At 63.8% G+C, this 113699-nt stretch carries 104 protein-coding genes, 1 tRNA gene and 2 pseudogenes (2 of these 107 cut by a window edge); 41 read left to right on the top strand and 66 right to left on the bottom strand.

Going from position 1 to position 113699, the window contains the following annotated elements; all coding sequences use genetic code 11:
* From L6639_RS31710 to L6639_RS31700, 3 genes are all read left to right on the top strand, one after another.
* Positions 1–249 carry the end of an NHLP bacteriocin export ABC transporter permease/ATPase subunit gene (locus L6639_RS31710; RefSeq protein WP_237865432.1) on the top strand. Its footprint begins 2640 nt before the window's first position, so 249 of the gene's 2889 nt are visible here — the last part of the coding sequence; its start codon lies off the left edge, out of view; its stop codon occupies positions 247–249.
* 266 nt (positions 250–515) lie between these two features.
* Positions 516–695 carry a hypothetical protein gene (locus L6639_RS31705; protein ID WP_237865429.1) on the top strand — a complete coding sequence of 60 codons (180 nt, stop codon included), beginning with the start codon at positions 516–518 and terminating at the stop codon, positions 693–695.
* Positions 696–751: 56 nt separating this feature from the next.
* Positions 752–979 carry a hypothetical protein gene (locus L6639_RS31700; RefSeq protein ID WP_237865428.1) on the top strand — a complete coding sequence of 76 codons (228 nt, stop codon included), beginning with the start codon at positions 752–754 and terminating at the stop codon, positions 977–979.
* A gap of 655 nt (positions 980–1634) precedes the next feature.
* Here the strand turns inward: L6639_RS31700 and L6639_RS31695 are convergent.
* Together L6639_RS31695 and L6639_RS31690 are read right to left on the bottom strand one after the other, a co-directional pair.
* Positions 1635–1937, bottom strand: a pseudogene (locus L6639_RS31695) (transposase); the annotation flags it as partial.
* A gap of 132 nt (positions 1938–2069) precedes the next feature.
* The gene (locus L6639_RS31690; protein ID WP_237865427.1) at positions 2070–2522 is read right to left on the bottom strand and encodes a hypothetical protein; all 453 of its coding nucleotides are present in this window, start codon (positions 2520–2522) and stop codon (positions 2070–2072) included.
* Positions 2523–2762: 240 nt separating this feature from the next.
* Between L6639_RS31690 and L6639_RS31685 the strand changes: the two genes are divergently transcribed.
* The gene (locus tag L6639_RS31685; protein ID WP_237865425.1) at positions 2763–4523 is read left to right on the top strand and encodes an AAA family ATPase; all 1761 of its coding nucleotides are present in this window, start codon (positions 2763–2765) and stop codon (positions 4521–4523) included.
* On the top strand, positions 4523–4843 hold the full coding sequence (locus L6639_RS31680) for a hypothetical protein (protein ID WP_237865423.1): 321 nt from the start codon (positions 4523–4525) through the stop codon (positions 4841–4843). The genes L6639_RS31685 and L6639_RS31680 overlap by 1 nt, the downstream gene beginning before the upstream one ends.
* 117 nt (positions 4844–4960) lie before the next feature.
* On the opposite strand, the gene L6639_RS31675 is transcribed toward L6639_RS31680, so the two are convergent.
* Positions 4961–5452, bottom strand: coding sequence for a hypothetical protein (locus L6639_RS31675; RefSeq protein WP_237865422.1), 492 nt, complete (start codon positions 5450–5452; stop codon positions 4961–4963).
* Positions 5453–6207: 755 nt separating this feature from the next.
* Here L6639_RS31675 and L6639_RS31670 point away from each other — a divergent pair.
* From L6639_RS31670 to L6639_RS31660, 3 genes are all read left to right on the top strand, one after another.
* On the top strand, positions 6208–6381 hold the full coding sequence (locus L6639_RS31670) for a hypothetical protein (RefSeq protein WP_237865419.1): 174 nt from the start codon (positions 6208–6210) through the stop codon (positions 6379–6381).
* A gap of 518 nt (positions 6382–6899) precedes the next feature.
* Positions 6900–8483 carry an EAL domain-containing protein gene (locus L6639_RS31665; protein WP_237865417.1) on the top strand — a complete coding sequence of 528 codons (1584 nt, stop codon included), beginning with the start codon at positions 6900–6902 and terminating at the stop codon, positions 8481–8483.
* Between the two features lie 156 nt (positions 8484–8639).
* Positions 8640–9005, top strand: a complete 366-nt coding sequence (locus L6639_RS31660) for a VanZ family protein (protein WP_237865415.1) — start codon at positions 8640–8642, stop codon at positions 9003–9005.
* 54 nt (positions 9006–9059) lie between these two features.
* Here the strand turns inward: L6639_RS31660 and L6639_RS31655 are convergent, their stop codons facing one another.
* The gene (locus L6639_RS31655; protein WP_237865413.1) at positions 9060–9506 is read right to left on the bottom strand and encodes a CHRD domain-containing protein; all 447 of its coding nucleotides are present in this window, start codon (positions 9504–9506) and stop codon (positions 9060–9062) included.
* Between the two features lie 725 nt (positions 9507–10231).
* Between L6639_RS31655 and galE the strand changes: the two genes are divergently transcribed.
* Positions 10232–11218: a UDP-glucose 4-epimerase GalE gene (gene galE / locus L6639_RS31650; RefSeq protein ID WP_237865412.1), complete on the top strand. Its 987-nt coding sequence runs from the start codon at positions 10232–10234 to the stop codon at positions 11216–11218.
* Between the two features lie 4 nt (positions 11219–11222).
* On the opposite strand, the gene L6639_RS31645 is transcribed toward galE, so the two are convergent.
* From L6639_RS31645 to L6639_RS31595, 11 genes are all read right to left on the bottom strand, one after another.
* Positions 11223–11675, bottom strand: a complete 453-nt coding sequence (locus L6639_RS31645) for a hypothetical protein (RefSeq protein ID WP_237865411.1) — start codon at positions 11673–11675, stop codon at positions 11223–11225.
* Between the two features lie 150 nt (positions 11676–11825).
* Complete coding sequence (locus tag L6639_RS31640) at positions 11826–13547, bottom strand: chemotaxis protein (RefSeq protein WP_237865410.1); 1722 nt, start codon at positions 13545–13547, stop codon at positions 11826–11828.
* A 5-nt stretch (positions 13548–13552) separates the two neighbouring features.
* A complete protein-coding gene (locus L6639_RS31635) occupies positions 13553–14644 on the bottom strand; it encodes a protein-glutamate methylesterase/protein-glutamine glutaminase (protein ID WP_237865409.1) in 1092 nt (363 codons plus the stop codon).
* An 18-nt stretch (positions 14645–14662) separates the two neighbouring features.
* Positions 14663–15517, bottom strand: a complete 855-nt coding sequence (locus L6639_RS31630; RefSeq protein ID WP_237865408.1) for a CheR family methyltransferase — start codon at positions 15515–15517, stop codon at positions 14663–14665.
* A 128-nt stretch (positions 15518–15645) separates the two neighbouring features.
* Positions 15646–17451, bottom strand: a complete 1806-nt coding sequence (locus L6639_RS31625; RefSeq protein WP_237865407.1) for a methyl-accepting chemotaxis protein — start codon at positions 17449–17451, stop codon at positions 15646–15648.
* A gap of 69 nt (positions 17452–17520) precedes the next feature.
* Positions 17521–18009 carry a chemotaxis protein CheW gene (locus L6639_RS31620; RefSeq protein WP_237865406.1) on the bottom strand — a complete coding sequence of 163 codons (489 nt, stop codon included), beginning with the start codon at positions 18007–18009 and terminating at the stop codon, positions 17521–17523.
* Positions 18010–18039: 30 nt separating this feature from the next.
* Positions 18040–19737 carry a methyl-accepting chemotaxis protein gene (locus L6639_RS31615; protein WP_237865404.1) on the bottom strand — a complete coding sequence of 566 codons (1698 nt, stop codon included), beginning with the start codon at positions 19735–19737 and terminating at the stop codon, positions 18040–18042.
* A 37-nt stretch (positions 19738–19774) separates the two neighbouring features.
* Positions 19775–20236: a chemotaxis protein CheW gene (locus L6639_RS31610; RefSeq protein WP_237865402.1), complete on the bottom strand. Its 462-nt coding sequence runs from the start codon at positions 20234–20236 to the stop codon at positions 19775–19777.
* Entirely contained in the window at positions 20236–22335 is a 2100-nt protein-coding gene (locus tag L6639_RS31605; RefSeq protein ID WP_237865400.1) for a chemotaxis protein CheA, read from the bottom strand. The genes L6639_RS31610 and L6639_RS31605 overlap by 1 nt, the downstream gene beginning before the upstream one ends.
* On the bottom strand, positions 22332–22697 hold the full coding sequence (locus tag L6639_RS31600) for a response regulator (protein WP_128953545.1): 366 nt from the start codon (positions 22695–22697) through the stop codon (positions 22332–22334). Before L6639_RS31600 ends, L6639_RS31605 begins: the two co-directional genes overlap by 4 nt.
* On the bottom strand, positions 22697–23020 hold the full coding sequence (locus L6639_RS31595) for an STAS domain-containing protein (RefSeq protein WP_237865513.1): 324 nt from the start codon (positions 23018–23020) through the stop codon (positions 22697–22699). Before L6639_RS31595 ends, L6639_RS31600 begins: the two co-directional genes overlap by 1 nt.
* 275 nt (positions 23021–23295) lie before the next feature.
* On the opposite strand from L6639_RS31595, the gene L6639_RS31590 reads away from it, so the two are divergent.
* The 5 genes from L6639_RS31590 to L6639_RS31570 all read left to right on the top strand — a co-directional run bounded on the left by L6639_RS31590 (position 23296) and on the right by L6639_RS31570 (position 29655).
* Positions 23296–24435 (top strand): HD domain-containing phosphohydrolase, encoded by a 1140-nt coding sequence (locus tag L6639_RS31590; RefSeq protein WP_237865398.1) that lies wholly within the window; start codon positions 23296–23298, stop codon positions 24433–24435.
* 183 nt (positions 24436–24618) lie between these two features.
* Positions 24619–25287: a hypothetical protein gene (locus tag L6639_RS31585; RefSeq protein ID WP_237865397.1), complete on the top strand. Its 669-nt coding sequence runs from the start codon at positions 24619–24621 to the stop codon at positions 25285–25287.
* Between the two features lie 19 nt (positions 25288–25306).
* Positions 25307–27457 carry an adenylate/guanylate cyclase domain-containing protein gene (locus L6639_RS31580; RefSeq protein WP_237865396.1) on the top strand — a complete coding sequence of 717 codons (2151 nt, stop codon included), beginning with the start codon at positions 25307–25309 and terminating at the stop codon, positions 27455–27457.
* Between the two features lie 592 nt (positions 27458–28049).
* Complete coding sequence (locus L6639_RS31575) at positions 28050–28646, top strand: DUF6088 family protein (RefSeq protein ID WP_237865395.1); 597 nt, start codon at positions 28050–28052, stop codon at positions 28644–28646.
* On the top strand, positions 28639–29655 hold the full coding sequence (locus tag L6639_RS31570; protein ID WP_237865393.1) for a nucleotidyl transferase AbiEii/AbiGii toxin family protein: 1017 nt from the start codon (positions 28639–28641) through the stop codon (positions 29653–29655). The genes L6639_RS31575 and L6639_RS31570 overlap by 8 nt, the downstream gene beginning before the upstream one ends.
* A gap of 734 nt (positions 29656–30389) precedes the next feature.
* Here the strand turns inward: L6639_RS31570 and pobA are convergent.
* Positions 30390–31562 carry a 4-hydroxybenzoate 3-monooxygenase gene (gene pobA / locus L6639_RS31560; RefSeq protein ID WP_237865391.1) on the bottom strand — a complete coding sequence of 391 codons (1173 nt, stop codon included), beginning with the start codon at positions 31560–31562 and terminating at the stop codon, positions 30390–30392.
* 50 nt (positions 31563–31612) lie between these two features.
* Here pobA and L6639_RS31555 point away from each other — a divergent pair, with 50 nt between their 5' ends.
* The gene (locus L6639_RS31555) at positions 31613–32518 is read left to right on the top strand and encodes a helix-turn-helix domain-containing protein (protein WP_237865385.1); all 906 of its coding nucleotides are present in this window, start codon (positions 31613–31615) and stop codon (positions 32516–32518) included.
* 8 nt (positions 32519–32526) lie between these two features.
* Here L6639_RS31555 and L6639_RS31550 read toward each other — a convergent pair whose 3' ends face one another.
* The 3 genes from L6639_RS31550 to pcaH form a co-directional block, all read right to left on the bottom strand.
* A complete protein-coding gene (locus L6639_RS31550; RefSeq protein WP_237865383.1) occupies positions 32527–32904 on the bottom strand; it encodes an SPW repeat protein in 378 nt (125 codons plus the stop codon).
* 181 nt (positions 32905–33085) lie between these two features.
* Positions 33086–33712 (bottom strand): protocatechuate 3,4-dioxygenase subunit alpha, encoded by a 627-nt coding sequence (gene pcaG, locus L6639_RS31545; RefSeq protein WP_237865381.1) that lies wholly within the window; start codon positions 33710–33712, stop codon positions 33086–33088.
* 4 nt (positions 33713–33716) lie between these two features.
* Positions 33717–34499 (bottom strand): protocatechuate 3,4-dioxygenase subunit beta, encoded by a 783-nt coding sequence (gene pcaH, locus L6639_RS31540; RefSeq protein WP_237865379.1) that lies wholly within the window; start codon positions 34497–34499, stop codon positions 33717–33719.
* A gap of 97 nt (positions 34500–34596) precedes the next feature.
* Here pcaH and L6639_RS31535 point away from each other — a divergent pair, with 97 nt between their 5' ends.
* The 3 genes from L6639_RS31535 to L6639_RS31525 all read left to right on the top strand — a co-directional run bounded on the left by L6639_RS31535 (position 34597) and on the right by L6639_RS31525 (position 38459).
* Positions 34597–35523 carry a LysR family transcriptional regulator gene (locus L6639_RS31535; RefSeq protein ID WP_237865377.1) on the top strand — a complete coding sequence of 309 codons (927 nt, stop codon included), beginning with the start codon at positions 34597–34599 and terminating at the stop codon, positions 35521–35523.
* Between the two features lie 90 nt (positions 35524–35613).
* Positions 35614–36918: a nicotinate phosphoribosyltransferase gene (pncB, locus tag L6639_RS31530; RefSeq protein WP_237865376.1), complete on the top strand. Its 1305-nt coding sequence runs from the start codon at positions 35614–35616 to the stop codon at positions 36916–36918.
* A 233-nt stretch (positions 36919–37151) separates the two neighbouring features.
* Positions 37152–38459, top strand: a complete 1308-nt coding sequence (locus L6639_RS31525) for a GGDEF domain-containing protein (RefSeq protein ID WP_237865375.1) — start codon at positions 37152–37154, stop codon at positions 38457–38459.
* Positions 38460–38474: 15 nt separating this feature from the next.
* On the opposite strand, the gene L6639_RS31520 is transcribed toward L6639_RS31525, so the two are convergent.
* Positions 38475–39095: a TetR/AcrR family transcriptional regulator gene (locus L6639_RS31520; protein ID WP_237865512.1), complete on the bottom strand. Its 621-nt coding sequence runs from the start codon at positions 39093–39095 to the stop codon at positions 38475–38477.
* Between the two features lie 51 nt (positions 39096–39146).
* Here L6639_RS31520 and L6639_RS43345 point away from each other — a divergent pair, with 51 nt between their 5' ends.
* The 3 genes from L6639_RS43345 (at position 39147) to L6639_RS31510 (ending at position 43850) form a co-directional block, all read left to right on the top strand.
* Positions 39147–39413 (top strand): hypothetical protein, encoded by a 267-nt coding sequence (locus L6639_RS43345; protein WP_333909360.1) that lies wholly within the window; start codon positions 39147–39149, stop codon positions 39411–39413.
* 358 nt (positions 39414–39771) lie between these two features.
* Complete coding sequence (locus tag L6639_RS31515; RefSeq protein WP_237865373.1) at positions 39772–43176, top strand: acyl-[ACP]--phospholipid O-acyltransferase; 3405 nt, start codon at positions 39772–39774, stop codon at positions 43174–43176.
* Positions 43177–43181: 5 nt separating this feature from the next.
* Complete coding sequence (locus L6639_RS31510) at positions 43182–43850, top strand: esterase/lipase family protein (RefSeq protein ID WP_237865370.1); 669 nt, start codon at positions 43182–43184, stop codon at positions 43848–43850.
* A 3-nt stretch (positions 43851–43853) separates the two neighbouring features.
* Here L6639_RS31510 and tcuB read toward each other — a convergent pair whose 3' ends face one another.
* Together tcuB and tcuA are read right to left on the bottom strand one after the other, a co-directional pair.
* The gene (gene tcuB, locus L6639_RS31505; protein ID WP_237865369.1) at positions 43854–44954 is read right to left on the bottom strand and encodes a tricarballylate utilization 4Fe-4S protein TcuB; all 1101 of its coding nucleotides are present in this window, start codon (positions 44952–44954) and stop codon (positions 43854–43856) included.
* Positions 44941–46332, bottom strand: coding sequence for an FAD-dependent tricarballylate dehydrogenase TcuA (tcuA, locus tag L6639_RS31500; protein WP_237865368.1), 1392 nt, complete (start codon positions 46330–46332; stop codon positions 44941–44943). Before tcuA ends, tcuB begins: the two co-directional genes overlap by 14 nt.
* 158 nt (positions 46333–46490) lie before the next feature.
* On the opposite strand from tcuA, the gene L6639_RS31495 reads away from it, so the two are divergent.
* Complete coding sequence (locus L6639_RS31495; protein WP_237865366.1) at positions 46491–47174, top strand: GntR family transcriptional regulator; 684 nt, start codon at positions 46491–46493, stop codon at positions 47172–47174.
* A 6-nt stretch (positions 47175–47180) separates the two neighbouring features.
* Here L6639_RS31495 and L6639_RS31490 read toward each other — a convergent pair whose 3' ends face one another.
* The 9 genes from L6639_RS31490 to mobB form a co-directional block, all read right to left on the bottom strand.
* On the bottom strand, positions 47181–48056 hold the full coding sequence (locus L6639_RS31490) for an NAD(P)-dependent oxidoreductase (RefSeq protein WP_237865364.1): 876 nt from the start codon (positions 48054–48056) through the stop codon (positions 47181–47183).
* Between the two features lie 125 nt (positions 48057–48181).
* Complete coding sequence (gene ybaK, locus L6639_RS31485; RefSeq protein ID WP_237865363.1) at positions 48182–48655, bottom strand: Cys-tRNA(Pro) deacylase; 474 nt, start codon at positions 48653–48655, stop codon at positions 48182–48184.
* 149 nt (positions 48656–48804) lie between these two features.
* Entirely contained in the window at positions 48805–51573 is a 2769-nt protein-coding gene (fdhF, locus tag L6639_RS31480; RefSeq protein WP_237865362.1) for a formate dehydrogenase subunit alpha, read from the bottom strand.
* A complete protein-coding gene (locus tag L6639_RS31475) occupies positions 51570–53279 on the bottom strand; it encodes an NADH-ubiquinone oxidoreductase-F iron-sulfur binding region domain-containing protein (protein ID WP_237865360.1) in 1710 nt (569 codons plus the stop codon). Before L6639_RS31475 ends, fdhF begins: the two co-directional genes overlap by 4 nt.
* Positions 53280–53527: 248 nt before the next feature.
* Positions 53528–53806: a hypothetical protein gene (locus L6639_RS31470; protein ID WP_237865356.1), complete on the bottom strand. Its 279-nt coding sequence runs from the start codon at positions 53804–53806 to the stop codon at positions 53528–53530.
* 89 nt (positions 53807–53895) lie between these two features.
* Complete coding sequence (locus L6639_RS31465) at positions 53896–55548, bottom strand: OFA family MFS transporter (protein WP_237865355.1); 1653 nt, start codon at positions 55546–55548, stop codon at positions 53896–53898.
* A gap of 318 nt (positions 55549–55866) precedes the next feature.
* On the bottom strand, positions 55867–56130 hold the full coding sequence (locus tag L6639_RS31460; protein WP_237865354.1) for a sulfurtransferase TusA family protein: 264 nt from the start codon (positions 56128–56130) through the stop codon (positions 55867–55869).
* Between the two features lie 45 nt (positions 56131–56175).
* Positions 56176–57432, bottom strand: coding sequence for a molybdopterin molybdotransferase MoeA (locus tag L6639_RS31455; protein ID WP_237865353.1), 1257 nt, complete (start codon positions 57430–57432; stop codon positions 56176–56178).
* A gap of 9 nt (positions 57433–57441) precedes the next feature.
* A complete protein-coding gene (mobB, locus tag L6639_RS31450; RefSeq protein ID WP_237865510.1) occupies positions 57442–57969 on the bottom strand; it encodes a molybdopterin-guanine dinucleotide biosynthesis protein B in 528 nt (175 codons plus the stop codon).
* A gap of 106 nt (positions 57970–58075) precedes the next feature.
* On the opposite strand from mobB, the gene fdhD reads away from it, so the two are divergent.
* The 3 genes from fdhD (at position 58076) to L6639_RS31435 (ending at position 59919) form a co-directional block, all read left to right on the top strand.
* Positions 58076–58966, top strand: a complete 891-nt coding sequence (fdhD, locus tag L6639_RS31445) for a formate dehydrogenase accessory sulfurtransferase FdhD (RefSeq protein WP_237865350.1) — start codon at positions 58076–58078, stop codon at positions 58964–58966.
* Positions 58956–59603: a molybdenum cofactor guanylyltransferase MobA gene (mobA, locus tag L6639_RS31440; protein WP_237865348.1), complete on the top strand. Its 648-nt coding sequence runs from the start codon at positions 58956–58958 to the stop codon at positions 59601–59603. Before fdhD ends, mobA begins: the two co-directional genes overlap by 11 nt.
* A 70-nt stretch (positions 59604–59673) precedes the next feature.
* Complete coding sequence (locus L6639_RS31435) at positions 59674–59919, top strand: hypothetical protein (RefSeq protein ID WP_237865347.1); 246 nt, start codon at positions 59674–59676, stop codon at positions 59917–59919.
* On the opposite strand, the gene L6639_RS31430 is transcribed toward L6639_RS31435, so the two are convergent.
* The 4 genes from L6639_RS31430 to L6639_RS31415 are packed head-to-tail and all read right to left on the bottom strand — an operon-like array spanning position 59886 to position 65015.
* Complete coding sequence (locus tag L6639_RS31430; protein WP_237865346.1) at positions 59886–61013, bottom strand: FAD-dependent monooxygenase; 1128 nt, start codon at positions 61011–61013, stop codon at positions 59886–59888. The genes L6639_RS31435 and L6639_RS31430 overlap by 34 nt on opposite strands.
* A gap of 44 nt (positions 61014–61057) precedes the next feature.
* Positions 61058–63007 carry a molybdopterin biosynthesis protein gene (locus L6639_RS31425; protein ID WP_237865345.1) on the bottom strand — a complete coding sequence of 650 codons (1950 nt, stop codon included), beginning with the start codon at positions 63005–63007 and terminating at the stop codon, positions 61058–61060.
* Between the two features lie 13 nt (positions 63008–63020).
* The gene (locus L6639_RS31420; RefSeq protein WP_237865344.1) at positions 63021–64127 is read right to left on the bottom strand and encodes a molybdopterin-binding protein; all 1107 of its coding nucleotides are present in this window, start codon (positions 64125–64127) and stop codon (positions 63021–63023) included.
* 54 nt (positions 64128–64181) lie between these two features.
* A complete protein-coding gene (locus L6639_RS31415) occupies positions 64182–65015 on the bottom strand; it encodes an ABC transporter substrate-binding protein (protein WP_237865343.1) in 834 nt (277 codons plus the stop codon).
* 126 nt (positions 65016–65141) lie between these two features.
* Between L6639_RS31415 and L6639_RS31410 the strand changes: the two genes are divergently transcribed.
* The 3 genes from L6639_RS31410 to L6639_RS31400 all read left to right on the top strand — a co-directional run bounded on the left by L6639_RS31410 (position 65142) and on the right by L6639_RS31400 (position 67622).
* Complete coding sequence (locus L6639_RS31410; protein WP_237865341.1) at positions 65142–65402, top strand: hypothetical protein; 261 nt, start codon at positions 65142–65144, stop codon at positions 65400–65402.
* 9 nt (positions 65403–65411) lie between these two features.
* A complete protein-coding gene (locus tag L6639_RS31405; RefSeq protein ID WP_237865340.1) occupies positions 65412–66305 on the top strand; it encodes a helix-turn-helix transcriptional regulator in 894 nt (297 codons plus the stop codon).
* Between the two features lie 102 nt (positions 66306–66407).
* Positions 66408–67622: an ABC transporter substrate-binding protein gene (locus L6639_RS31400; protein ID WP_237865339.1), complete on the top strand. Its 1215-nt coding sequence runs from the start codon at positions 66408–66410 to the stop codon at positions 67620–67622.
* 27 nt (positions 67623–67649) lie between these two features.
* Here the strand turns inward: L6639_RS31400 and L6639_RS31395 are convergent, their stop codons facing one another.
* Entirely contained in the window at positions 67650–68615 is a 966-nt protein-coding gene (locus L6639_RS31395) for a TAXI family TRAP transporter solute-binding subunit (protein ID WP_237865338.1), read from the bottom strand.
* Positions 68616–68719: 104 nt separating this feature from the next.
* Between L6639_RS31395 and L6639_RS31390 the strand changes: the two genes are divergently transcribed.
* From L6639_RS31390 to L6639_RS31380, 4 genes are all read left to right on the top strand, one after another.
* Positions 68720–69694, top strand: a complete 975-nt coding sequence (locus L6639_RS31390) for a Bug family tripartite tricarboxylate transporter substrate binding protein (RefSeq protein WP_237865337.1) — start codon at positions 68720–68722, stop codon at positions 69692–69694.
* Positions 69695–70024: 330 nt separating this feature from the next.
* Positions 70025–70100, top strand: a tRNA-Ile gene (locus tag L6639_RS31385).
* Positions 70101–70336: 236 nt separating this feature from the next.
* Entirely contained in the window at positions 70337–70465 is a 129-nt protein-coding gene (locus L6639_RS43125; protein ID WP_256379163.1) for a hypothetical protein, read from the top strand.
* A gap of 1092 nt (positions 70466–71557) precedes the next feature.
* The gene (locus L6639_RS31380) at positions 71558–72496 is read left to right on the top strand and encodes an N-acetylmuramic acid 6-phosphate etherase (protein ID WP_276576258.1); all 939 of its coding nucleotides are present in this window, start codon (positions 71558–71560) and stop codon (positions 72494–72496) included.
* Here the strand turns inward: L6639_RS31380 and L6639_RS31375 are convergent.
* The 4 genes from L6639_RS31375 to L6639_RS31360 form a co-directional block, all read right to left on the bottom strand.
* Entirely contained in the window at positions 72493–73305 is an 813-nt protein-coding gene (locus tag L6639_RS31375) for an ABC transporter permease (protein WP_377819026.1), read from the bottom strand. The two genes, L6639_RS31380 and L6639_RS31375, sit on opposite strands and share 4 nt — an antisense overlap.
* Positions 73305–74135, bottom strand: a complete 831-nt coding sequence (locus tag L6639_RS31370; RefSeq protein ID WP_377819025.1) for an ABC transporter permease — start codon at positions 74133–74135, stop codon at positions 73305–73307. Before L6639_RS31370 ends, L6639_RS31375 begins: the two co-directional genes overlap by 1 nt.
* Positions 74136–74223: 88 nt before the next feature.
* Positions 74224–75354 carry an ABC transporter substrate-binding protein gene (locus L6639_RS31365; RefSeq protein ID WP_237865331.1) on the bottom strand — a complete coding sequence of 377 codons (1131 nt, stop codon included), beginning with the start codon at positions 75352–75354 and terminating at the stop codon, positions 74224–74226.
* Between the two features lie 33 nt (positions 75355–75387).
* Positions 75388–76500: an ABC transporter ATP-binding protein gene (locus L6639_RS31360; protein WP_338076567.1), complete on the bottom strand. Its 1113-nt coding sequence runs from the start codon at positions 76498–76500 to the stop codon at positions 75388–75390.
* Positions 76501–76618: 118 nt separating this feature from the next.
* Between L6639_RS31360 and L6639_RS31355 the strand changes: the two genes are divergently transcribed.
* Both L6639_RS31355 and L6639_RS31350 read left to right on the top strand, forming a co-directional pair.
* Complete coding sequence (locus tag L6639_RS31355) at positions 76619–77131, top strand: 2'-5' RNA ligase family protein (RefSeq protein ID WP_237865330.1); 513 nt, start codon at positions 76619–76621, stop codon at positions 77129–77131.
* Positions 77132–77227: 96 nt separating this feature from the next.
* Complete coding sequence (locus L6639_RS31350; RefSeq protein ID WP_237865329.1) at positions 77228–77905, top strand: RraA family protein; 678 nt, start codon at positions 77228–77230, stop codon at positions 77903–77905.
* A gap of 19 nt (positions 77906–77924) precedes the next feature.
* Here L6639_RS31350 and L6639_RS31345 read toward each other — a convergent pair whose 3' ends face one another.
* The 6 genes from L6639_RS31345 to L6639_RS31320 form a co-directional block, all read right to left on the bottom strand.
* Positions 77925–78884, bottom strand: coding sequence for an amidohydrolase family protein (locus tag L6639_RS31345; protein ID WP_237865328.1), 960 nt, complete (start codon positions 78882–78884; stop codon positions 77925–77927).
* Positions 78881–80203 (bottom strand): MFS transporter, encoded by a 1323-nt coding sequence (locus L6639_RS31340; protein ID WP_237865327.1) that lies wholly within the window; start codon positions 80201–80203, stop codon positions 78881–78883. The genes L6639_RS31345 and L6639_RS31340 overlap by 4 nt, the downstream gene beginning before the upstream one ends.
* 25 nt (positions 80204–80228) lie before the next feature.
* Positions 80229–81143, bottom strand: coding sequence for an NAD(P)-dependent oxidoreductase (locus L6639_RS31335; RefSeq protein WP_237865320.1), 915 nt, complete (start codon positions 81141–81143; stop codon positions 80229–80231).
* A gap of 2 nt (positions 81144–81145) precedes the next feature.
* The gene (locus L6639_RS31330) at positions 81146–82510 is read right to left on the bottom strand and encodes an MFS transporter (RefSeq protein WP_237865318.1); all 1365 of its coding nucleotides are present in this window, start codon (positions 82508–82510) and stop codon (positions 81146–81148) included.
* A 340-nt stretch (positions 82511–82850) separates the two neighbouring features.
* On the bottom strand, positions 82851–83774 hold the full coding sequence (locus L6639_RS31325; protein WP_237865313.1) for an SMP-30/gluconolactonase/LRE family protein: 924 nt from the start codon (positions 83772–83774) through the stop codon (positions 82851–82853).
* Positions 83775–83874: 100 nt separating this feature from the next.
* Positions 83875–84621, bottom strand: coding sequence for an IclR family transcriptional regulator (locus L6639_RS31320; protein WP_237865311.1), 747 nt, complete (start codon positions 84619–84621; stop codon positions 83875–83877).
* Between the two features lie 1039 nt (positions 84622–85660).
* Between L6639_RS31320 and L6639_RS31315 the strand changes: the two genes are divergently transcribed.
* Positions 85661–86689: a glycosyltransferase family 2 protein gene (locus L6639_RS31315; RefSeq protein ID WP_237865310.1), complete on the top strand. Its 1029-nt coding sequence runs from the start codon at positions 85661–85663 to the stop codon at positions 86687–86689.
* A gap of 3 nt (positions 86690–86692) precedes the next feature.
* On the opposite strand, the gene L6639_RS31310 is transcribed toward L6639_RS31315, so the two are convergent.
* The 6 genes and pseudogenes from L6639_RS31310 to L6639_RS31285 all read right to left on the bottom strand — a co-directional run bounded on the left by L6639_RS31310 (position 86693) and on the right by L6639_RS31285 (position 93063).
* A complete protein-coding gene (locus L6639_RS31310) occupies positions 86693–87781 on the bottom strand; it encodes a Gfo/Idh/MocA family protein (RefSeq protein ID WP_237865307.1) in 1089 nt (362 codons plus the stop codon).
* Positions 87782–87784: 3 nt separating this feature from the next.
* Positions 87785–88804: a Gfo/Idh/MocA family protein gene (locus L6639_RS31305; RefSeq protein WP_237865304.1), complete on the bottom strand. Its 1020-nt coding sequence runs from the start codon at positions 88802–88804 to the stop codon at positions 87785–87787.
* 25 nt (positions 88805–88829) lie between these two features.
* Positions 88830–89603 carry a carbohydrate ABC transporter permease gene (locus L6639_RS31300; protein WP_237865507.1) on the bottom strand — a complete coding sequence of 258 codons (774 nt, stop codon included), beginning with the start codon at positions 89601–89603 and terminating at the stop codon, positions 88830–88832.
* Between the two features lie 91 nt (positions 89604–89694).
* Positions 89695–90555: pseudogene (locus L6639_RS31295) on the bottom strand (carbohydrate ABC transporter permease); the annotation flags it as partial.
* Between the two features lie 89 nt (positions 90556–90644).
* The gene (locus tag L6639_RS31290; RefSeq protein ID WP_237865294.1) at positions 90645–91937 is read right to left on the bottom strand and encodes an ABC transporter substrate-binding protein; all 1293 of its coding nucleotides are present in this window, start codon (positions 91935–91937) and stop codon (positions 90645–90647) included.
* A 178-nt stretch (positions 91938–92115) separates the two neighbouring features.
* Entirely contained in the window at positions 92116–93063 is a 948-nt protein-coding gene (locus L6639_RS31285; protein ID WP_237865290.1) for a LysR family transcriptional regulator, read from the bottom strand.
* Positions 93064–93260: 197 nt separating this feature from the next.
* Here L6639_RS31285 and L6639_RS31280 point away from each other — a divergent pair, with 197 nt between their 5' ends.
* From L6639_RS31280 to L6639_RS31265, 4 genes are all read left to right on the top strand, one after another.
* Complete coding sequence (locus L6639_RS31280; RefSeq protein WP_237865284.1) at positions 93261–94235, top strand: MBL fold metallo-hydrolase; 975 nt, start codon at positions 93261–93263, stop codon at positions 94233–94235.
* Between the two features lie 16 nt (positions 94236–94251).
* A complete protein-coding gene (locus L6639_RS31275) occupies positions 94252–95265 on the top strand; it encodes an alpha/beta hydrolase (protein ID WP_237865282.1) in 1014 nt (337 codons plus the stop codon).
* Positions 95266–95406: 141 nt separating this feature from the next.
* A complete protein-coding gene (locus L6639_RS31270; protein ID WP_237865278.1) occupies positions 95407–95733 on the top strand; it encodes a hypothetical protein in 327 nt (108 codons plus the stop codon).
* Between the two features lie 129 nt (positions 95734–95862).
* Complete coding sequence (locus L6639_RS31265; protein ID WP_237865276.1) at positions 95863–97299, top strand: tetratricopeptide repeat protein; 1437 nt, start codon at positions 95863–95865, stop codon at positions 97297–97299.
* Positions 97300–97399: 100 nt separating this feature from the next.
* Here the strand turns inward: L6639_RS31265 and L6639_RS31260 are convergent, their stop codons facing one another.
* From L6639_RS31260 to L6639_RS31210, 11 genes are all read right to left on the bottom strand, one after another.
* Positions 97400–98752, bottom strand: coding sequence for a carbohydrate porin (locus tag L6639_RS31260; RefSeq protein ID WP_237865504.1), 1353 nt, complete (start codon positions 98750–98752; stop codon positions 97400–97402).
* A gap of 270 nt (positions 98753–99022) precedes the next feature.
* Entirely contained in the window at positions 99023–99820 is a 798-nt protein-coding gene (locus tag L6639_RS31255) for an adenylate/guanylate cyclase domain-containing protein (protein ID WP_237865275.1), read from the bottom strand.
* 92 nt (positions 99821–99912) lie between these two features.
* Positions 99913–101118: an adenylate/guanylate cyclase domain-containing protein gene (locus L6639_RS31250; RefSeq protein ID WP_237865273.1), complete on the bottom strand. Its 1206-nt coding sequence runs from the start codon at positions 101116–101118 to the stop codon at positions 99913–99915.
* Between the two features lie 106 nt (positions 101119–101224).
* On the bottom strand, positions 101225–101809 hold the full coding sequence (locus L6639_RS31245; protein ID WP_237865271.1) for a HutD/Ves family protein: 585 nt from the start codon (positions 101807–101809) through the stop codon (positions 101225–101227).
* Positions 101810–101960: 151 nt separating this feature from the next.
* Positions 101961–102779 carry a hypothetical protein gene (locus L6639_RS31240; RefSeq protein WP_237865269.1) on the bottom strand — a complete coding sequence of 273 codons (819 nt, stop codon included), beginning with the start codon at positions 102777–102779 and terminating at the stop codon, positions 101961–101963.
* A 599-nt stretch (positions 102780–103378) separates the two neighbouring features.
* Positions 103379–104530, bottom strand: coding sequence for an ABC transporter substrate-binding protein (locus tag L6639_RS31235; protein WP_237865268.1), 1152 nt, complete (start codon positions 104528–104530; stop codon positions 103379–103381).
* A gap of 25 nt (positions 104531–104555) precedes the next feature.
* The gene (locus L6639_RS31230; protein ID WP_237865266.1) at positions 104556–105389 is read right to left on the bottom strand and encodes an amidohydrolase family protein; all 834 of its coding nucleotides are present in this window, start codon (positions 105387–105389) and stop codon (positions 104556–104558) included.
* A 20-nt stretch (positions 105390–105409) separates the two neighbouring features.
* Complete coding sequence (locus L6639_RS31225; protein WP_237865265.1) at positions 105410–106249, bottom strand: shikimate dehydrogenase; 840 nt, start codon at positions 106247–106249, stop codon at positions 105410–105412.
* Between the two features lie 203 nt (positions 106250–106452).
* Positions 106453–107298 carry an SDR family NAD(P)-dependent oxidoreductase gene (locus L6639_RS31220; protein ID WP_237865264.1) on the bottom strand — a complete coding sequence of 282 codons (846 nt, stop codon included), beginning with the start codon at positions 107296–107298 and terminating at the stop codon, positions 106453–106455.
* Between the two features lie 9 nt (positions 107299–107307).
* Positions 107308–107859, bottom strand: coding sequence for a carboxymuconolactone decarboxylase family protein (locus L6639_RS31215; protein WP_237865261.1), 552 nt, complete (start codon positions 107857–107859; stop codon positions 107308–107310).
* Positions 107837–108532: a TetR/AcrR family transcriptional regulator gene (locus L6639_RS31210; protein ID WP_237865259.1), complete on the bottom strand. Its 696-nt coding sequence runs from the start codon at positions 108530–108532 to the stop codon at positions 107837–107839. Before L6639_RS31210 ends, L6639_RS31215 begins: the two co-directional genes overlap by 23 nt.
* Before the next feature lie 96 nt (positions 108533–108628).
* On the opposite strand from L6639_RS31210, the gene L6639_RS31205 reads away from it, so the two are divergent.
* The gene (locus tag L6639_RS31205; protein WP_237865257.1) at positions 108629–109168 is read left to right on the top strand and encodes a VOC family protein; all 540 of its coding nucleotides are present in this window, start codon (positions 108629–108631) and stop codon (positions 109166–109168) included.
* 101 nt (positions 109169–109269) lie between these two features.
* Positions 109270–110082: a class I SAM-dependent methyltransferase gene (locus L6639_RS31200; protein ID WP_237865254.1), complete on the top strand. Its 813-nt coding sequence runs from the start codon at positions 109270–109272 to the stop codon at positions 110080–110082.
* A gap of 31 nt (positions 110083–110113) precedes the next feature.
* Here L6639_RS31200 and L6639_RS31195 read toward each other — a convergent pair whose 3' ends face one another.
* The 3 genes from L6639_RS31195 to L6639_RS31185 all read right to left on the bottom strand — a co-directional run.
* Complete coding sequence (locus tag L6639_RS31195) at positions 110114–111685, bottom strand: L,D-transpeptidase (RefSeq protein ID WP_237865251.1); 1572 nt, start codon at positions 111683–111685, stop codon at positions 110114–110116.
* 278 nt (positions 111686–111963) lie between these two features.
* On the bottom strand, positions 111964–113154 hold the full coding sequence (locus tag L6639_RS31190) for a CaiB/BaiF CoA transferase family protein (RefSeq protein ID WP_237865248.1): 1191 nt from the start codon (positions 113152–113154) through the stop codon (positions 111964–111966).
* 138 nt (positions 113155–113292) lie between these two features.
* Positions 113293–113699: the 3' end of a fatty acid desaturase gene (locus L6639_RS31185; protein ID WP_237865246.1), read on the bottom strand. It continues 607 nt past the right edge of the window; the window shows 407 of its 1014 coding nt (coding positions 608–1014); its start codon lies beyond the right edge, outside the window; its stop codon occupies positions 113293–113295.

The following is a 113699-nucleotide window of genomic DNA, read 5'->3' as shown; positions in this document are numbered from 1 at the left end:
CGTCCGCGCGTCCTGCTGTTCGATGAGGCGACGAGCTCGCTCGACAACCGATCCCAGGCCATCGTCAGTGATGCGTTGGAAAATTTGAACGTCACCCGAATCGTCATCGCTCACAGGCTGAGCACCGTCAGGAATGCGGATCGGATCATCGTGCTGGTTGACGGCAAGATCGTCGAAACCGGGACGTTCGAGGAATTGACCGCCGCAGCTGGTGCCTTTGCAGCATTTGCGCAGCGGCAGATGCTTTGATCCCCGGCAGACCCACTCTCCACTCACTCAAGGAAGCAAGTCGAACCCGTGCTTACGCCTCGGAGCCTAACTCAACGGCGGTCCTTCCTGACCTCTCCCAAGATGGTGCCCGCTGAAACTGCAGTGCGGAACCGGGCCGTCATATGCGCAGAAAGAACGGTCTCGGGCCTCTGTGACCCTTCTCACGGTCTAAGCGCGCGGGCCGCGGTATTGCTGCGGCCACGAGATGAGAGGGCATGGCCCCTCCACAACAGCGGGAGACTGAAATGACCGAGCGTAGCAATCAAGACCGTAGAGAGTTGGACGAACGCGAACTGAGCTCTGTGTGCGGCGGCTTCATCAATGACGGAGGCTGCATCGGGCCGTGGATCGTGGATGGGAAGATCACGACCCATCAGCCCATGGGTCCGAACCCCTGGCTGCCCGGTGGCATCTTCCACCGCTGAGAAACAACGCGTTCAAACAATCCATCACACCCATCATTTGAAGAGGAGCGACCAACATGCTGAACCCAAAACATGCAAAGCCTGAGATCATCGAACTGAACGATGCAGAACTGGAAGCAGTTGTCGGCGGCAACTGGCTCGGCGACGCCTTCCGTGCCATCGGCGGCGCCATCAAGGATGCCGTCTTATGGGTTGGCGGCTTCATCGCTGGCGGCTTGCAGGGCCCGGGCAATTTGCGCGGCCCGTTTGGCCCGGGCTCGGGGCCGGGGACGCCGCCCTTCTGAGTTTGCCAAGCCAGTGCTGCTCGCGAGTTAGGAGGCCGTCTCACGGGCGGCCTCTTTCGTTTCGGCTGAAGACTAAATTCTTGCTACGAGCCCGCTCATTGCGGTAGCCGATAAAAGTCGCTTTAAGCTGAGCTCTGCAAAGCTGCTTGGACGGAGGGTCGCTCAGTGAGAGGCCGGAAGCTGCATCAAGCTGCGCCTCGTTATACAGAAGCCACGGGAGCGATGGGCGCACCGACAGCAGCCCTACACCTGGAACGCGGTGTCCAGAGGCTCGCGTGTCAATCGGCCCTTTAATTGCGGTTTGTTGTCAAGCTACCATTCTTCCTCTCTCCAGTGAAACGCCGGTAGCGATTGCTCCGTCGGAGCTGGTCAGGTTGCGGAGACGGAGCGATCGCGGATGGCGAGACGATTGCCTAGCGGGCTTGGCAATCGACGTCGTTGGCGGCTTCGTCGGGTTGGGTTGATGTCGTAGCTGGGGTCATGGTCCTTTCCGAGGTCGCGAGCGCCTCATGATGATGTCCGGATCGGGCGCCTCAACGTTTGCAGCGGAGTGCGGGCGAACCGCCACCGGCCGATTGACCGAGGTCACCACGACCACCGTCCCAGCGGGACATCGCCAGTCCGGCGGACCGGACCAGGAACTTGCGAGCAAATATCAGATTGGCTTCGGCCGGCCCCAGTCGAACGACGTGCCATCGACCCAGATGCAGTGGACAATCACGGCGATCTTTCGGGCGATGGCGACCTTTGCCTTCTTCATGCCGATCCGCTTGGCGAGCTTCATGCCCCAGGCCTTTAGGGAAGACCACTTTTTGGTTCGATAAAGAAGGACAGTGGCGGCCTCGAACAAGTAAGTTCGGAGAAGCCGGTCGCCCCATCGAGATATCTTTCCGTTGGTGTCGGTTTCGCCGGATTGGCTGCGCCTCGGCGTAAGGCCTAGTTGCTTGCCGAGCTGGCGAACAGTCTCCAAGGATCCGGAGTTCAGAACCTGTTGGGTGCGATATCATAGATGAGAATTCGAAACGCCCAGCTACTTTCTCACCTGACGATCCGAGATTTGGATCACCCAGGGTCGAATTGTCTCCCGCTTTCAATCGCCCTGGCTATCTTCTTCGTATCCGTTGACGACGTCGGTGCCGGGCCAGAAGCCGGACTCGTCATCGAGCCAGTCGCGCGGCGGGGCCATGCCGAAAAGATTCTCATGGACAGTGGAAAACTTGGCCCAGCGCTCGCCGACGCGGGCCTTGTCATTGTGGAACAGGTCGAACGGCATCGTGCCGCTCTTTTTGAACCTACCCATCGCGTCGAAGTTGGGGTTACGGGGGTCGAGCCGCAGGTACGCGATCAGTATGCGCTCGATGTAATGCGACCGCGAGAAGCCGGACTCATCGGCGCGCAGCGTAAGAATACGCATCAGGTCGTCGTGGGCCCGCAGCGTGATCCGCTCCGAGCGGTTCTCCTCGTTGGTCCGTTTCGGAGGGCCCGGTTTGGCGCGCCGCAAGCTTGAACGCGGCTTTCGGGTCTTTGGGAATTCGCTAACCATGCCCTCTACTCCTTGGATCTATGAAGCCGTTCCGGGGTTGATCCGTGTACATCTTTGTGCGACACAGTTGCCAAATGGCATCAGATTGGCGCGCAAAGATTACTATGGATTCCAAGGATTCGTCCAGCTTGTCATCCGATTTCAGTGAACTCCTCCGGCTGGTCGAGGAAGACCGCGCCGAGAGCGCGCCGCCACAGCAGAAGCCAGCCAATGAGGAAGCCCATGATCGCAGAAGCTGACATGCAGATCCGCCTCCGCTGGCTCTCGGCGACCGTGTGCAAGCCCACCTGGCTGGCGGCACTCAACTTTGTCGTGGCGCTAACGCGACGCCAGCACCCCGAGGTCCAGCTCACTTCGATCTACGACGGCTTGCGGCGCGACCCCAGCGGTGCGTACCTGACGCGCATCGCGGAAGCGCTCGAAGCCGACGCCGTGCTGGCGCCTGCATGGCGCCTACTCGCACTGCTGCCTCACGATCCAACCCTCAAGCGGTGGGAGACCGTGGCTGCGGTGCAGGGCCTGCTGAAGCTCTCCGACGGCGACATCACCGAGTCAATGTTGCGCCTCGACTTCTGGAAGAGCGCGCAGTTCGTCGAGGGCGGCCCAACGGATTTTTTCCGGATCGCCGAGGTCGAATGGGCCACGCAGGCGCGTGCAGCCCCCAACAATGCGCCCGTTTGCGTGCGGTTGCTCGAACAGGACACATGGCGGGAGGCTTTCGACGGGCTCTTCGAGACGACCGTGCGCGTCGCCGGACCGCTCGGCATCACCCCGCCTGCCTGGGACCTCGACCGCAAGAAGCAGCGCATCCAGATCGCCGGACTGGTTGAAACGCTGTTCGCGCAGCATCTCGAAGAATGCGGTGACCTCGCCCTCGCCTGGCAGATGATGACCTGCGATCCGGAGCGTCCGGAGTCGTTCAACTCTGTCCTCCCGCAACTCACCTGGCTTCTGAACAACTGCACTATCGTGACCCAGGGCCGTCTGCGGCGGTTGCATGACCGCCTCCAAGTCTGGTGGCTGGCGGCACGCGGCGAATGGGCTGGTGCGAAGCAGTCCGTCAGCACGTTCCGGATCGCCGTGCGCGAGACCGCGGAAATCCTTTACGATGAGCAGGAGGAGCAACAGCCGGAGCCGGCGCAGCCCACCGTGGTCGTGATGCGGAAGGACCGTGCCGATGAAAAGGGCATGCCGCAGGCCTGGAAAGATCTACGCGACGAGTCGCTGCCGCTCGTGCTCTGCAAGGATGCCGCCAAGGTGCGGGAGCTTTTACAGGCCGAGTATCCACACGCCGTCCGCGAGATCGCGATGCTGACGCAGGATCTGCGCAGCGGCGAGCCTGTGCGCATCAGACCGACCATTCTCCTCTCGCCGCCCGGCACCGGAAAAACGCGGATGATCAGGAAGCTGGCCGAGATCATCTCTCCGGATATCTACGTCAGCCGGTTCGACGCCGCGTCAGCGTTCGACGGCATGTACGGGGGGACGCCCAAGGGATGGTCGAGTGCGCATCCGTCGGTGCCCGCGAAAGCGATCATGGCCTCGCGAACCGCCAATCCTATCGTTTTGGTCGACGAGATCGAGAAGGCCAGCGAGAGCACACATAACGGCAATCTGTGGAGCGCGATGACGCCACTGCTGGACAAGGAGACATCCCGGAGGTACCGCGAGAGCGGCATCGATGCCGAATTGGATTTGAGCCACGTCGTCCACCTGGCCACGGCGAACTCCGTGGAGAGGTTACCGTCGCAGTTGCGTGACCGAATGCGGGTCATCCGGATCCCAACGCCGACGTTGGCGCACCTGCCGCAGTTGGCCGCGCTTGTGATGCGAGATCTTGCCGCCGAGGACGAAGCCCGCGCGCACGACGAGCCCCTCGCCCTCGACGAGTTGGAGATCATCGGGCGCGCCTGGGCGCGGGAGCGCTTCTCGATGCGCAAGCTGCAGCGGCTCGTCGCAGCGACGCTGGAAGCGCGGGACGCATTCGCAAGGAGGCATTGATGTCACTGGATGAGGAATCGTTCCGGAACGAGATGGCGTCCTACATGCGCGGCGAACAGCCGCTTGCGTGGCGACTCGATGGAGGCCCTCGGCTTGAAAGCTGGGCGGTGAAGATCGGACGCGGACCGAGCGGCGTGTACGAGATGGCGCTGCTGGGTCGCGTGACGGGTCATCCAAGGGTGCTGGACGGCACTCAGACAACGACGACGCCGGTGGTCTGGTTCGACCGCAAGCGCCGCTGGGCACGGACGCTGAACACGTTGTACAAGCTCGGTGAGCCCGATGGAGTTGAGATTCCGATCGATGGAGTGGACGCTTGATGGGGAAGCGCTGATCGCATCGGCCGTACTGGCGCTGGTCACGGTCGCCGGAGGCGAACTATCGAAGCTGCCGTGGCGGCGGAGCCTCGCTGATATCGGCCACTCTCAATCGAGCGGTTACGGAAAAACGCAATTCGCTCGTAAACGACATGGCACGATAAGGAATTTCTTGCAAATGAGCGACGACTGTCTGGCGCTGAAGTGACCACAATTGGAGATCCCGCTGTTAAAGCGAATGCGTGGAGCAGGCGCCGGCGGGTTGCCGCTGCGCCGGCCCAGCTCGATGGGCGCGGCCCAGCCGGAGGACAGCACGGCGCAGGAGGACACGATCTGGCTGAGGGCACCGACGCGAGCGGCCCAATTTCGAGGCCGACCAGAGTGATGAACAACGCGGAGGCGAACGGATGCAGATGCGGTTGGCAGCAGGAAGAGCGCCATCGCCCATTTCACATCGCCGACATAGTAGAAGGCCATGGCGAAGGGACGCGCGACCATGAACACGATCGCGACAAACCACAGTGACCATCTCACGTCATAATTGCGCAAGCGTTCGCTGATCGCGCCGCCAGGCCAGCTTGCGACAGCTTCGCCAAATCCGATCAGCACCAAGCCCGGGCCTGCCTAATGCCAAAGCCGTACGATCGGATCAGGAAGGACGGTCTCCACGCAATCGCGCCATAACCGACCGTCGTCGCGAGCACCGCCGCCAGCAGCGCCTGCCGCAACACCGCCGATCAGCGTCTCGCGGATCAGAAGCATTGATCGCTGTTGGGTCCCGGCCGTGCCGGGCCTGCGGGTCGTGCGTCGCGCGTCGCGAACCGCAGCAAGAGCCCGCACAACAATCGCGGCAGCCATAGCGCGGTCCGAGCGCGCCACGGGTCAGAAAAGCGCCGATGTTCACTCCGGCGGCAAGCGCCGTTGCACGCTCGCCGGGCTGGCAGAGATCGGAGACCCAAGCCAGCGACGGCGGCGCCCCGCCTGCCGATGCCGAGCCTCGCTAGGCGTTGCGCCAGAGAGACTGCGCGAACGCGCACGCCATTGTCATCGCCCCTTGGGGCGGCCGCCGCGACCAGGTTACGGCGGCTGCGATTGACAGCCCAGAGGCCGGCCGGAATACTCATGCGCTGATGCATATTTTGACGAAACTCCCGTGGTTATACGGAGCGTTTTGCGCTGATATCATCGAGGTAAGGTTGAGCAGTTAGCTTAATTCGTGTTGTTTGTTGCGCGCTTTTCCCGATCGCATATTCATCTTCGCACCGGGCTTCCCCAAGGCCCGGCCCCACCCAAGCAAAGCCGTCGAGCGAACATGGGTCCGCTTGGCGGCTTTGTCGTTGTGTCGATGCGAAGAGGAATGTTCGGTTATGGCGCGGAAGCCTTGGTCGTTCAAAGAAGACCGCCGGCTCATGGAGTTGGCCAAGTCTTCCACGTCGCTGGAAGAGGCCGCGAAGCAGCTCGGGCGATCGCCTGACGCGATCAAGCGCATGGCGATGAGGCTTGGTCTGTCGTTAAAGTCGAAAATCGGCAAGAAGAACTAGCCTTACGAAGCAGCCTGTTTCGATGGCAATCATTTTGCCGTCTCGGGATCAGCCGTAGAGAGCATGTCCCGAGCGACAACCTCGGGCCATCGCGAGACCTTCGTACGCTCGAAGTTCAGATGCTCTCGCAGATCAGGACATTCGGGCAATCTCCGGCTCGAGCCGCTGCTTACTGCGCTATCCATCCCCGGCCGGCTGCCCTTGAACGCGGCGGCCAACCTTATCGGGGCTGAAGTGCGCGCTCCCTGGCTTCGGATCGTAGCCCCGGCCTGAGTGCCAGGGGCCTAATCCTTTGGTTCCCTGTGCTGAAGCGGCGGCATTTCCGGCCAGCGCAGCTACAGAAACCAGGGGAAAGCCCGATCCATGCCGTCAGGCGGCGCATAAATACCCTCGGGTCACGCCTATCAAATAGGCAAAATCCGTCCTCGTCCGCCGACTGCGCTGGCCCTGTTAAACCCAATCTTAGCGCGTCCAGACTAGGATCCGCCGGAAGCCTCCTCAACTTCCGCCCGGGCAGGATGAGACTACGGCGACCGACCTTCGCGTTTGCAGCGCTCGTGCTTGCGAGCACGGTCGTGTTCGGCCTGGCTGGACACCTTGCGGCGGAGAGCTTCATCCGCCACCAGCAGGCCCGTCAACTCGACGAGTTGACCGAGGTCGTCCTGCGCCGCTCCGAATTTGCAGTCGAGTTCGCGGCCGCAAGTCTGGCCGAACTCGGCAAGCGTGACGCTGTGAACTGCGAGCCTGCGACGCTCCAGGCCATCCGCCTCCATGTCTACCAGCGCTCGACAATCAAGGACGTCCGCGTTGTCAATCCCGACGGCTCGGTGATCTGCTCGGCCTACTCCGAAACGCTGGAATTCGACAAGGGATGGGTCGACCGACGGGACATGCTCGGCTCGCGCGACGGGAAACTTGCGTTGTTCCGCGTTCAGCAGTTCGGTGGGGACGCGTTGGGCGTTCTCAGCGATATCAACAGCAACGCTGCACTGGTCGCCATTCTCGGCATCAACGCCAGCCTGTTCGACATCATGCCGTCCGAACTCCGCGGACACAGCGAGGTGATCCTCTCCTTGAGCAATGGAGAGAAGCTTGGTGAGTTCCAGCTCGATGCCGACCGGCCGCGGCGGAATCCGAAGCGCTTCGACAGGTCTTCCGACCGTTATCCCCTTCACACGACCATCGAGGTCGACGGCGCCGTCCTCTCGACCTGGAACAACGAAGCCTATTGGCCGGCGCTTGCCGTCGCCGCCGGGCTTGGCGCACTCTTCGGGATCCTGCTGGCGCGAAGCCGCCGCACGGAGGGACCGGTCGCCGATCTCGATCGCGCCCTCGCCGCAGGCGAATTCAAGCCGTACTACCAGCCCATCTTCGATCTCAGGACGAGAGAGATCAAAGGCTGCGAGATCCTTGCGCGCTGGGTGCGCGAAGACGGCTCGGTCATCCCGCCGATGAATTTCATTCCGCTTGCCGAGTCCAGCGGCCGCATCCAGGCCATGACCTGGCAGATCCTGAAAACGGCATTGTCAGACCTGCGGCCGCTGTTGAAGGCGGACAAGGATTTCAAGCTCTCCCTCAACGTCGTGCCCAAGCATCTCCTCAGCGCGGGCTTCGTCGAAACGCTTCGGCGTACTGTCTTGACGGCAAAGGTTGCGACACGGCAAATCGTGGTCGAGGTGACCGAACGCGACGAGCTAGATGATCTTGCGCGCGCGGCTGCCGTCGTGAGCGAGCTACGCGAATATGGCTTCCGCGTTGCCATTGACGACGTCGGGGTCGGCCATAGCGGACTGTCGCGACTGAAGGGTCTGGGTGCCAACACGATCAAGATCGACAAATTCTTCGTCGACACAATCACCGTGGATGCATCGACCACGACGATCGTCGAGATGCTGGTCGCACTCGCCAAGGACTTTCGAATGACGGTCGTTGCGGAAGGAATCGAGACGGAAGAACAGCTCCATGCCCTGGTCGCATCAGGTGTCGAGCACGGGCAGGGCTATCTCGTCGCCGCACCGCTGCCCTTTGCGAAGTTCAGCGAGATGATGGCGCCGCGTCGTATCGCGTCAGCTCAGGCAAACGACGCTGCGCTGGTGGCTTGACTGACGCGGTTGGTTCGAATTCGGACAGCCGCCCAACAATCTTACGCAGATGCGTCCCGGTGCGAACCACCGTTCACTAACGCAACAGCCTCCGCGCTTTAACGATATTTTCCGCTTTTGCGAGCGGCACTCCGGCCGACCGGCTATGATGCCGCCATGCGCCGAAATCACCTCTTGGCAGCTTCAGCAATCTGCCTCGCCCTCATCGCCTACGCCACTTTGGCGCGGCTGGCGGGGCGGCCCGCGCTCATGGGCCATGCCGAGGCGTATTGGGTCGTCGTCATCGAGCGCTTCAGTGCTTATGGCCTGCTGGGATTTCTTCTCTCCTTCTTGCTGCCGGGCCGCCTCGTCCTGGCCTGCTCGCTTGTCGTGGCCGTCGCGATGGGGCTGGAAGTGCTTCAGGCTCTGACACCCGATCGCGATCCCGGTCTGCTGGACGTTCTGCAAAAGGCGGCCGGAGGAACCGTGGGGGTTGTCCTTGCCCAGACGATCCTGGCCTTCCTGCCCCGTCCGCCGTCCTGACGTGGAGAAAAGCTGGCGCGGGCGAAGCCGTCAACGCGCCAGGATATCGGTCGCTTACTTCACCATCTGGCCGCGCAACTCGCCACCGGGGTTCGCGGCGGTGTGAATGTTCGCGTACCACTTTCCGGCCAGCAGATCTGTCGCCTGAGCTTCGGTCAGCGTCGCGGTGCCCTGGATCGGGCTTTGCACTGTCTTGAACGGAAGCACGATGCCGGCATTCTTTGCGGCCTCGACGGGGCCGTGGAAATGGGCGCCCATCGCGGGACCTGACAGGCCCGTATAGGTCACCGAATAGGTCAGCGTCTTCGTCTCGGTGTCGTAGCTCGCCTCAGCCTTGCCCGACCCGGCCGAATTGTTCGGAGGCACCTCGTTGCTGCCCTTCAGATCGGCCTGCAACTTCACGACCTCTGCCGTTGCGGGTGCAGCCGTCATGATCAGCAGCCCTCCCAAGGTCGCCGCTCCCAACGCTCCCACGCAAACCCAATGACTGGCTTTCCTCATGGCACCCCTCCTGCGGGCTCTTTGGCCCAGCTCGGTTGAAACACCGGCCCCAGCCGGAAAATTCCGGATGCGGAGTTATGCCTGATTCGAGACGACTATCGCGGGATTCTCAGCGTCTGATTGTTCCACCCAGGGGGCTACGGCGATCAAGCCACCCGCGCCTGTGGACCTGGTTCGGCGTCAACAGCTCCGCCATCTGCCGGTGTGTGGCCTGGAGCGCCTCGATGGCGCTATCGAGGTCGAAATCCGATTCGCGGACCGAGGCCAAAAACCTGGACGTCAGCGCCAGATCCAGTTTGACGCGGGTTGTCCCATCGCGACTTTTGCGACGATCGAGAGACAGGTGGATGGACCGCAATCTCGCTTCGCTGCTGTTGCATTCACAAAGCGCTGCGAGCTCGTCATATGTCATCCAGATCTGAGGCATGTCCCTGTCATTCCCTTGGTGTGGACCTCACCCTAGATTTCGGCTCTAAAAGTATGATTGCTGCGGGCCGATCAGGCGACATTTTCGCCGCACGATGGTCAATCGAAGCTGAATCGAGCGCGGTTTTCATGCACACACAAAGGGCACGATGGCGGAACCTCGAAGGCTTGCAGCTTTTCAGGATCGTCAAACTCGATATAACGGACCCGGCGGCGCAGGGGCTAACCGTGCTCAGCTTGGACTTGCTGCTTGCGGCCTCAGCCTGGATGGTCGTCGAACTGTGGTGGGATAAAAGGACATGACCGACCGACCGACTATCCTCGTCACCGGAGGCGCGGGTTATATTGGCTCGCATGCTTGCCGCGCCCTCGCCGCTTCCGGCTATAGGCCCGTCGTCTATGACAATCTCACAACGGGACATCGCAGCTTCGTCGCCGGGGACCTGGTGACGGGCGATCTGCTCGACACCGCGACGCTGGCGCGCACCTTTGCCGACCACAAGGTGACGGCGGTGATGCATTTTGCTGCGGCGAGCCTCGTCGGCGAGTCCATGACCGACCCGCAGAAATACTACATCAACAACGTCCAGGGCACGCTGTCGCTGCTCCAGGCGATGCGCAACGCGGGCTGCCGCCGCATCGTCTTCTCCTCGACCGGCGCGGTCTATGGCAACGCCGATTCCAAGGCGCTGTCCGAGGATTTTCCCTGTGCACCGATCAATCCCTACGGCGCCTCAAAATGGATGATCGAGCGCATGCTGGCCGACTATCGTGCGGCTTACGGATTCGGCGCGTTCTGCCTGCGCTATTTCAATGCCAGCGGCGCCGATCCGGCCGGCGGCATCGGCGAATTGCGCGACAACGAGACCCATCTCATTCCGCGCGCCATGATGGCGCTGCAGGGCCATGTCGAGTTTGCCGTGTTCGGTGACGATTACGATACACCCGACGGCACTGCGATCCGCGACTACATCCACGTCACCGACCTCGCTGCAGCACACGTCGCAGCGCTGAAGCTGCTGGAAACAGGACACGCCGGCGGCAGCTTCAATCTCGGCACCGGCTCGGGCTTCTCCGTGCGCGAGATCCTGAACGCCATCAGACAAGAGACCGGACGCGAGGTCCCTCACACCGTCAAGCCGCGTCGCGCTGGCGATCCGACCTATCTCGTCGCCGACCCCTCGGCTGCACGAAAGATCCTGGACTTTGTGCCGAGCCATTCCGATCTGCCGACCGTAATCCGCACCGCCTGGGCCTGGCATCAGAAGGCCCATCCACGAAAGTAGGCCGCTAATCGCGTGCCGATCCGAATGGGCCGGGCGCAAGCGGACGGCGCGGTCGCGACCGACTGTCCAGTCCCTTGGGCAATTTGTCGGCATTGAGCTTCACGACCGCGCATTTGGCCTCAGTGGCCACGACGTCTTGCTGGCTGTAGATCAGGGTGCACTCGAACCTGACGTCAGGCGCCTCCCTTGCCGTGCCCCAGCACGTCGCTACCGCGCCGCTGCAATCGCCCCAGAGATTGGCCTCGACTTCGTCCGTACCAAACACGCTCGGAGGGCCCTCGGTATGGCGCTTCACGGTCAGGACAGCCGTGAAGCGTTGCTGATCGACCTGATAGGAGCCGCCATAGGTGAAGAAGCTGTCGCTGCCGGAGATCCGTCCCTCGGTCAAATCGACTAGGCCCGTGCCCTGGCCACGCGGGGTCCTGAACCAGGCAGCGTATTTGCCATCTCTCAGCATGAAAACATCCGTCGTAAAATCCACACGTATTTGCTGGTAACTCTGGGGCGCGACAATGACCGATATGGCACGCGTTCCGCCACGGTTAACGCCTTGCAAAGCCAGTTCCTAAAATTGCCGGCGCAGGGCTGCGCCGCAACGACAGCAAGCTCAGAACAGTTCTATGCCGTCATCCGCAGGCTCGACTGCGTCGACCCGGCGGCTGGCCGCGCTCGACGACAGCCCAAGGGCTTGCAAGAAGTCCCGATGAACGTCGCGCTCGCGCTCCATCGTGTAGCGCGCAAAGAGTTCGTCGAGCAGCGCCTCGTCCTGCTGTTGCGGCCGATGCGTGCCCGCGCTTGCCGTCCCGAGGCGCGCAGCGACAGTGGGCAGCGTTGCGGAGGACTCGCCGAGCGAGCTCATCAGGCCTTGCGCCGAATTCATCAGGCCTTCGAACTCGGCGCCTTCATCGACGAGGCGTGTCATCAGCTTGCCGAGCCGTTCGTTGCCGGCTTCGACCTCGCGCAGCGCCTGGAGGATGTGCGGCTCGAGCTTGGCGAGCTGGGTGGGATCGCCCTGGACACGGAGCTCCTTCAGCTCGTTCGCCGACTGCTCGATGCCGTCAAGGACCGGCCGCAAGCGCCCGGCACCTGCCGAGACCTGGTCAGCGGTCGCCTTGAGCTCGTTGGCAATGACCACGAAGGCGCTGCCGCGGCTGCCGAGATGGCTTGCCTTGAGGCCCGCGTTCATGCCGATCAGCGTGATATCGACCGTGGCTTCGGCGAGACCTGCGATGGCCTGACGGAATTTCGCCAGCGTCTCCTCGACGACCGCCAGTGCCTCGTCGACCGAACGGCCCGCACTCTCGCAGGTCGCAATCAGGGTCGAGGCATGGGCCAGCGTCTGCTTGATGCGGGCGAGGAACGACGACGAGGAGCCGTTCTCGCCGCCGAACAGCGAGCGGCCGTGACCGACGACGCCACTGGCATCATTCAGGATCGCGGACAGCGCCCGGACGATCTGACTGATATCGCCGCCGAACTCGCGTTGCGCGTCCCTGAGCTGAGCCGCCTGCAGCCCGCGGATCGCATGGGCGCCGTCTTCGCTGGCGACAGGCCCGGGAACAAGGCTCGGCTCTGAGCCGGACGACAAGCGCAAGCCGTGACAGACGTGTTCGAGGCGCTGCCGCGTGCTGTCGCCGGCCTGCAAGGATATGATCGCGCTGCCGACGGCTTCGGCGATCTTCCGCGTGCTGCCGCTGGCGAGATCGGCGAGATGGCTACTCTTGCTGCGCTGGTCGCGCAGGCCGGAATAGGCTGCGCCGAGCTCGGCGCTCTCCGCCACCAGCTGGTCACCGTAGCTTTTCTCGAACTCCTTCTGCCGGCCGGATGCGGTGATGACGGCCTCCGACAAGCGCTGCTGGTCCCGCGCGCAGCCCTCGATCGAACCCTGCACGGCCTTGCCCAGATCGTAAGCCTCCTGCGTGAAGGCCAGAAAGCCCTCGCGATCGCCATCGAGCGATGCCGCCTCGATCCGTGCGCTGCGTGCGATGATGGTGATCATCTGGATATGCTTGAACAGCGGCTTCAGCAGGGCGGACGCCTCCGTCGTGCTCTTGCCGATCATCGCGAGCAGCGCGCTCTCGGCGGGCAGCGCCCGCGACAGTTCGCTCAATCGCGCCGCGATCTCCCGCAACGCGGTCGCGGCGCCTTCGATCTCGGCGCCGGATAGCTCTCCGGAGAGAGACGCGAGCCCCTGATTCAGCTCCTTGAAAATGATGTGGCCGCGACCGAGGTCGTGACCGACGCGCGCAAAGACGTCCTCGATACGCGACGAGACGCCTTCGACCGCGGCAATCGCATCCGTCAAATTGCTGGCCGCAATGGCAGTCATCGCGATCAACCCGCCACCGCTGGGTGTCCGGCCTGATACCACTGCATGATCTCGCGCGGGATATGGTTCAGTGAGACCACTTTCTCGACACCGCCGTGAGCGATGGCTTCCTTGGGCATGCCGAACACCACGCAGCTTTCTTCATCCTGCGCCCGTGTCGAGGCGCCGAGCTTGCGCATCTCCAGCATGCCGCGCGCGCCGTCGTCACCCATGCCGGTCATGATGACGCCGAGCGCGTTGGCGCCGGCATGCTGGGCCGCCGAGCGAAACAACACGTCGACCGAGGGGCGATGCCGCGACACCGGCGGCCCGTCCTTGATCGCGACCTGGTAGCGCAGGCCGATGCGCTGGAGCAGCATGTGGCGGGCGCCCGGAGCAATATAGGCGCAGCCAGGCAAGACCGGCTCGCGATCCTCCGCCTCCTTGACGCGGATCTGGCAGATGCTGTCGAGGCGCTTGGCGAACGCGGCAGTGAAGCCCGCCGGCATGTGCTGGACGACAAGAATCGGAGGACAGTTCGCCGGCAACATCTCAAGCACGTCGTTGAGCGCTTCGGTTCCGCCCGTCGAGGCACCGATGCAGACGATGCGTTCGGTCGTCGGCCGAACCTTGCCCTGCACCGGCGGAGGGATGATGGCGTCAGCCGTGAGCTTCTTCTCGATCACCCGCCGCTCCGTGCGCGGCCGCACGCGCGCACGCGCCGCCGACTTCACCGACTCCCGCAAGCGCGTCGAACACTCGAGCAACGCCTGACGCGTGTCGATCTTCGGCTTAGGCACGATATCGACGGCGCCGGCCTCGAACGCCTCGAAGATCACGTGCGAGCCTTCCTCGGTCAGCGAGGAGCAGATGATCACGGGGATCGGACGCTGCGCCATGATCTTGCGCAGGAACGTCATGCCGTCCATGCGCGGCATCTCGAGATCGAGGATCATGACATCGGGGATTTCGTCCTGGAGGCGCTTTGCCGCCACGAACGGATCGGACGCCGTCGCCATCACCTCGATATCGGGGTCGTCGTTGAGGATCGTCTGAAGGATTTGGCGCACCGACGCCGAATCATCCACGATCAGTACGCGAACTTTCTCCCTCGGCATGTTGCAAAGTGCTCCCGATCAAACCTGGAAAATGGTCGGCTGAACCTGCTTCAGGCCCGGAACAGCACTGTGGACCATCGACTCGGAATGTCCGACCAGCAAATACCCGCCGGGCCGCAAATGACTGCAAAGCTGCTCGACGACCTTCCGCTGCGTCGGCTTGTCGAAATAGATCAGCACATTGCGGCAGAAAATCATGTCGACGTCGCGGTCGACGGGATAGGACTGATCCATCAGGTTCATCCGCATGAAATGCGTCATGCGTCGTAGTTCCGGCGCCACCCGCACTTCGCCGCGCGACTTGTCGCGTGAGGACAGGAAATACCGCTTCACGAACGGTTCGGGCACCGGCGCCAGCACGTCGCGGGTGTAGATCGCAGTCTTGGCGAGGCGCAGCACGGCGGTCGAGATGTCGGTTCCCAGGATGCGATACTGAAACCGCGATCCGGTTCGCGTCATGTCGTCCAGCACCATGGCGACCGTATAGGCTTCCATGCCGGTCGAGCTCGCCGAGCTCCAGACTTTCAGATTCGCATTCTTGCGGCCGTGCGACTTGAGCAGCGCAGGGATGGCGATCTCCCGCATGAAGGTGAAATGCTGCGGCTCGCGAAAGAAGTCGGTCTTGTTGGTGGTCACCACATCGATCAGATGGGTGAGCTCGGTGTCGAAGTGATCGGCTTCAAACAGGTTCTCGACATATTCGTTGAGGTCGGTGAAGTTCAGGGCGCGCACACGCTTGTGCAGGCGCCCCTCCAGCATCAGTCGCTTGCCCTGCGGCAGCTTGATGCCGACCTGGCCCTCGATCAACTCGGCGATGGTGCGGAAATGGCGATCCGACAGATGCACAGCCGTATCCTGCAAGGCGGGCATCACGGCCGCCCGCCCCGGCCTCGAAGGCCCGCATGCAATTGATATCGGGCCATCAGGGCCATCTGGAATCCTACGCGTTTACAACGAAAGAAGGCAGGCCCACCTCCAGGGTGGACCCGCCCCCAAAATCCTTAGCGCTGAAAATCAGCGTCCCGATCATCCTCGCCGTCGTGCATGTCGAAGGCAAAACCGCCGCCGCCCGCGGCCTTCACCGCGCGCGCAGGCCTTGCCTGCGGCTTCCGGGCGGGATGCTCGACCGCTGCCATGGTCGCAGCCTTGGCGCGGAGCTGGGTGACGGCCCGATCGATCGGCGCCAGCGCCTGGCTCTTGCTGCCATGCTCGATGCGGAAATAGGCGATTGTCGACTGCAGCTGCTCGGCCTGCGAAGCCAGCTCTTCCGAGGTGGACGACACCTGCTCGGAGGCGCTGGCATTCTGCTGGCCGACCTTGTCGAGCTGCTGGATCGCCTGGTTGATTTGCGCCGAGCCGACGTCCTGCTCACGGCACGCGGCGGTGATTTCCTCGACCAGCTCCGCCGTCTTCTTGATGTCAGGAACGAGCTTGGACAGCATGGAACCTGCTTCCTGCGCGACCTTGACGGTGTCGGCCGACAGCGTGCCGATCTCGGCGGCGGCCGCCTGGCTGCGCTCGGCGAGCTTTCGGACTTCGGACGCGACCACCGCAAAGCCCTTGCCGTGCTCGCCGGCGCGCGCGGCTTCGACCGCGGCGTTCAGCGCGAGCAGGTCGGTCTGGCGCGCGATCTCCTGCACAATGGTGATCTTTTCGGCGATGGTCTGCATCGCATTGACCGCGCGGCCGACCGCAGCACCGCTGGCTTCGGCGTCCTTGGCCGACTGCGCTGCAATCTTCTCGGTCTGGTTGGCGTTGTCGGCGTTCTGCTTCACGTTCGATGCCATCTCCTCCATCGAGGAAGATGCTTCCTCGGCCGACGAGGCCTGCTCGGTTGCGCCTTGTGACAGCTGCTCGGCGCTGGCCGAAAGCTCCTGGCTTCCGGCGGAGACATTCTGCGCCGCGGTGAGAGCTTCCGACACGATCTGGCGGAGCTTTTGGACCATACGTTCGAGCGCGAGGCCGAGGGTGTCTTTGTCCGACAGAGGTTTCGCCTCGACGGTGAGATTGCCCTGCGCGATCTCGTTGGCGACGGCCGCGGTCGCGTTCAGGTTCTTGGTCATCGCGTTCAGCGAAGCGATGAGATCGCCGATTTCGTCGTTGCTGGAGACGTCGATCTTCTTGCTGAGATCGCCGATGGCAACCGCGTCAGCCAGTCCGACTGCGCTGGCAAGGGCACGGCTGATGCCGATCGCGATCCAGGTCGCGGCTATCGCGCCGATCACGAGCGAGGCGAGGATCAGGCTGATCAGCATGATCTCGGCACGACTGCCTTCGACCCTGGCCTGCTCGCTCTCCGCCGCCATCATCTTCTTGACGTAGTCGATATACTCCTTCGCGGCATTGAGCGCGGGCGTCATGGCCTTGAGCCCTTCGGTCATCGAATTCTCGGCCGCCTTGACCTTATCCTGCTTGGCCAGTTTCAACGTCTGGTCCTGCACCGCATTGGCGCTGACATAGGCGGCTCCGAACTTGTCGAGCAGCTTCTTGCCCTCTTCGCTCGCACCGACATAGGCTTCGTTCTTGATCGCCGCCACGCGCTCGCGCGCCTCGGCGATGAGACTGACGAACTTGTCCTGATCCGCTTCGGTCGGCGCGAGGATCGCATTCTTCTCGGCGCGCACCTGAAGCAGCGCATTTTCCTGCAACTCCGCCACCTTGGCGAGGCGCGCTGCCCGTGCCGACAGGTGTTCGGTGGTCCCAACGGTGTCGTTGAGCTTCAGATAGGCGACGCCGCCGGCAATCATCGACAACAGAATGACGACGCCGAATGCGCTCGCAAGCTTCGCTTTGACGGTAAATCTCATGATTAGCCCCGGTCTTCGAATTGTTGAATTGAATTGCTTACGCCCGATCCCGCGCTACAAATTACGAATTCAGGCCGCACAGGATGCATCCAACTGCGTGGCTCTTCCTTCCGGAATCTCGTCTGCGGCCATCAACCTGGCCAGATCGAAGATCACGACGAATTTCTCGCCCTTGCGGCCGATGCCGGCGGCGTAATCCGACTGCCATTTGCCCCCCACCTCGGGGATCGGCTCGATCGCCTGCTCGTCGATATCGGTGACCTCGAACACGCAGTCGGCCACGAAGCCGACGCCGACGAGGCGGTCTTTCATCGGCACGTCGAGGATGATGATGCGGGTCGCCTCGGTGGCCGCCACGGCCGGCAGCCCGAGCTTGGTCCGGAGATCGACGATCGGATAACCAGCGCCGCGCACGTCGATCATGCCGAGCAGGAAGTTCGGCGCATGCGGCAGACGCGAGATCGGCCGCATGTCCAGGATTTCCCGCACGTTGCGGATGCTGATGCCGAACGTCTCGCCGGCGAGCCCGAGCGTCAGATATTGCGAGGTTGCGGCCATGCTTAAGTCCGGGTCAGATGGTTGTTGTTGTCAGCGCTGGAACTCGGCGTCGCGATCGTCTTCGCCGTCGTTCATGTCGAAAGCGAAACCGCCACCACCGGCGACCTTCATCGCGCGCGCCGGCTTGCGAGCGGGCACAGGCTTCTTGGCACCGCGTTCGGCCGCCCGCATCTGCCCTGCCTTGCTGCGGAGCTGGGTGACGGCACGGTCGATCGGCGCGGCCGCGGCGCTCTCGCCACGTCCGGCCTGCTCGATGCGGAAGAACGAGATGGTCGATTGCAGCTGCTCGGCCTGCGAGGCCAGCTCTTCCGAGGTGGATGAGACCTGCTCGGAAGCGCTGGCGTTCTGCTGGCCGACCTTGTCGAGCTGCTGGATCGCCTGGTTGATCTGGGAGGAGCCGACGTCCTGCTCGCGGCAGGCGGCGGTGATTTCCTGCACCAGCTCGGCGGTCTTCTTGATGTCGGGCACGAGCTTCGACAGCATGGAGCCGGCTTCCTGCGCGACCTTCACGGTCTCACTTGACAACGTGCCGATATCGGCCGCGGCGGCCTGGCTACGCTCGGCAAGCTTGCGCACTTCGGAGGCGACCACCGCAAAGCCCTTGCCATGCTCGCCGGCGCGCGCGGCCTCGACCGCGGCGTTGAGGGCGAGCAGATCGGTCTGGCGCGCAATCTCCTGCACGATGGTGATCTTCTCGGCGATGGTCTGCATCGCTTCGACGGCTCGGCCGACGGCAACGCCGCTGGCCTCGGCGTCCTTGGCCGACTGCGCAGCGATCTTCTCGGTCTGGTTGGCGTTGTCGGCGTTCTGCTTCACATTCGAAGCCATCTCCTCCATCGAGGAGGACGCCTCCTCGGCAGACGAGGCCTGCTCGGTCGCGCCCTGCGAGAGCTGCTCGGCGCTTGCGGAAAGCTCCTGGCTGCCGGCGGAGACGTTCTGGGCGGCGGTGAGCGCCTCCTGGACGATCTGCCGGAGCTTTCCGACCATGGCGTTCAGCGATCTGACAAGATCGCCGATCTCGTCGTTGCTCGCCGACGGAATCGTCTGGTTGAGATCCCCCTGAGCCACGGCGCCGGCAAGGCCGACCGCGCGGCCAAGCGACCGGCTGATCGAGATCGAAATCCACAAGGCGGCACCGATCGCTACCAACAGCGAGACGCCCAGAAGAGTCATCAGCATCAACTGCGCCCGATATCCCTCCTCCTTCGAATCGACGGCCTGTTCGGCCATCTGCTTCTTGGTGTTCTCGACATAGGCGCCCATCGACTCGAGCGCTTCGTTCACGATCTTGCGGCCCTCATTGGTGGAGCGCTCGGCGGCCTGGGCCTTGTCGGTCTTAGCGATCCGGATCGTCTCTTCCTGATAGGCATTCATCTTGGCGTAAGTCACGGCAAAGGCGTCGAGCAGCTTCTTGCCGGCCTCGCTCGCCAGCGCGTAGACTTCGTCCTTGGTCTTCAAGGCGACCTCGCGACGCTTTGCCGCGTCGGCAGCGGCCATCTCGACCTCTTTCTCGTCGCCGATAATGGCGTTCTTTTCCGCGCGAAGCTGAATGAGAATATTCTTCTCGACTTCGGTCGCCTTCTCCATTCGCTTGGCGCGCAGGACCATACTGTCGGCGGTCGCCATCATGTCGCCGAGCTTCATGTAGGCCACGCTGCCGGCAACCATTGACAGGACGATAACCAGGCCGAACGCGCTGGCAAGCTTTGCCTTGACCGTAAATCTCATATCAGCCCCTTAAACCCGGTCTCGCCCCGAGACCCTTTCAATTCAGAATGCGTTCCATGTTCGGAACGATGACGAACTCTTCACGCCATTTCGCAATGAAGCGAATGAACTCAGGCTTCCAGTGCATGCCGACGCGCGGCGTCTGCTGCACGTCGGTCTGCGAGATCTCCGTGACTTCGTAGACCTTGTCGGCGGTGACGCCGACGAGAACAGGCTCACCGTCGAGATCGAGCTCGATGACGACGATGCGCGTATCAGCGGAATCGTCGAGCTGGGGCATGCCAAAACGGATGCGCAAATCCGCAAGCGGAATGACGTTGCCGCGCACGTTGATCACGCTGGGAACGAAAGCCCGCGCGCCGGCCACCTTGGTCACGGGCACGGGGTCGATGATCTCGCGCACAAGGCCGGCGTCGAGCGCGAATTTCTCCTCGCCGAGGCCGATCATGACGACCTGCATCGCGCCTGACTGGTGTTCGGCTGCCTGTCCGTCGGTCATCACGCCGCCTCGCTGATATGCTGCTTCTCGACCTTCGACTGCGCCAGCGTGACGAGCTGCGCGACATCGAGGATCAGCGCCGCCGTGCCGTCACCCAGGATGGTCGCACCGGAGAAGATGGTGACGTCAGAATGCAGCTTGGAGAGCGACTTGATGACGGTCTGGTGGTTGCCGATGATCTGGTCGGCGACGAGGCCGACATGAGTCTCACCGGTCGAGATGATGATCGTCTTCTGGTGTCGATCGGGCGTACCAGTCGACGACATGATCTCGCGCAGGCGCAGGAAGGGCACCAGATTGCCGCGCACATTGAGGAAGTTGCGACCGCGCGAGCGCTCGTCCTCGGTTGTCAGCTCGATGCATTCCTCCACCGCCGACAGCGGAATGATGTAGCGACCTTCGCCGACACGGATCAAAAGGCCTTCGATGATCGCGAGCGTCAGCGGCAGGCGGAGCGTCACCGTGGTGCCCTGGCCCGGCCGCGTCGACAGGTCGATCGAGCCGCGCATGTTCTCGATGGTGCGCTTGACGACGTCCATGCCGACGCCGCGACCTGACAGCGCCGAGATGGTCTGCGCGGTCGAGAAGCCCGGATGGAACAGGAACTGGTGGATCTCGTGATCGGAGAGCACGGCGCCGGCGGCGATCAGGCCCTGCTCTTCGGCCTTGGCGCGGATGCGCGCGGTGTTGAGGCCGCCGCCGTTGTCCTTCACCGTGACAAGGACCTGTGCACCGGAATGCACGGCCGCGAGCTCGATGCGGCCCTGCTCGGTCTTGCCGTTGGCAGCGCGCGTCGCAGTGTCCTCGATACCGTGGTCGATGGCGTTGCGGATCAGGTGCACCAGCGGATCGGCCAGGCACTCGATCATGGTCTTGTCGAGCTCGGTGTCCTCGCCCGTCGTGACGAACTCGACCGGCTTCGACAGATCGCGCGAAAGATCGTGGATGAGGCGGCGGAAGCGGCCGAACAGCGAGCCGATCGGCACCATGCGCGCGCCCATCGTGGTATCGCGCAGCGACGAGGCAAGACGCTCGATCTCCTCGGCGATCATCTTGATCGAGAGATCGGAACCGGAGGCCGCGAGCTGGGTCAGCCGCGCCTGGGCGATGACGAGCTCGCCGACGCGATCCATCAGTTCGTCGAGGCGCTCGGCCTGGACGCGGACCGTGGCGATGCCGCGATCGTCGCGCTTGGCTTCAGCCTTCGGTTCCGGCTTGGATTCGAGTTTCGCTTCAGGCTTTGCCACCGGTTTCGGCCCCGCCTTTGCGGCAGGCTCAACGGCGACCTGCGCGGCGACAGCCTCAACCACCGGTGCAGGCATCTCGACGGCCGGAGCGGGCTCGTCGTCGAGCAGCTGGAACAGCGGCGCTGGCGCGGGCGCTTCGACGTGCTCCAGCGGCAAGAGCGTCAGCTTCATCTCGTCAGAGACGAACATGAAGACGTCGTCGATCGCAGCCTTGTCGCAAGCCGCGTGCAGCTTGACGTCCCATTTGAGATAGCAGTCTTCCGGCTCCATCTCGTCGAGGAAAGGAATGCCGTCGGTCACGGGAACCACAAAGCAGGGACCGAGCTTGCAGAGATCTTCCAAGAGATCGAGCGGATTCGATCCGTTACGCAGGATGTGGGATTCGAATTCCAGATAGAGATGCCAGCCGGCCTGCTTGCTCTCGACGGGCGCGAGCGGCGGCGCTTCAACGATCTCGGCGACCGCAGCGGCAGGCTGATCCGACGACACGAAGCGCTTGAGATCGTCGAGGATGGCTTCGCCGATGATGTCGTCGGTCGACTGCGGATCCTCGATCAGCGCGCGGATATAATCCTTCGCGGCGAGCGCGACCGAGATCAGCTCCTGGGTCGGCTTAATCTCGCCCTTGCGGACGCGATCGAATGCGGTCTCGAATTCGTGGGTGAAGGAAGCGACCTTGTCGAAGCCGAACATCGCACCCGACCCCTTGATCGTGTGCAGGGCGCGGAAGGCGGAATCGACCAGCTCGCGGTCGTCGGGACGCTGGCCAAGGTCGAGCAGGGCCCCTTCCAGGACCTCGAACAGCTCGCTGGCTTCCTGGCGGAAGACCTCGGTCGGGTCCACCGCGCTCATGCGCGCACCAGTTTTGCGACGACGGCGAGCAGCTGCTCAGGCTTGAACGGCTTGGTGATCCATCCCGTCGCGCCGGCGCTCTTGGCCTCCTGCTTCACCGTGTCATTGGATTCGGTGGTCAGGAACACGATGGGCATGCCCACCGCGCTCGGCAGCTTGCGTAGCGCCTTGATCAGCTCCAGCCCGTTCATGACGGGCATGTTGAGGTCGGTGATGACGAGGTCGAGCTTGCCGGCCTGTGCCTTGGCGAGGCCTTGCGCGCCGTCACCGGCCTCGATCACGTTGTGACCCGCCGGCTCGAGCACGACCTTGATCATCTGCCGGATGCTGGGAGAGTCGTCGACCGTGAGAATCGTGGCCATTAGACGCCATCTTTCTTTTGCGGGAAGTGCTGATCGATCATCGCTTCACTGGCGAAGCCGGCGCGGCGAAGGGTGTTGCGCAGAGATTGGGAAAAGGAAGTCAGGACCACCGGGCGGCCTTGAGCATCGCCGGTCTTGGCGGCCGACAGCAGAAGCTGGATCGAGGTCACGTCAGCCTTGTCGACGCTGGAGCAGTCGATCTCGAGCCGGTCCTGCCGACCGAACGCTTCGCGGATCAAGTCATAAACGCTGCGGATGGCAGCAATGCTGCAATCGGCGGGCAGCCGCAGGGACCACTTCGACTCGGTCGCATCAGACGACATTCGTCCCCCAATTTCCTCAGGATTCACTGCACGCATGGCGCGAATCCCGCATGGTGAATATCTGCGTCGGAGAGTATGCAAACCCCTAACAGAGTGACCCGTACAACTACGGGTCACAATCCGGAGAATCTCGCGTATGCATGCAAGCGTGCATCACCGCACAAATTTCATGCGTTGCGCGCAGGGGCGAGGCAGCTCGTATGTTTGCTTCACGTTAAATCGCGGGGGCTATTCGTTGAGGCCGTGCTTCGCCATGCGAACGAGTCCGGCCGCCGATGCTGACCCAAGCGCTTCTGGTTGATGACAGCCGCTCTGTCCTCAATTTTCTGAAACGTCATATCGAAGCGGAAGGCCTCGTCGAGGCCACAACCTTCCTCGATCCCGTCGAAGCGCTGGCTTGCGCGCGCGAACGCGCATTCGATCTCGTGCTGGTCGACTACGAGATGCCGCACATGGACGGCATCAGCTTCATCCGCGCGCTTCGCACGCTGCCGGGCTGCGCCGACATCCCGATCGCGATGATTACGTCGCGGCAGACCGACGACGTCAAGATGGAAGCGCTGCAGGCGGGTGCAACCGATTTCCTGCCGAAGGCACCGCAAAGCGTCGAGATGACCGTGCGTCTGCGGAATTTGATTCAGCTTGGTGCAGCCGTACGCAAGCTCAACGATCGCGCTGCACATCTGGCGAGCGAAGTCGCGGCCGCAACGCGCAAGCTCGGCGAGCGCGAGGAAGAGATCATCCTGCGGCTCGCGCTCGCAGTCGAGTATCGCGACAACGATACCGGCGAGCACGCGCTGCGGGTCGCCCGCTACAGCCGCATCATCGCCGAGCAGCTGGGCCTCCCGGCCCGGCTCTGCCGGGACATCTATCTCGCGGCTCCCCTGCACGACGTCGGCAAGGTCGCGATTCCCGACAACATCCTGCTCAAGCCCGGCAGGCTGACCGACGAGGAGATGGCGGTCATCCGCACCCATGCCACGATCGGCGAGAAGATCCTGGCCGACTCCAGCTGCGAGTTGATCCAGCTCGGCGCACAAATTGCCGCAGGCCATCACGAGCGCTGGGACGGCGCCGGCTATCCAAACGGCCTGAAGGAAGATGAGATCCCGGTCCCGGCGCGCGTGGTTGCGGTCGCCGACGTTTTTGACGCCCTGACCACGCGGCGCCCCTATAAAGAGCCAATGCCGCTGGACGTCGCGCGCGACTATCTGGTCCAGAACTCGGGGCGGCAGTTCGACCCGGCCTGTGTCGAGGCTTTCCTGTCGCGCTGGGATGGAGTGGTTGGGATTGCCACCGGGCAGACGACGCTGCCGTTGCAGAAATCCGAGACCGCCCTCTCACCCTTTGTATTAGGAGTGACCGGGAGCCATCCGGCGCAGGACCGCGCGGCCGACGCCGCTACGGCGGTCTGATATCCCGTCCACAGGTCACGGTTTGCGGCGGCGCCGTTTTCTGTCATCACAGGCTTGAACCCGTTCCTGCTAGGCTGCACCAACCAAGTGTGATTCTGATCACACTTGGCTCGGGGCCATCCCCTGCTAGGGTCGCGCCGGGACGTGGGTCAGCACACACCGTTCGAACTGGAAGAGACAGTCATGAGAACCCTGATCGGCGCGCTCTTCGGCGCATTTTGCCTCGCCGCCCCTGCTGTCGCCGAGACGCCGGCCGCGATCGTCGAGGACGTCCAGGGCAAGGTCGACGGCATCGAATTCATGGACTACGTGGCGCCGGGCAAGATCATCAAGCTCGGCCCCAAGGCCGGCGTCACGCTCAGCTATCTGAAATCCTGCCTGCGCGAGACCATCACCGAAGGCGTAGTGCTGGTCGGCGCCGAGCAGAGCACGGTGCAACTCGGCAATGTCCAACGCGTCAAGGTGCCGTGCGATGCCAACGCCGTGCAGCTCTCCGAGCGCGAGGCGAACCAGAGCGCGGCGACCACGTTTCGCACCATGCGAGCGGACGCCAATCGCGCGCCGGCGAAGCTGCCGACCATCTACGGCACCGCGCCGATGATCCAGGCCAAGAGCGGCAGCACGCTGGTGATCGAACGCACCGACGGCAAGGAGCCCGAGATCAGCCTGCCGCTCAAGGGCAACATCATGGTCGCCGGAAAATTCTTCGACCTCTCGAAGGCCGGAAAGTCGCTGACGCCGGGCGGCAGCTATCTCGCGAAACTCGGCAACAAGCGCTACACTTTCCAGGTCGATGCCAGCGCCACCGCGTCACCGACGCCGATCATCGGGCGTCTGCTGAGGCTCGAATAGACCGATAGCGACAGCAACGATGCGGCGGATCGGCAGGCGGGACATCGTTGCAGCGATCGTGATCGCGCTCGTCACGGGCGCGGCGTTCACCTCGCCACCGCTCCAGGCGCTGAAGGGGCTCTCACTCGACATTCTCACGGCGTTGCGCTGGACGCTGGTCGGCGACAGCCGCGATCCCGCGGCATCGCCGGTCGTCGTCGTGGCCATTGACGGGGAGACCTACGACACCCCGCCTTTCAAGGGATCCCCGACGCAGACCTGGACGCGTGAGGTCGGCCGGGTGCTCGGCAGCATCACCGAGGGCGGCGCCAAAGTCATCGGCTACGATGTGATCTTCAAGAATTCGATCGAGCAATCGGACATTCCCTTTGGCGACGCTCCGGTCGGTGCGCGCCTGAAAGGATTTGACCGCGACTATCTGATCGCGCTGCGCAAGCTGTCCGACAGCGGCAAGCTGGTGCTCGGGGAGGTCCTCAGCAACGACCATCCCGAGTCGCCCTTCCCGGCCCAGCGGCTTGCGGTGAAGAACAATGTTCGCGCCCTCAATGTCTACACCGACCCCGATGACGTGATCCGTCGGATGCCGCTGAGCTTTTCCATCGCCGGCCAGCAAGTGCCTGCCATGGCCGTCGAACTCGCCTCGCGCGCGCTGGGTGCAAAGCCGGAGACCGGGGCAAGTGGCGCGACGAATTTGTCGGGCTACGCGATTCCGAGCGCAATTCCCAATACGATGACGCTCAACTTTCGCGGCATGGGCCGCGACATTCCGGCCTATTCCTTCGCCGATTTGCGCGCCTGCGTCGAGAAGGGAGACATGGACTTCTTCCGCCGCGCCTTCGACGGCAAGGTCGTGCTGCTGGGCAGCATCCTCACCTTCGATGACCGCAAGCTCACCTCGATGCGCCTGGCCCGCGATTATGACGGAACACGGGGATCGCGATGTGCCTTGCCAGCGCCTGCGAATGCCGAGCAAATGGCCCGCAGCGGGATCGCCGGCGTCTTCGTCCATGCCACGGTCGTGCGAAACCTGATCGAGCATGATGCCGTCACCGAGCTCGGCTTCGCGCAGCGCTCGCTCCTGGCGATCATCTTCGCAGCGATCCTGGCTTGCGCCGCCTGCATGCTGGCGCCGGGCCGCGCCCTGATCGCCTGGCTGGCGCTGTCCGCCGCCTACACGGCCGTCGCCGTCGGCGCCTTCGTCCACGCATTTGCGCTCCCCCTGACCGAGCCGGTGCTCGCAGGCCTGACCGCCATCGCGATGATGATCGGCTACCGCTTCGTGATCGCCGACCGTGAGGAGCGCTTCCTGCGCAAGAGCTTTGCCTTCTACCTTGCGCCCGAGGTGATCGACAGCATGGTTACGTCCGGCAAGATGCCTGCGCTCGGCGGCGAAATGCGTGACGTCACCATGTTTTTCTCGGACCTGGCAGGCTTCTCTTCGATTGCCGAGAAGATGACGCCGGGCGAGCTGGTCGCATTGATGAACGACTATCTGTCGGCGATGACCGACATCATCGAAAGCCATGGCGGCTATGTCGACAAATATATCGGCGATTCCATCGTCGCGATATTTGGCGCGCCGGCCGACGATCCCGACCATGCCCGGCACGCTGTCGCGGCCGCGCTGCGATGTCGCGATCGCCTCCAGGAGCTCAACGCCAGCCATCCCGCGTTCCGGGGACGCGGCCTTGCTCACCGCATGGGGCTGAACAGCGGCGAAGCCGTAGTCGGCAACATCGGCTCTCGCCGGCGCTTCAACTACACCGTCATGAGCGACACGGTGAACCTGGCTTCGCGGCTCGAAGGCGCCAACAAATATTATGGCACCGTGATCATGGCGTCCGAGGCTACCGTGAACCAGAGCCGCAGCGCCTATACCTGGCGTGAGCTGGACCTGGTCCGGGTGCAGGGACGCGACGAGCCGATCAGGGTGTACGAGCCGCTCGCCGAGAAGAGCAAGGAGACGCAGGAGCAAGGCGTACGCACGGCGACTTATGCGAAGGCGCTTGCGTGCTGGCGTGCGCGTGATTTCGCCAAAGCGGCCAAGCTGTTCGAAAGCGCCGCTGGCGATGATCCGCCATGCCGGTATTTTGCCAAGCGCGCGGCGACCCTAGCGGCCCATCCGCCGCCGGCCGACTGGACCCCGGTGAATACGCTTGAAGGGAAGTAGGGCCGCGAACCAGGCGCCACCCTTCTCCCGCAAGGTGGGAATAAGGGGCAGAAAAAATATGTTAATTTTTTGCCTCTCTGCGTTGCATCTAGCTGGGATCGAGGGCCGAATGGGCCGGATAGCATTTAGAGGAGCACGAGGATTTCATGAGTGAAAAGAAGCCGTTTGCAGCGGAGCAGGCGATTCGGGGCTGCTGGGGGGATGGAGATCCCCCGAGGACGAGGCTGAGTACGGGTATTATAGCGATATCGTCCAGATCGAACGCCTGAACGGCGGAGTCAATCCCGATGAATCGCCGGATGCTGAAACCGCGTAATTCGCAACCTATCTTACTAGCCATATCGTAAACCCCGTATCGCTACAGGTGTCGCTACGAACGGGCGCTGTCCTCCCCAGGAGTCGGTCACCTCGGGGGTAGGACTTACTGGCCTCGTCCAAGTGGGCGGAAATTTGCCCCCGAGATGAGCGCCAGAATACGGCGGTTCCTGCACAGACTACATAGGTACGAATCGGTCCTATTTGAGGCGAGCGCTTTTGCATCCGGTCTTGCGAAGTGTCAGATATTATATTATGTTTCTGACAGGAGGATGGCATGAAGAGCCTCAGTATTCAGATTTTGGAAGAAACCAACGGGCTATCCGAAGGCGTTCCGATCTCAGCCAAGGCGCTTTTGCACCTTGGAAATCGAGCCGCTGTCGATCAGGCCCTGTCACGTCTTGCCAGACGAGGAAAGCTGTTGCGTGCCAGGCGAGGTACCTATCTGCGTCCGGTCGAAAGCCGTTTTGGGGAGAGAGCTCCAGCGGTGAAAAAAGTCGTGGAGGAAGCTCAGGCTCGAAGTGGCGAAATCATCGTCTCCAGTGGTGCGGCGGCTGCAAACCAGCTCGGTTTGACAACGCAGGTGCCAGTTCGTCAGGTGTATCTGACCTCTGGTCCCTCACGCGAGTTTCGCCTGGGAAAGCAGGTTGTCGAGTTCCGACATGCGCCGCGGTGGCAGCTCACCTTGGCCTATCGGCCTGCAGGGACCGTCGTTCGGGCGCTTGCTTGGGTCGGTCCAAACGCGGCGAAGCAAGCCTTGCGTTCTGTAAGCCAAAAGCTGACTTCAGAGGAAATTCGCGAACTTAAGTCAGCGGCGGGATCGCTTCCGACCTGGCTTGCCAAGCCGGTGAGTGAGTTGGTCCTCCATGCCTGATCAATTCTTAAAGCTCAGCGACGCCGAGCGCCAAGATGCGCTTGGCGTCGCATCATCAAACTCGGGACGCCCCGCGCATCTGCTCGAAAAGGATGTCTGGGTCGTCTGGTGCTTGAATGCACTCTTTACTTCCCCATTAGGCGAGCATCTCGTATTTAAGGGAGGAACCTCGCTCTCAAAGGTCTATGGCGCGATTCGACGCTTCTCCGAAGACGTCGATCTTACCTATGACATTCGCGCGCTGGCCCCCGACCTCGTGAATCCAACTGACAGCAACCCGGTGCCGCAAAATCGCAGCCAAGGCAAACGCTGGACAGAACGCGTCTACGAGCGCCTCCCGGTCTGGGTCAACGAGCATGCCTTGCCAACAATCGAGCAGCGTTTGGCCGAGGATCGACTAAGTGCAATCCTAAAAGTCGAGGGCGAGAAGCTCTTTGTCGCCTATGATCCCGTCGAGCAAGGCAGCGGATACGTCGGCCCCAAGGTAATGCTAGAATTCGGTGCCAGGTCCACTGGTGAGCCAAGTGACGTTCACAACGTGGTCTGCGATGCGGCTGAATACCTGCCAGGACTGGAATTTCCGACTGCGCGGCCGAAAACTATGAAGGCAGAACGTACTTTCTGGGAAAAGGCGACCGCAATCCATGTCTTCTGCGCGCAAGGCAAGCTAAGGGGCGAACGATTCGCACGCCATTGGTACGATCTAATGAGATTGGACCAGGCCAAGATTGCAGACGCTGCCCTTGCTGATCGTGACCTCGCCAAAGCGGTGGCCGAACACAAAACATGGTTCTTCGCAGCGAAGGACAGTCGCGGCGAGGTCATTGACTATCAAAAGGCCGTCAACGGCTCGTTGAGACTGGTTCCTGAAGGAGCGGCACGGCTCGTCCTCGAACAAGACTATCAGCATATGATCAAGGACGGGTTATTGCTGGACGATCCGGAAGAATTCGATGTGCTGCTGGAACGGTGCGCGGCACTTGAGAGGCGCGCCAATGGCGTCCCTTAGTCCTTGCGGATTGAGGGCCGGTTCTGCACCCTCATAGCCGAAGTGACCGCTCCGCGTATAGCTCCAGCTGCCGCGCAATCCGCTTCGCACCCCCCGCACACCCTCAGGCGCAACATCTCCGCCACCTCGTGCGGCGTCTTCATCACCTGCCCGTGGATCACTCCACGGCCAACCTTCAGTGCTGCGTTTCTGCTTCATTCGGTCTCTCCTGACCTATCCGTGAGGGGGCAGTTCCTCGTGACGCTGAAAGGGCAGTTTTCCATGGCGCGCGATATCAACGCCGGACGACCGAGATCCCAATTGTAGGCAATCCGATTTTGAGCGGAATGTTCACCCGACCAGTGTCCGAGGTCCAGGAGGTCATCAGATCACGCGCCCTCTGCGTGACCAAGATTCAAAGGAGCACTGACTTTAATGCGGCTTGGGGAGCGAGCGGATTGGAAGCACAAGATCAGGTGTTATTGCCACGACGACGCGGACAGCCGAGGCTGGTCGATCCATCGATGGAGCCGGCTCGCCACGTCGAGCGTCACCATCGACGGCAGCAAGTTCAAAGCGGTGAACAACCGAGACAAGAACTTCACACGGGTGAACGATGGAGCGGCGGCGCACCCAGTTGGAGGAGAGCGTCGCACGCGATCTGAGCCAACTTGATAAAGCCGACCGCAGGAGCCGACGGAGGCACTGGCGGGTAAGGTGGGACACCTTGCCGTGGCTTCTCCCAAAGGAAAAAGCTAGAACGGCAGCCCCACATAGTTCTCCGCGAGCAATCGCTGTGCCGTCTCGGACGAGAACAGGTACTCCAGCTCGGTCTGCTGGAGCCGGTCTTCATACTCGGAGCGATCGGGGAAACGATGCAGCATCATCGTCATCCACCACGAGAAGCGCTGCGCCCTCCAGATCCGCGCCAGCGCCTTGGCGGAATAGCCTTTCAACCCGGAATCGTCACCGCCCTGATAATGCGCGAGCATCGCGTGGTAGAGATAATAGATGTCGGACGCCGCGCTGTTCAGCCCGCGCGCGCCGGTCGGTGGCACGATGTGCGCGGCGTCGCCGGCGAGGAACAGGCGGCCATAGCTCATCGGCTCGGCGACGAAGCTGCGGAGCGGCGCGATGCTCTTCTCGATCGAGGGACCGGTGATCAATCGTGCGGCGACATGGTCCGGCAGGCGACGCTTCAGCTCCGCCCAGAAAGCGTCGTCCGACCAATCCTCGACCTTGTCGGTCAGCGGCACCTGGACGTAATAGCGGCTCAGCACCTGAGAGCGCAGCGAGCACAGCGCGAAACCGCGTTCGTGCTTCACATAGATCAGCTCCGGCGACACCGGCTTGGTGCGTGACAGCACCCCCAGCCAGCCGAACGGGTAGACCTTCTCATATTCGCGCAGCACATCCTTCGGGATCGATTTGCGGCTGACGCCGTGAAATCCGTCGGCGCCGACGATGTAGTCGCAATCGACGCGCACGGTCTCGCCGTTCGACCGATAGGTCACGTATGGCTGGTCCGAAGTCAGATCGTGCGGCGTCACGTCCTCGGCATTGTGCACGACCTTGCCACCGAGCCGGTCGCGCGCCTCGTAGAGATCGCGCGTCAGCTCGGTCTGGCCATAGACCAGCACCGAATTGCCGCCGGAGTGCTTGTGCAGATCGATATGGGAGAGCACGCCATCATGAGCGATCTCGAATCCGTTGTGGATCTCGCCCTCGCGGTCCATCCGCTCGCCGCATTGCGCCTCGCGCATCAGCCTGGCGAAACCGTGCTCGAGCACGCCGGCGCGGATGCGGGCCAGCACGTGGTCGCGGCTGTATTTCTCCAGCACGACGGTGTCGATGCCCTTCAGGTGCAGGAGTTGGGACAGCAACAACCCGGACGGCCCACCGCCGATAATGCAGACCTGAACTTTCATTTTTACGTCCTCCCGTCGGCACTTTTTTGCAGATTTCGCAGGCCGGACCGATGGAGGGTTTCGCCATTGTCTTGTACAATTCGAACATGAAGACCGCAGCCCCCGCCCCGGCGATCCGGGTCTACAACCTGTTTGGCGAAGCCGGCGACTTGCCGGATGTCGTCCATTGCGAGACGATTGCGTCCCGCTCGGTGCTGCACGACTGGACCCTCGCCGTGCACCGGCATGCCCGGTTGCACCAGGTGCTGCTGATCGAGCGTGGCGGCGGCGAAGCGACGCTCGACGGACGCGTGGTGCCCTTGAAGCCGATGCAGATCGTCAACGTGCCGGTCGGCCATGTCCACGGCTTCCGCTTCATTCCGGGAACACAGGGCTGGGTGCTGACCATCGCAGCGGAGATCATGGACGAGGCGCTGCTCGCCGCCGAAGGTCTGCGCGGCGTGCTGTCCCGATCGGCCGTTGTGCGCGGCACGCCGCAGATCCGCGCCACCATGAAGCAGATCTTTGCCGAGCATGCTGCGCGCGATTTCGGCCGCGCCCATGTGCTGCGCGCGCTGTCGGCGGCCATGATCGGGCTCGTCGCACGCGCGCTCACGGGCGAAAGCGGCGGCAGCGGCAATGCCGAGACAAATCTGTTTCGCCGCTTCGAGGCCTTGCTCGAACAACATCATCTGGAGCGCTGGACCGTTGCGGACTATGCGAAGTCGCTGGCGATCACGCCGACCCATCTCAACCGCGTCACGCGCGCGGCGACCGGGGACACCGCTTCGCACCTGATCCTGAACCGGTTGATCCGCGAGGCGCGGCGCAACCTCGTCTATACCAACCTGCCGGTCTCGACGATCGCCTACGCCCTCGGCTTCGAAGACCCCGCCTATTTCAGCCGGGTCTATGCAGCGGCCACCGGACTGTCCCCGCGCGCCTTTCGCGCACAGCTCCATGGCGATGAGGGTTGATCCGCGCGCTATCGGTGCGCCTGTTCTGCCGGCGCATCCTCTGGGTGCCTCTTCTCGTAATGCAGGAAGAGATCGAGCAGCGCCAGAAGCACGATGACGATACCGAAGCCGATGCTCAGATGCATCGCGCGCGTGTGCGGGAATCCGAGCAGCCAGGGCGATGCGATGAGCCAGACGCCCATCAGCACGTTGATCCATTCCTCCCAGTCCCGGTAAGCAATGATGGCAGCCAGCGAGAGCACGACAATGATCGCGCTGGTGACCCAGAGATCAATCTTACCCTGGCTGTTGGTCAGCTTGAACAGCCATGGTGAGATGAACAGAACGGCCGCGAGAAAAAGATTGTAGACGTCGGGGACAGTTTCGCGCTCTTGCAGCTTGCTCATGGCAAAGCCTCCGCGAGGGACCTGTCGAAGCAAAGATCGGGAGGCGGTTTGGTTCCTGACCGGCAGCAGCCCGTGGCCTAGACTTTTGTCGCACTCAGGAGCCGAAGCGGCGGCTTCGTGGACAGCGACAGAAGCGGCCCCATCGTCGGATGGGGCCGCTCCACTGCATTGATGAGATCGATCAGACGTCGAAGAAGACGGTCTCGTCCGGCCCCTGCAGATTGATCGTGAAGGAATACACGACCTTGCCGGCGCGTTCGCCGCGCGTGGCGATCAGCGTCTTGCGACGCACCTGCGGCTCGACCAGGTTGAGCACGGGATCGGCGGCGTTGGCGGCATCCTCGTCGGAGAAATAGAGTCGCGTGTTGAGCCCGATATTGATGCCGCGCGCGACGATCCAGACGTTGACATGCGGCGCGCACTTGCGCCCGGCCTTGTCGGTGATGGCGCCCGGCTTGATGGTCTCGAACGTCACGAGGCCGCTCTCGAAATCGGAGCCGCCGCGGCCCCAGCCGCGGAAGTCTTCGTCCAGAGCGCCGGCCGAGCGATCAGCCGGATGGTTGTAGCGGCCGGCCGCGTTGGCCTGCCAGATCTCGAGCAGCACGTCGCGCAGCGGCGAGCCGCTGCCGTCGAGCACCTTGCCTTCCAGCGTGATGCGCTCGCCTTGTGTGTTCGGCGTCACCAATACGTTGGAGAAGTTATTCTCGAAGATGTCGAAACCGGCCATGGCCGGGATCAGGCCAATATGGACGTAGGGCCCGGCGGTCTGCGAGGCGGTTTCCTTGAGATAGTTGAGCGGCTGCGGCATTTGCTCAGTTCCCTTCGGGACGATTTTCGAAATAGGTGGAGCGCTGCCCGCGCAGCACGATGTCGAAGCGGTAGGCGAGCGAGTCAAATGGTGTCGAGGCATTGAGGTCGAGCGGTGCGACCAGACGGTCGAGCGCGTCCTTGTCCGGGATCGTCGTGAGGATCGGGCAGATCGGGATCAGCGGATCGCCCTCAAAGTACATCTGCGTGATCAGCCGCTGCGCAAAGCCGGAGCCGAACACCGAGAAGTGGATGTGGGCGGGACGCCAGCTGTTGACGAAGTTGCGCCAAGGATACGGCCCGGGCTTCACCGTGCGGAAATAATAGTAGCCGTTGTCGTCGGTCAGTGCGCGGCCGCAGCCGCCGAAGTTCGGATCGATCGGCGCCAGGTAGGTATCCTTTTTGTGCCGGTAGCGACCGCCGGCATTGGCCTGCCAAAACTCCACCAGCGTGTTCGGCACGCCGCGGCCGGTCTCGTCCAGCACGCGACCGTGGACGACGATGCGCTCGCCGACGGGATCGCCGTCCTTTGCGTAGTTGCGGATCAGATCGTTATCGAGCGGCCCGAGATCGTTGTGGCCGAACACCGGCCCCGTGATCTCCGAGACCGAATTCTCGATCGACAGCAGCGACTGGCGCGGCGAACGCAGGACCGAGGATTTGTAGCCGGGCGCATAGGCGGGCGGATGGATCGAACGGTCGCGCTGGAAGAAGCCGCCGTCGCGCGGCGTGAACGGCTCGGGGCGGTTGAGGCGGGGATCCTGCAAGGCTGGCGCCTGGACATTCATCGTCGTTGTCTCTCCCTTGGGCGCCCCGGGGCCCGGGTGCGCGGCTTATTGAACGATAGTGCCGCCCCCTATTCTCAAGATAAATAGATCGATTATAATGAATCCCATGAACAAAATCGATCATTTGGCCCTCGACGGCCACGCCCTCGAATTGTTCCTCGCGGTGCTGGAGGAGCGTTCGGTGACAGCAGCCGCGACGCGACTCGGCCTGACGCAATCCGCCGTCAGCCACGGGCTGAACAAGCTGCGGCGGATCGTCGGCGATCCGCTGTTCGCAAAATCCGGCCGCGGCATTGTCGCGACCGCCCATGCCCAGGCACTGGCCGCGAAGGCCCGCGCGCTGATCGACGAGATGCGCAGCTTTGCCGGCGGCGTTACCTTCGAACCCGCGAGCGCGCAGCTTTCCCTGACGATCGCCGCCAACGATTTCCAGCGCGACCTGCTGCTGCCGGGCTTTTTCGGACACGTCGCCGCGCAGGTGAAGAGCCTGAACCTGCGCGTGATTCCGTCGCAATCGCCCTCGCCCGCGATGCTGCGCGAAAATCGCTGCGACCTCATGATCACACCGCTGCCGCCATCCGGCGTCGACATCGTGCAGAAGCGGCTGCTGAGCGATCATTACGTCTGCTATTACGATGCCACGACGCGCGCGGCTCCGGCCAGCCGCGACGGCTATCTCGCCGCGCGTCACATCACTGTCGTTTACACTGACAATGAACGCCTCGACTTCGACCGCCGGCTCGCCGCGAACGGCTTCCACCGCGACATCGCCATCTCGGTGCCGAGCTTCTCCGGCGTGCCGTCGTTCCTGCGCGGCTCGCAAATGCTGGCGAGCATGCCGAGCCTGCTCGCCTCCGGCGTGATGGGTGGCTTCGCGCATACGCGGATTCCGCTGGCCTCGCGCACGCGCACGCTGGCCGAACTGCCGATGTTCATGGTCTGGCATCAGCGCTATCAGAAGGACCCGGCGCACCGCTGGATCAGGACACAACTGGAATTCATGGCGGCGACGGTTTCTGCCTGAACTGGTCGTTGCCCGCCGGCTGCCCAAGCGATGGCCCGCCCCTCGCCAAACCCACTGGTTGCGCGCGGGCGGCCACGCTAGAATTCGGTCATGACAGTGACCGACATTGCGAGCCGAACCTACAATCACAGCTGGCGGCTGGATCCCATCATCCGCAGCCTGCTGGATACCGATTTCTATAAACTATTGATGTTGCAGATGATTCGGGAGGATTACCCGGATCAGCAGGTGACATTCTCAGTCATCAACCGCTCGCGCCATGTGCGGCTTGCCGAGACCATCGACGAAGGCGAGCTGCGCGCCCAGCTCGATCATGCCCGCACCATACGCTTCTCCAAGAAGGAGCTGATCTGGCTTGCCGGTAACACCTTCTACGGCAAGACCCACATGTTCTCGGCAGACTTCATCCGCTGGCTCGCCGAATTCCGCCTTCCCGAATACGAGCTGCGCAAGGTCGAGGGCCAGTACGAGCTGCACTTCCACGGCCCGTGGACCCACACCTCGATGTGGGAGATTCCGGCGCTCGCCATCCTCAACGAGTTGCGTTCCCGCGCGGCATTCAAGGGCCGCGGCCGCTTCGAGCTCGACGTGCTCTATGCCCGCGCCAAGGCCAAGCTGTGGACCAAGGTGGAGCGGCTGCGCAAGCTGGAGAATTTGCGGCTGTCCGACTTCGGCACCCGCCGCCGCCACGGTTTTCTCTGGCAACGCTGGTGCGTGGAGGCGGTGAAGGAAGGGCTGGGCCCGTCCTTCATCGGAACGTCCAACGTACTGCTCGCCATGGACAACGATCTCGAAGCGATCGGCACCAATGCACACGAGCTGCCGATGGTCGCTGCCGCGCTCGCCAAGGACGACGAGGAATTGCGCTGGGCGCCCTATCGCATTCTCGATCAGTGGCGCCAGACCTATGGCGGCAATCTCTTGATCGCACTACCGGACGCTTTCGGCACCAAGGCCTTCCTGCGCGATGCGCCGGAATGGGTTGCCGACTGGACCGGCTTCCGCCCCGACAGTGCGCCGCCGATCCAGGCCGGCGAAGAGATCGTCGCATGGTGGCAGAAGAAGGGCCGCAACCCCAAGGACAAGCTGCTCGTCTTCTCCGACGCGATGGACGTCGGCTCGATCGAGGAGACCTATCACCATTTCACCGGCCGCGTGCGGCTCTCCTTCGGCTGGGGCACCAACCTCACCAACGACTTTGTCGGCTGTGCGCCGGACGGCTCGTTCAATCTCGATCCGATCTCGCTGGTCTGCAAGGTGTCGTCGGTCGACGGGCGTCCGGCCGTAAAGCTCTCCGACAATCCCGAGAAGGCGACCGGGATGCCCTCCGAGATCGATCGCTATTTGCGCGTGTTCGGCGATGCCGGACGTGTGCGCCAGCCGGTGCTGGTCTAGCAATCGGCTAAATCCTCTCGATCGCGTGAGTCGCAAAGGCCGGATTCGGCGGCATCGGCGCGCCGATGCCGCGAGGTTCCGGCTCGGTCGCATTTTCAACATCGGCTTCACAACGCCTTCACCCTGCGAGATGGTCTTGGGACTTTTTCGGGTCGAACCAAGCAGCGTTCTCGCGTAATCGGCGTTGTCAGCGGAGCGCTCCGCTGGGGTCGTTGAGCGATTTGGGGAACGCAGTGTTTCGCAGAACAGCAACGTCGGCGAAGGAACGCAGCTTCCTTCATGTCATCAAGCTCGTCTCGCCATTCGTCATGGTCGTTGTGCTCCAGGCGACGATTGCCGGGTTCAGTCTGGAAGTGATGTCGTCGGTTCGCGCTTACGTCGCCGGCGAGGCGATGTGGTCGCGTTCGCAGAAGAACGCCGTCTATTTCCTCAATCTTTATCTGCATTCGGGCGAAGCCAGCCAGTTGGCGCAATATCGGTCCTCGATCGCTGTCCCGATCGGCGACGAGTATGCAAGGTGGGCCCTCGAACGCGATCCGGTAGATGTCGAGACCGCACGTATCGGACTTCTGCAAGGCGGCAACCATCCCGACGATATTCCTGGCATGATCTGGCTGTTCCGCTATTTCAGCGGCATCAACTTCTTCCAGGAGGCGATCCGGGAGTGGGCTGCCACTGATCCGATGCTGCTCGAGCTTAGCATCTTCGGTGAAGTGATCCGGAGCGAGCTGAAGGACGGCCCCATCCGCAATGTCGATCGCCTGCAATTCCTGTCGTCGCGGCTTTCGGAACTGAACAGGCAGTTTACCGGACATGCCGAGCGGTTCTCGACCGCTCTCGGCGAAGGCTCTCGCACCATCAAGGTGACGCTGACCTTGGTCAACATCGTCACCGCCGCAGCACTGATCCTGCTTATGATCTGGCACACCCGGCGACTGGTGCTGCAGCGACAGGCATTCGAGGATGCCTTGCACGCGGAGAAGGAACGCCTGGCCTTTCAGGCGTCGCACGACTGGCTCACGGGCATCACCAACCGCCGCGCCTTCGAGGCCCGCATGCAAAGCGAGCTCGACAATAATGCGGCGGGTTGGCTCAGTCTGATCCTGCTCGACCTCGACCAGTTCAAGAACGTCAACGACAGCAGTGGCCATCTCGCCGGCGATCGGCTGCTGTGTCAGGTCGCGCAGCTGTTGCAGCAGGATCGGCGGCCGCGCGATCTGGTCGCCCGGCTCGGCGGCGATGAATTCGCTCTGATCCTCCCGCAATGCCCGCCCTACGACGCGGTCAATATCGCCGAGCGGCTGCGGCGGTCACTCGAGCTGTTCAGCTTCGCCTGGGAGGACCGCAGCTTTGCGGTGACCGGCAGCATCGGCGTCGCCTGCATCACCGACCGCGACACCACGCTCGAGGAGGCGATGCGTCGGGCCGATGCCGCCTGCTATCGCGCCAAGGAGAAGGGGCGCAACCGGGTTCAGGTTGACAACGGGAACGCGGACATCGTCGTCGTCGCAGCACGGCCACGTGAAGCCGCCCGCGCGTGACGGCGACCGTCGCAATCATCGTGCCGGCAAGACTCCGAGACCCAGAAGATGCGCGTCGAGGAACTGTGTGACCTGCTGGCGCAGCATCTGCGGCGGCACCGCAACCATACGCTCTTCGAGGCCGAGCGAGATGATGCCGTGGACTGCGGAAAACAGCGTGCGCGACAATAGCGCGATCTTCACGTCATCCGCATCAGGCAGCACGCGCACCAGGGGCTGATGCATCAGCGCGAAGGCGTCCATCACCATCTGAAGGATGTCGTCGGGATACGGGCGGTCATCCTCCATCCGATGCTCGAACAGCGAGCGCAGCAGATTGGCGTTCCCGGCGAAGAAATCGAGATAGGTCTCGGCTAATCCATAGAGCTGGCGAACCGGATCCTCGGTCGGAACCGCGCCCAGCCGCGCCGTGAGCGCCTGGACCGTCTCCCTGTTGACGGTCAGGATCACCCCGTCGAAGTCGTCGAACTCGTTATAGACGCTGCCGACGGAGCAGCCGGCGGCGTCCGCGATATCCCGAACCTTTAATGATCTCAATCCTTTAGAAGCGATGATGCTGCGGGCGATCTCCAGGATCTGAAGCCGCCGGCGACTTTTTTTTCGATCCCGCAGCGATTCTTCTTGAACATTGTTCATTTTCAAGCTACTCACGTGAACATTGTTCAATTTAACCCGGAGACCTGCAAAATGCAAACCCTTGCTGTTGATATTGCCTCCACCTTCATCGATGACGCCGCGGCCCTCGTCAGCGGCTTCGGCCGCGCTGTCCTGCGGCTCGCGATGGCGCCGATCGATCGGATTGCAAATGCCTGCGACATCGCCGGCGTGCTCGCTGAGCGCCGCGCGACCTTCCGGATGTGGCGGACCAGCCGCACCCGCGCCCGCCATGAGGGCCGCCGCGTCAGCCTGCTTGGCCGGCTCAATCCCTTTCGCCATCTCGCTCACCTCACCTAGTGGACAAGCCGATGCACGTGCGGCTCCACTCGAATGCGAACGCCGATCGCAACAAAGCACTTACTATGTCCGGACACTGCCGGCCGACTCGGCGAAAGTCAGGGATGCCGTTCAGCTTTTTCTTATCGGCCCCGGCGATATCCCCATAATCGCGGCATTTCCGCCCGAAGCTGCGGCCGCGACCGGATATTTGCGAACCTAACGAGACAAGCTGGAGACCAACTGGATCGGAGGGACCGAGGGGACACGACAGGCCGGCAAGCGTCGTCGCCTGCAATCGCTCCCCACACCCTTCCGGTCGTGACGTTCGACCCGCAACGTAACAACCTCAGGCTGCCTTTCCAAAACAGGACTCGTCATGATCAGGGAATTGATGTCGTCACGCCGCTTTGCGCCGCTGTTCTGGGCGCAATTTTTCTCGGCGCTCAATGACAACGTGCTCAAGAACGCACTCGTCATCATCCTGCTTTACAGCGCCGCAACGGGCCACGGTGATGCCCTGGTGACGGTGGCAGGTGCCGTCTTCATCTTCCCCTACTTCATCCTGTCCGGGCTCGGCGGCCAGCTTGCCGACAAATACGTCAAATCGGTCGTCGCAAGGCGATTGAAGTTCGCCGAAATCTTTGCGGCGGGCTTCGCTGCTGCGGGTTTCTTCATGCACTCGGTGCCGCTGCTGTTCACCGCGCTTGCGTTGTTCGGCATCATCGCCGCGCTGTTTGGTCCCGTGAAATACTCCATGCTGCCGGACCAGCTGGAGCTCGGTGAGCTCGCCACCGGCAACGCGCTGGTTGAAGGTGCAACCTTCATGGCGATCCTGCTCGGCACTGTCGCCGGCGGCCAATTCGTCGCAGGCTCCGCGCATATGGCCTGGGTCGCATCGGCCGTGGTCGTGCTGGCCCTGCTGTCCTGGGCCTTTGCCTCCCGCATTCCGCAGACAACGCCCTCCGCGCCCGATCTGCCCGTCGATGCCAATCCCTGGACCTCGACGCTCAGCCTGCTCAAGACGCTACATGCCGACCACCGTCTGTGGGATGGCACCGTGATCGTCTCCTGGTTCTGGCTGGTCGGCGCCATCGTGCTGTCGCTCTTGCCGGCGCTGGTGAAGGACGTCGTCGGTGGTAGCGAAGGCGTGGTGACGCTGTGCCTTGCGATCTTCGCGATCGGCATCGCCATCGGCTCACTGTTCGCGGCCAGCCTCAGCCACGTCCGTCCGAACCTCGCGCTGGTGCCGATCGGCGCCATCATCATGGGCTGCGCCGGCCTCGATCTCGCCTGGGCCATCGCTGTGGCGACCAAGGGCCAGGACATCGCGGCGATCGACTTTGCGACCTCGTTCGCGGGCCTACGCATGCTGGTCGACTTCGTCGCCTTCGCCTTCGGCGGCGGCCTTTTCGTCGTGCCCTCCTTCGCCGCGGTGCAGGCCTGGTCGGCGCCGAACGAACGCGCCCGCATCATCGCCGCCGGCAACGTGTTGCAGGCTGCCTTCATGGTGGTCGGCTCGCTGTTCGTCGCGCTGCTGCAGGCCGGCGGCGTGCATGTCGGCTGGATCTTCTTCGGCCTCGGCGTCGCCAGCTTCGGCGCAGTGTGGTTCGTCCTGACGAAGTGGGGCAAGGAAGGCGTGCGCGATTTCGGCGGACTGCTGTTCCGCGCGCTATTCCGTACCGAGATCCGTGGCCTCGAAAATCTGCCGCCTCCCGGCACCCGCATGCTGATCGCGCCGAACCATGTCAGCCTGATCGACGGCCCGCTGCTGCACGCCGTGCTGCCGATCGATGCGAGCTTCGCGGTCGACACCGGCATCTCCAAGGCCTGGTGGGCCAAGCCGTTCCTGCGCGTGGTCAAGCACTACACCATGGACCCGACCAAGCCGCTGGCCGCGCGCGACCTGATCAAGCTCGTCGCCGCGGGCGAACCGGTGGTGATCTTCCCGGAGGGACGCATCACTGTCTCCGGGTCGCTGATGAAGGTCTATGACGGCACCGCGATGATCGCGGACAAGGCCGACGCCGTGGTCGTGCCGGTTCGCATCGAAGGTGCGCAGCGCTCGCATCTCAGTTACCTCAACTCCAGCCAGATCAAGCGCTCCTGGTTCCCGCGGGTGACGGTGACGATCCTGCCACCGGTCAAGCTGCCGGTCGATGAACAGCTCAAGGGCAAGGCGCGCCGCAATGCCGCCGGCGCCGCGCTGCAGGACGTCATGATCGACGCGCTGGTCAAGAACGCCATGCTCGATCACTCGCTGTTCGAGGCGCTCGGACACGCCTATCGCGACCGCGACACGGGCAAGGTGATCATCGAGGACGCCCTCGGCACCAAGCTCACCTATCGCAAGCTGATCCTCGGCGCGCAGGTCCTGAGCCGCAAGCTCGAGACCGGCACCACGGCCGGCGAGAACGTCGGCGTGCTGCTGCCGAACTCCGCGGGCGTCGCCGTGGTCTTCATGGCGCTGCAGAGCATCGGTCGCGTTCCGGCCATGCTGAATTTCTCGGCCGGCCCGGTCAACGTCCTCGCCGCCATGAAAGCTGCGCAGGTCAAGACCGTGCTGACCTCAAAAGCCTTCATCGAGAAGGGTAAGCTCGACAGGCTGATGGCCGCGATCTCCGACGAGGCGCGCGTCGTCTATCTCGAGGACGTCCGCGCCTCGATAGGCACGGCTGACAAGATCAAGGGACTGCTCGCCGGCACTGCACCACGCGTGACGCGTCAGGCCAACGATCCCGCCGTCGTGCTCTTCACGTCGGGCTCGGAAGGCACCCCCAAGGGCGTGGTACTGTCCCATCGCAACATCCTCGCCAACGCGGCGCAGGCGCTGGCGCGTGTCGATGCCAACGCCAATGACAAGGTGTTCAACGTGCTGCCGGTGTTCCACTCATTCGGACTCACGGGCGGAATGATGATGCCTGTTCTCGCGGGCATTCCGATCTACATGTATCCCTCGCCGCTGCACTACCGCATCGTGCCCGAGCTGATCTACCAAACCGGTGCTACCATCCTGTTCGGCACCGACACCTTCCTCACCGGCTATGCGCGCTCTGCGCATGCCTACGACTTCCGCACCCTGCGCCTGGTGATCGCCGGCGCCGAGGCGGTCAAGGACCGCACGCGCCAGGTGTTCATGGAGCGCTACGGCATCCGCATCCTCGAAGGCTATGGCGTCACCGAGACGGCGCCGGTGCTGGCGATGAACACGCCGATGGCCAACCGTCCCGGCACTGTCGGCCGTCTCTCGCCACTGATGGAAAGCCGCCTCGATCCGGTTCCCGGTATCGAGGAAGGCGGCCGCCTGTCGGTGCGCGGACCGAACGTGATGCTCGGTTACCTCAGGGCTGAAAACCCTGGTGTGCTCGAAGTGCTGCCCGAGGGCTGGCACGACACCGGCGACATCGTCGCGATCGACGCCGCCGGCTTCATCAGCATCAAGGGCCGCGCCAAGCGCTTTGCCAAGATCGCCGGCGAAATGGTCTCGCTGTCGGCGGTCGAGAGCATCGCGACCACGCTGTGGCCGCAGGCCGCTTCGGTCGCCGTGTCGATCCCCGACCAGCGCAAGGGCGAACGCATCGTGCTGCTGACCACGGAGAAGAATGCCGAGCGCAGCGCAATGCAAGCCCAGGCCAAGGCAGTCGGCGCCTCCGAGCTGACCGTGCCCGCGACGATCATGGTGGTCGACAAGGTGCCGTTGCTCGGCACCGGCAAGACCGACTACGTCACGGCAACGACGATGGCCCGCGAGCAGGCGTCGTCGCCGGAGCGCGAGGTTGCGTAAGGAAGATGCACGAGGCGCCTGAAATCAGCGGCGCGCGATGTCCTGGAGTGGTTCTGCTTCATGGCATCGCGCGCGGCTCCGCATCGCTGAGGAGGCTTGAGCGGTCACTCCAGGCAGCCGGATTCGCTACGCTCAACATCGACTATGCGAGCCGCGGGAAGCCAATCGCAGCGCTCGCTGACGATATCCACCCGGCAATCGCCCGCTTTGCCGAACGCGAGGCTCCGCTCCACTTCGTCGCGCATTCGATGGGCGGTCTCGTGACGCGCGCCTATCTCGCGAAACACCGGCCGAACCGGCTTGGCGGCGTCGTGATGCTGGGCACGCCGAACGGCGGCAGCGAGGTCGCCGATCTCCTGAGCGGGTCTCGGCTTTACCGCGCATTCTACGGGCCGGCCGGGCTTGAGCTCACGACAGCGAACCGGTCTAACGTCCTGCCCGTTGTGGACTATCCCGTCGGCGTGATCGCGGGAAATCGTTTCATCGATCCCGTCGCCGGCCTCTTCGTCCTGCCGAAGCCGAATGACGGACGCGTGTCGGTGCAAAGCGCGATGCTGGCCGGCATGGCCGACCATATCGTCGTGAACGCTTCCCATACCGGACTGCCGCGTCACGGCGTTGCGATCGCGCAGACCATTGCATTTCTTCAGGACGGCCGATTCAGCCTGGCGTGAAGGCTAGGCCGCGGTCCGCCGTTCCTGCGCATAGCGCACCAGCGCCACGAAGCGGTAGATGCCGTGCACGAACTTGCCATAGGGCATGGTGATGAACAGTGCGAACACCGCGCCGAGATGCAGCGCCAGCAGCGGCCCCATGGCCGCAGTCTCGCGCAGGATCAGAAGCAGCATGCCGGTGAACCCGGTCAGCAACAGCATGGCGATGAAGCCGACATCCATGCCGTAGCTGTTCTCGTCAAGCAGCGCCGGATCGCGCCGCATCTTGGCCACGAACAGGCCGATCGAGCCAACGATGAGGCCGATGCCGCCGAGCGTACCGAGCACGACCGGCAGGTCCCACCACGGATACGGCGCCTCGCGGCCGAGCAGATAGTGATAGAGCGTCGCCACCGAAGTTGCGGCAAAGCACAGCAGGAAGCCGTAGAACGTCAGGTGATGGAAGAGCTTGCGCCGGTCGGTCGGCTTGTCATCCTCGTTGTAGCAGCCGACGCCGCCCCCGTGGAGATAGCGCAGCTCGCCGGCATCACGGATCGCCTGAAAGATCGAGCCGCCATCGGCGCGGCCGTCAATCGGCGGGCCGATGTCGCGCCAGAACGCGCGCACGCTCACGACCAGCGCGAGGATGGCATAAAGGAACGCAGCGCCAAACAAGGCGGCCATCGCGTTGTGCGGCATCAGCTTGTAGAACGCGCCGGGACCGGTGTGCACCCCGAACAGCCCCCTAGCATCATTCAGGGCCACGAAGCCAAGAATGAAGGCCGCCATGCTGAGCGCAGCGATGATGGCGATGACGAGGCCGTTACGGGCGAATGCACCGGACAGGGCCTGTGGCCAGGCATAGGTGGCGTAGGACTCCGCGCGCGCGACCGCCAGCGTCTTTGGGACGTTGACGTTGAACTCGTGCGGCGGCGAGAACTGGCAGTCGACATAGCAGGCGCCGCAGGAATGGCAGAGGTTGGCGAGATAGTTGAGGTCGCCGTCGGAGAAGGCGCGTCGCATCTCCATGGCCGGAAACACCGCGCACAGGCCCTCGCAATAACGGCAGGAATTGCAGACCGTCATCAGACGGTCGGCTTCATCAAGGATTCTAGTTCCGTGCATGTTTCGCCGCTTCCCGTCCTGCGATCCGACCGAACACGCTGCCGATGGTCATGCCCATGCCGGCCGCATATCCCTTGCCGAGCACGTTGCCGGCCATGATCTCGCCGGCAGCGAACATGTTGCCGGACGGCTTGCCATCAGCCATCATCATCCGCGCCTCCTTGTTCACGCGCGTGCCGAGATAGGTGAAGGTGATGCCGGGCCGCACGGGATAGGCGAGATAGGGCGGCGTCTCGATCTTACGCGCCCAATGGGTCTTGGGCGGCGTGATACCTTCGGTGCGGCAGTCGTCCAGAATGGTGTGATCGAACGTGCCTGATAGCACCGCCGCGTTGAATTCGGTGACGGTCTTTTCCAGCGCGGCCGGATCGAGCTCGAGCTTGCGGGCAAGCTCGGCCACCGTCTGCCCGGCGATCGGCGGGAACAGGGTCGGCATGAAGCTGGTCACGACGGTCGAATCGAAGATGATGTAGGCAATCTGGTCGGGCTGGGCCGCGACCAGCCGGCCCCAGATCGCGTAGCGCTTCGGCCAGATGTCCTCGCCCTCGTCATAGAAGCGCTGCGCGTGCTTATTGACGACGATGCCGAACACCACCGAGTCATGGCGCGTAATGATGCCGCCATCGAATTGCGGCGCGCGGGCGTCGATCGCGACCGCGTGGCACTGGGTGGGGTCGCCGACCTCCTGCACGCCCTTGTCGAGCAGCATCTTCAGGATCGAGCCACGATTATAGGGGGTGCCGCGGATCAGGAAATTGTCGGCGGCCTCGCCCCAATATTGCTTCAGCCATTCAATGTTGGCCTCGAACCCGCCGGCGGCAGCGACCAGCGAGGTCGCGCGGATCTCGGTCTCGCCGTTGATCGGCCGCTTGAGGCGGGCGGCGAGGAACATGCCGTCTTCGATGACGAGGTCGGTGACCTCGGCGTCATATTCAACGTCGACGCCGAGCCGCTCCGCGGTCAGATACAGCGCGTTCAGCATGGCGCGGCCACCGCCGAGGAAGAAGGAGTTGGTGCGACCGAGGCTCAGCGTGCCGCCGAGCGAGGGCTGCCAGCGTACGCCCTGCTCCACGATCCAGTTCAGGATGTCCTTGGACTCCCGGATCATGTGACGGGCGAGCACTTCGTCGGTCTGCCCGCCGGTGACGCGCAGCAGGTCCTCCCAGAACTCATCCTCGGTATAGGGGCCGGTCAGGATCTCGGTCGCCGCGTCATGGGCGCAGCGCATGTTGCGGGTGTGGCGGGTGTTGCCACCGCGATAGAACTTTGGCGCGCCCTCGAGCACGAGCACCGAGGCACCGCCGCGGCGCGCCGAGATCGCCGCGCACAGCGCCGCGTTGCCGCCGCCGATCACCAGCACGTCGTATTTGCTGCTCATGCCGTCTGCCCGATGCGACGAAGTTGGAGACATTCTGCCCGCCGACGGCTGCGGTCAATCCTGGCAGCCATTGCGTACTTTTGTATACAAAGATATACAGATGGGAGGCAAGCGGCATCTCTGCATGGGCAGGATGCGGATCGCAGACCCGGGGATTCATGCCCAGACGCCCGGCAAAGACAGGCGGATCGATCGCTCGTGGCGGTGGCGTGGCGCTGGGCGAAGCCGTATTCCGCTCGTTGTGCGAGGCACTCCAGGCCGGCAGCTACCGCGCCGGTGACCGCCTGCGCGAGGAGGAAGTCGCGCAACGGCTGAAGGTCAGCCGTACGCCCGTGCGTGAAGCGCTTGGCCGGCTTGCGGCGCGCGGCTTCGTCGAGCCCGCCGGTGGTCGCGGCCTGATCGTGCGTAACCTCGACATCTCCGAGGTGCTCGAGCTCTACGCCATGCGCGAGATCATGGAAGGCGCGGCCGCGCGCCTTGCCGCCGAGCACGCCTCTGCACCGGAGGTGGATGCGCTCCGGGATATCGAGCAGGCCTTTGTCGAAGCCTCCGAGACCGACGCCGGCGAAATGGCAAGGCTTAACCGCGCCTTCCACGAGGCGATCTGCCGCGCCGCTCGCAACCGCTATCTCGACAACGCCTCCCGCGAATTGCAGGACTGGATCGCCCTGCTCGGCCCGACCACCTTCATCGTGACGGGGCGTCCCTCGACCAGCCACGGCGAGCACCTCGCCATCATCGAGGCCATCGCAGCGCGCGACGGCGACAAGGCCGAACAGCTCGCCCGCGCCCACATCCGCGAGGCGCTGCGCTGCCGACTTAAGCTGCTGCAGAAGCAATAGCGCCGGTTATTTTCCGGGTTCAAGCAGCCTTGCGATGACGGGGAAGTAAGCATCGCCCATCCCGCCCTCGATTGCCTCCTCGAAGATCGTACGGATCAGCGCGGCTCCGCGCATGTTGACGCCGGTCTGTCTGCCGAGTTCAAGCGCGTAGGTCAGATCCTTCATCGCATATTCGGTCGAGAACGCGCGCAGGGGATACTCGTTCGGAACAATGGCTTTCATGCCATGGTTACGTAGCGCAAAGCTGTCGGCCGAGCCTTTCGACAACGTTTCCAGCAACAATTTTGGTTCGACACCGCTACGCTTTGCGACCGCGACGGCCTCCGCCAGCGCATTCACGGTCTCGAACAGCACCATGTTGTTGAGGATCTTTGTGATCTGGCCGGCGCCGGTGCCGCCGCACAGGGTGACGTCGGTGGCGAAATGCCGGATCAGCGGCTCGACTTGCGAAAACTGCGCGGACGTGGCGCCGACCATCACGCTGAGCGTGCCGTCCTGCGCGGCCTGACGCGTGCGCGCGATCGGTGCGTCGATCCAGAGCGCTCCCTTTTCTGCGAGTTGGCGGGCAAATTCGCGCGTCATCCCGACCTCGGACGTTCCGAGATCGACAACGATCTGGCCGCGCCGGACGGCCGGCAGAATGCCGCCCTCGAAGGCCGACAACACATGCTTGGCACTGGGCAGGCAGAGGAAGGTGATATCGCTGCCGCCGACGACGTCGGCCACGGAATTTGCCGCGACCGCCCCGTCAGCCACGATCCGCGCCAGCGGCTCCACGGCGAGGTCGAAGGCCAGCAGCTTGCGCCCGCTCTTACGCAGCAAATTCCGGCAGATGGGCTCGCCCATAACACCGAGACCGATGAATCCGATTGCGTCAGTCATTCAGGCACCCTCCCCGAAGTCACGCGTCGCTCATGTGTTTGGGCAAGCATTAGCCGCCGCCAGGTCCGCCAGCCAGCGACGGCGCGTAGACCAGCCTTGCGAGTCGCGCTGGTGTGGCGATCACCTCAGGCGAGCACGTCGGCCACGACTGCCTTCACGACATCCCGCACATCGGTCGGCTTCATCCGCACTTGCAGCCCGCGTTGACCGCCATTGAGATAGACGAGGTCATGTGCGAGCGCGCTCTGCTCGAGCACCGTACCGACCTGCTTGCGCTGCCCGAACGGGCTGATGCCGCCGACCTTGTAGCCAGTGACGCGCTCGGCCTCCGGCGGCTTCATCATCTGCGCCGATCTGCCGCCAGCGGCCGCGGCGAGCTTCTTCATCGAGACTTCCTGGTCGGACGGGACGATGACGCAGACCGGCTTGCCGTCCACCAGCGCCATCAGCGTCTTCAGCACGCGTGCCGGGTCTTCACCGAGCGCGGCGGCCGCCTGCAGGCCAATGCTCTCGGCGTCAGGATCGTAGTCGTAGGCGTGGACGGTGAAAGCGACACCGGCGGCGGTGAGCGCTCGGGTGGCGGGCGTGACTTTGGACATCGGCGATGTTTAGCACCGTCCCGGCGCGGCGCGAAGCCGTTGTGCAAGGTGGACGCATGTGCGCGCCTCACCATCGGTGTCGTCCCGGCCTTCGCCGGGACGACAGCACGAGCTTGGCGGCACCTTGCCACCAAAACGACGGCCGAGCCCTACTCCGCCGCGTCCCGCATCTCCGCGCGCTCGGCCCTCGCCGCGCAGAACTTGAACTCGGGGATCTTGCCGAATGGATCGAGTGCCGGGTTGGTCAAAAGGTTCGCAGCCGCTTCGGCGTAGCAGAACGGCATGAACACCATGTTTTCAGGCACGTCGCGGTCCGACCGCACCTTGACCTCGACCGCGCCGCGGCGGGTCTCCAGACGGATGAAGTCGCCGGGCACGAGCTTCTTCTTGCGCATGTCCTTTGGTGACATGAACGCCACCGCCTCGGGTTCGATCTGGTCGAGCACCTGGGCGCGGCGGGTCATTGAGCCGGTGTGCCAGTGCTCCAGCACGCGGCCGGTCGAAAGCACCATCGGATATTCGTCGTCCGGCAGTTCATCCGGCGGAATGACCTTGGCCGGCACGATCTTGCCGCGGCCGCTCGCGGTCGGGAAGCCCGTGGTGAAGATGATCTCGTTGCCGGGCTTGTTGGGATCATCGGCCGGATAGGTGACGGCGCCTTCGCGCACCAGCCGCTCCCAGCTGATGTTCTTGAGCGACGGCATCAGCTCCGCCATCTCGGTGTAGACCTCGCCCGGACCGGAATAATTCCACGGCAGGCCCATGCGCTTGCCGATCTCCTGGATGATCCAGAGATCCTGCCGTGCATCGCCGGGCGGCTTGATCACCTGGCGCGCGAGCTGCACGCGGCGATCGGTGTTGGTGAAGGAGCCGTCCTTCTCGGCAAAGGCCGAGGCCGGCAGGATGACGTCCGCGTGGAACGCGGTCTCGGTGACGAAGAGATCCTGCACCACGAGATGGTCGAGCATCGCGAGCGCCTGGCGCGCATGCTGCAGATCAGGATCGGACATCGCGGGGTTCTCGCCCTCGATATACATGCCCTTGATCTCGCCGGCATGGATCGCGTTCATGATCTCGACCACGGTCAGGCCGCGCACGGGATCGAGATCCTGCTGCCAGAGCTTTTCGAAGCTGCCGCGCAGATCGTCGCGACCGACCGGCTGGTAGTCCGGCAGGAACATCGGGATCAGGCCGGCGTCGGAGGCGCCCTGCACGTTGTTCTGGCCGCGCAGCGGATGCAGGCCGGTGCCCGGGCGGCCGACCTGGCCGGTGATCAGCGCCAGCGCAATGAGGCAGCGCGCATTGTCGGTGCCGTGGACGTGCTGGCTGATGCCCATGCCCCAGAAGATGATCGAGGATTTCGCGCGCGCGTAGGTGCGCGCCACCTCGCGCAGCGTCTGCGCCGGGATGCCGCAGATCGGCTCCATCTTCTCCGGCGTGAATTCCTTGATCTTCTCCTTGAGGTCCTCGAACCCCTCGGTGTAGCCGGCGATGTACTGATCGTCGGTCAGGCCTTCGGTGATGATCGTATTGATCATCGCGTTCAGCATGGCGACGTCTGAGCCGGGCTTGAACTGCAGGTGCTTGGTGGCGTGACGCGACAGCGACTGCCGGCGCGGATCCATCACGAACAGCTTTGCGCCGTTCTGCTTGACCGCGTTCTTGATGAAGGTGGCCGCGACCGGGTGGTTGACCGTCGGATTGGCGCCGATCACCCAGATCACTTCCGCGTCCATCGCCGCGGAGAATGGCGCCGACACCGCGCCCGAGCTCAGGCCTTCGAACAGCGCGGCGACCGACGAGGCGTGGCAAAGGCGCGTGCAGTGGTCGACATTGTTTGACCCGAAGCCGGTGCGGACCAGCTTCTGGAACAGATACGCCTCTTCGTTCGAACCCTTGGCCGAACCGAAACCGGCGAGCGCCTTCACGCCCTTCTCATCGCGGATCTTGAGGAGACCCTTGGCGGCGATGTCAAGCGCCTCGTCCCAGCTCGCTTCACGGAAATGCGTGAACGGATTAGCAGGATCGACCTGATCGTTGGAATCCTTCTTCGCATTCGGCAGCCGCACCAGCGGCTTGGTCAGGCGATGCGGATGGTGGATGTAGTCGAACCCAAAGCGGCCCTTGACGCAGAGACGATTGTGATTGGCCGGACCATCGCGGCCCTCGGCGTAGATCACCTTCTCGTCCTTGACCTCATAGGTGACCTGGCAGCCGACGCCGCAGAACGGGCAGAGCGAATCCACCTTCTTGTCAGCGTAGGTCACGCGGGTCTGCTTGTCGTCGAGCATCACAGCGGGCATCAAGGCGCCGGTCGGGCAGGCCTGCACGCATTCACCGCAGGCAACGCAGGTCGACTCGCCCATGGGGTCGTCGAAATCGAACACGATTTTGGAATCGTGATTACGATAAGCCATGCCGATGACATCGTTGACCTGGACCTCGCGGCAAGCGCGCACGCAGAGGCCACACTGGATGCAGGCATCGAGATTGACGCGCATCGCCGGATGGCTGGCATCGGTCTCCCAACGCTCGGCGGCAGGGAAGCGGCTCTCGGTGACGCCGGTCGTCTCGGCCCAGTGCCAGAATTTGGAATCCGGATCGTGCGAGGTCTCGCGCGCCGGCTGGTCGGCGACCAAGAGCTCCATCACCATTTTCTGCGCGGCAGTCGCGCGCGAAGATTCCGTCTTTACCTTCATGCCGACCGACGGCGTGCGTTTGCAGGACGCGGCGAGCACGCGCTCGCCCTCGATCTCGACCATGCAGGCGCGGCAATTGCCGTCGGGGCGATAGTCGGGCGCGGGCGAATAACAGAGATGCGGAATCTCGCGGCCCTGCCGTTTGGCAACCTGCCAGATCGTCTCGCCGGGCTTGGCCTCGACCTGCTTGCCGTCGAGCTCGAACGTAATCTTGGTCATTCGGCCGCTTCCTTGAACTCGTCAGGGAAATATTTGATCACGGAGGACAGCGGATTCGATGCCGCCTGTCCGAGCCCGCAGATCGAGGCATCGCGCATCGCCTGGCTCAATTCTTCCAGCAATGCGCGGTTCCAGACCGGCTTCTGCATCAGCTGCGCTGCCTTCTGGGTTCCGACCCGGCACGGCGTGCACTGGCCGCAGCTCTCGTCCTCAAAGAACTTCATCAGGTTGAGTGCCGCTGCGCGCACGCTGTCCTTCTGCGACAGGATCACGATCGCGGCCGAGCCAATGAAACAGCCGTATTTCTCCAGCGTGCCGAAATCGAGCGGGATGTCGTCCATCGACGCCGGCAGGATGCCGCCGGACGCGCCGCCCGGCAGATACGCATAGAACTGATGGCCGTCGGCCATGCCGCCGCAATATTCGTCGATCAGCTCGCGCACGGTGATGCCCGCGGGTGCAAGCTTCATGCCCGGGTTCTTGACGCGGCCGGAGACCGAGAAGCTGCGCAGGCCATGGCGCTCATGGCGACCATTACCCTTCCACCAGTCGGCGCCCTTCTCGACAATGTCGCGTACCCACCACAGCGTCTCGATGTTGTTGATCAGCGTCGGCAAGCCGAACAGACCAACCTGGAACGGATAAGGCGGCTTGTGCCGGGGCAGGCCGCGCTTGCCCTCGATGCTCTCGAGCAGAGAAGACTCTTCGCCGCAGATGTAAGCACCAGCACCGCGGCGCATGTGCAGCGTCGGGCCGCCTGCGGGGAGCTTGGCGATTTCTCGTTCAAGAATCTCGCGCGAGGCCGGATATTCGTCGCGCAGATAAATGTAAACGTCGGAGGCCTGCACCACATGCGCGCCGATCAGCATGCCCTCGATGAAGCGGTGCGGATCGGTTTCGAGATAATAGCGATCCTTGAACGTCCCGGGCTCGCCCTCGTCGCCGTTGATCGCCATCAGCCGCGGTCCGGGCTCTCCCAACACGGCGCGCCATTTGCGCCCTGTCGGGAAACCGGCGCCGCCGAGGCCGCGCAGCGAGGCATCATCGAGCGCCTTCAGAAGATCGTCCGTCGACATCTCGCCCGAGCGCACGCGGCCGAGGAGCTTGTAGCCGCCGCCCGCGACATAGGCATCGTAGTCGACATACTTTGGCAGATGCGCATGCGTGTCGCCGGACTTCGCCGCAGCCATTACATTGGCAACGGTGGCATGATCCACGAAATTGTGCCCGACTTCGGCGGCAGGCGCGGTGTCGCAGCGGCCGACGCAGGGCGCGCGCACGACGCGAATGCCGGGGCCAGATGCGCTCTGCAAATCCTCAAGCAGCTTCTCTCCGCCGAGCATCGCGCAGGTCAGCGAATCGCAGACGCGGATCGTCAGCGGAGCGACGTCAGGCTCGCCTTCCTTCACGACGTCGAAATGCGCGTAGAAGGTCGCGGTCTCGAACACTTCGGCGAAAGCGAGCTTCATCTCGTCGGCAAGGGCTGCAAGATGCGCAGCCGAGATCTGGCGAAATGTGTCCTGGATCAGGTGCAGATATTCGATCAGGAGATCGCGCCGCCGCGGGCGATCGCCGAGCAATTGCTCGATCTCATGCGAGGCGGTCGGATCGACTTGCCTGCCCTTGGGCGTAGCCTTGGCGCGCCGGCGCCCTTCGCCCGGATGCTCGAATTCCCTGACCTTGTGAACGTCGTCGTTGCTGCTCATGGAAACGTCGCGTTCTCCTCAAAAGCGCGATGATCTCAGGCTGGATAACCATCGCGATCCGCCGTTATTACCAGGCCCGACAATCGGGAACCGCATCGTCGGCACCCCGGCAGATCAGGCCTCATTCCAGGCGACTCTAGCCTCTGGTATACCAGACGCCAAGTAAATTTAGAACGACTCTATAATCATTTAGGGGGCGGGCAGCCGCCCTGCCACGCCCCCCTAAGCAAGTCGATCGCGGAACCTCGTCAGGTCTTCTCCATGCAGTCCTGGATGTAGAACCAGCGATCGTCGCCGATCAGTCCTTTGGCCTTCACTTCGGAGCGGCACGCCTTCAGCTTCGGCTTGTTGGCCGACCACTTGGCCTTCATCTCTTTCAGTTTCTGCATGGTGAGCTTGATCTTGCCCGGCGGCTTTGCGTCGGTCGTCGCCGCGGCAGGCGCCGGTGTCGCTGCAGTCTGCGCCGACGCGGTATGAAAGCTTGCTGCCAGCAGCATGGCGGCAAGGCAGATACGGGTGCGAAGCATAAGAATCCCCCTAGGTCCCATTCTCGATTGCTTGTCAGGTGAGCACCGCGGGCGGCTGGCGTCAGCCTCCCGCGGTCGTGGGCTTGCGATCAGAGGATCTTCACCGCGCTCTCGAGCGTCTTGTACACGCCCCATGCCAGCGGGATGCCGACGAAGAGCCAGAACAGCGCGGCCTTGACGTCGAGGCCGCCGGTGCCGATTCCGAACGAGCCGGTCTGGACCGCACCTGCGCCGGCCTTTGCCGCCTGCAACTTCGCGAGCTCCGCCTCGCTCATATACCACCTCGAATTGACCGGCTTGACGAGGTAGTTGCAGATGATGCCCGCGATCAGCATCGCACAGAGAATGTACATCGTCGTGTTGTACAACTGATCACGCGGCACGCCCGCCGCGAGCTGGAACTCGCGGAGGTAGTTGACCACGACGGGACCGATGATGCCCGCGGTCGACCATGCCGTCAGCAGCCGGCCATGGATGGCGCCGACGAATTGCGTTCCGAACATGTCGGCGAGATAGGCCGGCACGGTGGCGAAGCCGCCGCCATACATCGACAGGATGATGCCGAAGCCGAGCACGAAGAGCAGCTTCGAGCCCATCGCCGCGAAGGTCGGCGCCAGTGCGTAGAGCACGATGCCGAGGATGAAGAACGTATAGTAAGTGTTCTTGCGGCCGATATAGTCCGACAGCGACGCCCAGACGAAACGACCGCCAATGTTGAACAGCGACAGCAGGCCGGCGAAGCCCGCCGCGATGCCGGCGATGACGGTCTTCTGATCGGCCGAGAGCTGGCTGAAGGTGAGTTCGGGATGCCCGATCAGCTTGCCGGCGAAGATTTCCTGAAGCATCGGCGAAGCCATGCCGATCACGCCGATACCGGCCGACACGTTCAAGCACAGCACCCACCAGATCAGCCAGAACTGCGGCGTCTTGTGCGCGTTGTCGAGGTGGACGTGATGCTCGGTGATCATCGACTTCTTTTCGCTCGGCGGCGTCCAGCCCTCGGGCTGCCAGCCAGCCGGCGTCACGCGATAGGCGAAGGCACCGATGGTCATGAAGATGAAATAGACGATGCCCATGACGACGAAGGTCTGCCACACACCGACGTCGGTCGACGATTTGAAGTAGTTGATCAGCAGATTGGCGAACGGCGCGCCGATCATCGCACCACCGCCAAAGCCCATGATGGCCATGCCAGTCGCCATGCCGCGGCGATCGGGGAACCACTTGATCAGCGTCGACACCGGCGAGATGTAGCCGAGGCCAAGTCCGACGCCGCCGATAACGCCGGCCCCGAGCCACATGATCCAGAGTTGATGGACGTAGATGCCGAGCGCGCCGACCAGGAGCCCGCCGCCCCAGCAAAGCGCGGCAACGAAGCCGGCCTTGCGCGGACCGGCCCGCTCGAGCCAACCGCCCCAGATTGCGGCGGAGACGCCAAGCAGGACGAAGAACAGCGTGAACATCCAGCCCAGACTGGCGACCTTCCAGTCGCAGGTGGTGGTGAACAGCTCCGACCACAGCGACATGTCCGGGCAGGCCTTGGGCGCAGTCAATCCGATCGCGCGCGAGAGCGGCAACCAAAACACCGAGAAGCCATAGGCCATGCCGATGCACAGATGGATGCACAGCGCTGCCGGCGGCACCAGCCAGCGATTGAAGCCCGCGGTCGCGATCGTTCGCTCGCGATCGAGAATTCCCGCGCCAGCGCCTGAAATCCTCCCAGCGCTCTCGATTGTCGTCATGCGTACCTCCCCTGCAGCCGCCCTTCTGAGCGAGACTGCCGCTACGATCCTGTTCCTCAGCCCATCGCGGCGCAGCTGTTGTCCCTGCTGCTCCGCACAATCACCCGACGCGCGCCAGGATCGTCACGCGTGTCTGAAAAGTTAACCCCTCGACCGGGGCCCTATGCCCGATACGGTTTGCAGGCTTCGTGCGTGGCCCGCTGCTCCGCGCATCGCGGACGAGACTCAACCTCCGCGCCCGCGCGGACAAAGTCAATTGGGGCAGAAGCCGTGATCGATGTCGATAGATAAAAGGTCGGTATCGGCGCGGTAACGCGCCTAAGAACGCAGCGCACCATTGGCACTTGCTATCGAGCCATTCGTCTTTTCTATCAAGAACACGATGCGCGCCTCATTGCGCTCGGTGATCTCCACCGTGTCGCCCGTCTCGCGGATCAGGTTCGGAATGTCAATCACCGACAAGGGATCGGTGCAGTGGACTTCGAGCTGATCGCCCGGCTGCAATGGTTTCAGCGCCTTGCGCGTCTTTAGGGCTGGCAACGGGCATTTGAGCCCGGTGAGATCAAGTGTCGTTCTGGTCATCGGCGCAACATGGCGGGAGGGATCGACTGCGTCAACGCGAGGACCTCAGAGCAGATCGGCGTAGGACAGGAAACCTACGCTGTCGCCGGGTTCGACGCGGGTGATGTTTTCGCCGAGTTCAATGAGGCCATCGGTCTCCACCAATGACGACAGCAGGCCCGCCCCTTCGCGCGGGAACTTGACCGCCTCAAGCGCACCATCCTGGGCGCGGCGCAAGGAGGCGCGAACATATTCGCGGCGGCCCAGCTTCTTCTTGTAGGTGAACGCCGCACGTAGCGGGATCGGCCATAGCGGCTCCGGCAGACTGCCGGCGAGTGCGAGCACGGTTGGCCGCACCACGTGGACGAATGTGACGAAACTTGCGACGGGGTTGCCGGGCAGCCCGATCAGCGGCGTGCCGCTGATGATGCCCATCGCAACAGGCCGGCCGGGCTTGATCGCCATTCGCCACAGCACGAGTGAGCCGACGCTCTCGACCGCCGCCTTGACGTGGTCCTCCTCGCCGGTCGAGACGCCGCCGGTGGTGAGGATCAGATCATGGTGGCCCGCAACCTGCTTCAACCCGCCGGCAAGCGAAGCACGCTCGTCGCGGAGAATGCCGAGATCGGAGACCTCGCAGCCAAGGCGGCGCAGCATCGCCATCAGCATGAAACGGTTGGAGTCGAACAGCTGCGAGGCCGCACGCGGCTCCCCGGGCGAGGCCAACTCGTTGCCGGTCGAGAATACGGCGACGCGAATGCGCCTGACGACATCAAGCCTGACAAGGCCAAACGCGGCGGCAAGGGCAACATGCTGCGGCCGCAGTCGCTGGCCTGCCCGCAGCGCGACATGGCCAATGGGGATGTCCTCCCCTGCCGGCCGGACATTGGCACCCGACTTCAGCCCGGGCGGCAGCACGATCTTTCCTGATACATCGATACGGATATCTTCCTGCATGAAGACGGTCTCGGCCCCCGGCGGCATCGGCGCGCCCGTGAAGATGCGCGCGGTGTGGCCGGGCTTGATCGGCGCCTGCGCAACGCCGCCGGCCTGGATACGACCATCGAGCGGAAGCGCCTGTTCCCTGGCTTGCGGGAGATCCGCGTTGCCGACGGCATAGCCGTCGACGGCAGAGTTGGTGAAGGGCGGCAACGGCAGCGGCGCTGCGATATCGCGCGCCAGCACGCGCCCGTCGGCATCTCCGAGCGCCACCGTCTCGAGGTCGGCAATCGCGTGGACGCGGGTCGTGATCAGGCCAACAGCCTCATCGACCGACATCATCGGTCCGCCGAAAGCAAAGCAATCATCCGACAGTTGCGCCATGGTGCCTCGTCAGCGCGTCGCCGCGCTTCTTGCCATCGCATCCTCGACCTGTATCGCGGCACGCAGCATGAGAGCCGCCACACCCTCGATATCATCGAGATGGACAGTCGGCAGCCGGGTTTCAACCGCAGTGTCGGTCGCAATCCCGACAATGCCGGGATCATCAGGGAACAGCAGCGGCTTGGCATTGGCGGCGCGATGCACCTCGATCTTGCGATGCGGCTCGCGCTTGAAGCCTTCGACCATGACGAGATCGACCGCGGACAGCTTGCTGAGAAGCTCCGGCAACCGCGGCTCGGCCGCGCCGCGCAACTCATGCATCAGGGCCCAGCGGTTCGACGATGCCACCAGCACCTCGGCCGCACCGGCCTCGCGGTGGCGCCAGGAATCCTTGCCGGGCACATCGACGTCGAACTGATGATGGGCATGCTTGATGACGGAGACGCGCAGGCCTTGTGCGTTGAAATGCGGGATCAGCCGCGTCAACAGCGTGGTCTTGCCCGCACCGCTCCAGCCTGCAAGGCCGATGACTTTCATCGCAACTCGATCTCCGCCGGCAGCATGACGCGCCGGAACCGCCTTCTCCATCGTCGTGCGCATGCTTATATCGGCTTGAGGCGAATGTCATGCTAACGTCGCGACCATGATGAAGATCGACAAGGCCCCGGTGCCCCTGATTATCCCCAATCCCGACGACCCGCGCCTGACCCAGAGCGTGACCGGGACCGACCAGACCGGCGCCAGGGTCGAGATCAAGGTGCCGATGGAGCGGCCGCTGACGCTCTACCTGAATTCGCAGGAGATCGTCACCATGATGACGATCGGCGACTATCCGGAGTATCTGGCTCTCGGCTATCTGCTGAACCAGAACATGCTGAAATATGATGACGCTGTTACCGAGGTCGAATACGACGACGACCTCCAGGTCGTGGTGGTGCGCACCGAGCATCACACCAATTTCGAGGCGAAGCTCAAGAAGCGCACGCAGACTTCAGGCTGCGCGCAGGGCACCGCCTTCGGCGATCTGTTGGAAGCGGTCGAGAGTGTCGCGCTGCCGAAGGCGGAGCTACGCACCTCCTGGCTCTACCAGATGACGCAAACCATCAACACCATGCCATCGCTCTATCTCGAGGCCGGCGCGATCCACGGCTGCGTGCTGTGCAAAGAGGGTGAGCCGCTGTGCTATACTGAGGACGTCGGCCGCCATAACGCGGTCGACAAGATCGCAGGCTGGATGTACCGCCACGGCGTCGATGCCTCCGATAAGATTCTGTACACCACCGGCCGTCTCACCTCTGAGATGGTGATCAAGACCGTACGGATGGGCATTCCTATCCTGGTGTCGCGGTCCGGCTTCACCGCCTGGGGCGTCGATCTCGCACGCCAAGTGGGCCTGACTCTGGTCGGGCGCACCCGCGGAAAACGCTTCATCGCGCTCGCCGGCGAGGAGCGGATCGTCTACGACCAGAACCTCGCTTACGTCGAAGAGGAATCGGCGAGGCACAAGCGCAAGGGCGAGAGTGGTGACGACTGACATTCCGGCAACGCGCGTTCCACCGACTCTTGGCGTGCTGCTCGCTGGCGGCCTTGCACGTCGCATGGGCGGTGGCGACAAGCCGATGCGGACCATCGGCGGCCGCACTATCCTGGAGCGCGTGATCGCGCACCTTTCGCCGCAATGCAACGGGTTGATCCTGAATGCCAATGGCGATCCCGCGCGCTTCGCTGCGTTTGGCTTGCAGGTGATCGCCGACGACGTGCCCGGCTTCCCCGGTCCGCTCGCTGGCATCCTCGCGGCGCTCGACTGGACTGCAAAAAATCGGCCGGAGATCGAATGGGTACTCAGCGCGGCCGGCGACTGTCCGTTCCTGCCGCGTGATCTCGTCGCACGCCTGCATGAAGCACGTGAGCAAGAAAATGCGCAGCTCGCCGTAGCTGCATCAGGCGACCAGTCGCATCCGGTGATCGGCCTGTGGCGCGTCGCCTTGCGCAACGAGCTGCGTCACGCCCTGGTGGTCGAGGATCTCCGCAAGATCGATCGCTGGACCGCGCGCTATCCGCTCGCGACAGTGACATGGCCGGTCGAGCCGCTCGATCCATTCTTCAATGCCAACACGGTCGAGGACATCACGGAAGCCGAGCGTCTCGCGGCGCTGGATGCGGCATTCTAGCATTTGACGGGACATCGAACCGGACCGAGACGAGCTGCGACTACTGATCGGGGTGCATTCCGGATCAGCCATGGCCGACTCTCTTCTGAATGCCATATTCGCAGTCGTCGACTTCGTGTTCGATCTCTCGAAAGCGATCGACAGCACCAAGCGGCTGAGCCAACAAGCCACGGGCAGCGACAAAATCGTCGACGTCCCGCCGGACCCGAGGCCGCTGCCGCCCGCAGCGCAGCGCGCGCTTGCGGAAGCCGAGGAACGAGAGCGGGCGCGCGAGGCGGCCGCTCAGGCCGCCAGCGGCACCGACCAGGCATCATAACCGTAAACCCAACTCGTATCGGTCCGCTCCCGCAGCCAGATATTGGCGCGCGAGGTCTCCTGCACTCGCGTCGTTCGCTCCTTGCGTGTCCCCTCAAAGCGGCGGAAGGCATCTGCGACGCCGTCGCGGTCGATGCCGTCGAGGCAGCGCGACAACACCGCGGCGTCCTCGATCGCCATGGCCGCGCCTTGCGCCATATAGGGCGTCATCGGATGGCAGGCATCGCCGAGCAGCGTCACCTTGCCGTCGGCCCAGCACTCAAGCGCATCACGATCCATGATCGCCCATTTGTGCACGTCGGGACATGCCGCCAGCACCTTGCCGACTTGCGGATGAAAGCCTTCGAAGGAGGCGCGCAGATCCTGTACGTCCCCCTTCGCCGACCAGGACTCGATGCGGAAGTCCGGCTCCGGCTGGCTGGTGACGAGATAGACCTCGCTACGGTCAGGCTTCACGTAATAGATCACGATATGGCGGTCCTCGCCCCACCATTTGGTGCAATCGTCGATTTTCTCGCCAAGCAGTGCGGCGGGATAGACGGTGCGATAGGCAATGCGCCCGGTGAATTTGACCGGCGCTGTCTTGAACAGGATGTCCCGTACGGCTGAATGAACACCATCCGCACCGACCACAGCATCAGCAACGGCGCTGCTGCCATTGGCAAAGCTGAGCCGGACGCCCTCATTTGTCTCATCGAGACCGACAAGCCTGTGGTTGAGCCTCATGCACTCTTCCGGCACCACGCTCGCCAGCGCTGCATGGAGATCGCCGCGGTGTGCGAGCAGATAGGGCGCGCCGAACCTCTCCTCCGCGCTTTCACCAAAAATCATGTCGAACTTGATGTCGCCGCTCTTCCAATGGCGGTTATTCCAAGAGCGCGGATAGAACGACTGCTCGCGCATCCGCTTCTCTAGCCCCAGCGCCCGCAGCACTTTCATCGCATTGCAGCCGATCTGAATTCCGGCGCCGATGCGGGCAAACTGCGAGGCCTGCTCGTAGACCATCACGTCGATGCCGACGCGCCTGAGCGCCGCGGCGGTCGCGAGCCCGCCCATGCCGGCACCAATAATCGCAACCGAAAGCGGCCTTGCCATCGCGTCCCCACCCTGTGTCGCGCGCGGCTTGGATGCCGCGTCGTCTATGCGGGCCGGAAGCCCGCTCGCTCAAGTGCCGTGCGCGCCTCGTCCGAGCCGAGGGCGTCAAGGAAGGCCTGTACCGCGGGGCGCTGCTTGCGCGACGTCACCAAGGCAAAGTCATAATGCTCTTCCGCGAACGGAATGAAACCGAGATTGGCCGCATGGGCGACCGGCGCGATGGTCATGCCCCAGTCGGCACGGTGCTGCGCGACGGCCGCGGCAACCGCGTTGTGCGAGCGCGGCTGGTTCCAATAGCCTTCCGGGCGCGCGCCGCCGAGCAGCCGGTCGATCAGGATACGCGTGCCGGCACCCTGGTTGCGGTTGACCATGATGCAGGCGGGGTCGGCGACCGCGGCAGCAACGGCCTCCTTTGCGCCGAGCCCCTCAAAACGCTTGTCGTCCTTGCGGAAGACAATGCCTTGCATCCGCCGCCATCCCGGCACGAGCTTGAGCCCCTCGACGAGGTAAGGCGTGTTGTAGGTCTCGCTCTTGTCGTCGAACAGATGGATCGGCGCGAGATCGCATTCGCCGCGCCTGGCCGCCGCCAGGCCACCGAGACTGCCAACGGCAATCGAGCGCACGGAGAGGCCCGCATGGGCGAGCGGCGCAGTCACGAGATCGAGGCCAGTGCAATGGCTGCCGACGATGACGAGATCTGGCACCCGCACATGCGGCGTGAACAGAGTCACCTCGGCATTCGTCCCCGCCGGCATCTGGTCGGCAAGCGCATCGATGCGCAGAAAGCCATCGGCCTGCGCGAACGACGTGATCGCACCGGAGCCCTTGCCGGAGGGATAGGCGATCAGCCCGTCCTCGCCCTCGACCAGCGAGACCATCACGAATTCAGTGCGGCCCAGCTCGGATGCAATACGCACCGGCACGGTTGCGCTCACCTTGGCATCGGCGCGCGGCGGCAATCCCGCCATCTTGCGCAGCGCCGGCACGATCATGTCGTGGAAGGTGAACATCGCCGAGGTCGGAAAGCCCGGGAGGATCACCACCGGCTTGCCGTCGCAGACCGCAAGGCAGAGCGGCTTGCCGGGCTTGAGCGCCACGCCATGCGCGATAATCCCCGGTTTGCCCAGTCGGCCGATGATGCGATGCGACAGGTCGCCCGCGCCCTTCGAGGTGCCGCCCGACAGCACCAGCATGTCGGCATTGGCCAGCGCCTCGCGCATCGCGGCCTCCAGCCTGGCTTCATCGTCGGGAATCGCGCCGAGCAATATCGCCTCGCCGCCATTCTCGTTGATCGCAGCTGCGACAATCGCACCATTGGTGTCGTAGATCGCGGCCGGCGCAAGCGCCTCGCCGGGCTGCACGAGCTCGTCGCCAGTGGAGATCACGGCAACTCGCAGCTTCCGTGCAATTCTCACCTCTGCGATGCCGCAGGCCGCCAGCATGCCGATCTCGCGCGAGCCGATGATCGTGCCAGCGCGCAGCAGCGCTTCGCCGCGCGCGATGTCGGAGCCAGCGTACGAGACGAACTGCCCCGGCGAGACTGCGCGACGGACATCGATCGCATCAAGGCCGGACGGCTGGGTGTGCTCGACCATGACGACGGCGTCGGCGCCGCGCGGTAGCGGGCCGCCGGTCGCGATCGGCGTTGCGGTTCCTGTCATCACTTGCAGCATCGGTGCGGTGCCGCAGTGAATGATCTCGCGGTTCAGCGCCAGCCGCACGGGCGCGCCTTCGCCAGCGACTGAAAGATCCGCCGAGCGCACGGCAAAGCCGTCGACATTGGAGCGATCGAACGGCGGCACGTCGATTGGTGCAGTGATGTCTTCGGCGAGGGGCGCGTCGAGTGCACCGGCAAGCTTGCGGACCTCATTCGGGATCGGACGCGGAAACAGCGCAGCGTCGAAGCGCGCCAGCGCCTCCTCGCGCGAGAGGATTTTGAGGAATTGCTCCTGCTCGAGCGCGCTGCGATCTGGTGGCTTCGGGATCATCGTCATGCCGGAACCCATATCATTCCCGCATCAAATAAGCATCGACTGGCTCGCCCGCCGCAAATCCCTCGTTGCCGGCGGGAATAAGCAGCCATGCATCGGACCGGGCGATCGCGTGCAGCGGCCATTCGCCCATGGCAAGCGGCATCCACGTTTTATGTTCCTCCGCCAATAGCGCGATTTCGGCAATGCCGACGCTGGAGGCGATCTTGCGCGCAAGCGGCAAGGTCGCTGCGCGACGTGGCCGCCGCGCCGACATTCTGTCGATGAGCGGAAGCACAAGCGCCAACCAAACTGCGAGTGCCTGGGCGGGCGAGCCGGGCAAGACGACGACGGGAATGCTTCCGAGCCGACCAGCGGCTGCGGTCCGTCCAGGCTGGAGCGCAAGACCGTGGGCAAGCTTCGCCCCGCGCTCGGCCAGCGCCGTCACCGCGGCATCCGCGCGACCGACGCCGCTGCCGCCGATCGTCACCAGGAGATCGCAAGCCGAGACATCGAGCGCCGCCGCGATCGACGCCGCATCGCGCGACGTGGCTTCATGCGCGCTCACATCCAATCCTGCCGCGCTTGCGAGGTCGGCGATCATCTGCAGCGTCACAGTTGGGCCCGGCACGTTGACGATGCGCAGCCGCGGCCGCCTGACACTCAGCTTGTCCGCACCCGCAACGCGCGCGAGCAGCAGAGCCGCCGCGTCGACGGGACATCCCGCCGCGGCCGCAGGCGTGCTTTCGGCGACATCGCCGCCCGCACGCGCAACGCCCTGTCCCGGAATGCCCTCTGCCAGGACCTGGGCAAGCGGGCCTGACACCTCGATGACGTCGACATCGAGCACGCAATCACATCCCGCCGGCAGCGCATCGCCGGCCTCGACCCACACTGGAAGCCCGGCCAGAGGCAGCGGCGAATAGGAGGATGCGCCGACGAGGTCGCTGGCGCAAAGCGCCCAGCCGTCCACTGCAGCGATGTCGCGCGGCGGATGGGCCGGCAGCAATGGCATGCCCGCGGAAGCACAGCCGGCCGCTTCAATCAGCGGCAATTCCTGCACTGTGACGGGGGTGACGCCGCGCAGCAGCGCAGCGAGCGCGGTAGCGAGCGGCGTCAGCGAGGTCGGCAAGCGCTGGGGCATGCCTCATGATGGACCACGCATCGGGCGGTTTGGCAACCGCACGTACTTCGGCCGTCAGCCGCGCGATTTGTCCGCGTTCGGAAAGAACACCTGCTGCCCGTCGACCTTGTAGCCGGCGATCGCCGCCTGCCCCTCTGGAGAGATCAGCCAATTGATGAAGGTCTGGCCCAGATCCTTCTTCACGTCCGGAAACTTTTCCGGGTTCACCAGCATCACGCCATATTGGTTGAGCAACCGCTTGTCACCCTCGACGATGACGTCGAGGTCGCCACGATCCCTGTACGAGATCCAGCTGGCACGATCCGCGAGCATGTAGGCGTTCGCCGTACGCGCGGCGTCGAGCGCCGCGGTCATGCCCTGCCCGCTCTCCCGATACCAGGCGCCCTTGGCGCTGGCGATGTCGATGCCGGCAACGATCCAGAGTGCGAGTTCCGCCGCGTGGGTGCCGGAACGATCGCCGCGCGTCACGAACGGCGCACCCTTGGCCTCGATTGCTTTCAGCGCGGTGGCGATGTCCTTGCCCTTCACGCCCGCGGGATCACTCTTCGGCCCGAGCAGCACGAAATCGTTGTACATCACGTCGTACCGTTTGGTGGCAAAACCATCGGCAACGAATTTCTCCTCTTGCGGCCGGGCATGCAACAACACCACGTCGGCCTCACCCCGGCGCGCGCCGTCGAGCACCTCGTCGCTCCGGCGTGCGATCACCGTCACCTCGATGCCGATCTTGTCGCGGACGACGGGCAGCAAATAGTCGAGCAGGCCCGATTCTTGTGTCGATGTCGTCGAGGCCAGGACAATCCCGCGCTCCTCGGCAGACGATGTCGCGACGACCCCGGCGAGGCCGCAGAGCAGCGCAAATGCAACGGTCAGTCGGTGAACGGCCATGACGGGTTCCTATCGAAAACGACGCGATCATGATGAGCGATTACGCCGCACTCGTGACGGAGATGGCCGCGGCGACGGCAACATCAGGTAGAGGCTGGGCCAGGGCCACTACCGAAAGGCAGACTCGTGACGCGCCATGCACCGCGCGACATGAATCATTCGGGAAATTTCGGCAATGAATCAACCGGCACGTTGATTGCACTCACGCGCGCAATGGCCGCAAGGCCCGCACCATCAGCGCCTCGCAAGATCGTCAACCAAAATCAAAACACGTGTCAGGATGTGTTGCAAAGCAACGAGCTCATCGGGCATGGTTCGCGCGGACAAAAATCGAAGTGCAGAATTCCACCTGCGTTGAACGCCAAAAAGAAGCAAGAATTTGCATAGGAATGCAGGATGGAATTCCTGACGACCAGTGAAGCCGCGGATTATCTCCGCCTCGGCGAGCGCAAGCTCTACGAACTCGTCACCAACGGCGCGATCCCCTGCACCAAGGTGACAGGCAAATGGCTCTTCCCGCGGCACGAGCTCGATCTCTGGGTCCTGTCGGGCATGGCGCGTCCGGCCGGCATGCTGACGGCGGAGCCGCCGCCGGTGGTGGGCGGCAGCCAGGACGAGTTGCTCGACTGGAGCCTTCGCGAATCCGGCTCGGGCCTCGGATCGATGACCGAGGGCAGCGCGCGCGGGCTCGAGCGGCTGCAACGTGACGAGGTGATGGCGGTCGCCGTGCACTTCCACAGCCTCGATCCCGCGGGCAACCTTGCCTCCGACGCCAGCGTGACGGCGCTGCGGGACGCGCCTGACTTACATGATGCGCTGCTTGTCGCCTTCGTGCGCCGCGAGCAGGGTCTGGTGCTGCCGCCCGGCAATCCGAATCGGCTGCACGGGCTCTCCGACGTGCTCGCGCTCGGCGCGCGGATGGCGATGCGGCAGCAAGGCACCGGCGCGCAGATGCTGCTCGACATGCTGCTGAGGCGCGCCGACGCCACGACGCGCGATCTGCGGCCGGTGGAGACGCCGGCCCTCACCGGGCCCGACCTCGCCGAGATGGTCCGCGCCGGACAGGCCGATTGCGGCGTCGCGACGCGCGCGGCGGCGCGCTCGGCTGGGCTCGATTTTGTGCCGCTGGCCTGGGAGAATCTTGATCTTGCGATGCGGCAGCGCAGCTATTTCCGCCCCGCCATGCAGGCCCTGATCCGGTTCCTCGGCGAACGGCGGCTTCGGCAGCGCGCCGAGGAGCTGACCGGATATGATCCCTCGCCCGCAGGCCAAATCCGCTTCGCGGCCTGAGATTGACGCCCACCCCCAAATAGTTGCAAAAGAAACCAATTCAGCCGGGCCGTACCCGGCAGGCAACTTTCGGCCAACGCGCCGGATCAGGGGAGGACAAGCGTGAATCCAATGAAATTTGGACTGCCGGTTGCGGCCGCCTTAACGGCGGCTCTGCTATCGGGGGCCGCAACGGCGCAGGTGTCCGACGACGTCGTCAAGATCGGCGTGCTCACCGACATGAACGGCCCGGCCTCCGCGCCGACCGGCCAGGGCTCGGTGACGGCCGCACAGATGGCGATCGACGATTTCGGCGGCACCGTGCTCGGCAAGCCGATCAGCATCGTAATCGGCGACCACCAGCTCAAGGCCGACATCGGCGCTGCGATCGCGCGGCGCTGGTACGACGTCGACCAGGTCGACCTGATCGTCGACGTGCCGGTCTCGGCCGTGGGCCTTGCGGTGCAGAACATCGCCAACGAGAAGAAGCGGCTGTTCATCACCCACTCCACCGGCACCGCCGATTTCCACGGCAAGTTCTGCTCGCCCTATGCGATGCAATGGGTGTTCGACACCCGTGCGCTCGCGGTCGGCACTGCGGACGCCGTGGTCAAGCGCGGCGGCGACAGCTGGTTCTTCATCACCGACGACTACGCCTTCGGCCACTCGCTCGAGCGCGACGCCTCCAGCGTCATCACAGCCAATGGCGGCAAGGTGCTGGGCTCGGTGAAGCCGCCGCTGGCGACGCCCGACCTCTCCTCCTTCGTGCTGCAGGCGCAGGCCTCCAAGGCCAAGATCATCGGCATTGCGGCAGGTCCACCCAACAACATGAACGAGATCAAGACCGGCTCGGAGTTCGGCGTGTTCAAGGGCGGCCAGCAGATGGCGGCGCTGCTGGCGCTGATCACGGACATCCACGGCCTCGGCTTGCAGGCCGCGCAGGGCCTGTTGCTGACGACCTCTTTCTATTGGGACATGGACGACAAGACCCGCGAATGGTCGAAGCGCTATTTCGCCAAGATGAACAAGATGCCGACGATGTGGCAGGCCGGCGTCTATTCCAGCGTGATCCACTATCTCAACGCCATCAAGGCTGCCGGCACCGACGATCCGCTCAAGGTCGCCGCGAAAATGCGCGAGACGCCGGTCGAGGATTTCTTCGCCCGCCACGGCAAGCTTCGCGATGACAATCTGATGGTGCACGACCTCTGGCTGGTGCAGGTGAAGACGCCGGAGGAGAGCAAATATCCGTGGGACTATTACAAGATCCTCGCGACGATTCCCGGCGACAAGGCGTTCGGCCCGCCCGACCCGGCGTGTCCGATGCTGAAGAAGTGAGAGCGTGACGGCCGCTTCCCGCGGCCGTCATTTCACCACGCCGATCTCGCGATAATATTTCATCACGCCCGCATGAATCAGCTCCGGCCTCGGCGCGGCGGCGACAGTGTTTGCCGCCGTGGTCTCGCACGCCTGCGCGAGCTTCTTGCAGAAGGTTGCTTCGACGCCGTGCAGCGTCCTGGCGAGACGATAGGCGACATCGTCGGGCAGGTCTTCGCGCGTCAGCACAAAGCTCCAGGAGCCGAGCGAGGCGATTGGCTCGCTCTGCTTCGAGTAACTGCCGGCCGGCACGGTCAGCGGTTTGAGGAACGCATGCTTGGCGCGGATGCGCGCGATCTCTTCGGCATCAGGCGCGATGAAGCGCGCGCCTGACACGCTCGATGCGACCGCGGCAAATCCGGGCCAGCCGATGCCGGCGCCCCACAGCGCTGCGACGCGACCATCCTCGACCATCGCGGGGCCGTCGCCGGCGCGATCGAGATAGATGGCCTTGAAGTCGTCGTCCTGCTTCAGGCCGAGACCATCGAGCACATAGCGCGCCAGGATCGGCAGGCCGGAGCCTTTGGCGCCGAACGCGACCGGCTGGCCGACGAGATCGCGGATCGTCTTGTAGGGACTGTCCGCGCGCACCACGAACATGCCGGGGTTGGAATAGATCGCGGTGAGGATCTTCAGCCGGACCGGCGCGCGGCCGATGCCGGCAAAGGCCTCATAGGCCGGCTCGCCCGCGACCAAAGCGAGATCGAGCTCGCCCTTCTCCAGCAGCGGAATGTTTTCGTTGCTGCCCTTGGTGTTGCGCGGGGCGATGGTGAGCGAGCCATCCGCCGCATTCATCACCTCGGCGAAGGCGTTGCCATAGAGCGGGAAGCCGCCGCCGGGTGTCGCGGTGCCCAAACTGATGGTCGTGGTGGAAATGGCGTTGCCTCCGGTTTGAGCAGCAGCGGGACTGAGCAGCAGCGCCGCACCGAGAAGGATATCGATTGCGAATTTCATCATCGGTCCGGCTGCGCCTGCGTCAACATCGACCAGAGACGATGTAGGCAGCGGGCGGTTTTTGTGAAAGCATGCTCGCAAACAATAAAGCAATGGGAGGCGTCATGTTGCGAATTTTGCGGTGCGCTGTTTTCGGGCTGGTCTTGCTGTCAGGTCTCCTCGCCGCCACCCCTCGCGCCTCCGCCGCCTATCCCGACCGCCCCGTGCACTGGCTGATCGGCTTTGCCGCCGGCGGCCCGGTCGACATCGTCGCGCGCATCATGGCGCAGTGGTTGTCGGACCATCTCGGCCAGCAGTTCATCGTCGAGAACCGCACCGGCTCCGGCGGCAACATCGCGGCCGCCGCCGCGATCAACTCAGCCCCCGACGGCTACACGCTTCTGTTCGTCGCGCCCAACAACGCGATCTCGACCTCGCTGTACAAGAAGCTGCCGTTCGACTTTTTGCGCGACACCACGCCGGTCGCGAGCATCATGCAGCTCACCAACATGCTGGTCGTCTCCAATGCGATGCCGGTGAAGACGGTCCAGGAGTTCATCGACTATTGCAAGGCCAACCCCGGCAAGATCTCGTTCGCCTCGTCAGGCAACGGCACCTCGGTGCACATGTCGGCGGAGCTGTTCAAGGCGATGACCAAGTGCGACATGGTGCATGTGCCCTATCGCGGCTCGGCGATTGCCTTCCCCGACATCATCTCCAACAAGGTGCAGCTGATCTTCGACAATTTGCCGTCCGCGCTCGAGCAGTCGCGCGGCGGCAATGTCCGCGCACTCGGCGTGACCTCGCCGCAGCGCTGGCCCGCGGTGCCCGACGTGCCCGCCATCGCCGAGACCGTGCCGGGCTTCGAGTCGGTCGGCTTCTACGGCATCTCCGCGCCGAAGGGCACGCCACCGGAAATCGTCGAGCTCCTCAACAAGGCGGTCAACGACGCGCTGAAAGACCCGAAGGTGGCGGCGCGGCTGACCGAGAATGGCGGCATCCCGAGGCCGATGACGCCGGCCGAGTTCGGCAAGCTCGTCACTGAGGAGACCGAGAAGTGGAAGAAGGTCGTGGAGTTCGCCGGGGTCTCGGTGGATTGAGCGGGCTGTCCTCTGCTTATTCGGGCCGGCAGGAGGGGACTTAAGGGCCCCCTCCCGTCAAAACACCAAAACAACCCCATGCACAGTAGAAAGTGAGGGGATTACAACGGGTTACGGCAGCAAAAATCAAAACCACCGAAAAAACGGTTGTTCCGTCGGGCAAAACAGGCGTATAAGGCCATCATCGCAAAATTCGGTAATTTGGAAATCGCCCTCGACGTCGCGCTGACGTTCCGCGTCGCGCGGCCCGGCATTGCACCCCCGCCTCCATCCCTGTAAACGAACCGCGCACCGTTGCCGGCCGCGCGTTCCGCGGGCCGTCTCGCGGCGGGGCCTGTAGCTCAATGGTTAGAGCCGGCCGCTCATAACGGTCTGGTTGCAGGTTCGAGTCCTGCCGGGCCCACCAGCCTTCGCTCGCTTCGCGAGCTTCGGCTCGGCGAGCCGGTGCCACGAAAGGCAAGCGAAGGCTGCCGCGCCGAAGCCCACCGGGCGCAGGCGGGCGGAGCAGCCACGCAGGAGCCGAAGGGCGAAGCGTGTCCGGCATAGCTGGAGCGCAGCGGAAGCGACGACGGACTGGCGCTCTTGCGGACACAAGTTCTTACTAGCCACCAGTCGCCCCCACTCTCACGGCAGGAGATTTTCATGGCCAGCGAAAAAGGCCCGAACATCAAGAAGAAACAGAAATGCAAGAACTGTGAAGGCAAGGGCTTGCTCAAGAAGGGCGACAAGGTGGTGAAGTGCCAGCGCTGCAAAGGCACGGGGGTGCGGTAATGTTGGGTTGATGGCCCTTCAATTGCCAGAAGCTGCGGTGACAGTGCACTCCAATGATCGCCACCAAGCCTTGTGAATTAAGTGCACTGTCACCGTAATTCCGTAATTCCGGCCACGAGACCGCGTTGCTGAATATGAATAAGCGATGAACGCCGCGTGCCGCGGCAAAATCCATTCCCGTCCAGGAAACCGGGCCAAGCTCTGCGGCGTTTAACCCTTACAAGCCACGGGAGGAACTGAACATGCCACTGACCAGCGCAGCTGCCGCAACGATCCTTGCTCTCCAAATTGGGGCACCCACAGCGGTCCAAACCGAAGCACCTGCAATTCAAAGCGATGCCCCGATCGTACAAGTTCGTGGCGGCTGGTGTGGGAATGGCTATGACATAGACATCCACGGGAATTGCTATCCCAACGGTGTCATTCCGCCGCAGTATCAGGCAGCTCGCCAAGGCTACGCTTACTACGGGCCCCGTCGATACTACCGGGAGGAGTACCGGCCGCGATGGCGGCGCGACTACTATCGCCCTTATTGAGCCTCAGGGTCTTACGCTGACCGTCCTCAATTTGCAGTGCAGGCAACGTTCGGGGTCGCGCCGGTAGCCCGAGTCTGTAGATTGATCCGTGATTCGCCGCCGACCGCTCAGGCGCTTCGGTAGTCCCGTGTGTTCGTTCTATTCGATGTGCGGTTCGCTATTCGGCAAGGGCAACCGCGGGCAATGAAGCAGCGGCCGTGCGGCGCCACCAGATTCTCGAATTTCGGTGACAGTGCACTCAATTCTTCGGGCCCTGTTCGTCGACTTGAAGGCTCGCCGCTGCGCGGCAATCGAGAGAAAGGCGGAAGACCCAGATTGGCCCCTCGGTGCTGAACCGAGAATCGCCGTCACGGACTCGTGAGGCGAGCCCCGCCCCGCCCGGATCATTCGCGTACACAGCGGCTTCAGGGACCCGGAGCTAATTCCTCGCGTTAAGGTCCCATGGGAACAAAAGGTACCAGGCCTCTCGCCATTGATGGCGGCGAATTCAGCTGCCGCGCTGACCCGGCCAACCTGGACCTAGCCAAGCTGGACCTGCCGAGGAGAGAAACCTACTATGAACAGGCTCCGAAGTTCCGCGTTTGAGGCTTGGATCAGCGGCATGGCGACCGAAGAAGTCGATCCCAGATTTGCCGACCTTGATGCATGGCCGCTGAATTCGGCGATGGAAGCGATGTGGGAGGGCCAGCTTGCGGCGGTCGCCGCGATCGGCCATGCCCTTCCCGCAATCACCGCGGCAGCCGAAGCGGCCAAGACTGCGCTCAGCGATCGCGGTCGCATTGTCTATGTCGGCGCCGGCACCTCGGGCCGCGTGGCGGTGCAGGACGGCGCCGAGCTGACACCGACCTTCGCCTGGCCCCGCGAGCGCGTCCGCTTCGTCCTCGCCGGCGGTGACAAGGCGTTCGTCACCAGCATCGAGGGTGCGGAGGACGATGTCGATGATGCCGTCGCGCAGATCGAGGCCGTACGGCTGACGCCCCATGACGTGGTGATCGCGGTCGCCGCCAGCGGCACAACGCCGTTCACGGTCGCGGCGCTGGAGCACGCAGGCTCTTTCGATGCAGTGACGGTCGCTGTCGCCAACAATCCCGGCACCGCCCTGCTGGCATCGGCAAAGTTTCCGATCCTGATCGAGACCGGCCGCGAACTGATCGCCGGCTCCACGCGGATGAAGGCGGGCACCGCGCAAAAGGTCGTGCTCAACCTGATCTCTTCGGGGATCATGCTGCGCCTTGGCCGGGTGTATCGCGGCATGATGGTGAACATGCCGCCGACCAATGCCAAGCTGAAGCGGCGCGCCGAAGCCATGGTGGCACAAATCGCCGACTGCGACCCGTCGCACGCGGCACGCTCGCTCGAGCAGGCCGAAGGAGACGTCAAGACGGCGGTGCTTCTGGCGCTGGGTGTCAGCAGGGCTGATGCGGAGGCCCTTCTGAAGGACGGCGACGGCAATCTCCGCCGCGTGCTTGCCGAGCTCGCCAGGGATCGGGGCTAGGCGCCGACCTTGGCCAGCACGTCGGCGCGCAGGAAGCGCTCGATGAAGAGCATGAACAGCACCGAGGGCACGAGGAGGATCAGCGCCGTGATCGAGGCGACCTGATAGTTGCCGCCCATCGCCGCATTGTAGAGCAGCAGCGGCAGGGTCGTGACCTGCGGCACGCCGACGAAGAAGGTGCCGGTGAACTCGTCGAGCGATTCCAGGAAGACAAAGATGCCGCTGGCGACGATGCCGGGTGCCGCCAGCGGCAGCGTCACCGAGAAGAACGTCAGAAGCGGCGAGGCGCCGATGTTGCGCGCCGCAAGCTCCAGATCCTTGTCGACCGCGCCGAAGGCGGCGGCCGCGATCCAGACCGAATAGACCAGCCCGTGCGCGGCGTGGACGAGCACCACGGCGAAGACAGTGCCGTTGATGCCGAGCTGGTAGAAGACGCGGGCGACGTTGATGTAGATCGCGACCGACGGAAAGGCCTGCGGCAGCAGGAACACAACCATGAACAGGGCGCGCGCCGGCAGCTTCAGCCGCGCCAGCGCATAGCCGGCCGGAATCGAGAGCGCGAGCGCAACGACGACCGTCAGGACCGCGATCCAGACCGATGTGCCGAGCGAGGCCATGGCGTCGCCTGAGGGGCGGAAGACCTGCTGCCAATAGCGCGTGCCGTAGGTCACCGGCAGCTTGTAGGGCGTGTACCAGCGCTCGGCCACGGACCAGAGCGCGAGGTTGGCGAGCGGGCCGATCAGCACGAAGGCAAAGGCGGCGAGCAGGACCACGGCCAGCGCCGTGCGCAACGAAGATGCCAGACGCATCATGCCGCGCTCTCCTTGGCCATGCCGCGCTTCAGATAGATGATCGCAGCGCCGGCCGAGAGCAGATAGGTGATGACGCCGAGCGCATTCGCCGTGGCGTAATCGCCATAGGCGTTGATGCGGAAGGCCATGTCGACGGTCAGCAGGGTGGGCTGCGATCCCGCCACCATCATCGGGACCGACAGCACCGAGAGCATCGTCACGAACGACAGCACCAGCGCCACCAGGAGCTGCGGCATCACCTGAGGCAACGCGAGCTCGACCAGCACACGCAAGCGGGAGGCACCGAGATTACGGCCCGCTTCAAGCGTCGCGCGGTCGATCGCGGCGAGCGCACCCGCGAGCAGCAGGGCTACGAAGGGCGTCTGCTTCCAGACGAAGGTGGCGATGATGCCGCGCCAGTCGAGGAAGCTTACCGCCTGGAGCGGCTCCATGAGCCCCATGGCGACGAAGGAATTGTTCATCAGCCCGTTTTTGGCGAGGAAGGTGCGCATGCACTGTGCCGCGACGATGAACGGGATGAAGAGCGGCCAGCGATAGAGCGCTTTCAGCGTGCCAACGATCCAGCGGTTCTCGCCGAGCGTCAGCGTGCCGGCGATGATGATGGCGGCGAGCCCCGTGAACGAGCAGGAGGCGAGCACGATCACGACGGTAAAGAGGACGTCGCCGGAATAGAGCTCCCAGGCCTTGCGAAAGGCATCCAGCGAGACGCCTCCTTTCGGCCCCGTGAAGGCCGAGATCAGCGAGAAGCTCAGCGGATAGAGAAACAGCGCCGCCACCAGCGCGAGGCCAGGCGCGATGAGCAGCAGAGCGAGCTGGCGTTGGGAGATGGACATCGAACCTGCTGACAACGGCGCAGAGGAGAAAGGTCGTGACTCCCGGGCACGCGCCCGAGAATCACGACCCTCGCAACGAACCTCAATTCGCGACCTTCTTCTCGTAGCCCTCGAGGATGTCGTTGAAGTAGGGCGCTATCGGAAAGGGCTTGCCGTTGCTGGCGAGCTCGGCCGGCGTAACGTCGCTGAAGAGCTTGTCCCAGGCGGCCTTGTCGAGCTTGCCTTCGAGGTTCTTGGCGTCGATGCCCGGATACCAGTTGAACTTCTTGACGATGCCGTCGGCCTGGACTTGCGGCGAAGTTGCAAGCGCAATGAAGGCCTCGGCCAGCTTCTTCTGTGCCGATTTCTCCGGAATCGAATAATACATCGGCTGGCCGGGCATGCCGGGCGAGATCAGTTTCAGCTTCATGTTCGGCGGCAGCTTGCCGTCGGCCTGCCACGAGTAGAACATGTCGACCCAGACAGGGCCGATCGCAATCTCGCCGCGGTTCAACATGTCGAGCGTGCCGGCATTGCCGGGGGTGATGGTGGCGTTGGCGTTGAAGGCCTTCAGATCCGCGAAGGCCTTGTCCCAATTGGCCTTGGTGGCGGCGTCGTAGGGGCCTTTGATCAGCTTGTCGGCATCGCCGCCGAATGCGTAGACCCAGCCGGCAACGAAGGCGACGCCCGACATGCCACCCTTGATGCCGTTATAGCCGAACTGCTTCGGATTCTTCTTGGCCCAATCGGCGAGTTCGGCAAAGCTCGCCGGCGGCGTCTTGACCATGTCGGCATTGTAGGCGAGCGCGGTCTGCGACTGGAACATCGGGATGACGTAGCCGCTCACGTCGGTGCCGAGCGCGTTCCTGGACGCGTCGCCCGTGGCGAGCTTGGCGGTATCGACATCGGCCGAATATTTGTCGAGCAGGCCCTCCTTGACCATCTGGCCGGCGGCCTTCTGGTGGATCACCACCACATCGAAATCGGTTGCGGTCGCGCCTTTCTGGGCGTTGAGCTTCTCGTAAATCTTCTGCGAGCCGGCATCGCCCGGCCCGGTGCCGACCGCGACGATCTTGACGCCCGGATGGGCCTTCTCGAACATCGGGGCAAGGTAGTCCTTGACGTAGTCGACCATATTCTGATCGCCCGCGGAGGCGACGTTGAGCGTTTGCGCAGCGAGCGGCGAAGCCGCGATCAGCGCGGCGAGCGAGGTGGCAATCGTGAGAAGGCGCATGAGTCTGGCTCCGTGTCGGATCGTTGGAAGGGGTCAGGCAGGGATGGACGCCTGTGCAGCCGGGAAGATGTGAAGGCGTGAAAGCGGGATACGCAGGCCGACGGCCGCGCCGGGCTCATGCCTGATGGCGTGATCAACGGTCAGCTGGCGGCCGGCGACCTCGACCCTGTAGCGGTAGAGCCCACCCGGATAGCTGCGCGCCGCAATGCGGCCCGGCACCACCAGATCCTCGCCCGGTGCGGCATCGGGCGCATCCAGACTGGCGACGTCGTCGCGGAAATAGGCGAGTGCTTCGCCCGCTGGCAGAGCAAGGTCGCGTTCACGGGGGAGCACATAGCGCGCCTCGCCAGCCGCGATCGTGGCGGGGCCCTCGCCGGACTCGACACGGACGGGCAGTACGTTCTCGGCGCCCATGAAATTGGCGACGAAGGCGCTGTTCGGCCGGTCATAGACCTCCTCCGGCGTACCGATCTGCGCGATGCGGCCAGCATTCATGATGACCAGCCTGTCGGCCATCGTCATCGCCTCCTCGCGGTCATGCGTGACATGGATCGTGGTGACGCCGAGCCGCTGCTGGATGGCGCGGATTTCGTGACGCATCGTCATGCGGATCTTGGCGTCGAGGTTGGACAGAGGCTCGTCCAGCAGCAGGATGCCGGGGTCGACCGCCAGCGCGCGTCCCAGCGCGACACGCTGCCGCTGCCCGCCCGACATGGCCGTGACCTTGCGATCTTCGTAGCCGGCGAGCCCGAGCATCGCCAGCAGCGAGGACACCTTGGCGGCGATGTCGCGCTTGGACACCCCGCGCAGCTTCAGGCCGTAGCCGATGTTCTGGAGCACCGTCATATGCGGCCAGAGCGCATAGGACTGGAACACCATCGCCATGCCGCGCTTCTCGGGCGGCAGACCGGCGACGTCCTTGCCACCGACGGCAATCGAGCCGGACAAGACCGGCACAAAGCCGGAGAGCGAGCGCAGAAGCGTGGTCTTGCCACAGCCGGAGGAGCCGAGCAACGCCGTGAAAGACCCCGGCGCAAAATCGAGATCGACGCCGTGAAGCACTTTCGTGCCGCCATAGGCGACGTGCAGGCCGCGCACCTCGATTGCCGCGCCGACACCCGACATAGCTTGCGAGCCCGCCCGCACGTTTCGCTCCTCCACGCCGCCCTATTTGCTCAGATGGAATTGTTCTTCCATTCTGCGATCAGCGTGGAATAAACATACCGACCCCTAGCGCGCTCGTGCAACAGATTTATGACTCCCGATGACCGTCGAGATCCGATCGCTCTGGCTCATGCCGTGCCCCGAAGACGAAGCGTTTCTGGCTTCGCTCATCGGCGAGCTTGCGGCGCGCTTCGGCACGCCGAATTTCGCGCCGCATCTGACGCTGCGCGGCGACACCAATGCAACGTTCGAGCATCTCCACGAGGACGCTCGGGCAGCAGCCGCTGCGTCGCAGGTCTTCGCCGAGCCGATCGCTGGGATCGAGACGACGCAGGCGTTCTTCCGGGCTTTCTACGTGCGCTTCGCCGTTTCGGCGCCGCTCTCCAGGCTGAAGCGACGCCTCGATCCGCAGGAAGCTGAACGCTTCATGCCGCATGTCTCGCTGCTCTATGGCAACCTGCCGGAGGTCGTGAAGGCGCCGGCATCAGCCGAATTCGGGCAGCGCCTCGCGGGTCGCGCCATTACCTTCGACAGAATTTGCGTCGTCCGTTCAGGACAGGACATCCCCATCGCCGATTGGACGATCCAGGCCTCGGTGCCGCTCGGGCGCTGAGGCTTGTGAGGAGACCGACCAGTTCCTCTCATCATGCACATTGCGAAAAACGAAACGTCGTTCTATGGATTTTCCAGCCCATTTGGAGAACCATTCATGCCCGTCGGATTCAGAATCTTGAAACGCAACAGGAAGATCGGCGCCGATGTCGTCGAGCGTTTTGCGCGCCTGCCTGTCGCCAATGTCAGCGACAGCATGTCGCGCCTGACGGCCGGCGGTGCGCGGCTTCGTCCGATGCACGGGAGTGGCGGGCTGGCGGGCGCGGCACTGACGGTCAAGACGGCGCCCGGCGACAATCTCATGGTGCACAAGGCGATCGCGCTGGCCGAGCGCGGCGACGTCATCGTCGTCGATGCCGGCGGCGACCTGACCAATGCCATCACCGGCGAGATGATGATGATGCAGATGGTCAAGCGCGGCGTGGCGGGCCTCGTCATCAACGGCGCGATCCGTGACGCCGGCTTCATCCGCAGCCAGACATTTCCGGTTTTCGCGGCGGGCGTGACCCATCGCGGCCCTTACAAGAATGGCCCGGGCGAAATCAACGTTGCGATCGCGATCGACGGCATGGTGATCGAGCCCGGCGACCTCATCATCGGCGACGATGACGGCCTGCTCTGCGTGCCGTTCGATCAGACCGAGGCGGTGTTCAAGGCCGCCACCGCGAAGTTCGAGGCCGAGCAGAAGCAGATGGCCAATATCGAGGCCGGCACCCACGACGCCTCCTGGGTGGACAAGCAATTGCGCGAGCTGAAGTGCGAAGGCGTCGATTGAGACGCCTTCGGCCAGGTGGTTAGAAGCCGAACAGTTCGACCGGATTATCGACCAGGATGCGCCGGCGGGTTTTTTCGTCCGGCGCCCAGTCGGCGAGAAGATCGAGCAATGACGCATCATCCGGCTTGGTGCCGCGCTGGGTCGGATGCGGCCAGTCGGTGCCCCACAGGATACGCTCGGGCGTGGCCTGCACGTAGGCACGCGCAACGTCGCTGGAATCCGCATAGGGCGGACCGAGCTTGCTGTCCTCATAGGGCTCGGTGACCTTCACCCAGGTGCGCCCCTCATCGAGCATGCGACGCACGGCGGCGAAGGCAGGATGCTTGACCCCATCGGGCTGCGGAATACGCCCGAGATGGTCGATGACCACCTTGGTGGGCAGCGACCGGATGACTTTCTCATGAGTGACGATCTGATCGCCGGTCATCAGGATCTGCACGTGCCAGCCCAGCGGGCTGACGCGCCTCGCGAGCGCGGCAAGCATCTCCGGCGTTGTCGTTCCCCAGGTCTGCGGAGATACGAAATTGACGCGGATGGCGCAGACGCCGGCGTCGGCCAGCGCGCGCAGCTCTGCTTCCTCGACGTCGGCGTCGACCACGGCTACGCCGCGCGACGAGGAGCCGAGCTGGCCCAGTGCGTCGGCGAGACACCGGTTGTCGACCCCGTATGTCGATGGCTGCACCACCACGCTCCTAGTGGTGCCGAGCCGGCGACGGAGGTTTCGATAATCCGCGACGGCCGCACCCGATGGAAGGCCCTGGTGCCAATGCGGCGAAACGGGAAACCGTCCGTCGTAGATATGGTGATGGCAATCGCATGCGTCCGCGGGCGCGTTCAAGCGCGGCGGCGCCGACCCGGTGCTGTTGGGCACCGCCTGCTCGACCCCGTCCGCCCAGGCGCCCGTGCTCGCAGCCAGTAGACCAACGAGAACGCCGCGCCTGTTAATGGCGCGCCGTGACGTCTTGCCGCGCTCGCTCATGATTTCACCGCGACCATGTCGGCAGCACGCGCGACGTTGCGGCCGAGCACGAGGACGCAGGTCGCGGCCACGGCACACAGCAGCGCAAGCGGCAGCATCCCGAGCACGAAGCTTCCGGTCGACTGCTTGACCAGGCCAACCACGTTCACCATCAACCCGCCGCCGATCAAATTGGAGATCGCGTTGATGCCGGCGAGGCCGGCGGCGAGCGTGCTGGTCGAAAGCCAGCTTGCCGACAGCGCCCAGAACGGCCCCTTGAAGGCATAGGCGCCCACCAGGCAGAACGTCACCATGACGATGGTCGGCGCAACAGCCGTTCCCGTCAGGCCCAATGCGGTGAAGCCGCCGGCGGCGAGCAGCAGCGGGATGGCCGTGTGCCAGCGGCGCTCGGCCGTCTTATCCGAATGGCGGCCCCACAGCACCATGAGCACGGTCGCGATGCCGTAGGGGATCGCATTGACGAAGCCGGTCTGCAGATTCGACAGGCCAAACGATTTCAGCAGCTGCGGTTGCCAGACCGACAGCACACTGCCGGTGGCGGAGGCGCCGGAGCAGACCAGGGCCATGACCAGGAAATATTTGTTGGTGGCAAGCTGCCAGAGCGAGAGATGACCGACCGGCTTGCGCGCGGCTGCATCCGCCGCCATGCGTGCCGTCAACCAATCCCGCTGCTCATTGGTCAGCCAGGACGCCCCTTCGGGCCTGTCGATCAGAACGAACAGGCAGGCAAGCCCGAGCAGAACGGTCGGCAATCCCTCCAGGATGAACAGCCACTGCCAGCCGCGCAGGCCAAGCGCGCCGTCGAGTTCGAGCAAGCCGACCGACAGCGGTGACCCCAGGAAGGTCGCAAGCGGGATCGAGACCGTGAAAGTCGCCAGGATGCGCGCGCGATACTCGGACGGCAGCCAATAGGTCAGATAGAGGATCGCGCCGGGAAAGAAACCGGCCTCCGCCGCGCCCAGGATGAAGCGCATCGCATAAAGCGAGTACGGCCCCACGACGAACGCCATGCACGCCGTCACCAAGCCCCAGGTGATCATGATCCGGGCGATCCAGCGCCGCGCGCCGAATTTCTGCAGCGCCAGGTTGCTGGGGACTTCCACCAGGAAATAGGAGACGAAGAACAGGCTGGCGCCGAAGCCGAACATCGCCGGCGTGAGCCCGAGATCCTTGTTCATCTGCAGCGCCGCGAAGCCGACATTGACGCGATCGAGCAGCGCGAAGAAATAGCAGATCATCAGGAACGGCACGAGGCGCAGGATCACCTTGCGCATCGTCGCCTTCTCTATCGGGTCGATGTCCGTTCGAGCAGCCGTCACGTTTCTCTCCCTTTTATTGTTGGCTCTATTCGGCTGCTTTCGCGCTGGCCTGCATCCGGGTCGCGATCGCATCGATGGCGATCTTGTAGTTCTCGGGAACGACGCCTTTGAAGTGCTCCTTCAGGCCCAGGCTGTCCTTCCAGCGCAGCCGTGCCGCGGTCGCGCGCGCCATCAGCGGCTCGATGCCGGCATCCTCGACCGCCTCGGCCGCCATCTCGACCTCTTCGGTGCGTCGCTTGGCGTGGATGACGCCTGAGGGCGTCAGGCTCTCGACCGTGTCCATGAACGGACGCGTCAGCGTCTTCGACGCCGAGGCCAATACGGTTTCGTCCAGGCCATAGGACCGGGCGGCGAGCAGCGTCTCGTCGATCAGCGCCTCGATGCCCTTGATCAGGACCGAACGAAGGATCTTGATGCCCGAGGCCGTGCCGAGCTTCTCGCCGGCGAATTCGATGCTCATGCCCCAGGGCACGAGCAGGTCGACCACGCGCTGGCCGGCGGGACCGCTCGACATCATGTGCATCGCATAGCCATGCTTGGGCGTGCCCATGATGGAGCCGTCACCGAGCGTGGCGCCTGTCCCTGCGAGCCGTTCGGCGACGCCATATTTCACCTTGGGCGTAGCTGAGGCGAAGTCGAGGAAGGTGTGGCGGCCATCGAGCACAGGCGCAAACGCGGCCGCGCTTTCGAGCGACCTGGAGCCCGGCGTGACGCTGAAGATCAGCTCCGCTGCGTCGGCCAATTCCTGATTGGACTTGACCAAAGTGACACCCGCCGCCTTGGCACGGCCCTGGATCAGATCGGCATACGGACCGTCGAAGGCATATTTGTCGTAGCAAAAGATCTGCTGCAGGCCGGCCTCGCGCAGCCCCTTGCCCAGCGTGCTGCCGATCTCGCCATAACCGACGAGACCGAGACGGAACTGCTTTCGCTCGCTCATTTTCAAATTCCTTTCGAGAGGGGTGCGATCGCGCCCGCGCGGCCGTCAGCCGTTCCGGCCTGTCGCTGCAGGCTGGCGCCAACCAGGCGGATCAGGATGGCAGCCAGCGCAAGAAACGCAGCCACCGAGATCAGGGCCCATGAGAAGCTGTCGGTCGACTGCTTGATCACACCGATGAGATAAGGACCGACGAAGCCGCCGAGATTGCCGATCGAGACGATCATCGCGAGACCGCCCGCGGCGGCGCTGCCGGTGAGGAAGCTCGACGGGATCGGCCAGAAGGTCGACTGGTAGCACATGATGCCGATCACGGCGCCGCAGAGGGCGACGATCGAGACCAGCGCGGACGATGTCGCGTAGCCGCAGACGATCAGCGAGGCCGCGCCGACGAGCAGGCCCGACGCCACGAACCAGCTGCGCTCGCCGCCGTTGTCCGACAGCCGCGCCCATAGCATCATCGTGATGGCGCCGCAGATATAGGGAATGGCGGCGATGAAGCCGACGGCGACGACGCCGAAGCCGAAACCTTTGATGATCTGCGGCATCCACAGCCCTAGACCGACCGAGCCGATGATGGCGCAGAAATTCACGGCCGCGCAGACGAGAACCCGCCAGTTGAGGAAAGCATCCTTGAGGCGGGATGAGTGTCTGGCGGCAATGGCCTCGCGTTCCGACGCCAGCACGCCTGCGAGCCAGGTCCGCTCCGCGGGGCTGAGCCAGCTGGCCTGTTCGGGCTTGTCGGTGAGCGCAAAGAGGCACGCGAAGCCAAGCAACGTGGCCGGCAGGCCCTCGATGATCAAAAGCCACTGCCAGCCATGCAGGCCGCCCAGGCCGTCAAGGGTGAGCAGCGAGCTCGAAATCGGCGCACCGATGATGCTGGCGATCGGGATGCCGAGCAGAAAAGCCGCAGTCGCCGTGCCGCGGACGCGCGCCGGAAACCAATAGGTGAAATAGAGGAACACGCCGGGCGTGAAACCGGCCTCGCCAAGTCCGAGCAGGAAGCGCATGACGCCGAAGCTCGCAGGACCAACCACGAATGCGGTTGCGGCCGAGATCAAGCCCCAGGTGATCAGGATGCGGGCAATCCATTTGCGGGCGCCGATCGCCTGCAAGGCGAGATTGCTCGGCACTTCCGCCAGGAAATAGCCGAAGAAGAACAGCCCGGCGCTCCAGCCGAATGCAGACGGCGAGATGCCGAGGTCGCCGTTCATCGTCAGGCTGGCGATGCCGACATTGACCCGGTCGAGATAGGCGACGATGTAGCAGAGCAGCAGAAAGGGCACGATGCGCCACAGCACCTTCGAGAGGATCTTCTCCTCCTCGGGTGTGAAGCCCTGTTGGCCTGAGGCGGCTGCAACGCTTGCCATGGGTTCCCTCCGGGCGCCGGTGTTCTCCCGGCCATGGGGAGCGCCTTAACAAAAATAGAACGGCGTTGCAATTCATTTTGAAACGCCGTTTCATTTTATTGAAAGGTGTCGCGCGCCCTTCGCAGCTGGTCCCAGGGAAAAGTGAGCGCCAATCGTCGGTTAAGGTGCGTCGCCGCAGCCTCGATCTCCACTGTCATGCCCCGGCTTTGACCTGGTTTTGACCGGGGCATCCAGCACGCCGCGGCCTTTCGGCTCGATCACTCTGTCTCGGAGGACTGGATCGCCCGGTCCTAGTGCGCAATTGCGCACTGGCGGGGCGATGACACCCAGTGTGTGGCAGCTAGTCGGCGTGCGAGAACATCGGAAGGCCCGGTGTTTCGAGTTCGGCGCGCAGCAGGGTTCCAGTGCGGCTCTCGGTGATGAAGAGGCTCTTTCGCTGCGGTCCGCCAAAGGCGAGATTGGTCGTACCGACACCCGCGCAGGAAACGATGCGGTCGAGCGGTTCAGCCAGTTGCGACAACCGCCAGACCGAGCCGAAGCCGGTGTGGCAGACCAGCAGATTGCCGCCGTCATCCAGCGCCAGTCCGTCGGGACCGCCGGGACCGCCATGCAGATGCGAGAAGATGCCGACCTTCGTGGTGAGGCCGCTCGCCGGCAGCGGCACGCGCCAGATCTGGTTGGCGCGCGTCACCGCGACAAGCAGAAAACTTTCCTCGGCATCGACGACGATGCCGTTCGGACTCGGGATCGTGTTGATCAGGCAGCTGAGCCGGCCGGCCGGCGTCAGCTTCCAGACCCGGCCACTGGGATCGTGCATGCCCGTCTGGCCCTGGTCGGTGAAATAGAGATTGCCAGACGGTGCGAAGACGAGGTCGTTCACGCCCTTGAAGCTCTCGCTCGCCGCCGTCTCCAGGAACGGCGTCACAGCGCCGCTGGCCGGATCGAGCAGCATGATCCCGCGCTTGTAATCGGTAATGAACACGCGGCCGTCACGGTGGATCTTCAAGCCGTTCGGCCAGCCATCATATTCGGACACCAGCTCCCACACGCCGTCAGCGCTGACGCGGAAGATGCGGCCATAGGGAATGTCGGTGATGTACAGTCGCCCCTGCCGATCGAAGGACGGCCCTTCCAGGAAGGAGTCGATTTCGCGTCCGCCCTGGTTGGCATCCGCCCAGGCGGTGCGGCGCGGCTTGCGAAGATGATCAGGCAGCCGTGTGAAGATGCTGGTTTCGATCCGGCGCGGCGGGCTGAAGAACGTCATCGGCTAACCTTTGGGACGAGCTTGGCAGAACCATCGAGTTCGACACGATTGTCGCCCGCCGAGGCCGACGCGGCAAGCTAAAACGAAACGCCGTTCCGTTTTATGTCGAACCGGTCCGCCTGCGTCCGCTTTTCGCCGTGCCCGAGGTCGGAGTTCCTCCGCACGCCAGCGTCAGCCTGCTTGCGGCCTCGACCAACGGCGCCTTGATCTGCTCCGCGCGCGCCGTGGTGAGCCGGCTGACCGGCCCCGAGACCGCCAGCGCCCCGACCAGGGAGTCGCCGATGCCGAACACGGGCATGGCGAGCGCGGCCGCATGAGGATCGGTCACACCGGAGGTGAACAGCGGCAGTTCGTCATCAGGCTCGGGCGGCCCGGACTCATACCGCCGCAGCGTTTGCGCGATGGCGGACTTGTCCATGGGGCGGGTATCGCCCGGCTGCACGGTCATCCGGATGCGATTGCTGCTCTCCACCCGGAACAGACAAAGCCTCTCCTCGCCATTGCGAACATAGAAGGACGTGGTCTCACCGGTCTTTGCCGCAAGCTGCTCGAGCACCGGCATGACATGGTCGGCCAGACGAAACGCCTGCTGATAGGCGGTGCCGAGGCGCAAGGTCTCCGCATCGAGCCGGTAGGAGCCGTCCGGCAGGCGGGCGAGCAACCGGTATTGCTGCAGCGACAAGGCCAGCCGCAGGATCGTGCTCTTGACGAGGCCGGTCCGCTCCGCGAGCTCGGCCAGGCTCAAGGCGCCGTCGCCGCGGCGGAACGCGGTCAGCACCGCGAGTGCGCGTTCTGCTGCCGATACGCCCTTGAGTGCGGGCGGCTTCTTCACGGTCTGCTTTGCCATATCACCCCTCGTCCTCGTCACGTCCTAAGGCATTCTGCCGACGAGGAGAAGAGGCTACGACCTCGAATCGCGGTGCGCTCATGTTGCGCGACCGTAGGCAGCGTGAAGCTCCGATGTTCGCTGCATTCGTTCAACAGATGTGCAGCGACGGCCCAGAAGGGTTGATAGAAGCTCACCTCGTGACGAGGGATCGCGTCAATCGTCACGGCAAGACGGGTTTGCAGATTCGCACGAATTCCACCGTCACCCGAGCATGATGCCGCGGATGTTACCCGCCGCGAGGCGGTAGCGGATTGCGGGGACATCGACCGAGGCTCACTTGTTGGTTCACAGTAAGTCCATCGGAGAAATGACCATGCGATCAAGTCTGGTCCTGAGCCTTTTGATTTTCCTGTGCGCACCCGTCGGCGCCGCTACGGCAGCCCAGGGACATCGGCATCATGCAACTGTTCACTCTGGCCGAGTTTCGACGACAGGGGCCGCCGCGGCCTGGGCCTATTCACCGGGAGCGCCGGCCCGCCCTCAGCCGACCCCGCACTACGATGATCAGCCAGAACCAGGTCATAATCCGTTTGCGGGATGGGGCGGTTAGCACCGGACGCCAGCGCAGCGGCGCGGTCGCTGCTGCCGGCGGCCAGCCACCCTATTTCGGATGCGCCTTGCCGGTCCAACCAACCCGCGACAAGTTGCCGGTGCGCCTGCCTTAACAAAAGTGGTTACCCGAATATTGACGCTCAGAGGGATGACCCGCTTCACCACCTCTTCGTGCTGCGCGCGCCGCTGCGCCAGCCCTTGCGTGTTGAGCAACTCAGGTCGAGCCACGCATCGCCGGCAATGATCCCTCCTTTGCCTGCCGCGGTTCATTAACGACGCAGTACGAATTGGCTTCTGATGAAGGCCATCTTTGATAAATTTCGCATACGACCACAGAGGCGCCAATCCAGGCCGACCGCGCTCAGGCCGCCTCCCTTGAGCAGCTGATTCAGACGCGAGCTGTTCATGGACGTGACCGACCCGTGCACCGGCAAGGAAAGATGAGATGCAAGTCAGATCAGCGCTTCAGATCAATTTGCATCCGCTGGACGTGCGCCATGCGGTCCACACACTGCCGCATCAGCTCGACGTGTGGGGCGATCAGGTCGATCGTATCGTCTTCACCGTCGACACCAAGCAGAGCAAGAGCGGCCGCTATACCGGCAGCGCTTACGAGGAGAGCCGCAGGCGCCTGTTCGCATTGCTGGAGGCCATCGCGCTGAAATCGCCGAAGGCAGAGATTTCCGAGGTCGACTATTCGCCGGCGGCGCTCGAGGCCGTACGGCAGCGCTATTTCTCGACATCCAGCGCCTATCCGGAAAAGGCCTTCGATGGCGGGCCGTTCCACGCCTATTTCTACGGTCTGTTGAAGACGAACGCGGACTATGTCGTGCATATGGACAGCGACATGCTGTTCGGCGGCGGCAGCCAGGTCTGGCTGGAGGAAGCGATCCGCTGGCTGAAGACAACGCCCGATGCGCTGTTCGCCGGACCGCTTCCCGGGCCGCCCCGCACTGACGGCACACTCGGCGATCTGCATGGGGGCTTCCCGGGATTATCAGGCATCCAGCCGCCCGAACGGCTGGACGCCGCCTACCCCGCTTACCGTTTTCGCACGGTGAGCACGCGGATCTTCGTGCTTGATCAGACCAAGTTCGATGCATCGATCGGAGCGCTGCAACTGGTGCGTCCGAATCTCAAGCGCCGGATTCGCGCAAAACTGTTTCGCCAGTCGCCGCTGACGATGCCGGCGGAGGAGATCATCTCCGCGGCCATGATGCGCAATCATCTTTCCCGCATCGACTTTCTCGGTTCGGGCGCCGGGCTCTACTCGCTCCACCCACCTTATCGCACGGATACCTTCTATCGGGAATTGCCGCAGCTGATCGCGCGCATCGTCGCCGGTGCGATACCGGACGCCCAGCGCGGCGACTATGATGTCAATTCAAGCATGTTCGACTGGACCGAAGCGCTGCGGCAGAAGACCGTCAGCCGTCGTCTCGCCCGTGCCGCGCGCACACTGATGTCGAGCTGAGCATCATCCCGACGCAGTCGCCGCCGCCGGGCGCCAGCTGCGATATTTCGGGTGGCCCTTGCCGATCGGCAGCGCCACCGCCGTGCCTGTTTCAGCGGCATGATAGAGCGCGGTGATCAGCTCCAGCGAACGCCGCGCGTCGTTCAGCGTCACCGGCAACGGGCCGCCCGATTCCAGCGCCTGATGATAGGCTGCCATCAGGCCTTCGAAGCGCGATGGCACGAAGGTGAACCCTTCGAGCGCCGCGGCGATCCGCCCTTCTGCTTCCGGCGAGGTGGCGATGATCTGCCAGGGATCGTCGCCGGGAGCATAAGGCGAAAGCGAGCTCTCGAAGGTGACGTGCTCGAAGCACAGCCGGAGACGGCTGATCTCCTTGGCCGACCCCAGCGTCGCGGCCAGCGAGGCCAGCGCGCCGGTTGCCATCACGAGGCTCGCCACCGCACAGTCTTCGACCTCGATGTCATTGACGCGCGTTGCGGTGCGCGCAAACACTGAGGCGATATCGCCCATCAGCCAGGTCAGGATGTCGTGGGAATGAATGGCGTGGGTGAGCAGCGCCCCACCCAATTCGGTCTCGAAGCGGCCGCGCCACGGCACCGCATAATATTTGGCGCCGCGCAGCCAGGCGGTCTCGATGGTCGCCAGATACGGCTTGCCGGAAAGGCCAAGCTCGATGATGCGCCGTGCCTTCTGCAGGCCGTTGCCGAAACGATACTGGAACACCGGCATGAGACGCCCGCGCGAGGTGGCCTCGGCGGCGGCGAGTTGGTCGACCTCTTGCAGCGAGCCGACCAGCGGCTTTTCGCAGATCACCTGCTTGCCGGCGGCGAGCGCCGCCATGACTTGCGGAAAGTGTAGTGTTGGCGGCGTGCAGATATCGACGATCTCGACGTCGCCCATGGCCAGCACCTCGTCGAACGAGGTGGTCCGGCGCGGCACCGCGAACTCGTCGCCGACAGCGGCGAGGCGCTCCTCGTTGAGATCGCAGATCACCTGCACATCGAACCGATCGCGCAGGCGCGCATAGCCCTCGTCGATATGGCTGCGGCCGATGCCGAGGCCGATGACAGCAACCGTTCTACGCTTCGACATGCTTTAGGCCCTTTCTTGCGCCTTGCCTTCCGCCATCGCCTGCGCGGTGAGCGCCAGCTCCATGGCCTTGAAGCAGCGGGCCTGCGGGATCGCGGTCTCGGTGCGATCACGCACGTCGGCGATGAGCTGGCGGCCATAGGGGAGTTGGACGTTGGAGCAGTCGATCCGGTGCACGCCCTTGCGGTCGACCATGATGAGGTGGTCGATGCCCCCCTGCCCCGCGATATCAATGTATTTGCGCAGCTCCATGTAGCCCTCGGTGCCGAGAATGGTGATGCGGCCGTCACCCCAATTGGGCAGGCCATCGGGGGTGAACCAGTCGACACGGATATAGCCGGTGACGTCGCCGGTCCGCAGTAGCATCTCGCCGAAATCCTGCAAGCCAGGCCTATCAGGATTAGCGCGATTGGCGACCGTCGCGCTGACGACCTTGGCGTCGAGCGCGTCGGCGAAGAAAAGGAACTGTTCGCACTGATGCGAGGCGATGTCGGTCAAGACGCCGCCGGTGCGCTCGCGCGAATAAAACCAGTCGGGCCGCGGCAGGTTCTTCAGCTTGTGCGGACCGAGCCCGACGGTGTTGATGACCTTGCCGATGGCGCCTGATGCGACCAGCTCGCCGGCCTTCACGGTGGAGCGGGTCTCGAAATGCTCGGAGTAGCAGACAGAGTAAATCCGCTTGGTTTCGGCCTGGACCCGGCGCACCTCGGCCAGTTGCTCCAGCGAGGTCATGCCCGGCTTGTCGCTCATATAGTCCTTGCCGTGGCGCATCACCTCGATGCCGAGCGGCGCGCGGTCGGCGGGGATGCCGGACGAGAGGATCAGTGCGATGGACTTGTCTTCGAGCAATCGCGCCCGCTCGGCGACGCGCGGCGCTTGCGGATATTTCGCGGCGAAAGCCTGGGAGAGATCGTCCTCGACCGCATGAAAGCCGACCAGCTCGGCGCCGGCGCGCAACAGGCAATCGACCTGGCCATAGATGTGGGCGTGATTGATGCCGATCGCGGCGAAACGCAGTTTGCTCATGATTTTTTTCCTTGGTTAGCGGCCGTCAGCCCTTCAACCCTGTCGTGGCGATGCCGTCGATCAGGAGACGCTGGAAGAACAGAAAGAACACGAACAACGGCAGCAGCGTCAGTGTCGACATCGCGAACAGCGCGCCCCAGTCGGATTTGCCGGTGGAATCGACGAAGCTGCGCAGGCCAAGCTGGACGGTGTAGGAGTTCATGTCGTTCAGATAGATCAGCGGCCCGAAGAAGTCGTCCCAGGTCCAGATGAAGGTGAAGATGGCGGCCGTGGCGAGCGCCGGTATCGACAGCGGCAGGATCACGATCCAGTAGATGCGCCAGGGACCGCAGCCGTCGATCATCGCGGCCTCATCGAGCTCGCGCGGGATCGAGCGGAAGAACTGCACCAGCAGGAAGATGAAGAAGGCGTCCACCGCGAGGAATTTCGGCACGATCAGCGGCAGGAAGGTGTCGACCCAGTCGAGATTGAGGAACAGGATGTATTGCGGGATCAACGTGACGTGGTACGGCAGCATCAGCGTGCCGAGCATTAAAGCGAACCAGAATTTCTGGCCGCGGAACTTCAGTCGCGCGAATGCGTAGGCCGCCAGCGAGCACGACATCACGTTGCCCACCACGCTGCACAGTGACACCACCAGCGAGTTCAGGAAGAACTTGCCGAAGGTGACTTGCAGCCCCGACCAGCCGCGCCAATAGGCGGCAAGGCTGAAGTGGCGCGGCCAGAGCGAGGCATCGCCGAAGATGTCGCTGTCCGGCTTGAACGAGCTCGCCAGCATCCAGAGCAGCGGATACAGCATGGCGATCGAGGCGAGGCACAGCACGACATGATAGAGCAGCGTGCGGCCGCCTCGATTGCGAGAGGGCGAAACCTGATCCTGTCCTGCGAGATCAACCATCGTAATGCACCCAGTAGCGCGATGACAGGAAGGATAACGCGGTGAAGGCCGCGATGATCACCACCAGCACCCAGGCCAGCGCGGAAGCATAGCCCATGCGGAAATAGGCAAATGCCTCCTGGAAGAGATAAAGTGTGTAGAACAGCGTCGCGTCGATCGGCCCGCCGGTACCGCCGCTGATGATGAAGGCCGGCGTGAACGCCTTGAAGGCGTCGATGGTCTGCACCACGACGTTGAAGAACAGCACCGGCGTCAGTAGCGGCAGGGTGATCCGCCAGAACTGCTGGCTGCGGCTGGCTCCGTCGATCTCGGCGGCCTCATAGACGTCCTTCGGAATCTGGCGCAGGCCGGCGAGAAAGATGATCATCGGCGAGCCGAACTGCCACACGGCCAGCGCCACCAGCGTATAGAGCGCGGTGTCGGGATTGGAGATCCAGCTCGGTCCATGAATGCCGACGAGCTTCAGCGCCTGGTTGAGCAGGCCGTCGCTTGCGAACAACTGGCGCCACAGCACGGAGACCGCCACGCTGGCGCCGATCAGCGAAGGCAAATAGAAGATCGCCCGGTACAGCGGCAGGCCGCGCAGGCCCCGGTTCAGCATCATGGCCACCAGCAGTGCGAAGGCGAGCTTGAGCGGCACGGATAGCGCCACATAGAGGAAGGTGACGTGCATTGCCGCGCTGAACTTGGGATCGCTGGTGGCGATGCGCACATAGTTGGCGGCGCCGACCCAGCGCGGGTTGCTGAGCAGGTCGTAATCCGTGAACGACAGATACAGCGAGACCAGCGCCGGTCCCAGCGTGAGCCCGAAAAAGCCGATGAGCCAGGGCGCGAGAAACAGATAGCCCGTGGCGCTCTCGCGCCAGGATGTCTCGGGTGCGCGTACCGCCGGCAAGGCCTGTCGGGACGTGGCGGCGTCGATCAGCGTATCCGCCACTGCTTCTATCCGCGGGCCAGAACGGCGGACGCCTCGGCGACGAACTGCTTGGCGCCGTCGGCTGGCGTCAGACGGCCGAAGCCGACCTGTTCATTCACGCGCCGCAGCACGCTCTGGATCTCGCCGGCGCCCCGCGGTGGCGGAGGCGGCAATGGTCCAACCTTGTCGCTGATCAGGCTGATGTAGTCGACCATGGCGCGGCCGAGGTCGTCGAGCGACGGCGTCACGACATTGCGCACCGCAGACGACGCCGGCACGCCGCGCTCGACACCGAGCAGCTTGCCGGCCTCAGTATCGGCAATGAAGTAACTGACCAGCTGAACCGCAGCCTCGGCCTGTTTCGACTGCGCGGAGACGCTCCACATCATGGCCGGCTTCAGATATTGGCCGGGTTTCGCGCCCTGCCCGCCGTCGGGAAACGTCGAGAGGCCGAGCTTGCTCTTGTTGATGGCCTGGAAGCCGACCAGCTGGTTGGAGTGGGCAAAGGTCATGGCGACCTTGCCGAGCGACAACAGGTTCGAATCGATCTCGCCGCGATCGAGCGCCTGAACGTCAGGCGCGGCGCTGGCGCCGCGTTTGCGCATATCGCTCCAGAATGCGAGCCACTCGGCCATGTCCTTGTCGTCGTAACCAACCTTGCCTTCGCCGGTGTACAGCGACTTGCCGCGCTGGGCGAGCCAGACCTCCAGCAGCGGCTCGTTGCCACCGCCGTCCTCCATGCCGGTAAAGCCGTCGCGCTTGGCGGCCTTGGTGACCTCGGCCGCGAGATCGCCAACCTCGCTCCATGTCATGTTCCAGATCGGTTCCTTCAGGCCCAGGCTCTGGATCAGCCCCTTGTCGTAGACCATCGCCGTCGAGTTGAGACCGAGGCTGACGCCGTAGATCTTGCCGTCGACCTTGCCACTGTCGACCGCGGCCGGGCTGAAATCCGTGAGGTTAAGGGCTTTCGGTACGTAAGCATCGAGCGGCAGCAGGGCACCCCGGCGCGCATATTCGAAGATGTAGCGGTAATCCATCTGCAGCACGTCGGGCGCATTGCGACCGGCGGTTTGCGTCGCAAGCCGCGCCCAATAATCGGTCCAGCCCAGCGTCTCGCCGGCGATTGTCATGTCCGGATGGCTGCTCAAATAGAGCTGATTGACCTTGTCGGTGCGCTCCGCCCGTTCCTTGGCGCCCCACCAGAACATGCGCAGCCGCAACTCTCGCGCCGCAGCGGGCAGGCCACCCAGGCCCGCCAATGTTGCACCGCCGATACCGGCGCCGATCAATGAACGACGCGACAGTGCGAAGCCGCTCATGAACTGTCCTCCCTGACCACGTGTCAATTGAGGCGCGTGTGACCGGCCGATGACACAAGTTGACCGCTTGTCAATGCACGAGTTGCGCAACGTGCTTCTTTATTGCAAGCGAACCGAAGGTAGCGGCTAGGTCGGCTTTGTCAAACGCGGGCTCGGCTCATCCACGCGATTGCAGACATCACGTGGCGGCAGCCGCCTGGTAGAGGCGATCGCGCAACCAGGCGTGACCTGCGTCCTCCTGGTTGCGGGGGTGCCATAGCGCGACGATGCGTGCCGGCGGCAGATCGAGCGGCGGTGGCGCAAGGTCGAGCTCATGGGCAAAGCGCAGCAGAAATCGCCGCGGCAGGGTGCAGATGCAATCGCTGTGCGCGAGGATGATTGGGGCAAGTGCATAGGTCTGGATCGAGACCGCGACGCGCCTGAAACGGCCGAGCGCGGACAGCGCGTCGTCGACCAGGCCTGCGAAACCGCCGCCATCCGCGGAAATCAGCAGATGATCGGATGCGCAAAACGTGTCGAGATCGAGCGTACCTGTGCCGCGCGGGTGGCCCTTGCGCTGCGCGGTCAGGAAGCTGTCCTCGAACAGCGGACGCTGCATCAGCTCGCCGCTGGTCCCGCCGGGTCCCGTGACCAGGACATCGATCTCACCTCGTTCGAGGCGATCGACGATGTCGGACGTGGGATGGACAAGGGCAAGCCGCGTGCGGGGAGCCATCGACGTCAACTGGGCAACGAAACCCGGCGCCAGCGTCACCGCCGGATTCTCGTGAATGGCAACGACAAAGGTTCGCTGGTCGCGCGCGGGATCGAACGCAGCCGGTCCCTCCACCATGCGGCGCAATTTGCCGAGCACCTCCGCAAGCTCCGCCTGTAGCTCCACCGCTCGCGTCGTCGGCACCACGCCCCGCCCCGCCGCCGCAGGCACGAACAGCGGATCGGCGAACACCTGCCGCAATCGGTTGAGCCGGGCCGATAGCGCCGGCTGCCCGATGTTCAGCCGCGACGCCGCACGGGTGACATTGCGCTCGCGCAAGAGCGCCTCCAGCGCGAGCAACAGGCCGAGATCGATCTCAGCGAGCTCGGCATCGTCGGCCGACCGGCCCGGACCGCGTTCGACATCCGCCATCGCGGCACCTCCGTTCAAGGCAAACTATCGCGGCCATACGAGCCGCGCTGAAAGAAGTTAAGGCCTTCGCGCGCGCATGAAAAGGCAGGCCGCCGGAACGCCCAGATATCACCGGCATCGATTGGACGTATCGAGGCCGCGGCCCTCCCGGTCGCGCAGCCCGGCGCGTACCTCACAGCCACGGCGGCGGGTCCAGGATGTCGGCAATCACGCCGCGCCCGGCGCCGACCGAAGCGGAGGATCTCTCAGTGACGAAGGAGACGAAGACCTATCACGTCGGCGATGCAGTCATCACGCGGATCGACGAACTGTCGCTCGCAGCCTTTCAGTTCGACACGCTCTATCCCGGCGCGGATCCGGACGCGCTGGAGCGCCAGCGGTCGCGGCTCGAGGCCGGCTCGTTCGATGCTGCGACCGGCACGTTCATCCAGAGCGTCCACAGCTGGCTGATCAAAACGCCGCGCCACACCATCCTGATCGATACGGCCACCGGCAACGACAAGAACAGGCCCGACATTCCGTCGCTGCATCGGCTCAACGAGCCCTTCCTTGCGCGGCTGGCCGCTGCTGGCGTCAGGCCCGATGACGTCGACCATGTGCTCCTCACCCACGTCCACGCCGATCACGTCGGCTGGAACACGCGCCTCGTCGACGGTCGCTGGACGCCGACGTTCCCCAACGCCACCTACATCTTCTCTCGCGTCGAGCAGGCCTATGGCGAGAGTCTGGCCAATGGTGGGGAGCCAGCGGCCAATCCGGCCTTGGGCCCTGCGCTGCGCAAGCCCGCCGATCGCGTCTATGACGACAGCGTGCGGCCGGTGATCGATGCGGGCCTGGCACGGCTGGTCACAGTTGACGGCGGCGAAGTGCTGGAGGGAATTTCGTTCATCCCGACGCCAGGCCACAGTGTCGACCACGCCTCCATCCGCCTCGTCTCTCGCGGCGAGCAAGCGCTGTTTGCGGGTGATGTGATGCATCACCCGTTCCAGGTCTATGAGCCCTCGCTCAACTCCTGCTTCTGCGAATTCCCTGAAGCCGCGCTCCGCTCGCGCAACGCCGTGCTGGAGGATGCGGCCGAGAGCGGCGCAACCGTCTTCACCACCCATTTCGCGGAGTCCTCCACTGGGCGCATCAGGCGCAGCGGCGAGCGCTTCGCCTGGCAATTCCTCTGATCAAGGGAGACTGATGATGGACCAGACCATTCCCGCACATGGACACAGGCCCGATCTCGTGGTCGAAGATCTCGCTGTCCCGAGCGACACGCCCGGCATTTCGCTTCACCTTCGCAACAAGCGAGCCAGCGCGCAGAAGGCCTTTTCCGCCGAGCGGACCATCCTGATGGTCCATGGCGCAACCTATTCGTCGGCGAGCCTTTTCGACGTGCCGTTCGGTGGCCGCTCCTTCATGGATCATCTCGCCGCGCAGGGCTTTGATGTCTTCGCACTCGACGTGCGCGGCTATGGCGGATCGACCCGGCCGCCGGAAATGGACGCGCCGGCGCAGGACTCCGCGCCGCTCGTTCGCACCAATGTCGCAGTGCGCGACCTCGCCAGCGCGGTCGATTACATCCTTCGGCATCGCGGCATCCCGCGCCTCAATCTCGTCGCCATGTCCTGGGGCGGCTCGGTGGCCGGCGCTTATACCGCTGGCAACAACGACAAGGTCGTGCGGCTCGCGCTGGTCGCGCCGCTGTGGTTGCTGAACACCCCTGCCCCGATCGATTCCGGCGGCGCGCTCGGTGGCTACCGCACGGTCCCCGTGCTCGATTTCAGGGAGCGCTGGCTCGCGGCGGCGCCGGAAGCGGCACGCGCGAGCCTGATCCCGGAAGGCTGGTTCGAGCGCTGGGCGGAAGCCTCGCTCGCGTCAGATCCGCAAGGCAACACCGAGCGCCCCCGTGTGATGCGCGCGGTGAACGGTCCGATCCAGGATATCCGCGATTATTGGAGCGCAGGCAAAACGATCTACGACGCGAACGACATTCGGGTCCCCGTGCTCCTCGTTCACGCCGAATGGGACCGCGACGTGACCATGGCCACGATGCAAAATTTCTTCAGTTCGCTCAAACGGGCGCCATACCGTCGATGGGTGGAAATCGGCGAAGGCACCCACATGGTGCTGCTCGAAAGGAACCGCATGCAGGCATTCGACGCCATCAGTCAGTTCCTGACCGAGCGCGATCCGCACGGAACTCCATCCGCCTGACCCTCGCGGGATCCTGGAATAGCTGGAACCGAGCGGAGGCGAAGAGGGAGGCTCCCATGTTCCGCATCCCTCGCATCAGCGCATCGCGGGGAACGTCGGCAGCTACGCGTCGTTGATCCCTCTCGAAACTGGAGGACAGACATGAGGATCGTTCCAAGCATTGGCGTGATCGCCGCGACGATTGCAATGACCGCGATGGCAACCCCGAGCTTCGCTCAAGGCCCGGGTCCCTGCACAAGCTCAGGCAACAACGCGGTCGGCGCCGAGGGCCCCGCCATGAGCGGCGGTCAGTTGATGGCCGGCGTTGGAAATTGCCGACACCGCCACACGAGGTGGCGCGACAGCTATGGCTACTATCAGGCGCCGGCCCGCACCTATTATGATCGTGGGTATTATGACCGCGGCTACTACGACGGCGGGTATGACGGGCCGGGCGTCACGATCGGCGTCGGTCCCGGTCGATGGTAACAACGGAAGTGAGGCCGCCGCGAAGGCGGCCTCTCTCGTTGTGTGAGCCTTTCGGGCAGCGCCAGCCTCGCACCAGCCTGGCACCAGAAAATGCCGCGACGGGACGTCGTCTCCATTTCTGGTCAGCCAATGAACCGCCAAGAGCGCCGGGCCGCGGCCAAACATTCCCCAAAATCCGCGCCGCAAAATCTGCAGATTGCGAAGAGCCTGGAGGCAGCAAAACAGGGCCAATCGCTGTTCAATCTCGGCCGGTTTGCCGAAGCCCTGGAATGCTTCAACGCATTCGAAAAGCTCAATCCCAATGTCGCACCTTTGTATCAAACGCGTGGCCTTTGCCTGCAGCGACTGGGCCGGTTCGCGGAGGCCCAGGCGGACTTCGAGAGATCCATCGCGCTGAACCCTGGCGAGGCGGAAACGCACAAGAATCTCGGCACGCTGCATTCGCGGCTGGGCCGCATGGAGCAGGCTTTCGCGAGCTTCGATCGCGCACTCGCGCTTCGTCCCAATTTTTCCGCAGCACTCAACGAAAAGGCGCGGGCGCTGTGGAGCCTGCGATTGCTGGATGACGCCTTCGCGACGTTTCACCGATCGCTCGCGGTCGCCCCCGACAATGCGGACACGATCTGGAATCTCGCGCTGCTGCAGATGCTGACCGGAGATTTCGAGCGGGGCTGGCTGGGACGCGAGGCCCGTTGGAAAGCGCCGTCTTTGGGCCTTGCCGAGCGTGGGTTTTCGCAAGCACGCTGGCTGGGCGACCAGCCGCTCGAGGGCAAGACCATCCTGCTGCATGCCGACGAGGCTCTCGGCGACTCCATCCAGTTTGCGCGCTACGCGTCGATGGTAGCTGCGCCCGGGGCTCGCGTCGTCCTGGAGGTCAAGCCTGCAGTCCGGCGGCTACTGGCCGGGATCAGCGGCGTCGCAGATTGTATCGACCGATCGTCGACGCCGTCACAGGCATTCGACCTGCACTGTCCTCTCGGCAGCCTGCCGCTGGCGTTCGGGACGCGCCCGGATACGATTCCGTTCGCGGATGGCTATCTTCCTGCGCCGTCGACGGAGCGCGTGAAGGCGTGGGAGAGCCGGCTTGGCCCCCGCACACGATTCCGCGTGGGCTTGGTCTGGTCGGGCGACCCGGGTCACAAGAACGATCACAACCGGTCGATCGCGCTACGCGCGCTTGTGCCGCTCTTGGATTGCGACGTCCAGTTCGTCTCCTTGCAGAAAGGCATTCGCGATGAGGACCGCGCCTTCCTTGCCGAATGCTCCAACATTGTCGACCTGACCGAGCAGCTCACCGATTTCAGCGAGACCGCGTCGCTGGTGTCCTGTCTCGACCTGGTGATCTCGGTCGACACCAGCGTCGTTCACCTCGCCGGCGCGCTTGGCGCACCGGTCTGGACGATGCTGCCCTTCAACCCGGATTGGCGCTGGCTGCTCGATCGCGACGATAGCCCGTGGTATCGGTCGATGCGGCTGTTCAGGCAGCCCACCAGAGGCGACTGGGGCAGCGTCGTCGATCGTGTGCGACGTGAACTGGATGGCATGGCCTCGGCGTGGCAGCCATAGCGAGAGCCGTCCACGCTTCTGCCTGCCGGTCCAGCACCAATCTGAGCCAGTGTCCGCCTGATCCGGCAGCGTCGGCTCAATGCTCCGGCTCCACCTCGCCTCAGAACCGGACCGCGGTGCGCAGACCCAGCACCCACGCGTTGTCGGTCTTGACACCGGCGGCATTAAACCCGCGCCCGCCAGGATTGATGACGTACTGGGCGTCGAACTTGAGGTTCATCCAGCCGGTTGCCTGCAATCCGTACCAGAGCTCGATCGGAACTTCGTTACCTCCTGCATTCGGTCCAAGGGCTGCCGGGTTCACATGAGTCGTGCCCACCGCGAAGCCAACCTCGTCATCGGGGCGCGAGGCGAACGTTCCACTGTGCTTGACGCCCCAGGAGATCTGGTAGTCCTGGAACGACGTCCGGTGATCGGCCACGGTCGTGTTGAGGAACGTGTACCAGCCCTGCGTTTTGGGACCATCGACGGTCAACCGCTGCAGGATCGACTCATAGACGCCGAAGCGACCACGCTGATCTCCCAGATTTTGATCCGGGACACCACCGGCGCCCGGAATTGTCGCAACGATGCCCGGGAGGCCGCCATCAATCGTCGACGCGCTGTCGTACCAGCCGCCGAATCTCCAGGTCCCGTTCAGGGGACCACTCGGAGTCCAGGTCAACTCCACCGGGACGAGCACACCCGCCGCAGGGCTCGAGGCAGGAATGCCGGGCAGGAAGTAGATCGTCGGATCTGACGTCGTCAGATAATTCGGATTGGCGTCGTAGACGCCGACCGAAATCTTCCATTCCTTGGTCAGATTGAAATGGGCCAGGCCGGCCCATTGGCTCACCGGCCAGTTGAAGATATAGCCACCCAGGATGTTGCCGGGTTGGCCGCCGCAGAAGGTCAGGTTGATAAAATCGCACTCGCCGAAGAAGAAGTCGGAGCCGACGGGGAGACGGCCGCCCTTAAGCTCGAGGCGATCGTCGAGAAGCTTTTGCGAGTAGTAAAGCTCGGTCAGGCGCAGAATGGTGCCGCGGCCAAAGACCTCATTGGTGAGCTGCAGGGCGGGAATGTCAGCCTCGCTATTCAAATTGTTGCCGAAGCGGTCGACCAGCGTGAGGCCGACGGTACCGCCCTGGAGGCCGGCCAGCTTCGCCAGGTCGAACTTTGCTTGAAACGCCAGCTGACCGGCGTTGGCGCCGGTGTTTCTGGCTCCGCCCGACAGGTTGGCGACGGCTTCGTCGCCCAGCGTCAGCGCCAGCGAGATGCCCTGCTCCTTCAGCCTCGTCCTGCCGAGATCGCCGAACAGATACGGCCTTGTCCAGAAATCATCGGCCGCGACATAAGGAACAGGCAGCGCCTTCGTCAGAAGATCGGCCGCATGCGCTCCGCCGGCCAACAGTGACGACAAGACAATCCCCGCGCCGCACAACCGTGCGGCGCTTGCAAACCTCTCCAAAGACATCAGGTACTCCCAGGGTTTCAGGCTTCTTCGTTGTTGCGTTTCGTCTCCGCCCATCGCGACGCCGCCGCGCGCAATCGCGCGCCGCGCATACGCCGCGGTTCCCCTGGTGAGGATCAATTCGGGTTTGTGTTTATTCCCGGCCGGCGCTCATCCGACAGGATGCATCCGCCGCGATAGCGCGTGAGCCAGCACGCGCGTCTTGCAAGGCCCGGCAGACAATCTCGCGCGAGAGCGCTTCGGGAAGGACGGCGAGATCGGCCTCGCCTCCTCTCAACCCTCGACCCGATAGAGCCGCCACCGCGCCGGCACGCCCTTGAGCTGGTGGCTGCCGTGATCCCTGAGGCGGATCTGGGATTGCGCTGCGAGCAGGTCCTTGACCGCGCTCGAGACCAGCACCTCGCCGGCGCGCGCCTTGGCGGCGACGCGGGTGCCGATGTGGAAGGCAAGGCCAACCATCTCGCCGCCGCTGATGGTGTATTCGCCGGCGTGCAGGCCGACCCTGATCTCGAGGCCGAGCGTGCGCACGGCCTTCTGGATCGCGGTCGCGCAATTGATGCCAGCCGCCGGCGCCTTGAAGGTCGCCAGCACGCCGTCACCGGTCGTCACGACTTCCTTGCCGCGCGATGATTTCAGCTCCTTGCGGACCGCGGCGTAGTAGAGGCCCATGACCTTGGTCCAGCGCGCATCGCCGAGCTTGGCGGCCTTTGCCGTGGAGCCGACGATGTCGACGATCAGGATCGTGGCGAGCGTCTGCTTGAGCTCGGCGCTGCCGTTCGCAGATTTTCTCCTGACCCCAATGGCGCCACTGAGCGGCTCATAGTCATGGCTGCGCCGCCGTGCGATGGCGGATTTGGCGTAATCCTGGGCGCGCTGCGCCGTGCCGCAGCGGATCGTTTTCTCCTGCGGCAGATGGGTCCAGTAAACCTTGCGGCCGTTGCCGGCGCCCTGCACTTCGACGGCGCCCCATTTCAGGAACACCGCCGAACCGACCCGCCGCACGCACCACGCCTTCGACGTGTACCCCGATACGTTCGACTGATGCAGGCCGACGCGAAGGAATTTGGGCATGACGATGCGGCTGATGCTGAACCGATATGGCGGACCCGGAGCGTAATTCGACGCTCGCGCCTTGGCAACAGCGCGCAATCGCGCGACGCGGTTTAGGTTCGCGCGGACGGCTCAAACGCGAACAGCTCGATCGGATCGCTGAAGCCGCGCACAACATGCTTGCCGACGCGCTCCAGCTCAAACTCGCGATCGACCAGCTCGGCGAAGTCGCGCGACAGCAGCACCGGCTTGCCGACCTGCTTGGTGAGCGCCTCGAGGCGCGAGGCCATGTTGACGGCGGGGCCGATCACGGTGAAGTCGAGCCGGCTTGATGACCCGATATTGCCGTACATGACGTCGCCGACATGGACGCCGATGCCGTAATTCAGCGGCGCGCGGCCCGTGCCGTTGTTGCGCTCGTTCAGCGCAACCATCGCACGCCGGGCCTCGGTGACAGCGCGCAACAGATTGGCGCAGGCGTTGGGCTGGCTGAGCGGGAAGATCGCCAGCAGGCCGTCGCCGATGAACTTCAGGATCTCGCCGCCATGGCGGGCGATCGGGTCCGACATCGCGTCGAAATAATCGTTGAGGAGATCGATGACGTCGTCGCGCGGCCAATTGTCGGAGATCTTCGTGAAATCCCGGAGATCGCAGATCATGATCGCGGCGCGCACCGTCGTGCCGGTGCCGCGGCGCGTGGCGCCGGCCAGGATGAGCTCGCCGGCATGGGAGCCCACATAGGTCTCCAGCAGCGTGCGCGCCAGGCGGTTCTTGATGCGGATTTCGCTGACCAGCGCCAGCACCGGCAGCAGCTTCTTCAGCGCGACGATATGCGCAGCGTCGAATCCGCCGGGCCGATCAGTTGCGAACGTGACCAGATGGCGCTTGCCGAGCGTGTGGTAGAGCGGCCAGGCGACATAGTCGGTGAGGCCCCTCGCCCGCATCTCGTCATAGAGCGCGTGCTTGCGGCCAAGCGCGGGATCCTGCTCCAGATTCTCACGCACTTCAGTGGCGCCGTTCTGCATTTCGTTGGCAGGACTGCCGATATATTCGGACCGCTCCCGTACATCGAAATCAACCCGCGCAATCTCGGCCTCGCGCATGCCGTCGGCCCACATGAAACGCGCCCCCAACCATTGCGGGTGCTGGATCAGCACGTGAAGCGTCGACCGCTTCAGCGGAATGCCCGTTTGCTGGATGCGGTTGCACATCTCGGCAAAAATGTTGTCGATGAAGCGCTCGTTGTGCGTCCCCGTGGTCAGCCAATCGACGACACCGTCGGATAGTGTTGTAGCGGGAACCTTGTCTGGCGCGTTCATATCCTGGCCTTCAGCGGCGGTCTTTATGCCCGCACATATCGTGTTCCGGATCGGCTGCGTCAACCTAGCCAGTTGCACGGATTGTGCGCATTCGCACGACCGCCGCCTAGCTGACGAGCCGAATCGATGCCAGTACCGCAAGTCCCGAAACGAGCGTCAGCCTGGACGCCTCGGTCAGTTCGATTTTCAGCGTGCTGCCGCCGGGAACGAGAAATTCCTCGCACTTGAGTTGAATGTCACAATCGCGAGATAGCGCGTATACCAGATGCGTGCCGGCGGGCAATGGCCGCTCGCCGGGCTCCTTCAGCGCCACCAGCTCGATCTCCGCCGCACCGCGCCGCGCCATCAGGTTGACGACCTCGACCGGGCCGGCCTCGAGCTCGGTCACGATCTCCATCTCGCCGGTGAAGCGGACGGTCGTGAACGGCTCGCGCTCGTCGAGCTCCTGCCCCCCGGCTTTCAGCACCAGCCCGCGCCCGCCGATCACCATCTGCAAGCGATCGATATCAGGCATGTGCGAGAACGGCCCGGGCGCAACGATCGGCGTGGACGCAAAGCGCCACAGCAGGCTGTCCCAGTTCTTCACCACCGTGCCGGGCCGATGCGCATCCGCGATATCGGTAAAGACGCCGCCGCCGTTCTTCCAGGGCGCACGGGTGTAGTCTTCGGCATTCAGCAGCGTGGTTTTCATAAAGCAGCATCCGGAATCAACGGGCTCATCATGCCCGCGATCGGCCGGCGCTGCTAGCGGTGGCGATGCAATCCGATCCAGGGGCCGGCTGCCAGGCCACGTCGCGGCCGGCCTTACAAATTGCAGGCAGCAGTCGCGCGATCTCGGCCCGTCACTTGGCAGATTTTCCCTGCAAAGGAACTCTCAGCACAGCCGGGGCTCCAGGCTGGCTGCACGTTGCCGACAACCACTGGTCCGTTTGCAACACGTCAATCTCCCACTGACGCAGCTTGATTTCGCATGAGGCGGTCAACTCTGTCGACGGATAGACAATGGCTTTCGTCGTAATTACGAGCTTATGGTTAGCCTTGGCAGCCGCCAGGAAGTCGTCCCATTTGACGAAATTGCCCCGCGGATCGCATTTCTTGTCGCCCTCCTCGCAATCAACCTCCCACGCGGCGAACAACGTCTCGTGACTGACGGCCGAGGCTGCGTTGACCGGAAACGGACGAGCCTCGCTGTCGCGCTTGAATTCCAGCGCGCCATCCTTGAGATCTGAGCTACCGAACTCATACCATCTGTGTTCGACGGTACGGTCGCCGAACGTCATCGTTATGTATTCACGGCGCACAATTGCGTTGTGACCCACATCCCCCTCGTTGGAATAGGCCATGGTCGCAATGAGCGCGAGATTGTTGTCCTGGCTGCGATAGTTCTTGCCGAGCTTTTCGACCGTCGTCAGAACAATCTGATCGGAAGGAAACAGCTGAACCACCGCGCCACGGGCAAAATTGAAAACCTGCCAAAGGACACCGCCCAGCGAGAGCATAAACGCGACAAGGGCGATGATCTCCGTCTTGCGGCCGACCCGCAAGCCCAGAACGTCCCAAGTCAGATCGGGTTCGGCCGACGTATCGGCGACGGCCGCGGGAATCGCTTCCTGCCGTTTCTGCGCGGCAAGCTGCGCTTCCGCCTTCTGCTGCTTGCACATCTCGACCTTCACTTTGCGGGCGACGGCGTCGATGGCGGCTCGCGCGGTGGCGCCATGGGAGGTGGAGCCGGCAATTGCAGCTGAACCGGCTGCTCACCTGGCGGAGGACGCGGAATTGGAGGCTCGCGTGGTGCCGGTGCTTTCGGAGCTGGAGGCTCGCGCGGTGCCGGGGCCTGCTGCACCGTACGCAGAAAATCGAAGAATCCACTTAACTTCAGAATATCCGGTGCAACTTGAGAAGCTCCGGGCGCTCGATTCACAGGCGCAAGATCCGAACCAAGTTTATCGAGTGACCTCAACGCCGGTCCGTTCTCATAAGGCCGAGCATCTGCATGCAGAGGAGGACAGACTGCAAGCATAAAGAGTATTGCAATGTTGCCACGCCTTGCCATGGCACACTCCTGAAATAAAGTTATCGCAAAAATAAGCTTTCCGCGGCCAATCTGCTGCCGCTACCAGAGGATGCACCAAAGAAAAACACCGCGCAAGGGAATTGCGCGGTCCACTAGGACAGGAAAGCAGGCCTGTCGCAACGAAGGGATGAAGCGGGTTGTGCCGTCGGCGGAGTCATCCGACGGCACGTCTTGCCTACGCGCCCTTCATTCGCTCTTGCCATTCAGCTTCGGCAGCGTCTCCACGATCTTCTGCTTGCCGTCGACGATCTCGGCGAGGAAGCTGGCGCGGTCGATGTCGCCGTTCTGGTCCCAGCTGGCTTCCATCAGCATGCCCGGTGCCTTGTCAGGCGTCAGCGTCAGGCCCTTCATCGCCGCGCCAAAGGCCTTGCTGTCGAGCTTGCCGATCTTCTCGGTGACATATTTGACGAGATAGACCGCGGTGTAGCCCTTGATCCCGTTGTGATCGGGGCGGTACTTGAAGCGGTCGCTGAACTTCTTGGTGAACTCCTCGATCGCCGGAATCGGAGCGTCGGCGCTGAGGCCGACATGACCGCGCACGCCGTTGGCGGCGGAGCCGGCGAGCTCGACCACCTTCTGGCTGAGCAGCGTGGTTTCGCCGAACAGCGGCGTCGACAGGCCTTGCCGCTTCGCCTCGATCAGGAAGCGCGCGCTCTCCTCCTCGTTGGTGTAGATGAAGGCGGCATCGGCCTTGGCGCCCTTGAGCTTGATGACATCGGAGCCGAAATCGACCTGGCCCTGCTCGGTGGAGATATCGGCCGCAATCTCGATGTAGCGTGCCTTCATCTCCTTCACGAAATTGTCGTGGCCGCCCTTACCGAAATCATTGTTGACCCAGAGCACCGCGACGCTTTTCACGTTCAGCTTGTCGTGCAGATAATTAGCGATCTTCGGCATCGAGAATTGCTGGCCGAAGGCGGTGCGGAAAATCCAGGGGTTGCCCTGCGTGGTGATGTCGGCAGCCTCGGCGCCGACGATCTGAGGGATTTCGGCTTGTTGCGTCAGCGCCATGTTGACCTTGACCGAACCGGAATAGATCGGCCCAAGCACGACATAGGGATCCTTGTCCAAAACCTTCTGCACCTGCGCGCGCGAGATGCCGGGGTTGCTCTGGGTGTCCAGATGCTCGGTCTGAATCTTGCGACCCAGGATGCCACCGGCGGCATTGATCTCGTCAACTGCGAGCAGGACGCCGTCACGCCAGTTGGTGCCCGAGACGGCGCCGGGGCCGGAGAGCTCGATGACGTCGGGGATGTAGACGGTGTTCTGCGCACGGGCTGCGCCCGTGGTGAGCGATGCTGCCAAGGCGATGGCGAGCGTGCCTGCAAGATGCCTCATGATGTCCTCCCCGTTGCTTTCCTTGTTATGATCCATCGAAGCCGAGCAGTTTCGCCGGCGTTTGCCACAGCAGGCGCTGCTGGTCGCCCGTGTCAGGAAACAGCGATGTCAGCACCGCGAGCAGCGGCCCGTAGTCGAGCCTTTCGGCTGCGCGCAGGAACGGATAGTCCGAGCCCCAGACGCAGCGATCGAGCGTGAAGGCCTCGACAAGCGCTGCAATGAACGGCCAGGTGTCCTTATACGGATGCGGCTGTTGCGAGAATTTGTAATAGCCTGACAGTTTGATGTGCGCGTCACGCTCGCGGCCGATCGCAAGCAGGGCCTGAAAGGTCTTGCTTTTGACACCCTGGCCGACCGACGGTCGGCCGCAATGGTCGAACACCAGACGCACTGGCGATTTGTCGATGAGGGGCAGCAGGTCAAGCAGCTGATCGTTCTCGACCTGGATCTGGAGGAACAGGCCGAGGCTTATCAGCTTCTCCAGCAGCGGCGCGGTGTTGCGATAATAGTCGGCGCCGTGGAACGGCACGTTGTAGGCAACGCCGATGACGCCGGCGGCTTTCAAGCGTTCGAGCTCGCGGATGTCGACGTCGTTCTCGACCACGGCGACGCCGCTGAAGCGGCCGCCGCCCTGCCTCAAGGTGTCGAGCAGGATGCGGCTGTCGCTGCCATAGCCGGTGTTGGTGGCGACGACCAGCGCATGGCGAACATCAAATGCGTCGAAAACACGGATGAGTTGCGCGGCCGGCGCAATCTCCTGCCCGCTCGGGCGATACGGCGTATCGGCGCCATAGGGAAAACGGACGGGATCGATGGCGTGGATGTGACAGTCGATCTTGGGGCCCGCCGGCAATGTCATGGCACAAAGCTTCCCGCGGTTCAGAACGTGGCCTCGATCGCCTTGATCAGCTCGGGCGTGACGTCAGGCATCACGCCGAACCAGGCCTTGAAGGCGAGCCGCGCCTGGTTGAGCAGCAGGCCGAGCCCGTTCACGGTGACGCAGCCGCGCGCGCGGGCCCCGGCCAGGAACGGCGTCTCCAGCGGCGTGTAGATGAGATCGGCAGTGAGCGTTGCCGGGTTCAGCCGCGACAGATCGATCTCGAGCGCGCTCTTGCCGACCATGCCGCGATCAGTGCAGTTGACCAGCAGCGCGACATCGCCGAGCGCGGCTGCGCGATCGTCCCATGCCACGGTGCTGACGGCGGAACCGAACTCCTTCGCAATCGCCTCCGCCTTCTCCGCGGTGCGGTTGGCGATCCGGATCTCGCGTGCGTCGTTCTCCAGCAGCGCCACGACAACCGCGCGCGAGGCGCCGCCTGCGCCGAGCAACAGGATCGGGCCGGCATCGCCGCGCCAGTCTGCTTTCGCGTCGCGCAGGCTCTGCACAAAACCATTGCCGTCATTGTTGAAGCCGGACAGTGTGCCGTCTGCCTCGACCACGATGGTGTTGACGGCGCCGATGCGCCTGGCGGTCTCGTTGACTCGAGCGAGCTGCGCCATCGCCGTCTGCTTGTGCGGCATGGTGACGTTGCAACCGCGGAATCCGAGCGCGACGAGGCCGCGAAGCGCATCCGCGAGCCGCTCCGGCTTGACCGCGAGCGGCACATAGGAACCGCGGATGCCGTGCGCCTTCAGCCAGTAATTGTGAATGACCGGGGAGCGCGAATGCGCGACCGGCATGCCGATGACGCCAGCCAAGCCAAAACCATCCTGCGACATGCTGCGCTTCCCGTCCCTGATCGCGTCTTTAGCGCACGACCATGCTATTTGGTCATTTGTACAAGACAATTAGAGGGAATGGCTAGCGGGCGCAATGTGAATCTAGGGGGCGGGAAGACCAGCTGATGGAGCAGAGGCGCGTCAAATCTCACCGTCGTCCTAGCGAAAGCCAGGACGACATCGGAGAGGCATCGCGCCTTGCCTTACATCCCGCTCAAGCCGCTATCCACCGCCAACGTCTGTGCGGTGACATAAACGCTCTCATCCGACAGGAAGAACAGCACGGCGTAGGCGATCTCCCAGGCGGTCGCTTGCCGTCCGAAGGGAACATGCCCCTTGCCGCGGTTGGGGCGGCCGGCCCCGGCTTCGCGGCCGTTGGGCGTGTCGACGAGGCCGGGATAGACGAGATTGGCGCGGATGCCACGGCGCGCACCAAGATGGGCGATGTTGCGCATCAGACCGCCGAGCGCGGCTTTGGAGGAATCATACACCGCCATCTGCGATCCCGCCTTCAGCGCGGCGATCGAGGAGATGAAGACGATGGCGCCGCCGCTGTCGAATATTGGCAGCGCGGCGCGACAGCACAGCATGGGGCCGCGGACATTGACGTCGAAGATCCTGTTCCACTCTTCCGGGCTGACATTGTCGAGGCCGGTCTTGCCGAAGGTGCCGATGTTCAGCACCATGCCGTCAAGACCGCCCATGGCGCGGCGGGCTTCGGCAATCATGCGCCGGACGTCGGCTTCAGAGGTGACGTCGGCCGCAATGGCAAAACCCTCGCCGCCTTCGTCGGTGATACGCTTGACGGTTTGCTGCGCCGAGGCGTGGTTGAGATCGGCGACTGCGACCTTCGCGCCTTCGCGGGCACAAAGAATGCTCATGGCGCGGCCATTGCCGATCGGATCGGTGGCGGCATCGAACACGCGCTGGCCACCGCCGACGATCAGGACGCGGCGGCCCTTGAGGCGTCCCCTGCCGGGCGCTTCGCCCAATGACTCCGGACTCGGCGGGCGGACGTAGCGCTCCGGCTTGCTCTCCGTGTCCGCCATCTCAGCCGCCTATGTCTTGCCGCCGTCATAGACCTTCATGCCGGCGGCAGGATCGAGGTCGGTTTCGGTCGCCTCGGTGACGCGGGCCATCATCATGTAGAAGCCGATCGCGACGATGGATTCCACGATCTCCTGGTCGCTGAAATGTCTTCGCGCAGCGATGAAGATCGCGTCAGGCACGCGGACGTTCTCGACGACCTCGCGACCGAACTTGAGCAGCGCGCGCTCGGCCTCATTCAGCGCCGCAGAATCGTAATCGCCGCGCTCGACCGCGTCGACCTGCGATTGCGTGCAGCCGACGCCGAGCGCGATCGGCACGTGCTGGCGCCATTCATAGGCGCCGCCTTCGAGCTGCGCGGCCTGCAAGATCAAAAGCTCGCGGTTGACCGCGCTGAGCTTCTGCTTGTGAAGAATCGAATTGCCGAGCCGCATCGCCGGAATCATGTTGGCCTCGGCATGGGCCATCATGCGGAAGATGTTGAGCTTGACCGGCATGCGGTCGAACGAGGCGCGGATATCGCCGCTCGTCGTCTCCGGATCAATCAGGGGCAGCCTTGCCACGCGTCTCTCCCTTGGTTCTTTTTCTCTTGTTGTCGTCGTCGCCCGCCGCAATCAGCGACAGAAAGAAGGCGAGATAGCGGTCGATCGCCTCGATCACCTTCGGCCGTGGCGAGGGTGCCGCGCCCATCACGTAATGCTCGAGCCTGATGTAAATGAGGCCGGCCGCGAACAGCCGGGCCGTTTCGCGCGGGTCCGGTGTCGAGACGAGGCCCGCCAACGCGAAGCCGCGAAAAAAATCCGTCATCAGGCGCTGCTCGCGCGCGTAGAACTGATCGGCGAACTTGGCGCGGATGCCGGGCACGCGGTTGCGCTCGGCGGTGATGACCTTCTGGAATTGGTGCTCGCGCGGATCGGACCATTGCTCGACCAGGTCAAGCGCGAACTGGCGGCAGAATGCGGCGGGCTGGCGCGCGAGCTGCTTGTAGCGCGGCTCTTCCAGCCGGCTCGCGGAACTGGCCGGACCGTGCTCGCTGACGATCGCTTCCAGGATCGCGGCCTTGCCGGAGAAATGATTGTAGAGGCTGCTCTCGCGGACGCCGACGCGACGGGCCAATTCGCGCATCGAGGCGCCGCCATAGCCGCTCTGCGCAAACAGGTTGAGCGCCTCGTTGAGGATGCGCTCACGGGTGGTGGGCGCAGCCACTTCCGCCGCGCTCGGGGGGTGAACAGCCATGACGGATTGACTAACGAACGATCGTTCGTTAGTCAATCCGGAGACGTCAACTCCGCGCGGGATCGAGACGCGGAGAGCAATCAAGGGAGCGCGGGCATGAGCCGCATCTTCGGCGCCGTGCGCCAGAATGGATATGTGGTGCGGGACATCCAGGCCGCGATGACGCACTGGATCAAGGTGATGGGCGTCGGCCCCTGGTACTACATCGACCGTGTCACGACCGACTGGTTCCGCTATCGCGGCCAGGATTCCGCGGTCGAGATGAGCATCGCACTCGCCAATTCCGGCGATCTCCAGATCGAACTGATCCAGCAGCGCAACGACGCGCCCTCGCTTTACAAGGAATTTCTGGACGCCGGCCACGAGGGCCTCCAGCACATGTCCTATTGGAGCCACGATTACCAGGCGCTCTACGACAAGGCGATCGGGCTCGGCTACAAGATCGGTCACGAGGGTCAGATCGGCGGCGACAAGGGTCGCTTTGCCTATTTCGACACCGAGGCCCATCCGGGCACGATCATCGAGATCTCCGATATCAGCGGCACCAAGGGGCCGTTTTTCGACAAGGTCAGACAGGCGGCGATGAATTGGGACGGCTCGCGACCGATCCGCGAGGTCGGCGGCGCGAGATCATAGCTCCCGTTTGCCGCGCCGCACCTGAGGACAGGCACACCGTTGCCGGACCGACGATGCATGGTAACATAACGCCTCCCGGCCCGGAGCTCAGCGAGGCAAGCATGTCTGCAACTGACAAGGTTTTCGCCGGCTCAGTCCCAAAGCTTTACGACGAATATCTGGTCCCGCTGATCTTCTCCGTCTACGCCGACGACCTTGCCAGGCGCATCGCTGCGCTATCGCCCTCGGACCTGCTCGAGATCGCGGCGGGCACCGGCGCGGTCACACGGGCCGTGGCGGCGTTGCTGCCTTCAGGCGTCCGCTATGTCGCGACCGACCTCAACGAGCCGATGCTCGCGGTTGCCAGGCAGAGTCAGAATGACGATCCCCGCATGACCTGGCGTCAGGCGGATGCACTGACGTTGCCCTTCGACGATGCGGCGTTCGACGTGGTCTGCTGCCAGTTCGGCGCGATGTTCTTTCCGGATCGCAGCAAGGGCTACGCCGAGACGAGGCGGGTGTTGAAGCCTGGCGGCACGTATCTGTTCAACGTGTGGGACCGTATCGCGGACAATGTGTTCGCCGATGACGCGACCGCCACGCTCGGCAAGGTGTTCCCCGACGATCCGCCACTGTTCATGGCGCGGACGCCGCACGGCTATCACGACAAGGCCGTCATCAAGGCCGATCTCGAGCGTGCAGGCTTCAGGGACATATCGATCGAAACCAAGACAGCGATGAGCCGTGCGCCCTCCGCCGAATATGTCGCGATCGCGTATTGCCAGGGAACGCCGCTGCGCGGCGAGATCGAGGCCAGGGATGCGAGCAAGCTCGAGGCCGCGACCGATGCCGTCGCCGAGGCGATCCGGAAACGCCATGGCTCGGGACCGGTCGAAGCGAAGATTCAGGCGCTCGTGATCACGGCCCGGCCGTGATGGCCGGAGCAGCTATGCTCCAGCCCTGCCCTTACCAAAAACTCCGCTGCATCGGCATCGGCTGTGCCGGCTGATAATACTGGTACTGGCCGGCGCGGCGGCGCGGATTGACCGGCTGCGGATTGGGATCGCGCTGCCCAAAGAAGAAGAAGCCGTTGCCGCCGAAGCCACCGCCCCAGCCATCGTCGCTGGCCATTTCCACCGACGGCGCGGTCGGCTTGCGGGTGATGAAGCCGCCTTGCGGATGATTGCTCAGGACCGCGACGAACTCGGTGCGATAGTTGGTCTCGGCGCTCAAGGGCTCGTCCGAGATGATGATCGAGGAACGCGGCAACGCGGTCGGCGCGATGCGATCCCACACCTCCTGCGGGATGGTGATGCGGTCAAGCGCGTCCTTGGCGGTGTCGCCCTCGTCGATGCTGACAACGCTCCAGCGCAGACCCGTATCGTTCTTCGCCATGGCCGTGAAGATGTGGGTGCCGATCGGCTGGTCGGGATTGCGGATGGTGACGGGCACCTCGATGCTGGTGTCGAACACCTCACCGCCACCATCCGGCGCGGGCTTGTGGGTGTTGCGCCGAACATAGAGCTTCTGCGTAGCGCGGCTGATGTAGACCGAGACCGGCTCCAGCGCGAGCTTGGCATCTAGCGCAGCCTTCACAGCCTCGACCTTTTTGGCCGCGGCGACCTTGGCCGCGTCCTTGGTCGCGGCAACCGCGTCGCGCTTGGGCTGCGCGGCGGCCTTGGCGGCGTCGAGCTGGGTTGCGGCATCAGCGGCCTTGGCCGCCACCTTCTGTTTCAGCTCGTCGGCCTTTGCCTTGGCCTGATCGTTCTTGGCATTGGCAACCAGCTTGTCGGCATAGGTGTTCTCGGCGTCGGCGCGAGCCTTCTGCTGCTCGAGCTTGCGCAGCGTTGCCGGGAGCGATTGCGCTTCCTTCGCCGCTGCAGCCGCAGCCTTCTTGGCTTCGTCCGCAGCCCTGATGGCCTCCTCGGCCTCGGCAGAAAGCTTGCCGATACGACCAGGCGCTGCCGCGATGGCCTCCTTGCTCGGTATGAACAGCGAGGGATGCGAGAAATCGACCGGAGCGGCATCGTTCGGCGAGATGATCACCCGCATGCCGATGCTGGTCTTGTCGAACAGGCTCTCGGCAAAGTTGAAGGGCATGCGCACGCAGCCGTGCGAGGCCGCGTAGCCGGGCAGCGGTCCGCCGTGCAGCGCGATCCCGTTCCAGGTGATGCGCTGCATGTTCGGCATCCAGGCATCGTCATACATGGAGGAGTGGTGGTCCTTGTCCTTCTCGATGACGGCGAAGACGCCGGCGGGCGTCTCGCGGCCGGTCGTGCCGGTCGAGACCGGCGCGCGCAGGATCCAGCCCTCGGAATCGTAGAACGTCACCTGCTGGCTCTTGATCGAGACGATCGCCATGATCGGCTCGCCCGCTTCGCGCGGCGCCACCGCCTCGGCGGTCTGGCGCGGCTGCTTGGCGGCAAAGGCTTCGCTCGGGGCGGCCAGGGCAAGTGCCGCCGCGAACATCACAATTCCGGGAGTCCCCCAACGCCGCATCACCCGATTGGATTGCGCCGTCGTCATCAGGTCTTTCATGCCATTCCCCGGTTGCCTGTCCGCACTTGCATCGATGATCCGTCAGATTGCGATCTTTGGATTAAGAATTCGCAGCCACCATCTGTTCCGTTTCCGGCATTATTCGGTCCGTTCCAGCGGCGAAACTCTCTTATACGAGGGTCCGTGCGGGCGAAAGGGCGGTCGGCGGCCAAGGCTGGCCCCGGGGCTGGCGATGGCGGGACGGCTGCGAAGCAATGTTCGCCCATGGAGGCAGCCTGGCCGGATGTGACCAGAATCACAGAAATGGCGCGCCCGCTTTACGGCGCACCGACGGCCTTGTTCGCCACGAGCAATTCGATTTCGGCGTCGCTCAACCCGGCCTCGCGCAACACTTCACGCGAATGCTCGCCAAGCCGCGGCGCCATACGATGGATGCCGGCCGGGCTCGCGGAGAATTTTGTCGCAGGGCGCGCCTGGCGAATGCGACCTTCCGTCGGGTGATCGATATCGGCAAACAAGCCGACGGCTTCAAGATGCGGCTGCTCGCCGATCTCGGTCAGCTTGGCGAAAGCAGTGTGCGGCACGTCGAGCCGCAGCAAAAGCTCCTCCCACTCCGCGGTGGTGCGGGTCGGCCCGATCTCGCTCATGCGATCGTAGACCTTGTCGATGTTCTGGGAGCGCAGCACGGGATCGCGCACGCCGAGCTCCTCGATCAGCTCGGGGCGGCCGACGGCCTCGAAGAAGGCGCACCAATTATCGCCCGAATAGGGCAGCATCGTCAGCCAGCCGTCCTTCGTCTTCACCGGGCGCCGGTTCTTCATGCGCTTGTAGCCGGTCGGGCCGATCGGCGGATCGAACGCATGCCCGCCCAGCATCTCGATGCTGTTGAAGCCTGCGATCGTCTCCAGCATCGGCACCTCGACCATCTGCCCCTGCCCGGTGCGCTCGCGGCGAAACAGCGCCGCGGACACCGCGCCGACCATCGCCATCGCGCAGATCTTGTCGCCGATCAGGCTCGGGACGAATTGCGGCTCATCGTCAGATCCGATCGACGATGCGAGGCCCGAGGCCGCCTGGATGATCTCGTCGAAGGCCGGGCGCGCGGCCCACGGGCCGTCCTGGCCGAAGCCGGTCGCGGCGGCATAGACCAGCCGCGGATTGAGCTTTGCGCAGTCCCCATAACCGAAGCCAAGCCGGGCCATCGCGGCCGGGCGGACATTGGTGACGAGCGCGTCGACCGTCGGGATCAGCTTGGCCAGCACCGCCTTGCCATCAGGATGTTTCAGGTCGAGCGCGAGGCTGCGCTTGTTGCGGTTGACCGCCATGAACTGGCCGCTCATGCCACGGTTCCGGAACAGGCCGGTGTAGCGCCAGGTGTCGCCGGCGAGCGGCTCGATCTTGATGACATCGGCGCCCCAGTCGCCGAGCATTTGCGCAGCATAGGGACCGAACAGCACGCTCGTCAGATCGAGAACGCGGATACCGCTGAGAGGGCCTGATGGTGCCATCGTCGCTTCGCTGTGGTTGGAGGACGCATCGCTCGCGATGCCGGCGAGGCAGACGATACATTGATTGTCGGGCGTGAGATGTAGCGCAGGATTCAGATGCGTATGCGCAAGCCGCAGCCGTTGCGTTTTACCGGCTCGTCACCTGGCGCGCCGAGCCCACGCCTCTCCGAAAGAGACCAGCTGCAACCGCTCCTCGTCCCACAGGGCCAGCCGCATGGACCGCAGACTTGGGAGCAGGGTCACCCGTCCGACACCCGCGAGTTGCGGATACTCCCGCAACACTTCGGGCAATCGGTAGCAGGGAATCCGGCTGCACAGGTGATGGATGTGGTGGATGCCGATATTCGCCGTGAACCATCGCAGGACCGCCGGCAAGTGGTAATGGGAGCTACCATGCAATGCAGCTTCGTGAAAACTCCAGCCTTCGTCATGGGACCAGTACGTATGCTCGAACTGATGCTGGACGTAGAACAGCCAGACACCGATCGACGCCGCCAGAATCAGAATGGGCAGATGCACAAGCAGGAAAGGCCCATAGCCCACCA

The sequence above is a fragment of the Bradyrhizobium zhengyangense genome, assembly GCF_022012555.1.
GTDB lineage: Bacteria > Pseudomonadota > Alphaproteobacteria > Rhizobiales > Xanthobacteraceae > Bradyrhizobium > Bradyrhizobium zhengyangense.
The sequence above is the reverse complement of the archived record's forward strand: the minus strand, read 5'-3'. Positions and strand labels throughout refer to the sequence as shown.

What these genes read in the sequence shown, in the direction of transcription:
- L6639_RS31705 (WP_237865429.1), top strand. Translation starts at nt 516, where the DNA reads ATGACCGAGCGTAGCAATCAAGACCGTAGAGAGTTGGACGAACGCGAA.
- L6639_RS31635 (WP_237865409.1), bottom strand. Translation starts at nt 14,644, where the DNA reads ATGCCGAGGGAGAAAGTTCGCGTACTGATCGTGGATGATTCGGCGTCG.
- tcuA (WP_237865368.1), bottom strand. Translation starts at nt 46,332, where the DNA reads ATGAGCAGCAAATACGACGTGCTGGTGATCGGCGGCGGCAACGCGGCG.
- L6639_RS31255 (WP_237865275.1), bottom strand. Translation starts at nt 99,820, where the DNA reads ATGCCCAAATTCCTTCGCGTCGGCCTGCATCAGTCGAACGTATCGGGG.
- L6639_RS31595 (WP_237865513.1), bottom strand. Translation starts at nt 23,020, where the DNA reads ATGTCGTCTGATGCGACCGAGTCGAAGTGGTCCCTGCGGCTGCCCGCC.
- L6639_RS31600 (WP_128953545.1), bottom strand. Translation starts at nt 22,697, where the DNA reads ATGGCCACGATTCTCACGGTCGACGACTCTCCCAGCATCCGGCAGATG.
- L6639_RS31205 (WP_237865257.1), top strand. Translation starts at nt 108,629, where the DNA reads ATGAGCCGCATCTTCGGCGCCGTGCGCCAGAATGGATATGTGGTGCGG.
- L6639_RS31605 (WP_237865400.1), bottom strand. Translation starts at nt 22,335, where the DNA reads ATGAGCGCGGTGGACCCGACCGAGGTCTTCCGCCAGGAAGCCAGCGAG.
- L6639_RS31610 (WP_237865402.1), bottom strand. Translation starts at nt 20,236, where the DNA reads ATGACCGACGGACAGGCAGCCGAACACCAGTCAGGCGCGATGCAGGTC.
- ybaK (WP_237865363.1), bottom strand. Translation starts at nt 48,655, where the DNA reads ATGTCCAAAGTCACGCCCGCCACCCGAGCGCTCACCGCCGCCGGTGTC.
- fdhD (WP_237865350.1), top strand. Translation starts at nt 58,076, where the DNA reads ATGATGAAGATCGACAAGGCCCCGGTGCCCCTGATTATCCCCAATCCC.
- L6639_RS31200 (WP_237865254.1), top strand. Translation starts at nt 109,270, where the DNA reads ATGTCTGCAACTGACAAGGTTTTCGCCGGCTCAGTCCCAAAGCTTTAC.
- L6639_RS31260 (WP_237865504.1), bottom strand. Translation starts at nt 98,752, where the DNA reads ATGTCTTTGGAGAGGTTTGCAAGCGCCGCACGGTTGTGCGGCGCGGGG.
- L6639_RS31345 (WP_237865328.1), bottom strand. Translation starts at nt 78,884, where the DNA reads ATGAGCGAGCGCGGCAAGACGTCACGGCGCGCCATTAACAGGCGCGGC.
- L6639_RS31550 (WP_237865383.1), bottom strand. Translation starts at nt 32,904, where the DNA reads ATGAGCAAGCTGCAAGAGCGCGAAACTGTCCCCGACGTCTACAATCTT.
- pncB (WP_237865376.1), top strand. Translation starts at nt 35,614, where the DNA reads ATGACAGTGACCGACATTGCGAGCCGAACCTACAATCACAGCTGGCGG.
- L6639_RS31190 (WP_237865248.1), bottom strand. Translation starts at nt 113,154, where the DNA reads ATGGCACCATCAGGCCCTCTCAGCGGTATCCGCGTTCTCGATCTGACG.
- L6639_RS31220 (WP_237865264.1), bottom strand. Translation starts at nt 107,298, where the DNA reads ATGGCGGACACGGAGAGCAAGCCGGAGCGCTACGTCCGCCCGCCGAGT.
- L6639_RS31330 (WP_237865318.1), bottom strand. Translation starts at nt 82,510, where the DNA reads ATGGCAAGCGTTGCAGCCGCCTCAGGCCAACAGGGCTTCACACCCGAG.
- L6639_RS31460 (WP_237865354.1), bottom strand. Translation starts at nt 56,130, where the DNA reads ATGACCAGAACGACACTTGATCTCACCGGGCTCAAATGCCCGTTGCCA.
- mobB (WP_237865510.1), bottom strand. Translation starts at nt 57,969, where the DNA reads ATGAAAGTCATCGGCCTTGCAGGCTGGAGCGGTGCGGGCAAGACCACG.
- L6639_RS31390 (WP_237865337.1), top strand. Translation starts at nt 68,720, where the DNA reads ATGTTGCGAATTTTGCGGTGCGCTGTTTTCGGGCTGGTCTTGCTGTCA.
- L6639_RS31335 (WP_237865320.1), bottom strand. Translation starts at nt 81,143, where the DNA reads ATGAGCGAGCGAAAGCAGTTCCGTCTCGGTCTCGTCGGTTATGGCGAG.
- pobA (WP_237865391.1), bottom strand. Translation starts at nt 31,562, where the DNA reads ATGAAAGTTCAGGTCTGCATTATCGGCGGTGGGCCGTCCGGGTTGTTG.
- L6639_RS31495 (WP_237865366.1), top strand. Translation starts at nt 46,491, where the DNA reads ATGCCCAGACGCCCGGCAAAGACAGGCGGATCGATCGCTCGTGGCGGT.
- L6639_RS31515 (WP_237865373.1), top strand. Translation starts at nt 39,772, where the DNA reads ATGATCAGGGAATTGATGTCGTCACGCCGCTTTGCGCCGCTGTTCTGG.
- L6639_RS31475 (WP_237865360.1), bottom strand. Translation starts at nt 53,279, where the DNA reads ATGAGCAGCAACGACGACGTTCACAAGGTCAGGGAATTCGAGCATCCG.
- L6639_RS43125 (WP_256379163.1), top strand. Translation starts at nt 70,337, where the DNA reads ATGGCCAGCGAAAAAGGCCCGAACATCAAGAAGAAACAGAAATGCAAG.
- L6639_RS31395 (WP_237865338.1), bottom strand. Translation starts at nt 68,615, where the DNA reads ATGAAATTCGCAATCGATATCCTTCTCGGTGCGGCGCTGCTGCTCAGT.
- L6639_RS31305 (WP_237865304.1), bottom strand. Translation starts at nt 88,804, where the DNA reads ATGAGCAAACTGCGTTTCGCCGCGATCGGCATCAATCACGCCCACATC.
- L6639_RS31665 (WP_237865417.1), top strand. Translation starts at nt 6,900, where the DNA reads ATGAGACTACGGCGACCGACCTTCGCGTTTGCAGCGCTCGTGCTTGCG.
- L6639_RS31660 (WP_237865415.1), top strand. Translation starts at nt 8,640, where the DNA reads ATGCGCCGAAATCACCTCTTGGCAGCTTCAGCAATCTGCCTCGCCCTC.
- L6639_RS43345 (WP_333909360.1), top strand. Translation starts at nt 39,147, where the DNA reads ATGCAAACCCTTGCTGTTGATATTGCCTCCACCTTCATCGATGACGCC.
- L6639_RS31625 (WP_237865407.1), bottom strand. Translation starts at nt 17,451, where the DNA reads ATGAGATTTACCGTCAAAGCGAAGCTTGCGAGCGCATTCGGCGTCGTC.
- L6639_RS31490 (WP_237865364.1), bottom strand. Translation starts at nt 48,056, where the DNA reads ATGACTGACGCAATCGGATTCATCGGTCTCGGTGTTATGGGCGAGCCC.
- L6639_RS31225 (WP_237865265.1), bottom strand. Translation starts at nt 106,249, where the DNA reads ATGTCGCAGGATGGTTTTGGCTTGGCTGGCGTCATCGGCATGCCGGTC.
- L6639_RS31350 (WP_237865329.1), top strand. Translation starts at nt 77,228, where the DNA reads ATGCCCGTCGGATTCAGAATCTTGAAACGCAACAGGAAGATCGGCGCC.
- L6639_RS31355 (WP_237865330.1), top strand. Translation starts at nt 76,619, where the DNA reads ATGACCGTCGAGATCCGATCGCTCTGGCTCATGCCGTGCCCCGAAGAC.
- L6639_RS31685 (WP_237865425.1), top strand. Translation starts at nt 2,763, where the DNA reads ATGCAGATCCGCCTCCGCTGGCTCTCGGCGACCGTGTGCAAGCCCACC.
- L6639_RS31195 (WP_237865251.1), bottom strand. Translation starts at nt 111,685, where the DNA reads ATGAAAGACCTGATGACGACGGCGCAATCCAATCGGGTGATGCGGCGT.
- L6639_RS31615 (WP_237865404.1), bottom strand. Translation starts at nt 19,737, where the DNA reads ATGAGATTTACGGTCAAGGCAAAGCTTGCCAGCGCGTTCGGCCTGGTT.
- L6639_RS31230 (WP_237865266.1), bottom strand. Translation starts at nt 105,389, where the DNA reads ATGACATTGCCGGCGGGCCCCAAGATCGACTGTCACATCCACGCCATC.
- L6639_RS31235 (WP_237865268.1), bottom strand. Translation starts at nt 104,530, where the DNA reads ATGAGGCATCTTGCAGGCACGCTCGCCATCGCCTTGGCAGCATCGCTC.
- L6639_RS31270 (WP_237865278.1), top strand. Translation starts at nt 95,407, where the DNA reads ATGAGGATCGTTCCAAGCATTGGCGTGATCGCCGCGACGATTGCAATG.
- L6639_RS31325 (WP_237865313.1), bottom strand. Translation starts at nt 83,774, where the DNA reads ATGACGTTCTTCAGCCCGCCGCGCCGGATCGAAACCAGCATCTTCACA.
- tcuB (WP_237865369.1), bottom strand. Translation starts at nt 44,954, where the DNA reads ATGCACGGAACTAGAATCCTTGATGAAGCCGACCGTCTGATGACGGTC.
- L6639_RS31575 (WP_237865395.1), top strand. Translation starts at nt 28,050, where the DNA reads ATGAAGAGCCTCAGTATTCAGATTTTGGAAGAAACCAACGGGCTATCC.
- pcaG (WP_237865381.1), bottom strand. Translation starts at nt 33,712, where the DNA reads ATGCCGCAGCCGCTCAACTATCTCAAGGAAACCGCCTCGCAGACCGCC.
- L6639_RS31680 (WP_237865423.1), top strand. Translation starts at nt 4,523, where the DNA reads ATGTCACTGGATGAGGAATCGTTCCGGAACGAGATGGCGTCCTACATG.
- L6639_RS31315 (WP_237865310.1), top strand. Translation starts at nt 85,661, where the DNA reads ATGCAAGTCAGATCAGCGCTTCAGATCAATTTGCATCCGCTGGACGTG.
- L6639_RS31250 (WP_237865273.1), bottom strand. Translation starts at nt 101,118, where the DNA reads ATGAACGCGCCAGACAAGGTTCCCGCTACAACACTATCCGACGGTGTC.
- L6639_RS31655 (WP_237865413.1), bottom strand. Translation starts at nt 9,506, where the DNA reads ATGAGGAAAGCCAGTCATTGGGTTTGCGTGGGAGCGTTGGGAGCGGCG.
- fdhF (WP_237865362.1), bottom strand. Translation starts at nt 51,573, where the DNA reads ATGACCAAGATTACGTTCGAGCTCGACGGCAAGCAGGTCGAGGCCAAG.
- pcaH (WP_237865379.1), bottom strand. Translation starts at nt 34,499, where the DNA reads ATGAATGTCCAGGCGCCAGCCTTGCAGGATCCCCGCCTCAACCGCCCC.
- L6639_RS31510 (WP_237865370.1), top strand. Translation starts at nt 43,182, where the DNA reads ATGCACGAGGCGCCTGAAATCAGCGGCGCGCGATGTCCTGGAGTGGTT.
- L6639_RS31670 (WP_237865419.1), top strand. Translation starts at nt 6,208, where the DNA reads ATGGCGCGGAAGCCTTGGTCGTTCAAAGAAGACCGCCGGCTCATGGAG.
- L6639_RS31265 (WP_237865276.1), top strand. Translation starts at nt 95,863, where the DNA reads ATGAACCGCCAAGAGCGCCGGGCCGCGGCCAAACATTCCCCAAAATCC.
- L6639_RS31580 (WP_237865396.1), top strand. Translation starts at nt 25,307, where the DNA reads ATGCGGCGGATCGGCAGGCGGGACATCGTTGCAGCGATCGTGATCGCG.
- L6639_RS31415 (WP_237865343.1), bottom strand. Translation starts at nt 65,015, where the DNA reads ATGGCCGTTCACCGACTGACCGTTGCATTTGCGCTGCTCTGCGGCCTC.
- L6639_RS31420 (WP_237865344.1), bottom strand. Translation starts at nt 64,127, where the DNA reads ATGCCCCAGCGCTTGCCGACCTCGCTGACGCCGCTCGCTACCGCGCTC.
- L6639_RS31590 (WP_237865398.1), top strand. Translation starts at nt 23,296, where the DNA reads ATGCTGACCCAAGCGCTTCTGGTTGATGACAGCCGCTCTGTCCTCAAT.
- L6639_RS31380 (WP_276576258.1), top strand. Translation starts at nt 71,558, where the DNA reads ATGAACAGGCTCCGAAGTTCCGCGTTTGAGGCTTGGATCAGCGGCATG.
- L6639_RS31520 (WP_237865512.1), bottom strand. Translation starts at nt 39,095, where the DNA reads ATGAACAATGTTCAAGAAGAATCGCTGCGGGATCGAAAAAAAAGTCGC.
- L6639_RS31275 (WP_237865282.1), top strand. Translation starts at nt 94,252, where the DNA reads ATGGACCAGACCATTCCCGCACATGGACACAGGCCCGATCTCGTGGTC.
- L6639_RS31240 (WP_237865269.1), bottom strand. Translation starts at nt 102,779, where the DNA reads ATGTGCAAGCAGCAGAAGGCGGAAGCGCAGCTTGCCGCGCAGAAACGG.
- L6639_RS31700 (WP_237865428.1), top strand. Translation starts at nt 752, where the DNA reads ATGCTGAACCCAAAACATGCAAAGCCTGAGATCATCGAACTGAACGAT.
- L6639_RS31310 (WP_237865307.1), bottom strand. Translation starts at nt 87,781, where the DNA reads ATGTCGAAGCGTAGAACGGTTGCTGTCATCGGCCTCGGCATCGGCCGC.
- L6639_RS31245 (WP_237865271.1), bottom strand. Translation starts at nt 101,809, where the DNA reads ATGAAAACCACGCTGCTGAATGCCGAAGACTACACCCGTGCGCCCTGG.
- galE (WP_237865412.1), top strand. Translation starts at nt 10,232, where the DNA reads ATGACCGACCGACCGACTATCCTCGTCACCGGAGGCGCGGGTTATATT.
- L6639_RS31455 (WP_237865353.1), bottom strand. Translation starts at nt 57,432, where the DNA reads ATGGCGCAACTGTCGGATGATTGCTTTGCTTTCGGCGGACCGATGATG.
- L6639_RS31690 (WP_237865427.1), bottom strand. Translation starts at nt 2,522, where the DNA reads ATGGTTAGCGAATTCCCAAAGACCCGAAAGCCGCGTTCAAGCTTGCGG.
- L6639_RS31290 (WP_237865294.1), bottom strand. Translation starts at nt 91,937, where the DNA reads ATGAGCGGCTTCGCACTGTCGCGTCGTTCATTGATCGGCGCCGGTATC.
- L6639_RS31320 (WP_237865311.1), bottom strand. Translation starts at nt 84,621, where the DNA reads ATGGCAAAGCAGACCGTGAAGAAGCCGCCCGCACTCAAGGGCGTATCG.
- L6639_RS31645 (WP_237865411.1), bottom strand. Translation starts at nt 11,675, where the DNA reads ATGCTGAGAGATGGCAAATACGCTGCCTGGTTCAGGACCCCGCGTGGC.
- L6639_RS31585 (WP_237865397.1), top strand. Translation starts at nt 24,619, where the DNA reads ATGAGAACCCTGATCGGCGCGCTCTTCGGCGCATTTTGCCTCGCCGCC.
- L6639_RS31285 (WP_237865290.1), bottom strand. Translation starts at nt 93,063, where the DNA reads ATGGCGGATGTCGAACGCGGTCCGGGCCGGTCGGCCGACGATGCCGAG.
- L6639_RS31620 (WP_237865406.1), bottom strand. Translation starts at nt 18,009, where the DNA reads ATGGCCGCAACCTCGCAATATCTGACGCTCGGGCTCGCCGGCGAGACG.
- L6639_RS31435 (WP_237865347.1), top strand. Translation starts at nt 59,674, where the DNA reads ATGGCCGACTCTCTTCTGAATGCCATATTCGCAGTCGTCGACTTCGTG.
- L6639_RS31210 (WP_237865259.1), bottom strand. Translation starts at nt 108,532, where the DNA reads ATGGCTGTTCACCCCCCGAGCGCGGCGGAAGTGGCTGCGCCCACCACC.
- L6639_RS31465 (WP_237865355.1), bottom strand. Translation starts at nt 55,548, where the DNA reads ATGACGACAATCGAGAGCGCTGGGAGGATTTCAGGCGCTGGCGCGGGA.
- L6639_RS31425 (WP_237865345.1), bottom strand. Translation starts at nt 63,007, where the DNA reads ATGACGATGATCCCGAAGCCACCAGATCGCAGCGCGCTCGAGCAGGAG.
- L6639_RS31280 (WP_237865284.1), top strand. Translation starts at nt 93,261, where the DNA reads ATGTCGGCAATCACGCCGCGCCCGGCGCCGACCGAAGCGGAGGATCTC.
- L6639_RS31470 (WP_237865356.1), bottom strand. Translation starts at nt 53,806, where the DNA reads ATGCTTCGCACCCGTATCTGCCTTGCCGCCATGCTGCTGGCAGCAAGC.
- L6639_RS31405 (WP_237865340.1), top strand. Translation starts at nt 65,412, where the DNA reads ATGGAATTCCTGACGACCAGTGAAGCCGCGGATTATCTCCGCCTCGGC.
- L6639_RS31430 (WP_237865346.1), bottom strand. Translation starts at nt 61,013, where the DNA reads ATGGCAAGGCCGCTTTCGGTTGCGATTATTGGTGCCGGCATGGGCGGG.
- L6639_RS31365 (WP_237865331.1), bottom strand. Translation starts at nt 75,354, where the DNA reads ATGCGCCTTCTCACGATTGCCACCTCGCTCGCCGCGCTGATCGCGGCT.
- L6639_RS31300 (WP_237865507.1), bottom strand. Translation starts at nt 89,603, where the DNA reads ATGCTGTATCCGCTGCTCTGGATGCTGGCGAGCTCGTTCAAGCCGGAC.
- L6639_RS31375 (WP_377819026.1), bottom strand. Translation starts at nt 73,305, where the DNA reads ATGCGTCTGGCATCTTCGTTGCGCACGGCGCTGGCCGTGGTCCTGCTC.
- L6639_RS31535 (WP_237865377.1), top strand. Translation starts at nt 34,597, where the DNA reads ATGAATCCCATGAACAAAATCGATCATTTGGCCCTCGACGGCCACGCC.
- L6639_RS31570 (WP_237865393.1), top strand. Translation starts at nt 28,639, where the DNA reads ATGCCTGATCAATTCTTAAAGCTCAGCGACGCCGAGCGCCAAGATGCG.
- L6639_RS31640 (WP_237865410.1), bottom strand. Translation starts at nt 13,547, where the DNA reads ATGACTGCCATTGCGGCCAGCAATTTGACGGATGCGATTGCCGCGGTC.
- L6639_RS31555 (WP_237865385.1), top strand. Translation starts at nt 31,613, where the DNA reads ATGGAGGGTTTCGCCATTGTCTTGTACAATTCGAACATGAAGACCGCA.